The 113,849-nt window shown below is 72.5% G+C and carries 100 protein-coding genes and 1 pseudogene; 55 read left to right on the top strand and 46 right to left on the bottom strand.

Annotated elements, in window-relative coordinates; all coding sequences use genetic code 11:
- Positions 1–62 precede the first annotated feature (62 nt).
- From ACZ5CW_RS21550 to ACZ5CW_RS21515, 8 genes are all read left to right on the top strand, one after another.
- Positions 63–1,307, top strand: a complete 1,245-nt coding sequence (locus tag ACZ5CW_RS21550; RefSeq protein WP_468603663.1) for an FAD-binding protein — start codon at positions 63–65, stop codon at positions 1,305–1,307.
- Positions 1,308–1,441: 134 nt separating this feature from the next.
- Positions 1,442–2,704: an ROK family transcriptional regulator gene (locus tag ACZ5CW_RS21545; RefSeq protein WP_468603661.1), complete on the top strand. Its 1,263-nt coding sequence runs from the start codon at positions 1,442–1,444 to the stop codon at positions 2,702–2,704.
- A gap of 386 nt (positions 2,705–3,090) precedes the next feature.
- A complete protein-coding gene (locus tag ACZ5CW_RS21540; protein ID WP_468603659.1) occupies positions 3,091–4,353 on the top strand; it encodes an ABC transporter substrate-binding protein in 1,263 nt (420 codons plus the stop codon).
- A 20-nt stretch (positions 4,354–4,373) separates the two neighbouring features.
- The gene (locus tag ACZ5CW_RS21535) at positions 4,374–5,339 is read left to right on the top strand and encodes a carbohydrate ABC transporter permease (protein ID WP_468603657.1); all 966 of its coding nucleotides are present in this window, start codon (positions 4,374–4,376) and stop codon (positions 5,337–5,339) included.
- A complete protein-coding gene (locus ACZ5CW_RS21530; protein ID WP_468603655.1) occupies positions 5,336–6,202 on the top strand; it encodes a carbohydrate ABC transporter permease in 867 nt (288 codons plus the stop codon). The genes ACZ5CW_RS21535 and ACZ5CW_RS21530 overlap by 4 nt, the downstream gene beginning before the upstream one ends.
- Before the next feature lie 14 nt (positions 6,203–6,216).
- On the top strand, positions 6,217–9,087 hold the full coding sequence (locus tag ACZ5CW_RS21525) for a glycoside hydrolase family 2 TIM barrel-domain containing protein (protein ID WP_468603653.1): 2,871 nt from the start codon (positions 6,217–6,219) through the stop codon (positions 9,085–9,087).
- Between the two features lie 78 nt (positions 9,088–9,165).
- Positions 9,166–9,768: a TetR-like C-terminal domain-containing protein gene (locus ACZ5CW_RS21520; protein WP_468603651.1), complete on the top strand. Its 603-nt coding sequence runs from the start codon at positions 9,166–9,168 to the stop codon at positions 9,766–9,768.
- Positions 9,769–9,773: 5 nt separating this feature from the next.
- Positions 9,774–10,496, top strand: a complete 723-nt coding sequence (locus ACZ5CW_RS21515) for an alpha/beta fold hydrolase (RefSeq protein WP_468603649.1) — start codon at positions 9,774–9,776, stop codon at positions 10,494–10,496.
- On the opposite strand, the gene ACZ5CW_RS21510 is transcribed toward ACZ5CW_RS21515, so the two are convergent.
- The 3 genes from ACZ5CW_RS21510 to ACZ5CW_RS21500 all read right to left on the bottom strand — a co-directional run bounded on the left by ACZ5CW_RS21510 (position 10,430) and on the right by ACZ5CW_RS21500 (position 14,210).
- The gene (locus tag ACZ5CW_RS21510; RefSeq protein ID WP_468603647.1) at positions 10,430–11,239 is read right to left on the bottom strand and encodes an isocitrate lyase/PEP mutase family protein; all 810 of its coding nucleotides are present in this window, start codon (positions 11,237–11,239) and stop codon (positions 10,430–10,432) included. The two genes, ACZ5CW_RS21515 and ACZ5CW_RS21510, sit on opposite strands and share 67 nt — an antisense overlap.
- Positions 11,240–11,388: 149 nt before the next feature.
- On the bottom strand, positions 11,389–13,101 hold the full coding sequence (locus tag ACZ5CW_RS21505) for a DUF2264 domain-containing protein (RefSeq protein WP_468603800.1): 1,713 nt from the start codon (positions 13,099–13,101) through the stop codon (positions 11,389–11,391).
- A 68-nt stretch (positions 13,102–13,169) separates the two neighbouring features.
- Positions 13,170–14,210: a rhamnogalacturonan acetylesterase gene (locus ACZ5CW_RS21500; protein ID WP_468603645.1), complete on the bottom strand. Its 1,041-nt coding sequence runs from the start codon at positions 14,208–14,210 to the stop codon at positions 13,170–13,172.
- A 188-nt stretch (positions 14,211–14,398) separates the two neighbouring features.
- Between ACZ5CW_RS21500 and ACZ5CW_RS21495 the strand changes: the two genes are divergently transcribed.
- Entirely contained in the window at positions 14,399–16,078 is a 1,680-nt protein-coding gene (locus ACZ5CW_RS21495; protein WP_468603643.1) for a rhamnogalacturonan lyase B N-terminal domain-containing protein, read from the top strand.
- A 15-nt stretch (positions 16,079–16,093) separates the two neighbouring features.
- Here ACZ5CW_RS21495 and ACZ5CW_RS21490 read toward each other — a convergent pair whose 3' ends face one another.
- Entirely contained in the window at positions 16,094–17,506 is a 1,413-nt protein-coding gene (locus ACZ5CW_RS21490) for an RICIN domain-containing protein (RefSeq protein ID WP_468603641.1), read from the bottom strand.
- 1 nt (position 17,507) lies between these two features.
- Positions 17,508–18,590 (bottom strand): glycoside hydrolase family 43 protein, encoded by a 1,083-nt coding sequence (locus ACZ5CW_RS21485; RefSeq protein ID WP_468603639.1) that lies wholly within the window; start codon positions 18,588–18,590, stop codon positions 17,508–17,510.
- A gap of 249 nt (positions 18,591–18,839) precedes the next feature.
- Between ACZ5CW_RS21485 and mmuM the strand changes: the two genes are divergently transcribed.
- Positions 18,840–19,763, top strand: coding sequence for a homocysteine S-methyltransferase (gene mmuM, locus ACZ5CW_RS21480; RefSeq protein WP_468603637.1), 924 nt, complete (start codon positions 18,840–18,842; stop codon positions 19,761–19,763).
- A 768-nt stretch (positions 19,764–20,531) separates the two neighbouring features.
- Here mmuM and ACZ5CW_RS21475 read toward each other — a convergent pair.
- Positions 20,532–22,100, bottom strand: a complete 1,569-nt coding sequence (locus ACZ5CW_RS21475) for a carboxylesterase/lipase family protein (protein WP_468603798.1) — start codon at positions 22,098–22,100, stop codon at positions 20,532–20,534.
- Positions 22,101–22,391: 291 nt separating this feature from the next.
- Here ACZ5CW_RS21475 and ACZ5CW_RS21470 point away from each other — a divergent pair, with 291 nt between their 5' ends.
- Entirely contained in the window at positions 22,392–23,450 is a 1,059-nt protein-coding gene (locus ACZ5CW_RS21470) for a LacI family DNA-binding transcriptional regulator (RefSeq protein WP_468603635.1), read from the top strand.
- A gap of 62 nt (positions 23,451–23,512) precedes the next feature.
- On the top strand, positions 23,513–23,716 hold the full coding sequence (locus ACZ5CW_RS21465) for a hypothetical protein (protein ID WP_468603633.1): 204 nt from the start codon (positions 23,513–23,515) through the stop codon (positions 23,714–23,716).
- Between the two features lie 107 nt (positions 23,717–23,823).
- Here the strand turns inward: ACZ5CW_RS21465 and ACZ5CW_RS21460 are convergent, their stop codons facing one another.
- From ACZ5CW_RS21460 to ACZ5CW_RS21450, 3 genes are all read right to left on the bottom strand, one after another.
- Positions 23,824–24,102, bottom strand: a complete 279-nt coding sequence (locus ACZ5CW_RS21460) for a hypothetical protein (protein WP_468603631.1) — start codon at positions 24,100–24,102, stop codon at positions 23,824–23,826.
- Entirely contained in the window at positions 24,099–24,962 is an 864-nt protein-coding gene (locus ACZ5CW_RS21455; protein ID WP_468603629.1) for an isocitrate lyase/PEP mutase family protein, read from the bottom strand. Before ACZ5CW_RS21455 ends, ACZ5CW_RS21460 begins: the two co-directional genes overlap by 4 nt.
- A 159-nt stretch (positions 24,963–25,121) precedes the next feature.
- Positions 25,122–25,778: a ThuA domain-containing protein gene (locus ACZ5CW_RS21450; RefSeq protein ID WP_468603627.1), complete on the bottom strand. Its 657-nt coding sequence runs from the start codon at positions 25,776–25,778 to the stop codon at positions 25,122–25,124.
- 121 nt (positions 25,779–25,899) lie between these two features.
- Between ACZ5CW_RS21450 and ACZ5CW_RS21445 the strand changes: the two genes are divergently transcribed.
- Both ACZ5CW_RS21445 and ACZ5CW_RS21440 read left to right on the top strand, forming a co-directional pair.
- Positions 25,900–26,532: a VOC family protein gene (locus tag ACZ5CW_RS21445; RefSeq protein WP_468603625.1), complete on the top strand. Its 633-nt coding sequence runs from the start codon at positions 25,900–25,902 to the stop codon at positions 26,530–26,532.
- A 134-nt stretch (positions 26,533–26,666) separates the two neighbouring features.
- Entirely contained in the window at positions 26,667–27,071 is a 405-nt protein-coding gene (locus ACZ5CW_RS21440; RefSeq protein ID WP_468603623.1) for a VOC family protein, read from the top strand.
- Here the strand turns inward: ACZ5CW_RS21440 and ACZ5CW_RS21435 are convergent.
- The 3 genes from ACZ5CW_RS21435 to ACZ5CW_RS21425 all read right to left on the bottom strand — a co-directional run bounded on the left by ACZ5CW_RS21435 (position 27,051) and on the right by ACZ5CW_RS21425 (position 30,153).
- A complete protein-coding gene (locus ACZ5CW_RS21435) occupies positions 27,051–27,740 on the bottom strand; it encodes a helix-turn-helix domain-containing protein (protein WP_468603621.1) in 690 nt (229 codons plus the stop codon). The genes ACZ5CW_RS21440 and ACZ5CW_RS21435 overlap by 21 nt on opposite strands.
- 196 nt (positions 27,741–27,936) lie before the next feature.
- Entirely contained in the window at positions 27,937–28,809 is an 873-nt protein-coding gene (locus ACZ5CW_RS21430) for a VC0807 family protein (RefSeq protein WP_468603619.1), read from the bottom strand.
- A 381-nt stretch (positions 28,810–29,190) separates the two neighbouring features.
- Positions 29,191–30,153: an AraC family transcriptional regulator gene (locus ACZ5CW_RS21425; RefSeq protein WP_468603796.1), complete on the bottom strand. Its 963-nt coding sequence runs from the start codon at positions 30,151–30,153 to the stop codon at positions 29,191–29,193.
- Between the two features lie 127 nt (positions 30,154–30,280).
- Here ACZ5CW_RS21425 and ACZ5CW_RS21420 point away from each other — a divergent pair, with 127 nt between their 5' ends.
- Entirely contained in the window at positions 30,281–31,147 is an 867-nt protein-coding gene (locus tag ACZ5CW_RS21420; RefSeq protein ID WP_468603617.1) for a Rossmann-fold NAD(P)-binding domain-containing protein, read from the top strand.
- Positions 31,148–31,219: 72 nt separating this feature from the next.
- On the opposite strand, the gene ACZ5CW_RS21415 is transcribed toward ACZ5CW_RS21420, so the two are convergent.
- Positions 31,220–32,404 (bottom strand): YihY/virulence factor BrkB family protein, encoded by a 1,185-nt coding sequence (locus ACZ5CW_RS21415; RefSeq protein WP_468603615.1) that lies wholly within the window; start codon positions 32,402–32,404, stop codon positions 31,220–31,222.
- Between the two features lie 131 nt (positions 32,405–32,535).
- Between ACZ5CW_RS21415 and ACZ5CW_RS21410 the strand changes: the two genes are divergently transcribed.
- From ACZ5CW_RS21410 to ACZ5CW_RS21340, 15 genes are all read left to right on the top strand, one after another.
- Complete coding sequence (locus tag ACZ5CW_RS21410; RefSeq protein WP_468603613.1) at positions 32,536–34,173, top strand: acyl-CoA dehydrogenase family protein; 1,638 nt, start codon at positions 32,536–32,538, stop codon at positions 34,171–34,173.
- Positions 34,174–34,569: 396 nt separating this feature from the next.
- A complete protein-coding gene (locus ACZ5CW_RS21405) occupies positions 34,570–35,859 on the top strand; it encodes a GAF domain-containing protein (RefSeq protein WP_468603611.1) in 1,290 nt (429 codons plus the stop codon).
- A gap of 157 nt (positions 35,860–36,016) precedes the next feature.
- On the top strand, positions 36,017–37,351 hold the full coding sequence (locus ACZ5CW_RS21400; RefSeq protein WP_468603609.1) for a hypothetical protein: 1,335 nt from the start codon (positions 36,017–36,019) through the stop codon (positions 37,349–37,351).
- 57 nt (positions 37,352–37,408) lie between these two features.
- The gene (locus tag ACZ5CW_RS21395; RefSeq protein ID WP_468603607.1) at positions 37,409–37,981 is read left to right on the top strand and encodes a GNAT family N-acetyltransferase; all 573 of its coding nucleotides are present in this window, start codon (positions 37,409–37,411) and stop codon (positions 37,979–37,981) included.
- Between the two features lie 127 nt (positions 37,982–38,108).
- Positions 38,109–38,192: a putative leader peptide gene (locus tag ACZ5CW_RS21390; RefSeq protein ID WP_309486338.1), complete on the top strand. Its 84-nt coding sequence runs from the start codon at positions 38,109–38,111 to the stop codon at positions 38,190–38,192.
- Between the two features lie 124 nt (positions 38,193–38,316).
- Positions 38,317–40,014, top strand: a complete 1,698-nt coding sequence (locus tag ACZ5CW_RS21385) for a nitrite/sulfite reductase (protein ID WP_468603605.1) — start codon at positions 38,317–38,319, stop codon at positions 40,012–40,014.
- Positions 40,011–40,193: a hypothetical protein gene (locus tag ACZ5CW_RS21380; RefSeq protein WP_468603603.1), complete on the top strand. Its 183-nt coding sequence runs from the start codon at positions 40,011–40,013 to the stop codon at positions 40,191–40,193. The genes ACZ5CW_RS21385 and ACZ5CW_RS21380 overlap by 4 nt, the downstream gene beginning before the upstream one ends.
- Positions 40,190–40,900: a phosphoadenylyl-sulfate reductase gene (locus tag ACZ5CW_RS21375; RefSeq protein ID WP_468603601.1), complete on the top strand. Its 711-nt coding sequence runs from the start codon at positions 40,190–40,192 to the stop codon at positions 40,898–40,900. The genes ACZ5CW_RS21380 and ACZ5CW_RS21375 overlap by 4 nt, the downstream gene beginning before the upstream one ends.
- Complete coding sequence (gene cysC, locus ACZ5CW_RS21370) at positions 40,897–41,463, top strand: adenylyl-sulfate kinase (protein ID WP_468603599.1); 567 nt, start codon at positions 40,897–40,899, stop codon at positions 41,461–41,463. Before ACZ5CW_RS21375 ends, cysC begins: the two co-directional genes overlap by 4 nt.
- On the top strand, positions 41,460–42,395 hold the full coding sequence (gene cysD, locus ACZ5CW_RS21365) for a sulfate adenylyltransferase subunit CysD (protein ID WP_468603597.1): 936 nt from the start codon (positions 41,460–41,462) through the stop codon (positions 42,393–42,395). The genes cysC and cysD overlap by 4 nt, the downstream gene beginning before the upstream one ends.
- Positions 42,396–42,397: 2 nt before the next feature.
- On the top strand, positions 42,398–43,732 hold the full coding sequence (locus tag ACZ5CW_RS21360; protein WP_468603595.1) for a sulfate adenylyltransferase subunit 1: 1,335 nt from the start codon (positions 42,398–42,400) through the stop codon (positions 43,730–43,732).
- A gap of 235 nt (positions 43,733–43,967) precedes the next feature.
- On the top strand, positions 43,968–45,077 hold the full coding sequence (locus ACZ5CW_RS21355) for an aliphatic sulfonate ABC transporter substrate-binding protein (protein WP_468603593.1): 1,110 nt from the start codon (positions 43,968–43,970) through the stop codon (positions 45,075–45,077).
- Positions 45,078–45,088: 11 nt separating this feature from the next.
- Entirely contained in the window at positions 45,089–45,892 is an 804-nt protein-coding gene (locus ACZ5CW_RS21350) for an ABC transporter ATP-binding protein (protein WP_468603591.1), read from the top strand.
- The gene (locus ACZ5CW_RS21345) at positions 45,879–46,757 is read left to right on the top strand and encodes an ABC transporter permease (RefSeq protein WP_468603589.1); all 879 of its coding nucleotides are present in this window, start codon (positions 45,879–45,881) and stop codon (positions 46,755–46,757) included. The genes ACZ5CW_RS21350 and ACZ5CW_RS21345 overlap by 14 nt, the downstream gene beginning before the upstream one ends.
- Before the next feature lie 8 nt (positions 46,758–46,765).
- A complete protein-coding gene (locus ACZ5CW_RS21340; RefSeq protein ID WP_468603587.1) occupies positions 46,766–47,503 on the top strand; it encodes a sirohydrochlorin chelatase in 738 nt (245 codons plus the stop codon).
- A gap of 34 nt (positions 47,504–47,537) precedes the next feature.
- On the opposite strand, the gene ACZ5CW_RS21335 is transcribed toward ACZ5CW_RS21340, so the two are convergent.
- The 3 genes from ACZ5CW_RS21335 to ACZ5CW_RS21325 all read right to left on the bottom strand — a co-directional run bounded on the left by ACZ5CW_RS21335 (position 47,538) and on the right by ACZ5CW_RS21325 (position 50,677).
- Positions 47,538–47,861 carry a hypothetical protein gene (locus ACZ5CW_RS21335; protein WP_468603585.1) on the bottom strand — a complete coding sequence of 108 codons (324 nt, stop codon included), beginning with the start codon at positions 47,859–47,861 and terminating at the stop codon, positions 47,538–47,540.
- A gap of 760 nt (positions 47,862–48,621) precedes the next feature.
- Positions 48,622–49,572: a sigma-70 family RNA polymerase sigma factor gene (locus tag ACZ5CW_RS21330; protein WP_468603583.1), complete on the bottom strand. Its 951-nt coding sequence runs from the start codon at positions 49,570–49,572 to the stop codon at positions 48,622–48,624.
- An 88-nt stretch (positions 49,573–49,660) separates the two neighbouring features.
- Positions 49,661–50,677, bottom strand: a complete 1,017-nt coding sequence (locus ACZ5CW_RS21325; protein ID WP_468603581.1) for a ketopantoate reductase family protein — start codon at positions 50,675–50,677, stop codon at positions 49,661–49,663.
- A 77-nt stretch (positions 50,678–50,754) separates the two neighbouring features.
- Between ACZ5CW_RS21325 and ACZ5CW_RS21320 the strand changes: the two genes are divergently transcribed.
- Positions 50,755–51,627: a transglutaminase domain-containing protein gene (locus tag ACZ5CW_RS21320; protein ID WP_468603579.1), complete on the top strand. Its 873-nt coding sequence runs from the start codon at positions 50,755–50,757 to the stop codon at positions 51,625–51,627.
- On the opposite strand, the gene ACZ5CW_RS21315 is transcribed toward ACZ5CW_RS21320, so the two are convergent.
- Positions 51,593–52,144: a DUF1697 domain-containing protein gene (locus tag ACZ5CW_RS21315; protein ID WP_468603577.1), complete on the bottom strand. Its 552-nt coding sequence runs from the start codon at positions 52,142–52,144 to the stop codon at positions 51,593–51,595. The genes ACZ5CW_RS21320 and ACZ5CW_RS21315 overlap by 35 nt on opposite strands.
- Before the next feature lie 421 nt (positions 52,145–52,565).
- On the opposite strand from ACZ5CW_RS21315, the gene ACZ5CW_RS21310 reads away from it, so the two are divergent.
- Together ACZ5CW_RS21310 and ACZ5CW_RS21305 are read left to right on the top strand one after the other, a co-directional pair.
- The gene (locus ACZ5CW_RS21310; RefSeq protein WP_468603575.1) at positions 52,566–54,806 is read left to right on the top strand and encodes an MMPL family transporter; all 2,241 of its coding nucleotides are present in this window, start codon (positions 52,566–52,568) and stop codon (positions 54,804–54,806) included.
- Between the two features lie 109 nt (positions 54,807–54,915).
- The gene (locus ACZ5CW_RS21305; RefSeq protein WP_468603573.1) at positions 54,916–55,887 is read left to right on the top strand and encodes a hypothetical protein; all 972 of its coding nucleotides are present in this window, start codon (positions 54,916–54,918) and stop codon (positions 55,885–55,887) included.
- Between the two features lie 4 nt (positions 55,888–55,891).
- Here the strand turns inward: ACZ5CW_RS21305 and mgt are convergent.
- The 4 genes and pseudogenes from mgt to ACZ5CW_RS21285 form a co-directional block, all read right to left on the bottom strand.
- Positions 55,892–57,104 (bottom strand): annotated as a pseudogene (gene mgt / locus ACZ5CW_RS21300) (macrolide-inactivating glycosyltransferase).
- Between the two features lie 127 nt (positions 57,105–57,231).
- Positions 57,232–58,512, bottom strand: coding sequence for an ABC transporter substrate-binding protein (locus tag ACZ5CW_RS21295; RefSeq protein WP_468603571.1), 1,281 nt, complete (start codon positions 58,510–58,512; stop codon positions 57,232–57,234).
- Positions 58,512–59,345, bottom strand: a complete 834-nt coding sequence (locus tag ACZ5CW_RS21290; RefSeq protein WP_468603569.1) for a carbohydrate ABC transporter permease — start codon at positions 59,343–59,345, stop codon at positions 58,512–58,514. The genes ACZ5CW_RS21295 and ACZ5CW_RS21290 overlap by 1 nt, the downstream gene beginning before the upstream one ends.
- Positions 59,342–60,265: a carbohydrate ABC transporter permease gene (locus tag ACZ5CW_RS21285; RefSeq protein ID WP_468603794.1), complete on the bottom strand. Its 924-nt coding sequence runs from the start codon at positions 60,263–60,265 to the stop codon at positions 59,342–59,344. Before ACZ5CW_RS21285 ends, ACZ5CW_RS21290 begins: the two co-directional genes overlap by 4 nt.
- A gap of 154 nt (positions 60,266–60,419) precedes the next feature.
- Here ACZ5CW_RS21285 and ACZ5CW_RS21280 point away from each other — a divergent pair, with 154 nt between their 5' ends.
- Positions 60,420–61,283 carry a phosphotransferase enzyme family protein gene (locus ACZ5CW_RS21280; protein ID WP_468603567.1) on the top strand — a complete coding sequence of 288 codons (864 nt, stop codon included), beginning with the start codon at positions 60,420–60,422 and terminating at the stop codon, positions 61,281–61,283.
- 16 nt (positions 61,284–61,299) lie between these two features.
- Here ACZ5CW_RS21280 and ACZ5CW_RS21275 read toward each other — a convergent pair whose 3' ends face one another.
- The 4 genes from ACZ5CW_RS21275 to ACZ5CW_RS21260 form a co-directional block, all read right to left on the bottom strand.
- Positions 61,300–62,019: an exonuclease domain-containing protein gene (locus tag ACZ5CW_RS21275; RefSeq protein ID WP_468603565.1), complete on the bottom strand. Its 720-nt coding sequence runs from the start codon at positions 62,017–62,019 to the stop codon at positions 61,300–61,302.
- 102 nt (positions 62,020–62,121) lie between these two features.
- A complete protein-coding gene (locus tag ACZ5CW_RS21270; RefSeq protein WP_468603563.1) occupies positions 62,122–63,360 on the bottom strand; it encodes an SAV2148 family HEPN domain-containing protein in 1,239 nt (412 codons plus the stop codon).
- 116 nt (positions 63,361–63,476) lie between these two features.
- Complete coding sequence (locus ACZ5CW_RS21265; RefSeq protein ID WP_468603561.1) at positions 63,477–64,796, bottom strand: copper amine oxidase; 1,320 nt, start codon at positions 64,794–64,796, stop codon at positions 63,477–63,479.
- A gap of 54 nt (positions 64,797–64,850) precedes the next feature.
- Positions 64,851–65,666: a Tat pathway signal sequence domain protein gene (locus ACZ5CW_RS21260; protein WP_468603559.1), complete on the bottom strand. Its 816-nt coding sequence runs from the start codon at positions 65,664–65,666 to the stop codon at positions 64,851–64,853.
- 195 nt (positions 65,667–65,861) lie between these two features.
- On the opposite strand from ACZ5CW_RS21260, the gene glgX reads away from it, so the two are divergent.
- Positions 65,862–67,970, top strand: a complete 2,109-nt coding sequence (glgX, locus tag ACZ5CW_RS21255; protein WP_468603557.1) for a glycogen debranching protein GlgX — start codon at positions 65,862–65,864, stop codon at positions 67,968–67,970.
- 404 nt (positions 67,971–68,374) lie between these two features.
- The gene (gene treY / locus ACZ5CW_RS21250) at positions 68,375–70,780 is read left to right on the top strand and encodes a malto-oligosyltrehalose synthase (RefSeq protein WP_468603555.1); all 2,406 of its coding nucleotides are present in this window, start codon (positions 68,375–68,377) and stop codon (positions 70,778–70,780) included.
- Positions 70,781–70,807: 27 nt separating this feature from the next.
- Here the strand turns inward: treY and ACZ5CW_RS21245 are convergent, their stop codons facing one another.
- Entirely contained in the window at positions 70,808–71,743 is a 936-nt protein-coding gene (locus ACZ5CW_RS21245) for a LysR family transcriptional regulator (RefSeq protein ID WP_468603553.1), read from the bottom strand.
- 88 nt (positions 71,744–71,831) lie between these two features.
- Between ACZ5CW_RS21245 and lpdA the strand changes: the two genes are divergently transcribed.
- The gene (gene lpdA / locus ACZ5CW_RS21240; protein WP_468603551.1) at positions 71,832–73,343 is read left to right on the top strand and encodes a dihydrolipoyl dehydrogenase; all 1,512 of its coding nucleotides are present in this window, start codon (positions 71,832–71,834) and stop codon (positions 73,341–73,343) included.
- Positions 73,344–73,480: 137 nt separating this feature from the next.
- The gene (locus ACZ5CW_RS21235) at positions 73,481–74,731 is read left to right on the top strand and encodes a M14 family zinc carboxypeptidase (RefSeq protein ID WP_468603549.1); all 1,251 of its coding nucleotides are present in this window, start codon (positions 73,481–73,483) and stop codon (positions 74,729–74,731) included.
- Positions 74,732–74,743: 12 nt separating this feature from the next.
- Here ACZ5CW_RS21235 and ACZ5CW_RS21230 read toward each other — a convergent pair whose 3' ends face one another.
- On the bottom strand, positions 74,744–75,157 hold the full coding sequence (locus ACZ5CW_RS21230) for an SSI family serine proteinase inhibitor (protein WP_468603547.1): 414 nt from the start codon (positions 75,155–75,157) through the stop codon (positions 74,744–74,746).
- Between the two features lie 179 nt (positions 75,158–75,336).
- Entirely contained in the window at positions 75,337–75,888 is a 552-nt protein-coding gene (locus ACZ5CW_RS21225) for an FHA domain-containing protein (protein WP_468603545.1), read from the bottom strand.
- Between the two features lie 177 nt (positions 75,889–76,065).
- On the opposite strand from ACZ5CW_RS21225, the gene treZ reads away from it, so the two are divergent.
- Positions 76,066–77,811 carry a malto-oligosyltrehalose trehalohydrolase gene (treZ, locus tag ACZ5CW_RS21220; RefSeq protein WP_468603543.1) on the top strand — a complete coding sequence of 582 codons (1,746 nt, stop codon included), beginning with the start codon at positions 76,066–76,068 and terminating at the stop codon, positions 77,809–77,811.
- Between the two features lie 69 nt (positions 77,812–77,880).
- Here treZ and ACZ5CW_RS21215 read toward each other — a convergent pair whose 3' ends face one another.
- The 4 genes from ACZ5CW_RS21215 to ACZ5CW_RS21200 form a co-directional block, all read right to left on the bottom strand.
- On the bottom strand, positions 77,881–78,816 hold the full coding sequence (locus tag ACZ5CW_RS21215; RefSeq protein WP_468603541.1) for a phosphotransferase family protein: 936 nt from the start codon (positions 78,814–78,816) through the stop codon (positions 77,881–77,883).
- 53 nt (positions 78,817–78,869) lie between these two features.
- Positions 78,870–79,997 carry an aminopeptidase P family protein gene (locus ACZ5CW_RS21210; RefSeq protein WP_468603539.1) on the bottom strand — a complete coding sequence of 376 codons (1,128 nt, stop codon included), beginning with the start codon at positions 79,995–79,997 and terminating at the stop codon, positions 78,870–78,872.
- Between the two features lie 361 nt (positions 79,998–80,358).
- Complete coding sequence (locus tag ACZ5CW_RS21205) at positions 80,359–80,922, bottom strand: PDZ domain-containing protein (RefSeq protein WP_468603536.1); 564 nt, start codon at positions 80,920–80,922, stop codon at positions 80,359–80,361.
- A 165-nt stretch (positions 80,923–81,087) separates the two neighbouring features.
- Positions 81,088–81,966, bottom strand: coding sequence for a LysR family transcriptional regulator (locus tag ACZ5CW_RS21200; protein ID WP_468603534.1), 879 nt, complete (start codon positions 81,964–81,966; stop codon positions 81,088–81,090).
- An 82-nt stretch (positions 81,967–82,048) separates the two neighbouring features.
- Between ACZ5CW_RS21200 and ACZ5CW_RS21195 the strand changes: the two genes are divergently transcribed.
- The gene (locus tag ACZ5CW_RS21195; RefSeq protein WP_468603532.1) at positions 82,049–82,768 is read left to right on the top strand and encodes a CTP synthase C-terminal region-related (seleno)protein; all 720 of its coding nucleotides are present in this window, start codon (positions 82,049–82,051) and stop codon (positions 82,766–82,768) included.
- Positions 82,769–82,817: 49 nt separating this feature from the next.
- On the top strand, positions 82,818–84,335 hold the full coding sequence (locus ACZ5CW_RS21190; protein ID WP_468603530.1) for a hypothetical protein: 1,518 nt from the start codon (positions 82,818–82,820) through the stop codon (positions 84,333–84,335).
- Here the strand turns inward: ACZ5CW_RS21190 and cyc2 are convergent.
- The gene (gene cyc2 / locus ACZ5CW_RS21185) at positions 84,328–86,490 is read right to left on the bottom strand and encodes a germacradienol/geosmin synthase Cyc2 (RefSeq protein ID WP_468603528.1); all 2,163 of its coding nucleotides are present in this window, start codon (positions 86,488–86,490) and stop codon (positions 84,328–84,330) included. The two genes, ACZ5CW_RS21190 and cyc2, sit on opposite strands and share 8 nt — an antisense overlap.
- 143 nt (positions 86,491–86,633) lie before the next feature.
- Here cyc2 and ACZ5CW_RS21180 point away from each other — a divergent pair, with 143 nt between their 5' ends.
- Positions 86,634–87,452, top strand: coding sequence for an alpha/beta fold hydrolase (locus tag ACZ5CW_RS21180; protein ID WP_468603526.1), 819 nt, complete (start codon positions 86,634–86,636; stop codon positions 87,450–87,452).
- Positions 87,449–88,711 carry a cytochrome P450 gene (locus tag ACZ5CW_RS21175; RefSeq protein WP_468603524.1) on the top strand — a complete coding sequence of 421 codons (1,263 nt, stop codon included), beginning with the start codon at positions 87,449–87,451 and terminating at the stop codon, positions 88,709–88,711. Before ACZ5CW_RS21180 ends, ACZ5CW_RS21175 begins: the two co-directional genes overlap by 4 nt.
- Here the strand turns inward: ACZ5CW_RS21175 and ACZ5CW_RS21170 are convergent.
- Both ACZ5CW_RS21170 and ACZ5CW_RS21165 read right to left on the bottom strand, forming a co-directional pair.
- Positions 88,688–89,887 carry a damage-control phosphatase ARMT1 family protein gene (locus tag ACZ5CW_RS21170; RefSeq protein ID WP_468603522.1) on the bottom strand — a complete coding sequence of 400 codons (1,200 nt, stop codon included), beginning with the start codon at positions 89,885–89,887 and terminating at the stop codon, positions 88,688–88,690. The genes ACZ5CW_RS21175 and ACZ5CW_RS21170 overlap by 24 nt on opposite strands.
- Before the next feature lie 20 nt (positions 89,888–89,907).
- A complete protein-coding gene (locus ACZ5CW_RS21165; protein ID WP_468603520.1) occupies positions 89,908–90,555 on the bottom strand; it encodes a ScbR family autoregulator-binding transcription factor in 648 nt (215 codons plus the stop codon).
- Positions 90,556–90,915: 360 nt separating this feature from the next.
- On the opposite strand from ACZ5CW_RS21165, the gene ACZ5CW_RS21160 reads away from it, so the two are divergent.
- Positions 90,916–91,872 carry a lytic polysaccharide monooxygenase auxiliary activity family 9 protein gene (locus ACZ5CW_RS21160; RefSeq protein ID WP_468603518.1) on the top strand — a complete coding sequence of 319 codons (957 nt, stop codon included), beginning with the start codon at positions 90,916–90,918 and terminating at the stop codon, positions 91,870–91,872.
- Positions 91,873–91,890: 18 nt separating this feature from the next.
- Here ACZ5CW_RS21160 and ACZ5CW_RS21155 read toward each other — a convergent pair whose 3' ends face one another.
- On the bottom strand, positions 91,891–92,541 hold the full coding sequence (locus ACZ5CW_RS21155; RefSeq protein WP_468603516.1) for a Tat pathway signal sequence domain protein: 651 nt from the start codon (positions 92,539–92,541) through the stop codon (positions 91,891–91,893).
- 624 nt (positions 92,542–93,165) lie between these two features.
- On the opposite strand from ACZ5CW_RS21155, the gene ACZ5CW_RS21150 reads away from it, so the two are divergent.
- A complete protein-coding gene (locus tag ACZ5CW_RS21150; RefSeq protein ID WP_468603514.1) occupies positions 93,166–93,849 on the top strand; it encodes a DUF6230 family protein in 684 nt (227 codons plus the stop codon).
- A 5-nt stretch (positions 93,850–93,854) separates the two neighbouring features.
- A complete protein-coding gene (locus tag ACZ5CW_RS21145; RefSeq protein ID WP_468603512.1) occupies positions 93,855–94,316 on the top strand; it encodes a DUF6114 domain-containing protein in 462 nt (153 codons plus the stop codon).
- Positions 94,317–94,352: 36 nt separating this feature from the next.
- Here the strand turns inward: ACZ5CW_RS21145 and ACZ5CW_RS21140 are convergent, their stop codons facing one another.
- On the bottom strand, positions 94,353–94,712 hold the full coding sequence (locus ACZ5CW_RS21140; protein WP_468603510.1) for an ArsR/SmtB family transcription factor: 360 nt from the start codon (positions 94,710–94,712) through the stop codon (positions 94,353–94,355).
- A gap of 159 nt (positions 94,713–94,871) precedes the next feature.
- Here ACZ5CW_RS21140 and ACZ5CW_RS21135 point away from each other — a divergent pair, with 159 nt between their 5' ends.
- Positions 94,872–95,327, top strand: coding sequence for a tellurite resistance TerB family protein (locus tag ACZ5CW_RS21135; protein WP_468603508.1), 456 nt, complete (start codon positions 94,872–94,874; stop codon positions 95,325–95,327).
- Between the two features lie 363 nt (positions 95,328–95,690).
- Here ACZ5CW_RS21135 and ACZ5CW_RS21130 read toward each other — a convergent pair whose 3' ends face one another.
- On the bottom strand, positions 95,691–96,653 hold the full coding sequence (locus ACZ5CW_RS21130; RefSeq protein ID WP_468603506.1) for an ABC transporter substrate-binding protein: 963 nt from the start codon (positions 96,651–96,653) through the stop codon (positions 95,691–95,693).
- 314 nt (positions 96,654–96,967) lie between these two features.
- Between ACZ5CW_RS21130 and ACZ5CW_RS21125 the strand changes: the two genes are divergently transcribed.
- Genes ACZ5CW_RS21125 through ACZ5CW_RS21110 form a run of 4 tightly spaced genes read left to right on the top strand, consistent with a single transcriptional unit; the run spans position 96,968 to position 101,385 of the window.
- Positions 96,968–99,889, top strand: a complete 2,922-nt coding sequence (locus ACZ5CW_RS21125; protein WP_468603504.1) for an ATP-binding protein — start codon at positions 96,968–96,970, stop codon at positions 99,887–99,889.
- On the top strand, positions 99,886–100,362 hold the full coding sequence (locus ACZ5CW_RS21120) for a roadblock/LC7 domain-containing protein (RefSeq protein ID WP_468603502.1): 477 nt from the start codon (positions 99,886–99,888) through the stop codon (positions 100,360–100,362). Before ACZ5CW_RS21125 ends, ACZ5CW_RS21120 begins: the two co-directional genes overlap by 4 nt.
- A 17-nt stretch (positions 100,363–100,379) precedes the next feature.
- Positions 100,380–100,799, top strand: coding sequence for a DUF742 domain-containing protein (locus ACZ5CW_RS21115; protein ID WP_468603500.1), 420 nt, complete (start codon positions 100,380–100,382; stop codon positions 100,797–100,799).
- Positions 100,786–101,385, top strand: coding sequence for a GTP-binding protein (locus ACZ5CW_RS21110; protein ID WP_468603498.1), 600 nt, complete (start codon positions 100,786–100,788; stop codon positions 101,383–101,385). The genes ACZ5CW_RS21115 and ACZ5CW_RS21110 overlap by 14 nt, the downstream gene beginning before the upstream one ends.
- A gap of 3 nt (positions 101,386–101,388) precedes the next feature.
- Here the strand turns inward: ACZ5CW_RS21110 and ACZ5CW_RS21105 are convergent, their stop codons facing one another.
- The 8 genes from ACZ5CW_RS21105 to ACZ5CW_RS21070 all read right to left on the bottom strand — a co-directional run bounded on the left by ACZ5CW_RS21105 (position 101,389) and on the right by ACZ5CW_RS21070 (position 108,811).
- Positions 101,389–102,057 (bottom strand): ABC transporter permease, encoded by a 669-nt coding sequence (locus tag ACZ5CW_RS21105; RefSeq protein ID WP_468603496.1) that lies wholly within the window; start codon positions 102,055–102,057, stop codon positions 101,389–101,391.
- Positions 102,054–102,707, bottom strand: coding sequence for an ABC transporter permease (locus tag ACZ5CW_RS21100; protein WP_468603494.1), 654 nt, complete (start codon positions 102,705–102,707; stop codon positions 102,054–102,056). Before ACZ5CW_RS21100 ends, ACZ5CW_RS21105 begins: the two co-directional genes overlap by 4 nt.
- Positions 102,704–103,834 (bottom strand): ABC transporter ATP-binding protein, encoded by a 1,131-nt coding sequence (locus ACZ5CW_RS21095; RefSeq protein WP_468603492.1) that lies wholly within the window; start codon positions 103,832–103,834, stop codon positions 102,704–102,706. The genes ACZ5CW_RS21100 and ACZ5CW_RS21095 overlap by 4 nt, the downstream gene beginning before the upstream one ends.
- A gap of 155 nt (positions 103,835–103,989) precedes the next feature.
- Positions 103,990–105,279 carry a PP2C family protein-serine/threonine phosphatase gene (locus ACZ5CW_RS21090; RefSeq protein WP_468603490.1) on the bottom strand — a complete coding sequence of 430 codons (1,290 nt, stop codon included), beginning with the start codon at positions 105,277–105,279 and terminating at the stop codon, positions 103,990–103,992.
- Positions 105,280–105,359: 80 nt separating this feature from the next.
- Positions 105,360–105,767, bottom strand: coding sequence for a peptide-methionine (R)-S-oxide reductase MsrB (gene msrB, locus ACZ5CW_RS21085; protein ID WP_468603488.1), 408 nt, complete (start codon positions 105,765–105,767; stop codon positions 105,360–105,362).
- 14 nt (positions 105,768–105,781) lie between these two features.
- On the bottom strand, positions 105,782–107,176 hold the full coding sequence (murC, locus tag ACZ5CW_RS21080) for a UDP-N-acetylmuramate--L-alanine ligase (protein ID WP_468603486.1): 1,395 nt from the start codon (positions 107,174–107,176) through the stop codon (positions 105,782–105,784).
- Positions 107,177–107,347: 171 nt separating this feature from the next.
- The gene (locus tag ACZ5CW_RS21075; RefSeq protein WP_468603484.1) at positions 107,348–107,821 is read right to left on the bottom strand and encodes an indole-3-glycerol phosphate synthase; all 474 of its coding nucleotides are present in this window, start codon (positions 107,819–107,821) and stop codon (positions 107,348–107,350) included.
- Between the two features lie 129 nt (positions 107,822–107,950).
- The gene (locus ACZ5CW_RS21070) at positions 107,951–108,811 is read right to left on the bottom strand and encodes a pyrimidine reductase family protein (RefSeq protein WP_468603482.1); all 861 of its coding nucleotides are present in this window, start codon (positions 108,809–108,811) and stop codon (positions 107,951–107,953) included.
- Between the two features lie 37 nt (positions 108,812–108,848).
- On the opposite strand from ACZ5CW_RS21070, the gene zapE reads away from it, so the two are divergent.
- The 4 genes from zapE (at position 108,849) to ACZ5CW_RS21050 (ending at position 113,753) form a co-directional block, all read left to right on the top strand.
- Positions 108,849–109,952, top strand: a complete 1,104-nt coding sequence (gene zapE, locus ACZ5CW_RS21065; protein ID WP_468603480.1) for a cell division protein ZapE — start codon at positions 108,849–108,851, stop codon at positions 109,950–109,952.
- 678 nt (positions 109,953–110,630) lie between these two features.
- Positions 110,631–111,209 (top strand): carbonic anhydrase, encoded by a 579-nt coding sequence (locus tag ACZ5CW_RS21060; protein WP_468603478.1) that lies wholly within the window; start codon positions 110,631–110,633, stop codon positions 111,207–111,209.
- 8 nt (positions 111,210–111,217) lie between these two features.
- On the top strand, positions 111,218–112,732 hold the full coding sequence (locus ACZ5CW_RS21055; protein WP_468603476.1) for a SulP family inorganic anion transporter: 1,515 nt from the start codon (positions 111,218–111,220) through the stop codon (positions 112,730–112,732).
- 154 nt (positions 112,733–112,886) lie between these two features.
- On the top strand, positions 112,887–113,753 hold the full coding sequence (locus ACZ5CW_RS21050) for a slipin family protein (RefSeq protein WP_468603474.1): 867 nt from the start codon (positions 112,887–112,889) through the stop codon (positions 113,751–113,753).
- The last annotated feature ends 96 nt before the right edge of the window (positions 113,754–113,849 follow it).

Below are 113,849 nucleotides of genomic sequence, written 5' to 3'. Positions count from 1 at the left end.
CACGCTAGGTCGCGGCGAATGAGAGGGTCAATGGACACGCACTCTCCGGGAGGGACGTCAGCATGACGGACACGGTGACCAACTGGGCCCGCACCATCACGTACACCGCGAAGGAGCACCACCGTCCGCGGACCCTCGACGCGCTGCGGACCCTGGTGGCCGGTGGCACGAAGGTGCGGGTCCTGGGCAGCGGTCACTCCTTCAACGGCATCGCCGACCCCGGCCCGGACGGCATCCTCCTGTCGACAGCCGGCCTGCCACCGGTGATCGAGGTCGACACCGCCTCGCGTACCGTCCGGGTGTCGGGCGGCGTCCGCTACGCCGAACTCGCCCGCGCGGTCCACGCGCACGGCCTCGCCCTGCACAACATGGCCTCACTGCCGCACATCTCGGTGGCCGGTTCGGTGGCGACCGGCACGCACGGCTCGGGCGTCGGCAACGGACCGCTGGCGTCGGCCGTCCGGGAGGTGGAGCTGGTCGTCGCGGACGGTTCGACGGTGACGATCACCCGGGGCGACGCGGGTTTCGACGGCGCGGTGACCTCGCTGGGCGCGCTGGGCGTCGTCACCGCGCTCACCCTCGACCTGGAGCCCGCGTACGAGGCGGAGCAGCATGTGTTCACCGAACTGCCCCTGGAGGGACTGGATTTCGGCGCCGTCGCGGCGGCCGGGTACAGCGTGAGCCTGTTCACGGACTGGCGGCGGCCGGGCTTCCGGCAGGTGTGGGTCAAGCGGCGCACCGACCAGCCGGCCGTGGACTTCCCCTGGGCCGCGCCGGCGACGGAGCCGGTGCATCCGGTGCCGGGCATGCCCGCGGCCAACTGCACCGAGCAGCTCGGGGTGCCGGGGCCGTGGCACGAGCGGCTGCCGCACTTCCGGGCGGAGTTCACGCCGAGCAGCGGGGAGGAGATCCAGTCGGAGTACCTGCTGCCGCGGTCGACGGCCGGCGCGGCACTGTCCGCGATCGACGGCATCCGGCGGACGGTCGCCGCCGTCCTGCAGACCTGCGAGGTGCGTACGGTCGCCGCCGATGCGCAGTGGCTCAGCCCGGCCCATGGACGTGACTCGGTCGCGCTGCACTTCACCTGGGTGCGGGACGCGACGGCGGTCCTTCCGGTGGTGCGCCGGCTGGAGGAGGCACTGGACCCCTTCGACCCGCGTCCGCACTGGGGGAAGGTCTACGAGATGCCGTCGACGGCGGTCCGCCGCCGTTACGCCCGCCTCGCCGACTTCCGGTCCCTGGCCCGCGCCCTGGACCCCACCGGCACGTTCACCAACACCTTCGTGCGGGATCTCCTCGACGGCTGACGGACGCCTGACCGCGCGCCACTTCGTTCAGCCCCTTTCCTAACCCCTTGTCGAAAGTCTGTCCCAGCCCATAGCCTGACGCCCGCGCCGGTGCCGATGTCGTCCGACCCGGCCTGAACGGGAGGGGCAGCCGCGTGAAGCGCACATCACGTGACATCCGCACCGCGAACCGCTACGAGGTGCTGCGCCAGATCATCGCCGAGTCTCCCACGTCCCGGCAGGAGCTGGCGGCCGCCACCGGGCTGAGCCTGGCCACGGTCGCCACGCTCGTCGGCGAGCTGCTGGATCTGCGCATGATCACCGAGGTCGGCTTCGAGGACTCCGCCGGCGGCAGGCCCCGGGGACTGGTCGCCGTCGACGCGGCGGGGGGCGCGCTGATCGGTGTCGACATCGCGGAGACGTACGTCCATGTCGAGCTGTTCGACCTGGCGCTGAACGTGCTGGCCCGCGCCGACGAGGACATGCGGCCCGGCGAGAGCCGCCCGGAGCAGGTGGTCGGTCATGTCGCCGCCGCCGTCGGCTCGGTGGTCGCCCAGGCCGGGGTCGAGGCGGCCCGGGTGCTCGGCGTCGGCGTGAGCGTACCGGGCCAGGTGGACCGGGACACCGGGATCGCCGAGTACGCGCCCAACTGGGACTGGCACGACGTCCCGTTGCTCGACCTGCTCGCCGAACACATCGCCTACCCGCTGTACTTGGACAATCCGCTGCGCGCCTGCGCGGTGGCCGAGCTGTGGTTCGGGGCCGCGCGGGGCCGCGGGGACGCCGTGGTGGTCAACCTCGGGACCGGTGTCGGCGCCGGGCTGGCCCTCGGCGGCGGACTGCACCGGGGAGTGAGCAACAGCGCCGGTGAATGGGGGCACACCACGCTCGTGCTGGACGGGCGGCTCTGCCACTGCGGCAACCACGGCTGCGTGGAGACGTACGTCGGGGCGCCCGGCATCATGCAGAACCTGCGCGAACTGAGCCCGCGCTCCCCCCTGCTGCATCCCGAGGACCAGACGGCCACCATCGACGCGCTGGCCCGCGCGGTCGCCGCGAGCGACCCGGTCGCGGTCAAGGTCGTCCGGGACACGGCCCGTTACCTCGGTGCCGGTATCTCCGACCTCATCAATCTCCTCAACCCCGAAGTGGTCGTGCTCAGCAGCTGGGTCGCCTCCCGGCTGGGCGAACCGCTGCTGGAGGAGGTCCGCCGGGCCGTCGCCCGGCACGCCCTGCGCCGGCCGCTGGCCGCGACCGAGATCGTCCTGTCCCCGATCCCCACCGACCCGGTGTCCCTCGGCGCGGCCACGTTCGCGCTGGAGGGGGCGCTGCAGTCCGCCCCGCACAGGGAACGGACGCGCCCGGGCACCACCCAGCGCACCATCCCCGCAAGGAGCCGTACCGCACCGCCTTCATGACGACGGAAGGGATGCACGCGTCTCACCCCGGCACCGTTCAGCACCGCACCGTTCACCCCCGCACCGCGAGATCCGTCCTGCTGACAGCCGCGGCCGCGCCGGCGCTTCGCCTGGACCTGAGCGCAACGGGCAGATCGTGAACGAGGCGCCCGGCTGGTGCCTGGACGTCAGCGGACAGGCGGCGGCCGACGGCGGCAGGGTGACCGCCTGTTCGTGACCCCGAACGAGGCACAACGCTTCGAACAGACTTCGTCCAACCCCTTGCCGAAGCATTAGCCGAAGGTTAACGTCCCGCACCGCACCTCCTTTCGAGCCATCGAGCCACCGGGCCATCCGGCCATCGGGCGCAGAGCCGCGGCCGCACTCGACAGACAAGGACGTCAGCCATGTCGGCACAGAGCAGCAACTGGGACCGCCGATCGATACTCCGGGCCGCAGCGGGCCTGGCCACCGCCGGCACGCTCGCCGCCTGCGGCGGCAACAACGGCCGCGGGGGCGGCTCCGGTTCGGGCAAGCAGCTCGTCCAGTACTTCCACGCGTACGGCGAGGCCGGGACCGAGCAGGCGATCAAGCGCTACGCGACGGCGTACTCGAAGGCGGACGTGACCACGCAGTGGATCACCGGCTCGAACTTCGAGAGCAAGCTGTTCGCGTCACTGCTGACCGAGCAGGCGCCCGACCTGTTCGAGTTCCACCCGCAGATCCAGCTCGTCCGGAGCGGCCAGGTGGCGGACCTGACCGACATCGTCGAGCCGGTCAAGGCCGACTTCAACCAGGCCGACATCAAGTCGCACACGGTCGACGGCAAGATCTACGGCGTCCGGATGATCGACGACCCGCAGTTCTTCTTCTACCGCAAGTCGATGCTCGAGAAGGCGGACATCGCCCCGCCGACCACCCTGGACGAGCTGATCGAGGCGGCCGCCAAGCTCACCACGAGCAAGGTCAAGGGCCTCTTCCTCGGCAACGACCTGCACGCGGTGATCAACCCGCTGATCTGGTCGGCCGGCGCCGACACCCTGGACGCCAAGAACCGGATCGCCTACCACACGGACGGTGTGGTCGAGGGGCTGAAGAAGATGCGCAGGCTGTTCACCAGCGGGCATCTGCTGCTGGACGCCCCGGCCGACTTCTGGGACCCCTCCGCGCTCAACCAGGGGCTGTGCGCGATCCAGTTCTGCGGCATGTGGGCCATGCCGCAGTTCCAGCAGACGCTCGGCGACGACCTCGGCATCATGCCGTTCCCGAAGGTCACCGATGCGGGCAAGCCGTCCGTCTACAACGGCGGCTGGTCGGTGTTCGTCAACGCCAAGGGCCGGAACGTCGACGCGGCCAGGGAATACGTGAAGTGGCTGTGGATCGGCCAGAAGAAGTACCAGGAGGACTGGGCGACCTCCTACGGCTTCCACATCCCGCCGCGGACGTCCATCGCGCAGTCGGCGAGCAAACTGAAGTCGGGCCTGCCGGCGCAGGGTGTGCGGCTCTTCGACCAGTACGGGCACTTCGACAACATCGGCTGGACCCAGGCGATGATCACCGCGACGGAGAACGTCTTCGCCGACTGCGTCCGCAAGGGCGGTGACCCGGAGGCCGCGCTCGACCGGTGCGACAAGACGGTGAACGCCGAGCTGAAGAAGCTGTTCGGATAGGCCGCCGGACGGATCACGACATGTCGACGACCGCCACGCGTGGCCGCACCGGCCCCACCCCCGCCCAGTCCGCCAAGTCCCGTCCCCGGCGCGGCCCGAGGCACAGCCGCACCCTCAACTTCTGGCTCTTCACCAGCCCGTTCCTCATCGGGCTGATCGTCTTCGTCTACGTCCCGATCGGCTGGAGTCTCTACCTCAGCTTCTTCGAGGCCCGCTTCACCGTCACACCCAGCGACTTCGTCGGGCTGGACAACTACCGGCAGATCCTGTCCGACAGCCACTTCACCGGTTCCCTCCTCACCTTCACCGTCTTCGCCGCCTTCATCGTGCCCACCACGTGGGCGCTCTCCCTGGGCCTGGCGCTGCTGGTGAACCGGCTGCGGTTCATGCGCGCGTTCTACCGGTCGGTGTTCTTCCTGCCGACCGCCTGCTCCTACGTCGCCGCCTCGCTGATCTGGAAGATGTCCCTCTTCAACGGCGTGCGCTTCGGCCTGGCGAACACCGTCATCGGCTGGTTCGGCGCGGACAACGTCGCCTGGCTCGCCGACCCCGACCCGCCCTGGTACTGGCTGGTCATCATCACCGCCCGCCTGTGGCTGCAGTCCGGCTTCTACATGATCCTCTTCCTGGCCGCGCTGCAGAACATCCCGCGCGAGCTGTACGAGGCCTCCGCCATCGACGGCGCCAAGCCGGGCTGGCAGACCTTCCGCCACATCACGCTGCCGCAGCTGCGGGCCACCTCCACGGCCGTCGTCCTGCTGCTGCTCGTGGCCGCCTACCAGGCCTTCGACGAGTTCTTCAACCTGCTGACCAAGACGACGTGGGGCCGTCCCCCGCTCGTCGAGCTGTACTACACCGCCCTCGGCCAGGACCAGAACTACGGCAAGGGCAGCGCGGGCGCGGTGGTGCTGACCGTGCTGATCTGTGTCGTCACCCTGTTCCAGGGCAAGATCATGGGCTTCGGAAGGGGGGAGGAGTCCAAGTGACCGCGACCGCACCCGAGGTGAGGAAGCCCTCCAGGCGCGGCGGGGTGATGAGCAGCACCGGTCTGTACATCGCGACCGGCGTCGCCGCCCTGCTCTTCCTCGTCCCCTTCTATCTGCTGATCCGCAACGCCCTGTCCACGGATTTGGAGATCACCGGCGAGAACTGGAAGTTCTTCCCCACCGACATCCAGTGGGGCAACATCACCGAGCCGTTCGACGATGCGACGGTCGACTTCGGCCGGTCGATGTGGAACTCCCTGGTCGTCGGCGTCCTGCACACGGTCGGCACGCTGTTCGTCTGCTCCCTCGCCGGGTACGCCCTCGCCCGTATCCCGTACCGGCACGCCGACAAGATCTTCTACGCCGTGCTGGTCACCCTGATGGTGCCGGCCGCCGTCACCTTCGTGCCCAGCTTCGTGCTGGTGTCGTCGCTCGGCTGGGTGGACAGCTACCGGGGTCTGATCGTCCCGGGGCTCTTCAGCGGTTTCACGTGCTTCCTGTTCCGGCAGTACTTCCTCGGGTTCCCGAAGGAACTGGAGGAGGCGGCGCGCGTGGACGGGCTCGGACACTGGGGCGCGTACTGGCGTGTCGTGGTACCGAACTCGCTGAACTTCTTCGCGGCGATCGCCACGATCACCTTCATCAACGGCTGGAACGCCTTCCTGTGGCCGCTGGTCATCGGCCAGGACCCGAGCGCCTGGACGGTCCAGGTCGCGCTGTCGTCGTACATGACCAACCAGACCGTCAACTACCACCTGATCTTCATGGCGACCGCCATTTCCATCCTGCCTCTGCTGTTCGTCTTCCTCTTCCTCCAGCGCTGGCTGGTGCAGGGGATCGCGCAGACCGGCATCAAGGGCTGAGCTGGAGGAGACCGATGTCTTTCCGCACCACCACGGAGTACGTCGAGGACGTCTCGCCGGGCGACGGCGCGCTGCCGCCCCGCGCCTGGTACGCGTCCTCGGACGCCATGTCCCTTTCCCTCGGCGGCGACTGGCGCTTCAGACTGTCGGACACGGCCGACGCCGAGGACGACTCCTTCGCCCAGGAGGGGTACGACGCCGGTGACTGGGCGGAGATCGTGGTCCCCGGCCACTGGGTCCTCCAGGGTCACGGCTCCCCCGTGTACACCAACCATCTCTACCCGTTCCCGGTCGACCCGCCGCGCGTCCCGACCGAGAACCCGACCGGCGACCACCTGCGCCTCTTCGACCTGCCTCAGGACTGGCCGGAACTGTCCGACGGCGGCGCCGTCCTGCGCTTCGACGGGGTGGAGTCCTGCGCCCGGATCTGGCTGAACGGCACGGACCTCGGCGAGTTCAAGGGGTCGCGGCTGCCCCACGAGTTCGCGGTCGGCCATCTGCTGAAGACCGCGGGCAATGTGCTGGCGGTCCGGGTGCACCAGTGGTCGGCCGGCTCCTATCTGGAGGACCAGGACCAGTGGTGGCTGCCGGGTATCTTCCGTGACGTCACCCTGCTGCACCGCCCGGCCGGCAGCGCCCTGGACTTCTTCGTGCACGCCTCCTACGACCACCGTGACGGCAGCGGCACCCTGCGCGTCGCGTCCGACGTGGACGGCCGGGTCCTCGTCCCGGACCTCGGCATCGACGTGGCGACCGGCGAAGCGGTGACCGTGCCGGCCGAGCCGTGGTCGGCGGAGACGCCGAGGCTGTACGACGGCGTACTGGCCACCGAGGGCGAGCGGGTGCCGCTGCGCATCGGCTTCCGTACGGTGGAGCTACGGAACGGCCTGATCGAGGTCAACGGCAGGGCCGTGCTCTTCAGGGGCGTCAACCGGCACGAGTGGCACCCCGAGCGGGGCCGCGCGCTGGACCTGGAGACCATGCGCGAGGACGTGCTGCTGATGAAGCGGCACAACATCAACGCGGTCCGCACCTCCCACTACCCGCCGCACCCGGCCTTCCTCGACCTGTGCGACGAGTACGGCCTGTGGGTGATCGACGAGTGCGACCTGGAGACGCACGGCTTCACCGAACAGGGCTGGCGGGACAACCCCGTGGACGACGAGCGCTGGACCCCGGCGCTGCTCGACCGTGCGGCCCGCATGGTCGAGCGGGACAAGAACCATCCCTCGGTCGTCATCTGGTCGCTCGGCAACGAGGCGGGCACCGGCCGCGGCCTGACCGCCATGGCCGACTGGATCCGTCACCGCGACACCTCCCGGCTGGTCCACTACGAGGGGGACCTCGACTGCCGGGACACGGACGTCTACTCACGGATGTACGCCGACCACGCCGAGGTCGAGCGGATCGGCCGGGGCCTGGACGGCGGGCCCCACAGGCGCCGCGCGCTGCCCTTCCTGCTGTGCGAGTACGCCCACGCCATGGGCAACGGCCCCGGCGGACTCGCCGACTACCAGAGGCTGTTCGAGGCGCACGACCGGCTGCAGGGCGGCTTCGTCTGGGAGTGGATCGACCACGGCATCGCCCATCCGGAGCTGGGCTACGCCTACGGCGGTGACTTCGGCGAGGAGCTGCACGACGGCAACTTCGTCTGCGACGGCCTGCTCTTCCCGGACCGGCAGCCCTCGCCCGGCCTCGTCGAGTACAAGAAGGTGATCGAGCCGGTCGCCCTCACCGGTGACGGCACGGACGGCACGGTCCGTGTCACCAGCAAGTACGACTTCGCCGACCTGTCGGCGCTGGCGTTCTCGTGGTCGTACCAGGTCGACGGGGAGACGCTGGAGTCCGGCAGCCTGTCGGTGCCCGCGCTGGCGCCCGGCGAGTCGGCCGACGTCAAGCTGCCCGATCCGCCGCCCGGGGCGCCGGCCGGCGAGGCCCACTGGACGGTCCGGGCGGAGCTGGCGGCCGACACCCCGTGGGCGCCCAGGGGCCACGTCGTGGCCTGGGGCCAGATCCCGGTGTCGGCACGCCGGGTGCCGTACGTCGCCGCGACCGCCCGGACCGTGCGCGGCGACGGGGTGATCACGCTCGGTCCCGGCACCTTCGACGCCCGCACCGGCGCCCTGCGGACGGTCGGCGACGTGCCCGTCTCCGGTCTGCGTCTGGACGTGTGGCGGGCCACCACCGACAACGACGACGGCGCCGCCTGGCAGACCGACGTCCGCTACGGCCCGCTGTGGCGCAAGCTCGGCCTGCACCGCATGCGGCACCGCCTGGACGCGGTGGAGGCCGGCGAGGACGCGCTGACGGTGCGGACCCGGGTGGCGCCCGCCGCCCGGGAGGTGGGGCTCTGCACGGTGTACCGCTGGGTGTCGGACGGCGAGCGTCTGCGGCTCACCGTGTCCGTCGGCCCGGAAGGCGACTGGAGGGTGCCGTTGCCGCGGCTCGGCATCCGCTTCGGGTTGTCCGCGGCCGACCGTGTGCGGTGGTTCGGCGGCGGGCCGGGCGAGGGGTATCCGGACACCAGGGCGGCCTGTGCGGTCGGCCGCTGGCAGTCGACCGTGGAGGGTATGCAGACCCCCTACGTCCGCCCCCAGGAGAACGGCGCGCGCATCGACGTCCGCTGGGCGGAGCTGGGCGGCCTGCGCATCGAGGGCGACCCCGCGTTCTACCTCACCGCCCGCCGCTGGACCACCGAGCACCTGGACGCCGCCGCCCACCGCACCGACCTGGTGCCCGGCGAGACGGTCTGGGTCCATCTCGACCACGGCCAGCACGGCATCGGTTCCCAGTCCTGCGGCCCCGGCCCGCTGCCCCGCCACCACCTGCGGGCCGAGCCGGCGGAGTTCTCCTTCGTCTTCTCCACCCTTCACGAGGAGAGGTGATCTGCCTTCCGCAGAGGCCTGATACCCCTAGCTGATAACCTAGGGACCCTAGGAAGGACACCCGGGAAGGACGTCCCCATGGCCCGAGCCGGCCTGAGCGCCGACCGTGTCGTCGCGGCAGCCGCCGAACTCGCCGACGAGGCGGGCTTCGACCACGTCACCCTGTCCGCGCTGGCCCGCCGCTTCGGCGTGAAGGACGCGAGCCTGTACTCGCACGTCCGGGGTCTGGAGGACCTGCGCACCCGGCTCGCGCTGTACGCGGGCGGCGAGCTGATCGACCGGATCGCCGTGGCCGTGGCCGGCCGCGCGGGCAAGGAGGCGCTGACCGCCTTCGCCGGCGCCTACCGTGCCTACGCTCTGGAGCACCCCGGCCGGTACGCGGCCACCCAGATCCGCATCGACCAGTCCCTGATCGCCGGCACCCCCGCACTGCGCCGCACCGCCGAGATCACCTACGGCATGCTGCACGGCTACGGCCTCGACGAACCCGACCTGACGGACGCCGTACGCCTGCTGCGCAGCACCTTCCACGGCTACTGCGCGCTGGAGTCCAGCGGCGGCTTCGGCGCGGACCGGGACGTACAGGCGTCCTGGGACAAGGCCGTCGACGCCCTCCACCTGGCCCTCGAACACTGGCCGCGCGAGAGCGGGAAGAAGACGCGAGAGCGGAAGAGGACATGAGAGCGATGACGGACCCACTCCCCCACGCCCACGACGTCACGGGCAGCGGTCCCGTGCTGCTGCTCGTCCCGGGCGGCGCCGGGCACCCGATGGGGCTCGGCCCGCTGACCGAGCGGCTGGCCGCGTGCTTCACCGTGGTGACGTACGACCCGCTCGGACTCGCCCACGGCCGCCTGGGCCGGCGCGTCGCCGACCAGCGGGTGGCGGACTGGAGCGAGGGGGCGCACCGGGTACTGGAGACGGTGCTGCCCGCCGGCGAGTCCGCGTACGTGTTCGGGACCAGCTCCGGTGGCATCGCGGTCCTGGACCTGCTCGCCCGGCACCCGCGTCGGCTGGCGCACGTGGTCGCGCACGAACCGCCGTGCGTGACGCTGCTACCGGACGGCGAGGAGCGGCGGGCGGAGCTGATCGGGCAGCTGGACGGTCCCGGACGGCCGCCCGCCGAGGGCGGGCAGGCGACGGCGATGGGCGTCTTCCTGGCCCACGTGCTGCGCCCCTTCACCGCGCACACGCCCGCCTTCACCGCTCCCCCGGGCCGGCTCACGCTCGCCGCCGGCACCGACTCGCGCGGTCAGGTCCTGCACCGCACGGCGGAGTTCCTCGCCGAGCGGCTGGGCGGGGCGTTCGCCGAGTTCCCGGGAGGGCATCTCGGCACGCTGGATCACCCGGTGGAGTTCGCCGACCTGCTCGCCGACACGTTCCTCTCCAGCGCGCGGACCTCGGCGTAGGTGGGGGTCGTACCGGCCGGGGCGTGTCCGGCGGCGATGTCGGCCACCGCGTCCAGCGCCGCGCCGAGCGCCCGCCGGTAGAGCAGCGAGCCGAGGCTCACCCGGCGGACCCCGAGGTCGGCGAGGTGGGGGACGGTGGGGCCGGCGGGCGCGTAGAGGACGTTGAGGGGGACACCGAGGCGGTGGACGAGGGACGCGATGCGCCGCGGGTCGGTCAGCCCCGGCACGAACACCCCGTCGGCGCCGGCCTCCTGATAGGCGTCGAGCCGCCGCAGGGTGTCCCGCTCGTCCCCGTCGCCCGACCAGTACGTGTCGGTACGGGCGTTGACGAACAGCCCGGGTACGGCGGCCTTGACGGCGCTGATCTTCGCCGCGTGCCGGCCGCTCGGTCCGAGGCCGTCCTCCAGGTTGACGCCGACCACGCCGACGGCCCACAACTCGGCGGCCAGTTCCGCCACGTCGTCCGGGTCGTCGCTGAAGCCGTCCTCGGCGTCGACCGACAGGAGGTACGGCTCCGAGCCGAGGGTCAGGGCGAGGTGCAGGGTGTGCTCGCGGGTCGCCGCCGCCCCGTCGGGCAGGCCGACGGCCGCCGCGACGGCGAGGCTGGTCGTGGCGATCGCGGGGAAGCCGCGGGCGGCGAGAGCGGCGGCCGAGGCGTGGTCCCAGGCGTTGGGCAGCAGCAGCGGCTCGCCCGGACGGTGGTGGAGGCCGGCGAAGGACGTCGGGGTGGGCTCTGCGGTCATACGGCCACGCTAGCCTCCGGACGTTTCGGCGCCGGCCGAACCATGGGCCGGCGCCGGGCAGCGCGCGCCCGGACCACCGGCGCCTCGCCCCGTCCACGGCGGCGGCCGCCCCGGCCGGGCCTGCGCGCCCGCCCCTTGCGCCACCGGGCTCACAGGAGCGTCGCCGACCACGACGGACCCGTGGACCGCCCCTGTGACCGTGCGAACCGGAACGTGGCCGACGTGCCGGACGCCCAGCGGACCCGCACCTCGAAGCCCTCCCGCACCTGGACGGACACCAGGTCCGGCAGAGGCCGGGGGGCCGGCTCGCCGGTCAGCCGGGCGAGCGCCACGAACAGAGCGGCCTCGCCCTCCCCGGTGTCCCCGGCCAGCTCCTCCGACAGGCCCGAGACCGGGAGGAGTTCGGCCCTGAGCCCTTCGCCTGCCGCCCATCCCGTGATCCGCACCGGCGTTCCGGGAGCGGCGCCCGCCACCAGGTGGGCCCGTACCTCCGCCGCGCCCTCGGCGAGCACGACGCTGGTCACGGTGATCCCGTCGCGCACCGTGTGCCGGGAGGCGACCCATCCCTCGCCCGTGCCGAGCGGCTCGATGCCGGTGCGGCTCGGATCCGCGTCGACGAGCACGCTGTTGTCGTACGACGGTGCCGGTACGGTCGCGGTCGAATAGGCGAGCCGGGTGTAGTAGGGGTCGTAGCGGGTGTCCTCGCTGCCGTGGTTGTGCAGCCGGACCAGGCCGTCCGAACGGGTGGACTGCAGCAGCCAGTTGGGGGCGGGCAGGGAGCGCACCCCGTCGGCGCGCTCGACCGGGCCGGGCTCCTCCGGTGCCGTCCACACCTCGTGGTCCGGCGGCAGCAGCAGGCCGAGGAAACCCTTGCTCGCCCAGTACGGGGAGGCCGGGCCCGAGTAGCTCTGCACGAGCGACTCGTCGGGGCCGAGCCAGCCGAGCGGCAGCAGGCCCCGCTCGTCGACCGCGCCGCCGTCGAGGAAGTACCGCAGCGCGCCGGAGGCCAGGCGCCGGGTACCGCCCGGTGGCAGCGGGGTGTGCCCGGTCAGCGCGCCGAGCCAGAGCGGGGCCGTGGTCGCGAAGCGGTAGGTCAGGGAACGGCCCTGGTGCAGGGGGGCACCGTCGCCACCGAACAGGTGGGCGTAGTCCTCGAGATGCCGTGACAACCGGCGACCGTACAGGGAGAGCAGGTCGCCGTCGCCGGCCAGCCATGCGTGCAGGACGGTGTACAGGTGCATGGCCCAGCCGTTGTAGTAGTCGAACTTGCGGCCGTCGCCGTCGGTGTACCAGCCGTCGCCGAGGTACCAGCCCTCGATCCGTTCCAGGCCCCGGTCGATCGCCTTGCGCGCCGTCTCCGTCCGGTGGCCGATGTCCTGGAGGAAGCCGCCGACGGTGACCGGGAACAGCTCCCAGTTGCACGGCCACGCCTCGGCGGTGAGCGCGTCCGCCAGCCAGTCGGCGGTCCGTCGGCGCACGGAGTCGTCCAGGCGGTCCCACAGCAGCGGCCGGGTCAGCCGGAGGGCGAGCGCGATCGAGGCGGCCTCGACGAGCGGCTGGCTGCGGTCCGTGACGGCCGGCCAGACCCCGCCGGGCCCGGCCGCGAGACCGTCGGCGTACCGGCCGAGCACGGTCTCGTCCCCGCGGAATGCGGCCAGCAGAAGTGTGCGGGCGTATCCCTCCAGGCCGTCGGAGAGGTGACCGGCGTGGCTCACATGGTCGCCGGGGAGGTGGTAGAGGGCGTGGTCGGGGGTGGCGTACGGCGCCACGGCGGCGAGCAGGGCGTCGGCGGCGGCCTCCCAGTGGGCGCGGGTGTAGCCGGTGTACGGGCTCGACGCGCGGTCCTCGGCGGGCAGTTCGATCACGGCGGTGGCGTTCCTTCCTCGCGGGACCTGGGGCGCCCCGGTTCCGGTCGGGGCGCCCCAGGGTTTCATCCCACCCGCACCTTGCCCTCGGGCACCAGATGACGGGCGAGCAGTTCGTCGCGTACCAGGCCCGCGTAGACGGTGGCGCCGTACACGGAGGTGTGCGTGTTGTCCCGCTTCTCGTTGTAGAGGTAGAGCGCCTTGGAGCCCTCGACGCCGAGCGACTCCACCAGCGCCTTGGTCCGCGCCGTGAGATCGATGAGCGGGACCCGCTCGGCGGCGGCGACGGAGCGGATGACCGCGGGGTGGTCGACGCCGAGGCCGTTGACGAGCAGCGCGGTGTTGTTGTTCAGGGTGCCGTCGGCGTTGAACCAGCGACGGACGACGGGGGTGACGAGCACCGGCTCGCCGCCCCTGTCCCGCACGCCCGCCACGAGCGTCTCCAGGTTGGCCCGGTAGGTCGCCTCGTCGGTGGTCTTGTCGTTGTGGGCGAGTTGGACGAGGACGAGGTCTCCGGGGCCGATCCGCGGCTGCACGGCGGCCCACAGCCGCGGGTCCTGCAAGTAGGTGACCGTGCTCTCCCCGGAGTCGGCGTGGTTGGCGACGGACAGGCCCTTGCGCAGGTACCGCGGGAGCTGCTGGCCCCAGCCGGAGTAGGGGTCGGCGGGCTGGTCGCAGACGGTGGAGTCGCCGATGAGGATGATCTGCCGGGCGTGCCGGGCGGGGGTGACGCGGATGCCCGCGAGGGCGGGCGCGGTACCGCCGAGGGCGAGGTCCAGGCCGGGGCTCCCGTCCGGGCCGGTCGGCTCCCCCTCGGGAGTGCGGACGTTCACGGTGAGACTGCGGGTGACCTGCTCGCCCGCCGCGACGGCGGTCTCGGGGAGCAGGGAGCGGCGGGTCTCCCCGGTGACGCTCGTGCTGGACGCGGTCGCCGCGCCGAGGCGGACGGTCACGTCGTAGGTGCCCGGCGGGACGTCGAAGTGGCAGGCGGCGGCGGTGCATGCGGCGATGCCGGGCGGCCGGCCGGCGTCCGCCCGGGCCGGTGTCGCGGTCAGTACGGCGCCCAGGGCTGCCACCACCGGCAGGGCGGCTTCGACACGTCTCATGCGCGGCTCCTCCATCGGTCGGACCTCGGCCGACCCGAGACCGTACCCGTTTCGACAAGCGCTTTCTAGAGGTTGGCGGTGTTTCGTGGAAATGCCGCCCCAGAAAGGACGAAAGCCCTTTCGCGAATCCGGTTCGACTGCCACCCTGCCAGCACCCGCACTCCCCCCACTGCGCAGGAGGCACCCGCATGTCCGCATTCCCCGGCAGAGAGGTCGGACGCCGTACCTTCGTGCTCGGCACCGCTGCCGCCGCCGGTGCTGCCGCCCTCTCCGGTCCGCTCGCCGGCTCCGCGTCCGCCGCGGGCTTCGGCTGGAGCGACGACGGCTCCCACTACGTCGTCGACACCGGCGCGGGCCTCGTCTTCAAGGTCGACAAGGCCAACGGCGATCTGACCTCGCTGGTCCACAAGGGCACCGAGTACCAGGGCTACGGCGGCAAGAACTCGCACATCGAGTCCGGTCTCGGCAGCTCCACGGTCGGCATCAGGCAGTCCGGTTCGACGATCCTGATCTCCGTCGCGTACGGCACGCTCCGGCACCACTACGCGGCCCGCAGCGGTGAGAACAACATCTACCTGTGGACCGAGAAGGCGGACGACTCGGTCTCGGCGACCCGCTACATCCTGCGTGTCAAAGCGGGGAAGTTCCTCGACGACGCGCCCGACTCCTACACCTACGCGCCCACGACCGTCGAGGCCTCGGACGTCTTCGGGAAGTCCGACGGCCAGACCCGCTCGAAGCACTATTCCAGGCTCCGGGTCATGGACTACGACTACGTCGGCTGGTCCACCGGCGGCGTCGGTCTGTGGATCGTGCGCAGCAACCACGAGAAGGCCTCCGGCGGCCCCTTCTACCGCTCGCTGCTCCGCCACCAGAGCGCGGACGGCGGCGGCCTGTACGAGATCCTGTACTACGGCGAGAACCAGACCGAGGCCCAGCGCTTCGGCCTCCAGGGCCCGTACGTCATCGCGTTCACGGACGGCGGGGCCCCCTCCTCGGCGCTGTTCCCGGGCACCCTCACCACCTCCTGGGCGGACTCGCTCGGCATCCCCGGGTACGTGCCGGCGAGCGGGCGCGGAAAGGTGGCGGGGGTCGGGATCTCCGGGCGCGACACGGCGCACCCGTACACGGTCGGACTGGCCAACGCCGCCGCGCAGTACTGGGGTTCGGCGCGTTCCTCGGACGGCCACTTCTCGATCGGCGGCGTGCTGCCGGGGGCGTACACACTGACCGTCTTCAAGGGCGAGCTGGCCGTGTACACCACGTCCGTGTCGGTGTCCGTGGGCGGGACGACCACCCTCAACACCCTCACGATCCCGTCGTCGAACGACCCCGGCAACGCGACCGCCATCTGGCGGATCGGCGACTGGAACGGCAGCCCGAGCGGCTTCAAGAACGCGGACCTGATGACGTACGCGCATCCGTCCGACGTCCGGGCCGCCTCCTGGACCGGCAACGTGGTGATCGGCAGCGGCAGCGAGACCTCCGCCTTCCCCTGCTACATCTGGAAGGACGTCAACAGCGGTCTGCTGGTGTACTTCAGGCTCACCGCGGCCCAGGCCGCCACCGCGCACACCCTGCGGATCGGGGTGACGACGGCGTACGCCAACGGCAGGCCGCAGATCGCCGTCAACGACACCTGGACGTCCGCCGTCCCCTCCCCGCCCAGCCAGCCGAGCACCCGGTCCCTGACCGTGGGCTCGTACCGGGGCAACAACCACACGTTCACGTACAACGTCCCGGCCGCCGCCTGGAAGACGGACACCAGCCAGTACAACGTGCTGAGGATCGACGTGGTGAGCGGTTCGGGGACGACGTCCTATCTCAGTGCGGGGACGGCGATCGACGCGATCGATCTGCTGGCCTAGGGGCCGCCCGTCAGGTCATGTCCCGCGCGTCCACTGCTGGTTGGCCCCTCCGTTGCAGGTGTAGGTGATGATCGCGGCGGAGTCGGCGGTGGACGCGCCGTTCACGTCCAGGCACTCGCCGGTCGCGCGGGACCTGACGGTGACGTAGGAGCCGGTGGTGGTCAGCGACCACTGCTGGCCGGTCGCGGAGGAGCCGCAGTTCTCCTGCGTGACGGTGGTCGCGTTCTCCTGCACGCACAGGGAGCTGTGGCGCACCATCACCTGGTAGTAGCCGCTCGCGAGGGGCCTGAACCAGAACCTCTGGTTGTCGCCGCCGTTGCAGTCGTACTGCTTGAGCTGCGCACCCGGCCACTGGGAGCGGCTGGTCACGTCGGCGCACCTGCCGGAGTGCCGGGCGATCAGGGTGTGGTAGGTGGCACTGGTGCCGGTGACCGTGCCGGCGGCCGTGTCGACGGTGATCTCCGGGGACCAGGACAGGGACAGCGAGGTGGAGCCGGGGAAGGTCAGCGGAAGCCAGACGTACCGCGAGTCGTTGACCGTCCCGCCGAAGGAGTTGCCCCAGCGGTCGCCCAGGTAGAGGTAGGAGGTGCCGGAACCGTTCTGTACGGGGAGGACGTACGCGGTCTGCGAGCCGTACCCCGTCGAGTCGCCGGTGTTCGCCATCGGCGTCCAGGGGCCGGCCAGGCTGGTGGCGGTGGCGTACTGCTGCTGGTTGGGGCTCCAGCCGGTGGCGCCCGACGTCAGCATGAAGTAGACGCCGCCCCGCTTGAACAGGGCCGGTGCCTCGCGGTGTCCGCCGGGCCAGGGGTTGGCGACCAGGCGGTCGATGCCGGTGTAGTCGGCGGTGAGCCGGTAGATGTGCAGGTCGTAGTTCTCGTTTGCGGCCGAGACCAGGTACGCCGTGCCGTCGGAGTCGACGTAGGTGGTCAGGTCGCGGGACATGTACTGCCCGAGGGGGCGGAAGCTGCCCCGGTAGCTGTAGGCGCCGTCGACGGTGTCGGAGACGGCGACGGCGGCGCGGGCCTCGCTGTAGTCGGTGCCGTTCTCCTTGTGCATCCACATCACGAACATGCCGGTGGCCGCGTTGTAGACGACCTTCGGGCGCTCGATGTAGGCGGTGGACAGCTCGGCGGCGGAGGACCGGGACAGGACGTGGGCGCGGAACTCCCAGTTCTTCAGGTCGGTGGAGCGGTAGGCGTCCACGTACCGGAAGGTGTTGTCGCCGTCGCGGTCCTCGCCGAACCAGTAGTAGTAGGCGCCGACTTTGACGACCCCGCCGCCGTGGGCGTGCACGGGGTCGCCCGACGTGTCCGTGAACTGCGTGCCGTTGGTGATCGTCTGCGGTGCCGCCTGGGCGGGTCCGGCCGTCGCGAGGGCTGCGGCGAGGGCGCAGCACAGCGCCAGGAGCAGGGCGTACGCGCGTCTCACCTCATCCTCCCTGCGTCGTGGTGTCGGCGACGGGGACGCCGAAGTCCGGGGTGCCGTCGGCCTTCCAGCCGAGCTTCTGGATGCGGGTGTGCCGGTTGGGGTCGTGCAGCGGGTCGCCGGTGATCTCCTTGTACTGGCGGGCGTGGTAGACGAGGACGTCGCTGCGGCCGTCCTCGGCGACGGTGAAGCAGTTGTGGCCCGGGCCGTACTGTTTCGTGGTGTCGTCACTGGTGAACACCGGGACCGGTGACTTGGACCAGCTCCGCGCGTCCATCAGGTCGCTGCCGGCGCCGGCGGTGAGCAGGCCGACGCAGTAGTGGTGGTCCGTCGCGCTGGCGGAGTAGGTGAGGAAGACGCGACCGTTGCGCTGGAGGACGTACGGGCCCTCGTTGACCTTGTATCCGACGCACTCCCAGTCGAACTCCGGTGTGGAGAGCCGGACTTGCGGCCCGGTCAGCGTCCAGGGGTCGGCCATCCGGGAGATCCACAGCGCGGTGTTGTTGTCCATGCCGGGTTCGTGCTGGGCCCAGACGAGGTAGCGGGTCCCGCGGTGCTTGAAGGTGGTGGCGTCCAGGGAGAAGGTCTCCCAGGCGGTCTTGATCCGGCCCTTCTCCACCCAGGTCCCGCGGAAGGGGTCGGGGCTTGCGTTCTCCAGCACCCAGATGCGGATCGCCCACACGTCCTCGGCGGGCGCGGAGGCGAAGTAGATGTACCACTTGCCGCCGACCCGGTGCAGCTCCGGCGCCCATATGTGGGCGCCCATCGGGCCGGTGGCGTGCGCCCGCCAGATCACGGACTCGGCGGCGGTGGACAGGCCGTTCAGCGTGCGGGAGCGGCGCAGGATGATGCGGTCGTACTCGGGGACGGTGGCCGTGAAGTAGTAGTGGCCGTCGGTGTGGCGGGTGATGTGGGGGTCGGCACGCTGGACGACGAGGGGGTTCACCAGGGGAGCCGCCTCGCGGGACGCGGAGGGGGAGGCGAAGGCGGGGGTCGCGGAGGCGGCCGCCAGGGCACCGGCGGCCGCGGCGCCCTTCAGCAGCAGGCGGCGGGTGGGAGTCGGGGGGAGGTCGTGGTCGCGGCTCATGCGGACTGCCTCTCGGTGGGGAGAGCGAAACGTTCGACTGGCCGAACGTCATCTGCAATTCCGAACGCCGAAAAGGTACGGGCGACCCTTCCGGAGGTCAACGGATTCGACGGGACACGCGGTAAGCGTTTTCTGCTCCGGTCGGCGACGTCCCGGTCGGTGAACCGTGCGCCTATGGGCCGGACGCGACGTGCGCCCATGAGGCGGACGCGACTGCCCGTCGTCCGCGCGTTCGACTAGCGTCGTGACATGACCAGCACCACCTCCCCCGGCCTCGCCGAAGCCCTCGCCGCCACCACGGTCGTGCTCGACGGCGGCATGTCCAACCAGCTCGAGTCGGCCGGGCACGACCTGAGCGACGAGCTGTGGTCGGCGCGGTTGCTCGCCGAACGGCCCGAGGCCGTCACCGAGGCGCACCTCGCCTACTTCACCGCGGGCGCGGACGTGGCGATCACCGCCAGCTACCAGGCCACCTTCGAGGGCTTCGGCAGGCGCGGGATCGGCCGCGAGGACGCCGCCCGGCTGCTGGCGTCGAGCGTGGAACGGGCCCGTGCGGCGGCCCGGCGGGCGCGGGACGCCGGAGCGACGCGGCCGCTGTGGGTGGCGGCCTCGGTCGGCCCGTACGGGGCGATGCTCGCGGACGGGTCCGAGTACCGGGGGCGGTACGGGCTGAGCGTCGGGGAGCTGGAGCGGTTCCACCGGCCGCGGCTGGAGGTGCTGGCCGCCGCCGGCCCCGATGCGCTGGCCCTGGAGACCGTGCCGGACGCCGATGAGGCGGCCGCGCTGGTGCGGGCCGTGCGGGGGCTGGCGGTACCGGCCTGGCTCTCGTACACGATCGACGGGCGGCGTACGCGCGCCGGGCAGCCACTGGAGGAGGCCTTCGCGCTCGCCGCCGAAGCCGACGAGATCATCGCGGTGGGCGTGAACTGCTGCGCCCCCGAGGACGTGGAGCACGCCGTCGAGACCGCGGCCCGGGTCACCGGAAAGCCGGTGGTCGTCTACCCCAACAGCGGTGAGGCCTGGGACGCCGAGGCCCGGGCCTGGAAGGGCCGCACCACGTTCGACGCCGATCGGGTGCGGGCGTGGCGGGACGCCGGAGCACGGCTGATAGGCGGGTGCTGCCGGGTGGGGCCGGAGGCGATCGGGGCGATCGCGCGGGCCCTGGCGGACTGAGCCCGCCGCCCGACGCCCTCATCGCCTTGTACGCTCGCCAAGTCGGCGGCGAGGAAGGCGAGTTGAGCCCCGACCCGGCTCCTTCATGCAGCCCCCCACCTGGGGGACACCGACGCGCCGAGGTGGCCCGGGGAAGCGCCGGTCGGCGTGCGAGCGGATCGTGACCTCCATCCGGTGACCCGCCCGCCCGCCGGTACCGCCGGCCGTGGGGCGCGGCCGTGGGGCGCGGCCGTGGGGCGCGGCCGTCAAATGCAGCCGGAACCCGGGCACCGGTCCCCTACCCGTTCCGGGCGCCGGCCTTCCGACGGGAATCCGGCCTTCCGACGGGAATCCGGCCTTCCGGCGGGGAACCGGTTGCCGTCATGTCGCCGCCGTTCCCGTGAGCGGGAAGGAGCCGGACGCGTGACCGGGAGGAGCGGGGACGCCGGGCGCGGCACCGTCCGGGACGTCGGCGCGCGGGCCGGGGCGTCCGCGCGGACCGTAGCCCGGGTGCCGGGTGGGGCCCGGTGAGCGCCGCGACCCCTACCCGGGCTCCGCGGGCGGTGTGGGAGATGGACCCGCGTGGCCCACGCACGGGCAAAGGAGATCGCCGGAGCCGGCACGCCGACGAGGGCGTTCGTCCTCGCGGACATCACGGGCCCGTCGTACGCGCACCTGGCGCGCGGGGCCGCCCGCGAGGCCGCCCGGCCCGGGCACCTGTGTGCCGTCCCGGGCCGACGGCATCCACCTGACCGGCGATCGCGGACGGGTGGTGGGCGGCCGCGGGCGTCAGCGGCGCCGGGCTCCGACCGACCGCCGCAGGCGCCGTACCGCCGCCGCCAGTTCGGCGCCCGGGGCGCGGATCTCGGCGGCGGTCGCCGGTTCCGGTATCACGGCGGGAGCCGACCAGAGGGCCACCTCGGCATCGCGTGGGCCATGGGCGACCTCCGGCACGCCGTCACCGAAGATCCGCACGGGATGGGAGGCGTCCCAGGCCTGCCAGCCGGGGTTCCCGGTCGTCGCGAACCGCACCCAGGCCGTGTGCATCGCGTCGCACAGCTGCTGCGGGCCGCCCTCGCCCGCCAGCTTCTTCGACTCGGGCACGTCACCGGTGTCGAAGACGAACCCCAGTTCCAGGGCGTGACAGGCGCCGAGGGCGGGGAGGTTGGAGGGCCAGGCGAACTCGTAGAGGTAGGAGGTGCCGGGGCGGGCGTCGGCGAGGCGGTGCAGCGGGATGCGCAGCAGGTGGTCGGTGACCATCTGCCCGACGGTCTCGGCGGCGCCGGCGTCGGGGTGGAGGGCACGGTAGCCGCGGGGTACCTCGTGACCGACGTGGCAGCGGGCCATGGCCCCGGCCAGGGCGACGGGACCGAGCCGGTCGACGCGCTCGAGCAGCCCGCCGGGCACCAGCCACAACCGGTATTCGTCCCGGGTCCAGCCCATGAGCAGGTCGACGCCCGGTGCGGCGGCGCCGTCGAGCAGCGCCTCGAGCGGGTCGCGGGGTACGAGGTCGCCGTCGACGACGATGCCGAAGGCCGGACCGCCCAGCACGGGGCTGCCGAGCCGGCCGACCTCGGCCTGGGTGCGCAGCAGCAGGTCGCGGTCGACGGCGGCGAAGGCCTCGGCGGTGGCGGGGATCTTCAGGCGGGTGGCCATGCGGCGGACCACGCGGCGCACCTTGTCGCGGTCCACGGCTTCCGGTGGGCCGCTCTGCAGGACCGCCCGCCGGATCAGGCCCTGCGTCTGGGGTGCGGCGAGCAGGGTGCCGGCGCTGATCGCGCCGGCCGACTGGCCGCACAGGGTGATCCGGTCCGGGTCGCCGCCGAAGGCGCGAATGGTCTCGTGCACCCAGCGCAGTGCGGCGAGCTGATCACGCAGGCCGGGGTTGGGGGGCGCGTCGGGGAACAGTCCGTAGCCCTCCACTCCCAGCCGGTAGTTGACCGAGACGCAGACGACACCGTCCCGGGCGAAGGTTCTGCCGTCGTACACCGGCACGGCGGAGGAACCCCTGGTCAGCGCGCCGCCGTGCAGAAAGACCAGGACGGGGAGCCGGGCGGCGGGGCCCGGCTCGGGGGTCCAGACGTTGAGGTTGAGGCAGTCGTCGCCGGGGATCTCCGGGTCCGACAGGTAGTGGGCGAACGCCTCGGAGTACGGCGGTTTCGGAGCGGTCGGCCCGAAGGCGACCGCGTCGCGCACCCCGTTCCAGGGCTCGGGCGGCTCGGGCGGCCGGAATCGCCGGGGGCCGAAGGGCGGGGCGGCGTAGGGGATGCCCCGGAACACCGCGATGCCCTGCTCGTACCGGCCGCGTACGGCCCCGTGGGGCGTTCCGACCACGGGGCCCGTCGGGTCTGCCGTCATCACCACCAGCCCTTCGCCGCGCTCGTGCACCGCTCATCCCAGAGCACCACATCACCCGGATGTATTCCCGTGCACGGACTCGGCGACAGGCCGTTCGGCGCAGGAACGCCGTCCCGGTGGGGAGTTTCGAAAGCCGTGCCTGCCGGCATCCGGTGATTTCCCCGTCTTCACGCCGCGTTGTCGCGCACCTATCGTAGGAAGCGCTTTCTGCATGATCGGCGCACAGACCGCGGAAGCAGCGTCGGTCGCAACTTTCGATGGCCCGGGGGCGGGCCGGAGAGGTGGTTCCCCATGGTCCGTGCGGGGGGTGCGAGCGTGGCGGCCGGGCCGACGCTGGCCGTGGTGGCCCGGGAGGCGGGGGTGTCGGTGCCCACCGCGTCGAAGGTGGTCAACGGCCGCGAGGACGTGGCGCCGGAGACCCGCCGGCGCGTCACCGAGGCGCTGGACCGGCTCGGTTACGTCCGCCGTCCCCGTTTCGACGCGGCGAGGACACCGGGCCTGGTCGACCTGGTGGTGCACTCCCTGGAGAGTTCCCGGTCGGGCGCGGTGCTGCAGGGCGTGGAGGCGGCGGCGTACGAGGCGGGCCTGGAGGTGGTGGTCTCGGCCGGGCCGACCCGCACCCGGGGCGGCCGGCCGGAGCACGGCTGGCTGGACAAGTTCACCGCACGCGGCTCCTCGGGGGTGCTGTTCCATCTGGCGGAGCTGTCGGCGTCGCAGTACGCCTGGCTCAACCACCAGCGCATCCCGTACGTGCTCATCAACCCGGCGCACGAGCCGCCCGCCGGAGTGGTGTCGGTCGGGGCCGCCGACTGGCAGGGCGGGGTGAGCGCGACCGAGCACCTGCTGGGGCTCGGCCATGAGCGGATCGCGGTGATCGCCGGGCACCGGCGCACGATGTCCGGCGGCGCCCGGGTGGCCGGCTACCGCTCGGCGCTCGCCTCGGCCAGGGTGCGGCACCGCGCCGAGTACGTGCGGCACGCGGGCTTCGACGAGACGACCGCCCGGCTGCGCATGCACGAGCTGCTGGACCTGCCCGAGCCGCCGACCGCGGTGTTCGTGTGCTCGGACCGGATGGCGCTCGGGGTCTACGCGGCGCTTTCGGAACGGAAGTTGAAGGTACCGGACGACATCAGCGTGGTGAGTTTCGACGATCTGCCCGAGGCCCGCTGGGTCGCCCCGGCGCTGACCACCGTCCGCCAGCCGCTCGCGGAGATGGCGGCCACGGCGCTGCGGTCGCTGGTGCGGCTGATGCACGGGGAGCGCCCGGAGGGCACGCGGACGGAGCTGTCGACCCGGCTGGTGCACCGGGCGAGCACCGCAGCACCGCCCGCGCTCCGGCCAACTGCGTGACGCCGCCCGCCCGTTCGGGCGCATGGCGGTGACCCTCCCCCGCCGAGGTCGTTCGTCCGGGCATGAAGCACACCACGCGTACCGCGGCGGCCCTGGCCGGGGCCGCAGTCGCTTTGGTCACCGCCTACGGCACGGCCCACGCCGCCTGTCACACCCTCGCCCCCGGACAACCCACCGCCACCGTGGCCGCGCCCGGCGACGAGCACGACCCGAAGGAGGACGTCGAGGTCGACGAGAACGGCCGCCCCGACCTCAAAGAGGACTGAGCACGCCAACGGCCGGGCACCTCCCGCACGGGGTGCCCGGCCGTCGTCGTATGCGGTTGTCTCCGCGTCGGGAGGCTGTCGCGCGATGCTCCGCGCGGCCGTCGCCGTCAGTCCTCGTCGCCGTCGCCGCCCGCTGCGAAGAGGGCCTCGACCACGTCCACGGCACTGCCGTCGTGGTCACTGCCGGCGGTGCCGCTGCCGGTCTGGAGGTTGCCGGTGCGGTCGATCTCGACGATCGCGTCGTTCTCCGAGTTGTCGGTGCCGGTCCGCGAGTTGTCGATCACGGTCAGCAGGCTCCCGGACGCGGCCGCGGGTACGGCGCCGACGCCGAGCAGAGCGGCGGCGACCGCCGTCGCCGTCCCGAGCCGGGGCCAGGCACTCGTCACACGCCCACGCCCTCGGGGCTGAGCCGCTCCGGGGCGATGTTGCGCTCCAGCAGGGTGGTGGACGCCTGCACGCCGACCCCGCTCGCGGGGTCCACCTCCGGCAGCCGTCCGTCGGCGGCCTTCAGGCCGGAGAGCGCGGAGTCCATCGCCTCGTGCGCGGCGAACAGGCACGGGGTGCTGTAGATCGCCACGTCGACGCCGAGGTCGGACAGTTCACCGAGGGACAGGCGGGGCGACTTGCCGCCGGCGATCTGGTTGAACAGCAGCGGCTTGCCGCCGACGACCTCGCGGATGCGCTGGATCCACTCGACACTGCGCACTCCGTCGACCAGGACCACGTCGGCGTCGGTGGCGGCCAACTGCTCGGCGCGGTGCAGGATGTCGTGCTCGTCGGTGGCGTCCGTGCGGGCGACGACGACCAGGTCCTTGCGGGTCTGAAGGACCTTGTGCAGCTTCTCCAGGTACTCCTCCAGCGGCAGGACCTGCTTGCCGTCGGCGTGTCCGCAGCGGCGGGGCCGCTTCTGGTCCTCCAGGATCACACCGGAGGCACCGATGCGTTCGAGTCCCTCGACGACGTGACAGGCGACCTCGGGATCGACGTAGCCGTCGTCGATGTCGACCAGCAGATGGTGGTGCGGGAACGCGCCACGCAGCCGCTGGACGAAGGCCACCATGTCGGGCCAGGCGATGAATCCGATGTCCGGCAGCCCGTAGTACGAGGCCGCGAACCCGAAGCCCGAGACGAACATCCCGTCGTAGTGCTTGGCCGCGATCGATGCCGAGTACATGTCGTACACGCCGATCAGCGGTGTGGTCCCGGGCCCGGCGATGCGTTCGCGCAGCTTCTTACCGTAGGTCAAGGTCCGGCTCCTTTTGTGGGTGGGTGACGCGGGGGCGGGATAGGCCGCCGCGTCTCGACGCCCTTTACCAAGACAAGAGCATCCCTAGATGATCACGTGACCTTTCGTGAAGGCAGCCTTTACTCACCCCAATGGCGGAACCGGTTCACCGCAGAAACGTCACGCGTCGAGCCGCGCCGCCCAGGCGAGACCGCCGTCGAGGTGGGCCAGGAAGGCCGCGTCCCGGTAGGCGTCGGCGGCGTGTCCGAGGGCCGTGTAGAACATGCGTCCGCCTTCGGCACCCTGCTCGCGGCACCAGGCCAGCGGATGATCGGCACCCATCCCGCCGCCCTCGTACGACGCCTCGTCGGCGCGCAGCAGCACCCGGGCCCGGCCCCGGGGACTGGCGTCGAAGTCGTACCACTCGTCTGTGACGTCCCAGACCGCCGGCAGACGCCGCGTCGCGGGATGGCCGGGGTCCTCGACGACGGCCCGGCCCGGCTGGAACGGAGGATGCCGTACGAAACGGGCGCCGAGGAGTTCGCCGTAGTACGGCCAGCCGTACTCGGTGCAGGCGGCCGCGTGCACCCCGGCGAAGCCGCCGCCCGCTTCGACGTACTCGGCGAGCCGCCCGCGTCCGGCCCGGGTCAGCACGTCCCCGCTGGTGGAGAGGAAGACGACGGCCGCGTAGCCGCCCAGCGGCCGTTCGAGGTCCCTGGGATCCTCGGTGTGCTCGACGGCGAACCGGCCGAGCGCGCGGACGGCGGCGACGGCGACCGGGATGGATGCGTGACGGTAGTCCGTGGTGCGGGTGTAGACGAGCAGTCGCGCGGCCATGCGGCGACCCTAGCCGGGCGGGCGCCCGCCCCGGGACGTGCCGAAGCGGCCCGGCGCGGAGGGTGAGGACCGTGCCGAACCCGCTTGCCGCGTACGGCGGATGACCGTAGCCTCCCCCGCGATGAACGCCATCCCGCCGCTCCTGGACCATCTCGTCCTCGCCACGCCCGACCTGGCCGCGACCGTCGCCGAGTTCGAGCGGCGGACCGGGGTGACGCCCGCCCCCGGCGGAGTGCACCTCGGGTTCGGCACGCGCAACCACCTGGTGGGGCTGGGCGGCCGGAGCTATCTGGAGATCCTCGGCCCCGACCCGGAGCAGGCCGGACCCGCCGGGCCGCGGCCCTTCGGCGTCGACCGGCTGACCGGTCCGCGCACCCTGACCTGGGCGATCAGCCCACCCGACCTGGACGGAGCGATCACCACGGCCCGCGCGCGGGGCTACGATCCGGGTCCCGCGCAGCCGATGAGCCGCCGCACCCCGGACGGCACCGTGCTGCGGTGGCGACTGACCGACGGCGGCGGCGCGCACCCCTCCGGACTCGTCCCGTTCCTGATCGACTGGGGCGAGTCCCCGCACCCGGCCGGCTCGGGCCTGCCCGTCACCCCGCTGCTGGAGGTGACGGCCACGCTGCCGGAGCCGGAGGAGGTCCGCGCGCCGCTGGCCGCCCTGGGTACGGGGCTGTCGCTCACGGCAGGACCGGCCGCACTCTCCTTCACCGTGGACACCCCGAACGGGCCGGTCACCTTCCGCTGAGTCCGGGAAGGACCGGGCCCCGGAACAGGGCGTTCTGTGCCCGTCGCTCACTCCGCCCGGAACCGGGCCGGTGCGCGCCCGTAGTGTCCGATTCCTTCAAGACCGGCCGACCGGCACCTGCCTACGGTGACCGCATGACCGCACGATTCACCGTGATCGGCGTGGTGGCCTCGAATCTCGCCGCCTCGCTCGCCTTCTACCGTCGCCTCGGCCTGGCCTTCCCCGCCGGGGCCGAGGAACTACCGCACGTCGAGGCCGAGTTGCCCGGCGGGCTGATCCTCGCGCTGGACACCGAGGAGACCATCCGCTCCTTCCACTCGGGGTGGCGGCCGCCCGCCGGTACAGGCCGGGTCTCGCTCGCCTTCCGGTGCGACTCGCCCGCCGATGTCGACGCCCTCTACGAGGACCTGGTGGGCGCCGGACACCACGGGGAGCTGAAGCCGTGGGACGCCTTCTGGGGGCAGCGGTACGCCACCGTGCACGACCCCGACGGCAACGGCGTCGACCTGTTCTCCCCGCTATCCGCCCCCGCCGAGTAGCTCCCCCAGCGGACGGCCCGCCCACTCCCGTACCTCACGCGCGAAGTGCGGCTGGTCCGCATACCCGGCACGGACCGCCGTCTCGGCGTACGGCACCCCGGAGCGGGCCAGCGCCAGAGCCCGGCGCAGGCGCAAAATGCGAGCGAGCGTCTTGGGCCCGTAGCCGAAGGCGCCGAGGCTGCGGCGGTGCAACTGGCGTGCGGTGATGCCGAGTTCGGCGGCCGTCACGGACACCGGGCGGCCCTCGTCCAGGCACTCCACCAGCCGGTGCAGGAGCGGATCGGGGGCTGCCGCCCATGCGGCCCGGTCCAGGGCGATGTCCTCAAGAGCCGTGGCCGGATCGGGCGCGGCCTCGACGTGGTCGCGCAGGCGCCGGACCCGGGCGGCGGGCCACAGGTCCGCCAACTCCACCCGGCGGTCGCGCAGTTCGTGCGCCGGCACACCGAGCAGGGCGGGCGCCGTACCGGGGAAGAAACGAATGCCTGCCCAGGACCGGGCCGGGCCCTCGGGGACGTAGGGGCGGGTGTCCGGGCCGGCGACCAGCAGCCGACCCTCGCTCCACAGCAGGTCCATGCAGCCGTCGGGCAGCACGGGCTCCGCCCCGGCCCCGGTCGGCGTGTTCGTCCACACGACCGCGCCGGTCAGCCGCGACGCCCGCTCCGCGTACACAGCTGCCAGCCTACGTCGTACGCGGTGCCGCCCCATGTCCAGCCCGTCTGCGGAACCACCTCCCCGCCGGTGCCGGTGCGCCCTCGCGGGCACCCGCGCCGTCCCCGGCGCTCGGCCCTGCCGGGTCCCGGGCGGGACAGGGACCGCGATCCCGGTCGGGGTGGGTCGGTCATGTGGGTCGCGTGGCTCATGGAGGTCAGGCACGGGAGTGGTCCCTTTCCGGCCCGTGGGGAGCGCGGGCGGGTCCGCCGCTCCTTCCGGCCGCTGGTGCGGGCGCCCCGAACAGGGGCAGACCGTGGCGGGTGCGGAAGCGGCGGGCGTAGGCGGCGCTGACCGCGGCGGCCAGGGCGAGCAGGAGGAGGGACTGGACGCGGCCTAGCAGAAGCACCGTGTCGGTGGGCAGCGTGGCGGCGGCGAGCGCACCCAGACCGCCGTCGAGCAGTTGCCCGGTGCCCCAGACCACGGTGAGGAGACGCAGCCCCCGGCGGAACTCGGGGTGGTCCTGCCAGATCCTGGCGCGTGCCTGCGCAGCCTGCCCGCGGTGCAGTCGCTGTCCCAGCTGGAAGGCCAGCGGTCTGCGGGTGAAGCCGGTGCCGAGCACCCAGCCGCCGACCACGAGGGCCAGGGCCACGTCCTTGAACAGCAGCAGGCGTGGGCCGCCGCTGAGCAGGGACGCCAGCGCGGCGGCGGCCAGCAGGACCGTGAAGAACTGGTCCACGCCGTCGATCCTGCGATGCCGCACCGCACCGGTCAGCAGCCGCAGGGCCGGTGGCGCGCCGCTCAGCAGCAGCGCCGGTCCCTGGCCGGCACCGAGTGCCCGGGCCGCGTAGTAGACGACGAGGGGCAGGAGGATGTCGACGGCGAGCGGGAGCAGGGCGTACACCGTGCCGCCCGTGACACCCGTGCCGCCCGCGTTGTCCGCGCCGCTCGTAGTGGCCGCGCCGCCCGCACCGCCCCTGGCGGTCGTACCGGCCTCACCGCTCGAGCCGCCCGCCCGCGCGGCCGGTCCCGGCCGCCGCCCGTGGCCCGCCGCGTCCGTCCTGCTCGCCGCGTCCGTGATGCCCGCCATGTCCTCCGCCTCCTCGCTCGGTGCCAGAGCCGAACCGGGCGGCGCGTCGCACGGCTGCGCCCGGCTGTCCTGCCGCGGCCGGACGGCGCCGGCCTGCGGAAAAAAGGTAGACGCGGGGCGAGATCCGGCGGATCGGAGCACGGGTGGAGAGGAGGGTGGAAACCGGGTGTCATCACCACGCCTGGTTCTCCACCGCTGAACTGCACCCCAAGGTGGAGACCGGCCAGGCCACAGGAAGGCCCGCCACCCGAGCCCTGTCCCTTCGGCGCCCCGTGAGGAGCCGTCGCCCGAGGAGCCGCCGCCCGAGGTGCCGTCGGCGCGACGAGGGGGCGCCTCGCTCGGTGCCGTCGGCGCGACGCACGGGGGCCTTACTCGGTGCCGTCAGGTCCGGCGCCCGCCGCTGCCCGCCCGGTGTTCCTGTGGGCTCACGCCGTAAACGCGCTTGAAGGCCGTCGAGAGGGCGAACGCGCTGCCGTAGCCGACCTGGCGGGCGAGGGCCTCGAGGGTGAGGTCGGTGTCGCGCAGGCGATCGGCGGCGAGGGCGAGCCGCCAGGCGGTCAGATACGTCATCGGGGGCTCGCCCACGAGGTCGGTGAACCGGCGGGCGAGGGCCGCGCGGGACACACCGGCCGTGGCGGCGAGCGCGGCGACCGTCCACGGATGCGCCGGGTCGTTCTGCAGCAGGCGCAGCGCGCGGCCCACCACCGGGTCGGCCAGGGCCCGGTACCACGCGGGCGCCGCCGCCTCCGGGCGGGAGAACCATGCCCGCAGGGCACTGATCAGGAGAAGGTCCAGGAGGCGGTCCAGGACCACTTCCTGGCCCGGCTCGTCGCGGACGATCTCCTGCGTCAGCAGCGGGGTGAGCGGGCAGGACCACACCTCGGCGGGCAGGGTCAGCAGCGGCGGCAGGGCGTCGAGCAGGCGGCCGCTGATCTCCCCGCCCATCAGATAGGTGCCGATCAGCATCACCGTGCCCGCGTCGGGCCGGTCGCCCCAGGTGCGCACCCCGAGGTCCATGGAGCCGTTCAGGGAGCTGCCGTCGGGGTAGCGGCACTCGCCGCCGGGCAGGATCAGCGCCTGCGGGGCGGTGTCCAGGGCGTCGGCGCAGGTGTACGGCTCGGGGCCGCGCGCGATCGCCAGGTCGCCCGGCCCCAGCCGCACCGGCTCGTCGTCGGCGTCCGGGGTGATCCAGCAGCTGCCGCGTGCCATGACCATCACCGTCAGCGGAGCCTCGTCCCGCACGCGCACGGCCCACGGCGGGTCGAAACACGCCCGGATCATGAAGGCGCCACGCGCGCGGGGACCGTCCAGCAGGCCTGCAAGGGGGTCCCCCCGCGTGAGCATGTGCGAGCGTGCGGGGGCGTCCATGGGGGCAGCGTAGACGCCTCTCCGGGGCGGCGTGGACGCACGCTTATGGAGATGAGCCGCTCGGCGATGTTCCCGTGCTCCGCGCGGCAGTTGACTGACGGACATGACGCAGAACGCACAGAACACGCAGGGCACAGGGGTGTCGACGGTGGTGGTGACCGGCGCCTCCGGTCGTTCGGGGAGCAGGGTCGCGGCGGCCGCGCGGGCGGCCGGACTGACGGTGCGTGCCGCCACGCGCGCGCGTGGCTTCGACTGGCGGGACAGGTCGACCTGGGAAGAGGTGCTGCGCGGCGCCGACGCGGCCTACCTGGTATACCCCTCGGACGTGGGCGCGCCGGACGCGCCGGAGGCGGTCGGGCTGCTCGCCCGGGAGGCGGTGGCGCTCGGGGTGCGGCGGCTGGTGCTGCTGTCGGCCCGGGGCGAGGAGCAGGCCCGGCCGACGGAGGAGGCGCTCGCGGAGTCGCGGGCGGACTGGACGGTCGTACGGGCCGCCTGGTTCGCGCAGAACTTCAGTGAGGGTCCGCTGGTCGAGGAGTTGCGGGAGAGCGGGGAACTGGTCTTCCCGGGCGGCGCGGTGCGGGAGCCGTTCGTCGACCTGCGGGACGTCGCGGACGTGGTGACGGCCGTGCTCACCGCGGGCGAACGGTACGGGGACCGGTACGCGCGGCGGACGCTGGAGGTGTCCGGGCCGCGGCTGCTGAGTTTCGGGGAGGCCGTCGCGGAGATCGCGGCGGCGACGGGGCGCGAGCTGGCGTACCAGGCGGTGGCGCCCCGGGAGTACGGGGAGCGGCTGGCCGGGTTCGGGGTGCCCCCCGAGGAGGTGGAGTACCTGGTCGAGCTGTTCGCGTCCCTGCTCGACGGGCGCAACGCCCACCTCTCGGACGGCGTGCGGCAGGTGCTCGGCCGTGCGCCGCGCGACTTCGGGGACTTCGCCCGGGAGGCCGCGACGGCCGGGACGTGGAAGAGCTGACGCTCCCGGCCCCGCCTCACCACCGAAAAGCCGACGTGAGGCCCGCACCCGGCCGCCCCACCCCGTACCCGCTCACTTCTCCGGGTGTGTCGGGTCGCCGGGGGCGGAGCCGGAACCGGGGCCGGGGCCGGTGGACCTGTGGGCGTGGTGCGGGTTTCTCGCGTGGGTGCGCAGGCGGGCCGTCACGTCCTCCGGGGGCAGGAAGCGGGACCAGCGCTCGGGGAACTCGGAGGGCATGTCGGGGTCGTCGGGGTCGGACTCGCGGGCGGCCGCGGCACGGGCGACGTACTCGGCCACCTGCGCCTCGCGGACGCGCTCGTTCGCCTCGCGGGCGGCGGCCGTGGCGGCGGCGGGCCAGACCCGGTCGATCGCCGCGTTCACCGCCGCGCCGACCAGCACGGCGAAGGCGGACACACCGATCCACAGCAGCACGGCGACGGCGGCGGCGAGGGAGCCGTAGATGGTGGCGCCCTCGATGGTGTGGGTGAGGTAGATGCGCAGCAGGAAGCTGCCGAGCACCCACATGGCGAGGGCCACCAGGGCGCCGGGGACGTCCTCGATCCACGGGGAGCGGACCGGCACCGACACGTGGTACAGGGTCGTCAGGAAGGCGATGGACAGAACGATCACGACCGGCCAGTACAGGACCTGGACGACCGTCGCCGACCAGGGCACGATCCGCACCACCGCGTCCGGCCCCGCCACCATCAGCGGCAGCGCGACCGAGCCGATCAGCAGCGCCACGATGAACAGCAGGAAGGCCATGATGCGGGTCTTGACGATGCCCCTGACACCGTCGAGGCCGTACATGACCGTGATGGTGTCGATGAAGACGTTCACCGCGCGCGAGCCCGACCACAGGGCGAACAGGAAGCCTATGGAGATGATGTCCGGCCGGCCGCCCTTGAGCACGTCGTGCAGGATCGGCTGGGCGATCTCCTTCACGCCCTTGTCGGACAGCACCGTGCGGGAGGCCTCGAGGAGGTTGTTCTCCAGGCTGTGGATGGTGTCGGCGCCGGTCCAGTCGTCGACGTAGCCGAGCAGGCCGATGAGGCTCAGCAGCAGCGGCGGCACCGACAGCAGCGTGAAGAACGCCGCCTCGGCCGCCAGGCCCAGGATGCGGTACTCCATGCAGGAGTTGACGGTGTCCTTGAGCAACAGCCAGGCGGTCCTGCGCTTGGAGACGTTTCGGTAGAGGGCTCTGGCCCGGTGGAGCCGGCCGGCGGGCCGCTCGGGGGGTTCACTTGCTGGCTGCACGTCCTAACGGTATCCGCCGTGCCGGGCCGCCCTCACCTTCCGGGGCGATCACCGGTCCGGCCCGTCGGCGAATCCGGCGCTGTGCCACTCTGGAGGCCATCACCGCCGCCTTCCCGGGTAGGTTCGCAGTCATGGCAGGCACCTCCACCCACACCGTGACGAACCAGCCGCCCCCGCTGGTCGGACACGACGTCTTCACGGCCGACCGGAGCCTCGTCGAGGCGGTCGAGCGGTACACCGACCCGGACGTGCTGGACGAGGTTCACGCCGAGCTGTCCGCGCTCGGCCGGGCCGCCGGCTCCGCCCAGCTGCAGGAGTGGGCGGTGCAGGCGAACGAGCACCCGCCCCGGCTGCGCACCCACGACCGGTACGGCCACCGGATCGACGAGGTCGACTTCCACCCGGCCTGGCACCGGCTGCTCGGCAAGGGCGTCTCGGCGGGCCTGACCGGTGCCTGGACCCGGCCGGCCGGGCATGTGCGCCGGGCGGCCGGGTTCCTGGTCTGGACCCAGGTCGAGGCGGGCAACTGCTGCCCGCTGTCGATGACCCACGCGGCGGTGCCCGCGCTGCGCGCCGACCCCGGGCTGGCGGCCGAGTGGGAGCCGCGGCTGACGTCCACGGTCTACGACCGGGAGCTGCGGCCCGCGGGGCAGAAGCCCGGGGCGATCTTCGGCATGGGCATGACCGAGAAGCAGGGCGGCAGCGACGTACGCGCGAACACCACCGAGGCGCGGCCGCTCGCCGAGGCGGGCACGTACGTGCTGACCGGGCACAAGTGGTTCTGCTCGGCGCCGATGTCGGACGCCTTCCTGGTGCTCGCGCAGGCTCCGGGCGGGCTCACCTGCTTCCTGGTGCCGCGGGTGCTGGCGGACGGCACCCGCAACGTCTTCCGCATCCAGCGGCTGAAGGACAAGCTGGGCAATCGGTCCAACGCCTCCGCCGAGGTCGAGTTCGACGGCACCTGGTCGCGTCGGGTCGGCGAGGAGGGCCGGGGGGTGCGGACCATCATCGGGATGGTCGCCGCGACCCGGCTGGACTGCGCGCTCGGCTCGGCGGGGCTGATGCGGCAGGCGGTGACGCAGGCGATCCACCACAGCAGCCACCGCGAGGCGTTCGGCGGCAAGCTGATCGACAAGCCGCTGATGCGCAATGTGCTCGCCGATCTCGCGCTGGAGTCCGAGGCCGCGACCGCGCTCGCGCTGCGGCTCGCCGCCGCCTACGACGACGGTGGCGAGCAGGAACGCGCGTTCCTGCGGCTCGCGGTGCCGGCCGCGAAGTACTGGATCACCAAGCGGTGTGCGCCGGTGGCCGTCGAGGCGGCCGAGTGCCTGGGCGGCAACGGGTACGTCGAGGAGTCGGGCCTGCCCCGGCTGGTGCGCGAGTCACCGCTGAACTCCGTCTGGGAGGGCGCCGGGAACGTCCAGGCGCTGGACGTGCTCAGGGCGCTGCAGCGCGAGCCGGGGGCGCTGGACGCCTGCCTCACCGAGATCGGGCGGGCGCACGGCGCCGACCACCGCCTGGACCGGGCGGTGAAGGACCTGTTCACCGAACTCGCCGACCTGGACGGCATCGAGGGCCGGGCCCGGCGCCTGGTGGAGCGGCTCGCACTGGCGCTCCAGGGTTCACTCCTGGTGCGCCACGCGCCGCCGGAGGTCGCCGACGCGTTCTGCGCCTCCCGCCTGGGCGGCGACCACGGCGCCTCCTTCGGCACGCTCCCGGCGGGCCTGGATCTGGCATCGGTGGTGGAGCGGGCTCGCCCGAGCCGCTGAACACGGGCCGCGTCGCGCGTCCCGGAGGGCGCGGGGACCTGGGCGACCAGCCACGACGGGCCGGCGGACGCACACGCGCCCGGTGCCGTTCCCCCGAGGCGGCGGCCGCGGTCCGGAGGGGGTGGTGCTGCGCCGACACGGCACCACCCCCGCCTCGTGGGCCTGTTGCGGCCCGCGGACGCGCAAAGCGTCACGGTCAAGTCTCAGCCACCCCACGGCGGTCCACCAGGGTTGCAAGGGGTTGCAACTTGCGGGGGCACGTGCGCGGAGTGTGTGCCTCCGGCCTGCCCGGAACGGCAGTATGAGAGGCACAGTCGGACCGGAAACCGCCGCCCGGACGGCTTGACAGTTGTGTTCGATGCCTTTTCCGGGAGGACCCCAGTGGTGAACCCGCCGATGAACGTGGCGCGTCTGGCCGCCGTGGACGCGGCGCAGGCGGCGCGGGTGCTGAGCGAGGTGCGCGAGGCCACACTTGCCGGAGAACGTGCGCCGATCGCGCCCCGGCCGGTGATCGAGCAGTCGTGGGGACGGATGAGGCGCAGCGGGGTCGACCCCGACCACGACTTCCGGTCGGGCCTGCTGTCCTGCGACGAAGTTCGGCGCCGGCGTGAGGAGTCACCGCTGCGGCACGTCCTGCCGGTGCTGCGCGAGGGGCTGCTTTCGGTCGCGGACGTCGCCCAGCACATCATGGTCGTCGCGGACGCCGAGGGGCGTGTGCTGTGGCGGGAGGGGTCGAGGCCGGTGCTGCGCAAGGCCGACGACCTCGGTTTCCTGCTCGGCGCGGACTGGCGCGAAGACGTCGTCGGCACCAACGGGGTGGGCACTCCGGCTGTCGTACGACGGCCCGTGCAGGTCTTCGCCGGCGAGCACTTCGTGCGCTCGCACACCTCCTGGACCTGCACCGGCGCCCCGATCACCGACCCCAGGGACGGGAAGCTGATCGGCGTCGTGGATGTCAGCGGCCCGCTGGAGACGATGCATCCGGCGACCCTGGCCTGGGTGGACGCGGTGGCCAAGCTGGCCGAGGCGCGGCTGCGGGAGCGGCATCTGGCCTCGCTGGAGCGGCTGCGGGCGGTCGCGGCGCCCGTGCTGGCCCGGCTGGACGGGCGCGCGCTGGTGGTGGACCGGGACGGCTGGGCGGCCGCGGTGAGCGGGATGCCGTACGTGCGGCAGGTCGGGCTGCCCAAGTCGCTGTCGCCGGGCCGCCGGTGGCTGCCCGTGCTCGGCTCGTGCGCGGTGGAGCCGCTGGCCGGGGGCTGGCTGCTGCGGGCCGAGGACGGACCGCTCACCGGCGCCGCGACCCGGATCGTGCTGGACCTCCTCCGCCCGGCCCGCTGTGCGCTGACGGTGGAGACCTCGGCGGGCTCGTGGTCCCGGGAACTGAGCCCGCGGCACGCCGAGTTGCTGTTCCTGCTCGCCGAACACCGGTCCGGGCACGGGGCGGCGCGTCTCGCCGAGGACCTGTTCGGCGATCCGTCCAGGACTGTGACCGTACGGGCGGAGATGTGTCGTGTCAGGCGGTACCTCGGGGAACTTCTGCGCCACCGGCCCTATCGTTTCTGTGAGGACGCGGAGATCGAGGTGCTGTTGCCCGTCGACCCGCGTGACCTGCTGCCCGGGTCGACGGCACCGGCGGTGGCCCGCAGACGGACGGCCCCGGCGGGCGACCGGCCGGAGCGTCCGTGAGTGCCGGACCGCCGCCCCATGAGCGTGCCTTCCGCATATTTACGGCATCTTCGCCCTGCGCGGCCCTTTGCTGCCGTAGCATCCCTACGGGCCTCCCCACCTGCTCCTCGGTCAACGTACGGATCATCAGGCGCAGTTGGCCCGCTCGGGAGGAGACATGAAGCATCGCGGCAGACACCGCCGACGCAGACGGGGCGCGGCGCTGCGCGCGTTCCTGACCGGGACCGCGCTGGCGCTCACCGCGGCCGCCACCCTGATCAGCGTGTCCCAGGCGGACGTCACCGGGGGCCCGGGCGCGCTCAAGCCGCTCTCCTCCCCGGCGGACACCGGCCCGCTCCGGCTCCAGGAGCACCTGGTCCCGGCCCGCACCCTGGACCGGCTCTCCGCCTCGATGGGCCGCCCGGTCGGTGTCGGGGCCGTACTCGAGAGCACCGACCGCGGCATGCGCGCGGGCTCCGACTGCTCCGCCGGCGACCGCGCGTCCCTGCCCGTCGCCCCCGCCGCCACCCGGGCCTACTGCTGGGACCCGGCCGACGCCGCGTCCACCGCCTGGCGGCCGGCCTCGGTGACCACGTCCGGCGACGCCGACGACGACGGCGTCTGGGGCAGGCACCGGGTCGTCCTCGCCGGCTGGACCCACAGCACCACCGCCGGCCGCCCCGCCGAGCGCGGCCTCGCCCGGGTCGCCTTCGTCGACGCCGACGACCCCGACCGCCTCGCCTACCGCTGGGTGCTGCTGGTGGTACCGGTCCACGGCGGCCGGGACTACCGGGGTCTGACCTCCGGTGTCTCCGGCATGGTCTGGTACCGGAACAAGCTGCTGGTCACCGCCTCCACCGGCAGCGCCGACGCGCTCTACGTCTACGACCTCGACCGCATCCAGCGCACCACGGTCGACGGGCCCGCGATCGGCCGGGTGCCCGGCGGCTGGTCCGCCGACGGCTACCGGTACGTGATGCCCGCGGTCGGCTCCTACCGCTTCGCCTCCGGCCGTTGTGCGGCCTCCGGGCCGCCCTGTCCCGGTGCCCTCGCCCTCGACCGGGGCACCGCGCCCGACAGCCTGGCCGCGGCGGAGTGGACCGCGCCCGGCAGCGACCGGAAGGCCCGGCTGTGGCGGTACGCGTTCGACAGCGACCCGGCGCGCGAAGGACTGCTCGCCACGGGCCCCACGGGGCGGGCGGACGCGGTGGAGGCGTACCGGACCCGGGCGGCCGGAATCCGCGGGGTCTTGTCGTACCGGTGGGCCGGCACGGAAGAACCGTCCTGGTATGTGGGACACCTGCCCGCCTCTCGGGACGGCCACGGCGGTCTGTGGCGGCAGGACGGCAAGGGGGCGCGGGCCGCCCGGTGCGGCGCCGACTCCTCGCACCGCTGCTGGGCACAGGCGGCGGGCTCCCTCTCCTACTGGCCGGAGACGGGCGAGGTGTGGTCGCTGTCGGACCGCATGCTCTTCTCCCTGCCCCTGGCCGCCCTCGACCGGTCACTGGAGTGAGCCCCGCGTGACCTGGTCGATCGACAGAGCGGCCGACGGGATGATTCCCTGGCCCGCATGAGCAGCGTCCCTGTCACCACCTGGTCCCTGGAGCAGACGTCACCGGCCGACCTCCTGGCCGCCGCCGCGCCCGAGGGCGACGTCCGGATCGTCCGCGCCGAGGTCCCCTCCCCCGAGTTCAGCCGCTTCCTGTACGCCTCGGTCGGCGGCGACATCCAGTGGACCGACCGGCTCGGCTGGACGTACGCCCAGTGGCGGGAGCATGGGGACCGGCCCGGCGTGGAGACGTGGGTGGCCTACGACCGGGGCACCCCGGCCGGCTATGTCGAGCTGGACCCGCAGGACGAGGGCGTGGTCGAGATCGTCTACTTCGGCCTGATCCCCGCTTTCCGCGGCCGGCGCATCGGCGGACATCTGCTGTCGTACGGCACGGCCCGCGCCTGGGATCTGGCCGAGCGCTGGCCGGGGCGTACGCCGACCAAGCGGGTGTGGCTGCACACGTGCAGCAAGGACGGCGAGCACGCGATGGGCAACTACCAGCGGCGTGGGTTCCAGCTGTTCGACACCAAGGTGGAGCTGGAGCCCGACGCGGCGACTCCCGGGCCGTGGCCCGGCGCATACCCCGCCTGACCTGCCGGGACAAGCCTCCCTGCGGCACATGTGAGCGACGACACCCTTGTTCCACATTTCGGGACAAGGGTGTCCGCATGATGGACGAAGCTGGACTCTGTCCAGATCGCCGTGACACGCTTCCGCCATGTCTGGAACTGGAATTGCCTTGGTGAGTCGGCGGCACGTCGACCTCGGCCGCATGTCCAGCGCCATCTGTCCGGCGAGCTGACGCACCAGCACCGCCGATCTCCTCGCACCTGATTCCGCCTGCGCAATGACGCGCCACCATGCCCGCGCGCGCATGCATGCGCAGGTCAGAGCCGCTTTCCGCCTGTCCCGAAGGACGTAGAACCATGGCCGCCACCCCACAGAACCCAGCCGCCTCCGCGCCCCGCCGCAAGGTGAGCCGTCACCGTGGCGAGGGTCAGTGGGCAGCGGGACACTTCACCCCGCTCAACGGCAACGAGCAGTTCAAGAAGGACGACGACGGTCTCAACGTGCGGACACGCATTGAGACGATCTACTCCAAGCGCGGCTTCGACTCGATCGACCCGAACGACCTGCGCGGCCGGATGCGCTGGTGGGGCCTGTACACCCAGCGCAAGCCCGGGATCGACGGCGGCAAGACCGCGATCCTGGAGCCGGAGGAGCTGGACGACGAGTACTTCATGCTGCGGGTGCGGATCGACGGCGGTGCGCTCACGACGCGGCAGTTGCGGGTGATCGGCGAGGTCTCGCAGGAGTTCGCGCGCGGTACCGCGGACATCACCGACCGGCAGAACGTCCAGTACCACTGGATCCGGATCGAGGACGTGCCCGCGATCTGGGACCGGCTGGAGAGTGTGGGCCTGTCCACGGTCACCGCGTGCGGCGACACCCCGCGTGTGATGATCGGCTCGCCGGTCGCCGGCATCGCCGAGGACGAGATCATCGACGCCACGCCGGCGCTGGAGGAGATGAAGCGCCGCGTCCTGAACAACCCGGCGTACTCGAACCTCCCCCGCAAGTTCAAGACGGCCATCTCGGGTTCGCCGCTGCTGGACGTCGTGCACGAGATCAACGACGTCGCGTTCGTCGGTGTCCGGCACCCCGAGCACGGTCCGGGCTTCGACGTGTGGGTCGGCGGCGGTCTGTCCACCAACCCCAAGCTCGGCGTGCGGCTCGGCACCTGGGTCCCGATCGACGAGGTCCCGGACGTCTACGAGGGCGTCATCTCGATCTTCCGCGACTACGGCTACCGCCGCCTGCGCAACCGGGCCCGGCTGAAGTTCCTCGTCGCCGACTGGGGCGCGGAGAAGTTCCGGCAGGTGCTGGAGGACGAGTACCTGAACCGCAAGCTGGTCGACGGGCCCGCCCCCGAGCAGCCGGTCCGGCAGTGGCGCGACCACATCGGTGTCCACCGGCAGAAGGACGGCCGGTTCTACGTCGGGTTCGCCCCGCGGGTCGGCCGGGTCGACGGCGCCACGCTGACGAAGATCGCCGACCTCGCGGAGGCGCACGGCTCGGGCCGGGTCCGCACCACCGTCGAGCAGAAGATGATCGTCCTCGATGTCGAGGAGGGGCAGGTCGACTCGCTGGTCGAGGGCTTGGAGGCGCTGGACCTCACCGCCCGCCCGTCCTCCTTCCGGCGCGGCACCATGGCCTGCACCGGCATCGAGTTCTGCAAGCTCGCCATCGTCGAGACCAAGCAGCGCGGTTCGCAGCTGATCGACGAGCTGGAGCGCCGGCTGCCGGACTTCGACCAGCCGATCACCATCAACCTCAACGGCTGCCCGAACGCCTGCGCCCGTATCCAGGTGGCGGACATCGGTCTCAAGGGCCAGCTGGTCCTCAACGACCAGGGCGAGCAGGTCGAGGGCTACCAGGTGCACCTCGGCGGTGCGCTCGGCCTGGAGGCGGGCTTCGGCCGCAAGGTGCGGGGCCTGAAGGTGACCGCGGACGAGCTGCCCGACTACGTCGAGCGGGTCCTGAAGCGTTACCAGGCCGAGCGCGCGGACGGCGAGCGGTTCGCCACCTGGGCGGCGCGGGCCGACGAGGAGGCCCTGTCATGACGGAGCGTGCCGCGCCCTTCCACTGCCCCTACTGCGGTGACGAGGACCTGCGTCCGAGCGAGGAGGGCCACGGCGCCTGGGAATGCGGGGCGTGCAACCGCGCATTCCGGCTGAAGTTCCTGGGGCTGCTCGCCCGGGGTCTGCGACAAGCCGACAACGGAGGGGACGACCGGATATGACGACCGCTCAGGAAGAGCGTACGAACGAGGAGTTGCGGCAGCTCGCCGAGCAGGCGGGCCGCGACCTCGAGGACGCCTCCGCCCTGGAGATCCTCCAGTGGGCGGTGGACACCTTCGGCAAGGGGTTCTGCGTCACCTCCTCCATGGAGGACGCCGTGGTCGCCCATCTCGCCTCCCGCGTGCTCAAGGGCGTCGACGTGGTCTTCCTCGACACCGGCTACCACTTCCCGGAGACCATCGGCACCCGGGACGCCGTGGAGGCCGTGATGGACGTCAACGTCATCACCCTCACGCCGCGGCAGACGGTCGCCGAGCAGGACGCCCAGTACGGGCCGAAGCTGCACGACCGCGATCCCGACCTGTGCTGCAAGCTGCGCAAGGTCCAGCCCCTGGAAGAGGGCCTGAAGGGTTATCAGGCGTGGGCGACGGGCCTGCGCCGCGACGAGTCCCCGACCCGGGCGAACACCCCGGTCGTCGGCTGGGACGAGAAGCGGCGGAAGGTCAAGATCTCCCCGATCGCCCGCTGGACCCAGGACGACGTGGACGCGTACATCGCCGAACACGGTGTGCTCACCAACCCGTTGCTGATGGACGGCTACGCCTCCGTCGGCTGCGCCCCGTGCACCCGGAGGGTCCTGGAGGGCGAGGACGCGCGTGCCGGCCGCTGGGCGGGCCGCGCCAAGACCGAGTGCGGGCTGCACGGATGACGAACGATCAGATTCAGGAGAACCACGTGACGACCGGAGCCACCGTCTGGCTCACGGGTCTGCCGAGCGCCGGCAAGACCACCATCGCGTACGAGCTGGCCGGCCTGCTCCGCGCCGAGGGCCACCGGGTCGAGGTGCTCGACGGCGACGAGATCCGCGAGTTCATCTCGGCGGGCCTCGGCTTTTCCCGCGAGGACCGGCACACCAACGTGCAGCGCATCGGCTTCGTCGCCGAACTGCTCGCCCGCAACGGCGTCAAGGCGCTGGTGCCGGTGATCGCGCCGTTCACGGACAGTCGGGACGCGGTGCGCAAGCGGCACGAGGAGAACGGGACTCCGTACCTGGAGATCCACGTGGCGACCCCGGTCGAGGTGTGCAGCGAACGCGATGTGAAGGGCCTGTACGCGAAGCAGGCCGCGGGTGAGTTGTCCGGGCTCACCGGGGTCGACGACCCGTACGAGGAGCCCGAGACGCCTGATCTGCGGATCGAGTCGCAGCACCAGACGGTGCGGGAGTCCGCCGCGTCCGTGCACGCGCTGCTGAGCGAGAGGGGACTGGCATGACCACGATCGCCAAGGTCGAGGACGGCACGGACAGCCCGTACGCGCTCTCCCACCTGGACGCGCTGGAGTCCGAGGCGGTGCACATCTTCCGCGAGGTGGCGGGCGAGTTCGAGAACCCGGTGATCCTGTTCTCCGGTGGCAAGGACTCCATCGTCATGCTGCACCTCGCGCTGAAGGCCTTCGCCCCGGCCGCGGTCCCCTTCTCTCTGCTCCATGTGGACACGGGACACAACTTCCCCGAGGTCCTGGAGTACCGGGACCGTGTGGTGGCCGCACATGGGCTGCGCCTCCATGTGGCCTCCGTCCAGGACTACATCGACCGCGGTGTGCTGAAGGAGCGTCCCGACGGCACCCGCAACCCGCTCCAGACACTCCCGCTGACGGAGAAGATCCAGAGCGAGAAGTTCGACGCGGTCTTCGGCGGCGGACGCCGCGACGAGGAGAAGGCCCGCGCCAAGGAACGCGTCTTCTCCCTGCGCGACGAGTTCTCCCAGTGGGACCCGCGCCGCCAGCGCCCCGAGCTGTGGAACCTGTACAACGGCCGCCACGCCCCGGGTGAGCACGTCCGCGTCTTCCCGCTGTCCAACTGGACCGAGCTGGACGTCTGGCAGTACATCACCCGCGAGGGCATCGAGCTGCCGGAGATCTACTTCGCGCACGAGCGTGAGGTGTTCCGGCGGAGCGGCATGTGGCTGACCGCCGGCGAGTGGGGCGGCCCGAAGGACGGCGAGACCGTCGAGAAGCGGCTGGTCCGCTACCGGACCGTCGGTGACATGTCCTGCACGGGCGCGGTCGACTCCGACGCGACCACGCTGGACGCCGTGATCGCCGAGATCGCCGCCTCCCGGCTGACCGAGCGCGGCGCCACCCGCGCCGACGACAAGCTCTCCGAGGCCGCGATGGAAGACCGCAAGCGCGAGGGGTACTTCTAAGCATGAGCACGACCACGACCGAGGCGCTCTCGGCCACCACCCTGCTGCGGTTCGCCACCGCCGGCTCCGTCGACGACGGCAAGTCCACCCTCGTCGGGCGGCTGCTGCACGACTCCAAGTCGGTCCTCGCCGACCAGTTGGAGGCCGTGGAGCGCGCTTCGGCGAGCCGCGGGCAGGAGGGCCCGGACCTCGCGCTGCTCACCGACGGCCTGCGCGCCGAGCGCGAGCAGGGCATCACCATCGACGTGGCCTACCGCTACTTCGCCACGCCCCGCCGCCGGTTCATCCTGGCCGACACCCCGGGTCATGTGCAGTACACCCGGAACATGGTCACGGGCGCGTCCACGGCCGAGCTGACGGTGATCCTGGTGGACGCCCGCAACGGCGTGGTCGAGCAGACCCGCCGGCACGCGGCCATCGCCGCCCTGCTGCGCGTCCCGCACGCCGTCCTCGCCGTCAACAAGATGGACCTCGTCGGGTACGAGGAGAAGGTGTTCGCCGCGATCGCCGAGGAGTTCACGGCGTACGCGACCGATCTGGGCGTCCCCGAGGTCACCGCGATCCCGATCTCGGCGCTGGCCGGTGACAACGTGGTGGAGCCGTCCGCGAACATGGACTGGTACGGCGGCCCGACCGTGCTGGAGCACCTGGAGACCGTGCCGGTCAGCCACGACCTGGCGCACTGCCACGCCCGGCTGCCCGTGCAGTACGTGATCCGGCCGCAGACCGCCGAGCACCCGGACTACCGGGGCTACGCGGGCCAGATCGCGGCCGGCACCTTCCGGGTCGGCGAGGCGGTCACGGTCCTGCCGTCCGGCCGGACCACGACGATCTCCGGCATCGACCTGCTGGGCGAGCCGGTCGACGTGGCGTGGACGACGCAGTCGGTGACGATCCTGCTGGAGGACGACATCGACGTCTCGCGCGGCGACCTGATCGTGCCGACGAAGGACGCGCCGGCCACCACGCAGGACGTGGAGGCGACCGTCTGCCACGTCGCCGACGCCCCGCTCACCGTCGGCCACCGGGTGCTGCTCAAGCACGGCACCCGCACGGTCAAGGCCATCGTCAAGGACATCCCCTCCCGGCTCACGCTCGACGACCTCTCCCTGCACCCGCACCCGGGACAGCTGGTCGCCAACGACATCGGCCGCGTGAAGATCCGTACCGCCGAGCCGCTGCCGGTCGACGCCTACGCCGACTCGCGCCGCACGGGCTCCTTCATCCTGATCGATCCGAACGACGGCACCACGCTCACCGCGGGCATGGTCGGCGAGTCGTTCGCGTCCCCCGAGCCCGTCAAGGACGAGGCCGAGGACGACGGGTGGGACTTCTGAGCATGAACTCCACCGACTACTACTCCACGTTCGCGAAGGAGGGCGGCCGCATCGGCAGCGGCGCCCTCGGCAGCGGGCAGGGCGGAGTGGCGCGATGTGTGCGGTGACGTACGCGCACCGCTTGCGCGCCCTGTCCCCCCACCCGCCGTCCCGGAAGCGACGAAGACCCTTTGCCGAACTCCCGGCCACGACCTGAGAGACCGTGACCGCCGGGCCAACGAGAGGAACGCCTCCCGTGCCTGCCAACAGCTCCACACTCCTTCGCCGCGGCATAGCCGTGGTCGCCGCTCTTCCCTTGCTCACCCTGGCCGCCTGCGGTTACGGGTCCGAGTCCAAGGACGACAACACGGCCAAGATCGCCGCCGGGGCCGAGAAGATCGACGGACTCGACTCCGTCAAGATCGGGTACTTCGGCAACCTGACCCACGCCACCGCGCTGGTCGGCAACCAGAAGGGCTTCTTCCAGAAGGAGCTGGGCGCCACCAAGGCGTCGTACGCGACCTTCAACGCCGGCCCCTCCGAGATCGAGGCGCTCAACTCCGGCTCCATCGACATCGGCTGGATCGGCCCCTCCCCCGCGATCAACGGCTACACGAAGTCCGACGGCAAGAGCCTGAAGATCATCGGTGGTTCGGCGTCGGGCGGTGTGAAGCTCGTGGTGAACCCGGACAAGGTCAAGTCCCTCAAGGACGTCAAGGGCAAGAAGATCGCCACCCCGCAGCTGGGCAACACGCAGGACGTGGCGTTCCTCAACTGGATCGCCGACCAGGGCTGGAAGGTCGACGCGCAGAGCGGCAAGGGTGACGTGACGGTCGTCCGCACCGACAACAAGATCACCCCGGATGCCTACAAGGCCGGTTCCGTCGACGGTGCCTGGGTGCCGGAGCCGACCGCGTCCAAGCTGGTCGCCGCGGGCGGCAAGGTGCTGCTGGACGAGGCGACGCTGTGGCCCGACAAGAAGTTCGTGATCACGAACATCATCGTGCGCCAGGGTTTCCTCAAGGACCACCCGAAGGCGGTCGAGGCCGTCCTGAAGGCCTCGGTCGAGACCAACAAGTGGATCAACGCCCACCCGGACGAGGCTAAGGCCGCCGCGAACAAGCAGCTGGAGTCCGACTCCGGCAAGGCGCTGCCGGCCGACGTCCTGGACCCGGCGTGGAAGTCGGTCCAGTTCACCGACGACCCGCTGGCGTCCACCCTCAACACCGAGGCGGAGCACGCGGTCAAGGCCGGTCTGCTGGAGAAGCCGAACCTGAAGGGGATCTACGACCTCACGATCCTCAACAAGGTCCTCAAGGCCGAGGGCAAGAGCGCGGTCGACGACGCCGGTCTCGGCAGCAGCTGACACCAGACCCGATGACTTCCCAGGAGGTGACGACCATGGCCACGACTCTCGCCAAGGCCGCCGAGTCGGTCGAGTACGCGGCACGCCTTGAGCATGTCTCGAAGTCCTTCGCGACGCCGGGCGGGCAGCAGCTCGTCCTGGACGACATCAGCATCGATGTCGCGCCGGGTGAGTTCGTCACCCTCCTGGGGGCATCGGGGTGCGGCAAGTCCACCCTGCTGAACCTGGTGGCCGGCCTCGACCGGCCGACGGCCGGCTCCATCGCCACGGACGGCCGGCCGGCCCTGATGTTCCAGGAGCACGCCCTCTTCCCGTGGCTGACCGCGGGCAAGAACATCGAACTCGCCCTGAAGCTAAGGGGTGTTGCCAAGCCCGAGCGGCGCACCAGGGCCGAGGAGCTGCTCGAACTCGTCCGGCTGAAGGGCGCGTACGGCAAGCGCGTCCACGAGCTGTCGGGCGGCATGCGCCAACGTGTGGCGATGGCCCGCGCGCTGGCGCAGGAGAGCCAGATCCTGCTGATGGACGAGCCGTTCGCGGCTCTGGACGCCATCACGCGGGACGTGCTGCACGACGAGCTGACCCGCATCTGGGCGGAGACGGGTCTGTCGGTCCTGTTCGTCACGCACAACGTGCGCGAGGCCGTACGGCTCGCGCAGCGGGTCATCCTGCTGTCCTCCCGTCCCGGCCGCATCGCGCGCGAGTGGACGGTCGACATTCCGCAGCCGCGCCGCATCGAGGACGCGCCCGTGGCCGAACTGTCCCTTGAGATCACCGATGTACTGCGTGGGGAGATCCGCCGTCATGGCCAGCACTGAGATGACACCGGTCCAGGACTCCGGGAGCGTCGAGGCGGGCCTGGACGCACTGGAGACCACGGCCGCCGGCCGGCCGACCCTCCGGCAGACCTTCGTCAACAAGATCCTGCCGCCGATCATCGCGATCGCGGTGGTCCTGGTGATCTGGGCCCTGCTCTACCCGGTCGTCGACAACCCGAGCAAGCTGCCCTCGCCGGCGGCGGTGGGCAGCGCGTTCAAGGACGCCTGGCTGCAGGGCAATCTGCTCGACTACATCTGGACCAGCGTCTCGCGGGGTCTGCTGGGCTTCGCCTTCGCGCTCCTCATCGGCACCCCGCTGGGTCTGCTGGTGGCCCGGGTGAAATTCGTGCGCGCGGCCATCGGCCCGATCCTGTCCGGCCTGCAGTCGCTGCCGTCGGTGGCGTGGGTGCCGCCGGCCGTGATCTGGCTCGGCCTGAACAACTCCATGATGTACGCGGTGATCCTGCTCGGCGCGGTCCCCTCCATCGCCAACGGTCTGGTGTCCGGTGTCGACCAGGTGCCGCCGCTGTTCCTGCGCGCGGGCCGCACGATGGGCGCGACGGGCGTCAAGGGCATCTGGCACGTCACGCTGCCCGCGGCGCTGCCCGGTTATGTGGCGGGCCTCAAGCAGGGCTGGGCGTTCTCGTGGCGCTCGCTGATGGCCGCGGAGATCATCGCCCAGTTCCCCGACCTGGGCGTGGGCCTCGGCCAGCTGCTGGAGACCGCCCGCACCGCCAGCGACATGGCCATGGTGTTCGAGGCGATCCTGCTCATCCTGTTCGTCGGTATCGCCATCGACCTGCTGATCTTCAGCCCCCTGGAGCGGTGGGTGCTGCGCAGCCGCGGCCTGCTGGTGAAGAGCTGAGCACGACCATGCGCAACCCGGTTCTCCTCGTCATCGCCCACGGCAGCCGCGACCCGCGGCACGCTGCGACCGTGCACGCCCTGGTGGAGCGCGTACGGTCGCAGCGGCCGGGGCTGCGCGTGGAGACCGGCTTCCTGGACTTCAACGTCCCCTCCGTGCACGGGGTGCTGGAGTCGCTGGCGGCGGAGGGTGTGCGGGACGTCGTCGCCCTGCCGCTGCTGCTGACCCGCGCCTTCCACGCCAAGGCCGACATCCCGGCCGTGCTGCGGGAGGCGCCGGCGCGGCTGCGGATCCGGCAGGCCGATGTGCTCGGCCCGTCCCCGCTGCTGCTGGCGGCGCTGGAACGGCGCCTGTACGAGGCGGGGCTGACGCCCGCCGACAAGTCCTCGACCGGGGTCGTGCTGGCCTCGGCGGGGTCCTCCGACCCGGAGGCGATCGCAGTGATCGCTGACATCGCGCGGGAGTGGTGGCACACCGGTTGGTGCGCCGTGCGGCCTGCGTTCGCCTCCGCATCCCTTCCCCGTACCGAGGACGCCGTACGGGAGCTGCGTGCCCTCGGCTGTGAGCGGGTCGCCGTCGCGCCGTACGTCCTGGCCCCCGGCTTTCTGCCGGACCGCATCGCCCGGGGCGCGGCCGAGGCGGACGTGCTGGCGGACGTGCTGGGTCCGGCGCCGGAGGTGGCGCGGGTGCTGCTGGACCGCTACGACGCCGCCGGACGGCCGGCCCTCGCGGCACTCGGCGCCTGACCACGGCCGCCGCGCCCGGACAGGCTCGGGCCGGTCAGAGGCCGAGGGCGTACGTGAGCTGCTGGGTGAAGACGAGGCTGCCGGTGCCGGCCGACGCCCTGATGGCGATGATCTCCAGCGCGGTACGGATCCGGCCCCGGTTGGGCGGCAGGCCGTCCTCGGCGGACAGCCCCAGCTCGCGCTGGATGCTCTCGCCCTGGGCGACCAGTTCCGGGTACTCGGCGTGCAGCGTCTCGGTGAGCCGGTCGGCGACCTCCATCAGGGTCTCCAGGTCCAGTGCGCCGTTGCCCGTTCCGGCCCGGCCGTGGTCGCCGTAGCCGACCGGTCCGTTGACGTTTCCGAAGTGGTACGTGCTCATGTGCTGTCCTCGCTTCTGGCCCTCAGGGCGCTTGGGGTCCTGAGCGGCCGTCGGGGTATGGGGGTGCGGCTTCGGTGCGGGCGGGGCCGGGATCGCTGACGTTACCGATGTCGAGGGTCCCGGTACGGATGTCCGGTACGGCCTTGTCGCAAGGGTGACGGCGGGGCGCACCCTGGTCGGCGCCCTGTCGTGGTGCCGCTGCCGCGGACGGGCGGGGACCGTCGCCAAGTGGGCCGAAAATCGCCACCCATCCGGGTGATCGGTGTGCGTTGACCGGGCGCCGGCTGCCGCCGAGGAGGGTGCGCGGTGCACCCGCGTGAAGGCCATGGCCTGCCCGTCTCCCTCGTCCGTCCGCCTGCGGCCGTTGCGCCGTTCAGCCTAGGAACACCGTGCGGGGTTTTCGCGGAGTTCGGCGAGCCGGGCCATCGGGAGGCCGATGCGTGGTAGAGGGCCACCGCGGTCCGGCGTTCCCCTGTGACGTCGGACCGCGGTGGCTCTTCGTTCTGCGCCGGTCGCGGGCCACGCGTCACACGTGGGGTGCGGCCTTCGCGCCGGAGGGGCGTTTATCGGCCACTCGTCTTCCGGATCAGCCGAAGCGGAAGCCGCGGGTGCGGAGGCGCACGGATGCGACGAAGCCGGCATGCCTGGCCAACTCCCGGACCCGGCCCGCGAGTCCCGCCGCCCCGGCGGCACGCGGAACGGCCGCAGCAGCGTTCCGGACCGCACCCTGTCGGCGGTCCGCCGGACGCTGCGGATCCGCTCAGCGGCCGGTCTGCGCGACCCCGATCCCCATCGCGCGCAGCCGGTCCGGTTCCGCCACCACGTCGACCCGGGTGATCCGGCCGTCCGCGCCGAAGCCGAAGGCCAGGACCAGGTGCGGGCGACCGTGCGGCGCCATGACCAGACCGATCCGGCCGTCCAGCAGGGCGAGCCCGGTGAACCGGGCGCGGGCCATGGCGGCCATGGCCCCGCGGGCGACGGGCTCGGCGCCCCGCACGGTGATCGGTTCGGGCGTCGGCACGACCAGCGCGTCGGCGTGCAGCACCACGTCCGGGTCGAGCAGGGCGACCAGGGCCGTGAAGTCGCCGCCCCGGGTGGCGGCCAGGAACGCCTCGACGGCCTCGCGGCGGCGTCCGGCGTCGGCGGCGGGCGCGGGCGGGCGGCCCTGGACCCGGCGCCGGGCGCGGCTGGCCAGTTGCCGGGTGGCGGCCGCGGTCTTCCCGAGCAGCGGGGCGATCTCGTCGAAGGGCACGGCGAACATGTCGTGCAGCACGAAGGCGACCCGCTCGGCCGGGCCCAGGGTGTCGAGCACGACCAGCAGCGCGACGCCCACCTCGTCGGCCAGCAGGGCCTCGCGTGCGGGGTCGCCGGCCTCGCGGGCCGCGGTCCCGGGCCCGTGCGCGCCGCCGCGGGCGCTGTCGTACGCGCGGTCGTACGCGCTGTCGTAGGCGTCGACGAACTCCTCGCGCCGGTTGCGGCGGGCCCGCAGCAGGTTCAGGCAGACCCGGGTGACCACGGTGGTCAGCCAGCCGGTGAGGTTCTCGATCGCCCCGGTGTCGGTCTGCCGAGCCCGCAGCCAGGCCTCCTGCAGGGCGTCGTCGGCCTCGGCGGCGGAGCCGAGCAGCCGGTACGCCACGGCCGCGAGGTGCGGCCGGTCCGTCTCGAACCGCTCGGCCAGCCGCTGCCCGGCATCCCCCGTGAAGTCGTCCACCGTTCCCCCGTCCCGTTCGTGCGTCGCATCGGCCGGGCGCGGCACCGCGCCCGGCCGTGGGACACGAAACGCCAAACCGGCCGGAAGATCAACCGTCTTCGGAGGCGGCCTTGTCCGCCAGGGCGACCAGTTCGGCGATCGGCAGGGATCCCGCCGCGCGGCTCTCTCGCGCGAAGGCGGTGGCGAGGTGCTGCAGCAGTTCGTTCAGCGGGGCGGGTGTGCCGTGCTGCCGGCCGAGGAGAACGATCTCGCCGTTGAGGTAGTCCGCCTCGATGGTGCCGGTGCCCCGGACGAGGGACTGCCAGGAGGACCCGCCTCCGCGTGGGGCCCCGTCCAGCGGGACGAGGGTCACCTTGTCGCCGCGGGCCGTGCGCTGTTCCTCCACGCTCACGTAGGCGATGCCGGCGGCGGCGAGCACGGCCTCCCCCTCGGCGCGTACGCGTGCGAACAGGGCCTCGGCCTCCTCGCCGGCGACGGGCCCGCTCACCGCTTCGAGCGCGTTGCCGAGGTTCCCGAGCAGTTTGGCGTACTGCCAGCGGGCCACGTCCGGTACGACCGGCGCCTCGAAGTGGGCGTCCTCCAGGTCGGCGGCGATCCGGCGGGCGGTGTCGTCGGTGCCGTGCGGGAGGCGGCCCAGGTGCAGGATGCCGGTGAGCGGGGTGCCGGCGGCGGAGACGACGCCGGGCTCCACGAAGGTCGACGGCAGCCAGACGCAGACGCCGTACACGTGCCGGAAGCGGCGCAGGGCGAGCCGGCCGCTCTCGACACCGTTCTGCAGGCACACGAGCGGCAGGCGCTCGGCCGCCGTGCCGCCGCCCGCGACGGGCAGGCCGGCCCAGGTGTCCAGGGCGGCCACGGTGTCCTGGGTCTTGACCGCCAGGACGAGGACGTCGTCGGCGCGCAGCTCGCCGAGCGGGCCGGGCCCGTCGACGGCGGGCAGCCGGTACGTCGACTCTCCCTCCGGCACCCGCAGTCGCAGCCCGTGCTCGTCCAGTGCCGTCAGATGCCGGCCGCGTGCCACGAGGACGACCTCGCGCCCGGCCTGGGCCAGCCGTCCGCCGACGGTCCCGCCGACCGCTCCCGCCCCGATGATGATGTAGCGCATGGGACAGAGCCTCGCACACCGCTTTCCGGCGCTCGCGGGTTGACCCTGCCCCTGGGGCAAGGCGGACGGTCGGGCGCATGGACTTCTACGCGACGCAGACGCCGTACAGCGATCCGGGCGACCTGGACGCCGGCGGCCTGCCCGGCGACCCGGCGCAACTCGCGCACGTCGTCAGGGGGTTGGCCTTCCATCGGGGGGAGGGGGCACGGCTGGGCCACGAGGTGCCCGGGGAGCGGGTCCGCCACGACCCCGAATCGCGCTACGTCTCCCGGATCCTCGGGATCCTGCGCGAGCGCTCCGGCAGACCGCTCACCGAACCACGGCCCTACGACGAACGGTTCGTGGGGACGTGCCGGGATTTCGCGCTGCTGCACGTGTCCTTTCTCCGCGCGACCGGCACGCCGGCCCGGGTCCGCGGCTCCGCCCGCTACTTCGCCGAGGGCTTCCACGAGGACCACTGGATCACCGAGTACCGCCTGCCGGACGGGAGTTGGCGGCGTGCCGATCCCCAGGTCCTGGACCCTTCGTACGAGCTGGACTTCGATCCGCTGGACGTGCCGCCGGACCGGTTCCTCGTGGCGGGCGAGGCCTGGCGGGCGGTACGCGCGGGCACGGCCGATCCCCTGTCCTTCGGGCTCTCGTGGGACGAGAAGCTGAGGGGCGCGTGGTTCGTGCGGGGCAGCCTGGTGCTCGATCTGGCCTGCCGCGGCGGCGTCGAGACGCTGCCCTGGGACGGCTGGGCGCCCCTGGTCGGGCCCGGGGAGCACGAGTCGCTCTCCGCGGAGGACCTCGCGCTGCTCGACGAGGTGGCCGCCGCCCGGTCCACGGCGGACGTCCGGCGGCTGGCCGCCCACCCCCGCCTGGCCCCGCCCCGCGAGATCCTCTCGCACACGGCAGGCTTCGGTCCGCGGACCGTCACGCTCCCGGAGCGGTCAGCTCCACCAGCTTGAGCACGGTGTTCCAGTTCCGGGACGTGGCGGTCAGCCCCCTGGTGACGCGGGGGCGGGCCAGCGCCTCGGCGAGCTTGGAGCGGCCGAGGCCGTCCGGGGTGTACAGGTACAGGCAGCGGTCGCCGAGCCGGAACTCCTCGGGGAGGTGGGCGGCCGGGTCGACGGCGGCGAACCGGTCCGGGGTGACGGGTGCGGAGAAGTAGGTGACGTGCAGCTGCCGGGGCTCCAGGTCGGCGGCCGGGAAGGGGCAGGCCTCGGCGACCGCCTTCAGATAGGCGTGGTCGCGCACGAGCACGTCGACCGGGAAACCGAAGCGCTCCTCGATCGCCCGCGCCAGCTCCGCCGCCAGGGACTCCGCGTCATCCCGGTCCGTGGTGAAGACCGCCTGGCCGCTCTGCAGATGGGTGCGGACGCCGGTGTGACCCAGGCCGCCGACGAGCGTACGCAGTTCGGCCATGGGGAGCTTCTTGCCGCCGCCGACGTTGATTCCGCGCAGCAGCGCCGCATAAGTCGTCATCCGGCCACCATAGGTCGGCCGTCGTGCCCCGTGGGGGTGGGCACGACGGCCGGTCCCGGCGTGCGCCGGGTTGCGCGAAACTCTCGCCGATCAGCGGGGTGCGGATCAACTCCTACACGCAGCTGTGACTTGTTCAACAAAGTTTCGTAATCACAAAGTGGATCTCTGTCGGCGGAACGGACACGGGCCTCGGGGCGCGACCCCGTGCGTCGCGGTTCGGCCACCGGCATCCCTGAGGCCCGTCCCGGAGAACCACCGATAGATGTAAGGGGCCGCTGTCCTCCCCAGCGGTGACCCGGGCCCGCCGTACTTCACCGGGCAGCACGACGAGACTCTCTTATGCGGCCCATACCGTCGAAGCGGAGCAAGCACAGACGTGGCGGCAGGGGGCCGTCACCGCACACGAGGGGGCATACCCGTCATGGGGAACACACAGGTGCGGGGGCTGGCCGCCCGCGCCGGCGGCTGGAGCGCCCGGCACCGCTGGGCGGCCGTCGGCATATGGGTGCTGTTCGTAGTCCTGGCGATGGGACTGGGCTCGGCGGCGGGCCGGGTCGATGTGGACGAGAGCGACCAGCTCAAGGGCGAGACCCACACCGCGGCACGGATCATCGAGGACGCGGGGATCAAGGAGCCGGCCGCGGAGACCGTCCTGATCCAGTCGAAGGGCGGCGCCGTCAAGGCCACGAGCGGCGAGTTCCGGGCCGCCGTCGCCGCTGTCGTCGAGGCCGTCGACGGCACCGGGAAGGTCACCGACGTGACCTCGCCGTACGACACGCACACCATCTCCCGGGACGGCCGCAGCGCGCTGGTGCAGTTCGACCTGCGCGGCGACGCGGAGACGGCCGCCGACCGGATCGAGCCGGTGCTGAACGCCGTCGCCGGGGTGCAGAAGGAGCACGGCGGCCTGCGGATCGAGGAGATCGGCGCCGCCAGTATGCAGAAGCAGTACAAGGACGCCTTCGGGGACGACTTCCAGAAGGCGGAGTACTCGGCCGTGCCGGTCGCCCTCGGCATCCTGCTGATCGCCTTCGGAGCGCTGGTGGCCGCGCTGCTGCCGGTGGCCCTCGCGATCACCGCGATCATGGCGACGATGGGCCTGATGGGGCTCGTCAGCCATCTGCAGCCGATGAGCGACACCGCCAACTCCGTGATGCTGCTGGTCGGTATGGCCGTCGGCGTCGACTACTGCCTGTTCTACCTCCGCCGCGAGCGCGAGGAGCGGGCGGCCGGGCGGGACGCGGGAACCGCGCTCAGGATCGCCGCCGCCACCAGTGGCCGGGCGATCGTCGTCTCCGGCGTCACCGTGTGCGTGGCGATGGCGGGCATGCTGTTCACCGGGCTCGCCGAGTTCGAGGCGATGGGCCTGGCCTCACTGATGGTGGTCGCGGTCGCGATGGTCGGCTCGGTGACGGTGCTGCCCGCGCTGCTGTCGCTGCTCGGCGAGCGGGTCGAGAAGGGCCGGATCCCGTTCCTGCGGCGCCGGCGCCGGCAGCACGGCGGCGACGAGAGCCGGTTCTGGACGGCCGTTCTGCGGGGTGTGCTGGCCAAGCCGCTGGTCTCGGTCGTCGTCGCGGCCGGCGCGCTGCTGGCGGTCGCCGCTCCCGCGCTCGGCATGAAGACCCAGCAGCTCACCCTGGACCAGGAGTTCGGTGACTCGCTGCCGATGGTGCAGACGTACGACCGCGTCAACGACGCCTTCCCGGGCGGCAGCGAACCGGCCCAGGTCGTCGTCAGGGCCAAGGACATCAACGCCCCCGACGTACGCCAGGCACTGGCCGACTTCAAGAAGGAGGCCATCGCCTCGGGCGCCTCGCGCGGACCGGTCGACATCAAGCTGCACGACGCGCAGAACGTGGCGCTGGTCTCCGTGCCGCTGGTCGGCGGCAGCGACATGGACAAGGCCACGGAGAGCCTTGAGAAGCTGCGCGACGAGGTGCGGCCCGCCACGCTGGGCAAGGTCGACGGCGTGCAGGCGCCGGTCACGGGACAGGTCGCGGGCAACCACGACTTCAACGACCAGCTGATGGGCTCGGTCGTCCCGGTCTTCGCGTTCGTGGTCGTCTTCGCCTTCCTCCTGATGCTGCTGTCGTTCCGCTCGCTGACCATCGCGATCACGTCGATCGTGCTCAACCTGCTGTCGGTGGCGGCCGCCTACGGCATCCTCGTCGCCGTCTTCCAGCACGGCTGGGGTGCCTCGCTGGTGGGCGCGGAGGGTGTCGGCGCGATCGTGACCTGGCTGCCGCTGTTCCTCTTCGTGATCCTGTTCGGGCTGTCCATGGACTACCACGTGTTCGTGGTCTCCCGGATCCGCGAGGCCCGGCTGCGCGGCCGCGACACCAAGGACGCGATCCGGCACGGCGTGGTCACCACGGCCGGCGTCGTCACCAGCGCCGCGGTCATCATGGTCGCGGTGTTCGCGATCTTCGGCACGCTGTCCATGCAGTCCATGAAGCAGATGGGCGTGGGCCTGGCGGCGGCCGTCCTCATCGACGCCACGATCATCCGCGGGGTGCTGCTGCCGGCGGTGATGGCGCTGCTCGGCGAGCGCAACTGGTACCTGCCCAGGTGGCTTCACCGGCTGCCGGACCTCACCCATGACGAGGCGCCCGAGGCGATCGCGCGGCCCGTGCCCGAGGAGGGTGAGCGGCTGACGGTCTGATTCCGCCCGTCCGCACCAGGGCCCGTCGGTTCTCCCGGGAACCGGCGGGCCCTGTTCCGTCCTCTGACCATGCGAACCGGGTACGTCAGTCGTCACGGGGGAGGACCACATGGACAGGCGGAATCTGCTGAGGGGCGCGCTGGCCGTGCCGGCGGCCGGGCTGCTGACCGCGGCACCCGCGCAGGCGAGCGCGGCACCGGGGCGCGCGGCGGCGCCCGCGCCGTTCGACGTGCTCATCGGGGACGTCGGCTCCGGGAAGATCTATCTCTTCGACCGCAACAAGCCCTTCACCGACGCCCACATCAAGTGGCAGCTGAACCCGGCGGGTTCGGGCCACCCGATGGAGCACCGCTTCCGCGACACCGACGGTGACGGGCAGGTCCTGCTCGCGGTCACCGGTACCCCGAGCAGCGGGACCGCGAGCATCTACCGGCGCCGCGACAAGAAACTGCTGTGGTCCGCGGACGTCCCCAACTACCCGCACGCCATCGAGCGGGCCCGCGGCACCGGCGTGGTCGTCGTCGCGGGCCGCAGCAAGGGTTCCGGCGGCGGCACGGCCAAGGGCGGCAGCCTGCATGTGTTCCGGCCCACCGGCGGCCACAGCGGCTCGCTGGTCCGGGCGGGCGCGCCGGTCCCGTTCTTCCAGGCGCACGGGCTGCTGTGGGACCCGCAGCTGGAGCGGATGTGGGCGGCCGGCGGCTCGGTGCTGACGGCGTACCGGATCGTGACGACGGCGAACTCGGCCAAGCTGGTGGAGGACGGCGGACGCCGGCTCACCGGCTTCCACCACCCGCATGATCTGCAGCCGGACTTCCAGCGCCCCGGCCGGCTGCTGGTCACCGACACCAACGGCGTGTACGCGGTCGACAAGTCAACCATGAAGCGGACCACGCTGCACTCCCGCAAGCTGGTGAAGTCGTACGTGCGCCACTCCTCCGGCGAGCAGATGTGGACCGCCGCGGTACCGGGCGGCAACGCCTTCGGGACCAAGTACGTGCACTTCAACGTGAGCGGTGTGGCCAGAGCCCGGGAGGGCGCGGTCATCTACAAGGCACGGCTCGCCACGACGGCGTACCTCTGACCGCTCACTGCCCCCGGCGGTCCGCGGGCAGTTCGGCCTCGATGAGGTCCGCCGCCCGCCGGGTACCGCCCTCCCGGGCCGTCTCCGCCTGGATCTCCTTCAGGCGCCGGGCGACCTCGGGGTCGTCCACCAGCGCGAGGGCGGCCTCGCGGAGGCGCTCGGCGGTGGCCTCCTCGGTGGACAGCTGCCGGGCGACGCCGAGCGCCTGGAGCATGTCGGCGTTGCCGAACTGGTCGACGGCCTGCGGTACGGCGATCATCGGCGTGGCGGTGGCCAGCCCTTCCTGGCTGCCGCCGGCGCCCGCGTGCGTGACGAACAGGTCGGCCTGCCGCAGGATCGCCAGCTGGGGGACCCAGCCGTGCACTTCCACGCCGGCCGGCAGGTCCCCCAGCTCGGCGGGGTCCATGTGCCGGCCGACCTGGAGGACCAGGTGCCAGCCGGGCAGGTCCCCGAAGGCGCGCGCGCACGCACGGTAGAAGGCGGGCTGCTTGGTGAAGGCCGAGCCGAGGGACACCAGGACGACCTTCTCGGCACCGGCGGGCCGCTGCCACTCGCCCTCCTCGGTCCGGTCGCCCTGGCAGGCGCCGACGAAGGTGTGGACGCGCTCGTCGACCCGGTCGGCGTGCGGCTGGAGAGCCTTGGGGATGAGCACCAGCGAGCGCGCCGGGCGGCCGGCGAACGGGTCCGGGTGCTGGGTGATCCCGTTCTCCGCCAGCCAGGACTCGAACTTGGCGTAGTAGGCCTGCCCGCGTGCGGTCTTCCTCGGCTCGGCCCACATCGGCTCGGCGACCTCCTCCTCGTAGCCCTCCCAGGCGACGAGGTTCGGGGACAGGGAGATCGCCGGGACGCCCCAGCGGTGGGCGAGGACGCGGGCCGGGTAGGAGGCGATGTCGTGCAGGACGAGGTCGGGCTCGTCACCGGCATAGGCCTCGATCAACTGCGGGAGCGCCTGGATCGCGTCGTCCAGGAACGGCTCCACGTTGTCCAGCAGGGTGCTCCCCCAGGCCTCGGGGTCGGCGTCGGGACCGGGCAGCGTGGAGGTGTAGGGCACCGGCCGGGCGCCGGTGGCGGCCACCTTGTCGGCGAACGCGGGCGGGATGGCGTAGGTGACCCGGTGTCCCCGGGCGACGAGTTCACGGATCACCTCCAGGCTGGGGTTCACATGGCCGTGGGCGGCGATGGAGAACATGGCGATGTGGGCGGGTGCGGTCGTGGATTCGGGCATGAGGACGAGGGTAGACAAGACGATACGTCTCGTCTAATTGATTTTCCGGGCCGCCTTCCGTGCTGTCTTCCGGCCGCCCTCCGTGCCGGGCGACGTGTCCACGGTCGGTCCGGGACCGCTCAGCGCTGGTAGCGGGCCAGCACGAGGTTGCCGTCCCGCTGCAGGCGGCCGCGCAGTTCGTCGAGGCCGATCGCGCCGCTGTAGTACGACTGGTAGGCCGGGGTGGCCACCTTGTCCTTCCATTCCGGGTAGCCGCGGACGGACTGCGCGGGCGCGGGGCGGAGCCGGGCCGCCAGGGCGGTGCCGGTGGCCCAGCCGTTCTCCGTGGTGTGCAGGGCCGGGTCCTTCAGCGCCTGGGTGCCGGTGGGCAGCATCCAGTCGCCGAGCGCGAGGCGGACCATGTTCTTCGGCCGCAGCAGGAAGTCGATGAAGGCGGCCGCCTCCTTCTTGTGCGGGCAGTCGGCGGAGACGGACAGGGTCTGCGGGCTGACGCCCTGGGTGAGCCCGTCGGCACCCGCCGGGGCGGGCAGCACCTCCCAGCGGAAGCCCTCGGGGGCCTGCTGCACGATCTGCTGGCGGTAGGAGAAGCCCAGCGGGACCATCGCGTACCGGCCGCCGAAGAAGCCCGGCAGCGTGTCCGAACCGCCGCTGCCGAGCGTCGATGCGGGCGCGCTGTGGTCGAGGGTGACCTGGTCGTGGATGGTGCGGGGCACCACCGCGTCCCCGGCGGTGAAGCGCACGGAGACCTTGCCGTCCGCGCCCCGGTGGAAGAGCCGGCCGCCCGCCGACAGGGACAGGTTGAGCGTGGCGGAGACGGGTTCCTTGAGCGGCCAGGCCACGCCGTACTTCCCGGGCCCGCTGAGCCTCTTGGCGACCTGCCGGAACTCCGTCCAGCTCCAGGGGCGTTCGGGCGTCGGTATGCGCACCTTCGCCGCGCGCAGCCGGGTGGCGTCGGCGATCAGCACCCGGGGTTCCTGGAGGAAGGGCACGCCGTAGACGCCGTGCCCGAAGGTGACCGTGTCCCAGCTGCTCCGCGGGATGTCGGAGGTGAGCCGGGCGGGCAGCAGGCCGGTCAGGTCGGCGAGGTAGCCGCCGTAGGCGAAGTCGGCCAGATCGTCGGAGGCGTCGTGGATGACGTCCGGGGCCTCGCCGCCCTCGAAGGAGGTGAGCAGCTGGTCGTGCACGCTGTCCCAACTGCCCTGGAAGTATTCGACCTTGATGTCCGGGTGGGTCGCGTTCCACTCCTCCACCAGGTCCTTGTTGGCGGCGACGGACTCCTGCTGCCAGGCGAGGGACTGGAAGCGCAGGGTGATCGGGCCGTCGTCCGCGCGACCTCCCGAGGAACAGCCCGCGAGGAGGAGCAGGAGTGCGACGAGTGCGGTGGCGGCTCTGGTCCGCATCAGCTCTTCACCGCCCCGGCGAGCAGGCCGCTCGTGATCCGTCGCTGGACGAGCGCGAAGACGGCCACGGAGGGCAGGGTGGCCAGGAAGGCGGCCGCGGCGAGCGGGCCGAGGTCGGCCACGCCCTCCGCGCCGATGAAGTGGGTGAGGACGACCGGAAGGGTCTGTTTCCCGGGGCTCTTGAGCAGCACCAGCGCGAAGAAGAACTCGTTCCACGCCGTGACGAACGCGAACAGCGCCGTCGCCGCGATCCCCGGCGCGAGCAGCGGCGCCGTCACCGACACCAGGATCCGCAGGCGCCCGGCCCCGTCGACGGCCGCGGCCTCCTCCAGTTCGGCGGGCACCGCCCGGACGTGGCCGGCGAGCATCCACAGCGCGAACGGCAGGGCCCACACCACGTAGACCAGCACCAGCCCGGTCAGGGTGTCGATCAGCCGGAGGTTCTTCAGCACCAGGAACAGCGGGATGATCACCAGCACGAAGGGGAACGCCTGGCTGACCACCACCCACCCCGTGGCGGCCCGGGCGAGCCGGGTGCGCCGGCGGGCCATGACGTACGCCATCGGGGTCGCGACGAGGACGGCGATCACGGCGGTGCCGAGCGCCACCAGCAGGGAGTTGAGGGCGGCGTGCGCCAGCGGCTGCTCGGCGAAGGCCTGCCGGACGTTGGCCAGGGTGGGGTGGCGCGGGATCCAGGTGGGATGGAGGCTGCCCAGCTCACGCGGGGACTTGAGCGCGGTGGACAGCAGCCACAGGAACGGGAAGGCCAGGAAGGCGAGGTAGGCGAGCAGGGCCGCGTACTGGCCCGTGCGTGCCGCGGGGCGGGCCCTCACGCGTCCTCACCTCCCCGCAGCCGCCCGGCCAGGAACACCGCGAGCAGGATCGAGATCACCGCGACCATCACACACCCCATCGCCGCCGCGTAGCCGAACTGGCCGTAGCGGAAGGCCTCTTCGTAGGCGAACAGCATGGGCAGCCGGGTCTTCCCGCCGGGCCCGCCGCTCGTGAGCACGTACACCAGGGCGAAGGAGTTGAAGTTCCAGATCAGATTGAGGGCGGTGATGGCGAGGGCCACCGGTCTGAGTGCGGGCCAGGTGACGGTGCGGAACCGGCGCCAGGGGCCGGCGCCGTCCACGGCTGCCGCCTCGTGCAGTTCGCGGGGGGTGTTCTGCAACCCGGCGAGCAGGGCGACCGTGGTCTGCGGCATGCCCGCCCAGACGCCGACGACGATGACGGCGGGCAGCGCGGTGGCCAGTCCGCTCAGCCAGTCCCGGCCGTCCCCGAGACCGAGGTCGCGCAGGGTCTCGTTGAGCACGCCCGCGTCCGGGTTGTAGACGAGGCGCCACATGATGCCGACGACGACCTCGGGCATGGCCCACGGGACGATCGCGAGGGCGCGGGCCAGCCAGCGCAGGCGCAGGTCCTGGTCGAGCAGGAGGGCGAGGCCCAGTGCCAGCAGGAACTGCGGCACGGTGACGCCGACCGCCCAGACGAGTCCGATCCGGAACGACTCCCAGAACAGCGTGTCGTGCAGCAGGTCCCGGAAGTTGAGGGCGCCGATCCACCGGGTGGCGGCCGTCCGGCCGGACTGGGCGTCGGTGAAGGCGAGCAGGATGCCGTAGAGCAGGGGGCCGACGCTGAGCACGAGGATCGGAATGAGGGCGGGCAGGACCAGGAACCAGGCGCCGTGGTCGGTGCCACGACGGCCGGCGGGCCGCCGCGCCGTTTCCGGTGGTGTCCGTGCTTCGGCCACTGCTGTCACGGAATCAGCCCCTTTGCCTCTCCGGTTGGCGTGTTCATGGTCGTAAAGGCCTCGTGCCTCGTCAAGGTGCCGCGCACACCGGCCGACCTGTGGGAATGCGAGACTGACCGGGAACGGCACGGCAGGACGGCACGGAGGCACGACGATGGACGAGGCACGGGCGCGGGACGTACTGGCCGCGGCGGGAGTGCTGCCGGGGCCGGCCGGGGACGCTCGGCTCCTCGCCCTCGGCGAGAACGCGGTGTTCGCCGCCGGTGACCTGGTGGTGAAGGTGGGCCGTGACGCCGAGCTGCTGGAGCGGGCCCGGCGCGAGCTGGACATCGCCGGCTGGCTGGCCGAGGCGGGCGTGCCGGCGGTGCGGGCGGCGGAACCGAAGCCGCGGCTGGTGGAGGGGCACCCGGTGACCGTGTGGCACCGGCTGCCCGATCCGGTACGACCGGCCGAACCGGCGGACCTGGCGCGGTTGCTGCGGATCGTGCACGCCCTGCCCGCCGCTCCCTTCGGGTTGCCGCCGCGCGAGCTGCTGGGCGGCGTGGAGCGCTGGCTGCGGCTCGCGGGCGACGCGATCGACCCGGCGGACGCGGCCTACCTCCGGGAGCGCCGGGACGGCTTCGCGGCGGCCGCGGCGGCCCTGACGCCGCGTCTGGCGCCGGGGCCGATCCACGGCGACGCGCTGCCCCGCAACGTGCACATCGGGCCGGACGGCCCGGTCCTGGTCGACCTGGAGACCTTCTCCGCCGATCTGCGCGAGCACGACCTGGTGGTCATGGCCCTCTCCCGCGACCGGTACGGGCTGCCGGCCGAGGCGTACGACTCCTTCACCGCGGCGTACGGGTGGGATGTGCGGGAGTGGGAGGGCTGTGCGGTGCTGCGGGGCGCCCGGGAGACGGCCAGCTGTGCGTGGGTGGCCCAGCACGCGCCGTCGAACCCCAAGGCACTGGCCGAGTTCCGGCGACGGGTGGCTTCACTGCGGGACGGGGACGAGACGGTGCGGTGGTATCCGTTCTGAGCCCGTACCGGCCTGCTCAGACCCGCTCGTCCGCCAACTCCCGCAGCGGCCAGGCCCCGTCCACCACCGCCTGAGCGTCCCCCTTGCGGCGCAGGAAGCCCTGGAAGTCCGCCGCCCACTCCGCATACCACTGGATCTGGCGGTGGTGGAGTTCCGCGGCGCCCAGGGAGGCGACCTTCGGGTGGCGGTCGGCTATCGCCGAGGCCAGGCGGGCCGCGGCGAGGGCGTCCGCCGAGGCGTTGTGGGCCGCGTCGAGGACTATGCCGTACTCGGCGCAGACCGCTTCCAGGTTCCGCTTGCCGCGGCGGTAGCGGTCGACCCGGCGGTCGATGGTGTAGGGGTCTATGACCGGGGCGGGGGCGCCGCCCAGCCGGTCGGAGAGGGACGGCAGGGCGTGCCGCCGCAGTTCCGCGGAGAGCAGGGTGAGGTCGAAGGCCGCGTTGTAGGCGACGACCGGGACACCCGTCCTCCAGTAGCCGGCCAGGACGTCCGCGATGGCTTCGGCGACCTGGTCGGCGGGACGGCCCTCGGCCGCCGCGCGTTCATTGGTGATGCCGTGGACCGCGACCGCGTCGGCCGGGATCTCCACGCCCGGATCGGCCAGCCATTCCCGGTGTCCCACGGGCTCGCCGGCCCTGACCTCGATCACCGCACCCGTGACGATGCGCGCCTGGCGCGGATCGGTCCCGGTCGTCTCCAGGTCGAAGCCGATCAGCAGCTCCCGGTGCCAGCCCATGGGCGGCCCCCCTTCTTGGTGGTGCTTTCCCCCAGTGACCTCCACCATCGCACGCGGCACTGACAGTCCGAGGACCGCGTTCCGCTTGCTCTCACGGACAGTTCAGGACACCGGGCGCGAATCCGCCCAGGCCAGCTCGAATTCCTCGCGATATATCGGGAAGAGTCCGGCTTCTACCATGTCGTCCGACTTGACCAGCCTGCTGCCGTTGCGCAGCACCAGCACCGGCGACTCCATCCCCCGCGCCCCGCGCAGATAGGACTGCACCACGGCGATGCCGTCGGCGCCGTCGCCGTCCACGAGATAGGCGGTGAAGCGGGGCGTCTCGTCGTACACCTGGATCTCGAAGGCGCCCGGGTCGCGCAGCCGGGACCGCACCCGGCGCATGTGCAGGATGTTCATCTCGACGGACCGGCTCAGTTCGCCCCGTTTCATCCCGAGTTCCCGCTCGCGGCGCTTGACCGAGCTGGAGGCCGGGTTGAGGAAGAGCAGCCGCACCCGGCAGCCGTCCTCGGCCAGCCGCACCAGTCGGCGCCCGGAGAAGTTCTGCACCAGCAGGTTGAGCCCGATGCCGGTGGCGTCGAGCCGTCGGGCGCTGCCGAAGATGTCCTCGGCCGGGAACTGGCGCATGAGCCGCACCCGGTCGGGGTGGACGGCGACGACGTCGGCGTACCGGTCGCCGACCAGGTCCTCGACCGCGTCCACGGGCAGCCGGCGCGCCGAGGGCACGTCACCGCCCGCGCCGAGCGTCTCCAGCAGCCGGGCCGAGGCCCGCTCGGCCTGGCTCAGCACCGCCTCGGACAGGGCCCGGTTGCGGGAGACGACGTTGCGGGTCACCTCCAGCTCGTCCAGCGCGAGTTCGAGGTCCCGGCGCTCGTCGAAGTACGGCTCGAAGCAGGGCCAGTGCTGCACCATCAGCTCGCGCAGCTGGGGCAGCGTGAGGAAGCTGAGCACGTTGTCGTCGGCCGGGTCGAGCAAGTAGCCCTTGCGGCGGCTGACTTCGCGGACGGCGACCGCCCGCTGCACCCACTCCTGCCCGGCGGGCCCGGCCGCGGCCACCACCCACTCGTCGCCGTGGACGGGTTCGTAGATGGGGCGCAGCACGGCGGCCACGACCGCGCGCAGTCGCTGCTCGACGAGGTTCAGCCAGATGTAGGCCCGGCCGGCCCGCTGGGCGCGGGTGCGCACCTCGCGCCAGGCGTCGGCGTCCCAGTCCAGCTCCGGACCGATGGACCCGGCGTCCATCGGTCGGGCCAGGGACACCGCGCCGGGCGGGACGTCTGTGGAGTTCCCCTCGTGACCCTCGTCACCAGGGGGCAGCTCCAGCCCTCCCGAGCCCACCCGTGCACCGCCTTCCGCCACCCCGGGCCTTCCCCGTCTCAACGATCAAGGAAGGGTACTCCGCGAGCGGTCGGCGGTGCAGCCGGATGGACAGGTCGGTTTCTCCACCGGTTTTCTCAACTACGCCATTCCCAATGGCCGTTCTGCCACGCAAGGTCACTCGGAGTGAGCGGATTCATAGCCGTGACGTCCCGCGGGGCGATGGCGAAGCCCTGCCAGTGCACGGGCATGGGCTGCTGGTCCTCGTCCCGCGCGATGTGGTGGAAGCCGACGTTCATCCAGACCACCGGGTGGGTGAGGGTCTGGCCGTCGACCCACTTGTCGACGGACTTGGGGTGGTCACGCGCGCACTTCGGATTGTTGCTGGCGAACAGCTCGCACTTGTTGTACTCGGTGACGTACATGTCGTGCTTGGTGAAGCTGCGGCCGGGGTACCGGGTGGTGGGCCCGGGGACGATCTCGTACGAACGGGCGTGCCCGTCCTTGTTCTTGCCGGTCGCGCTGACCACCCGCCACCAGCGGTAGGTCTTGTGGTCGCCGGCGAGTTCCTTGGTGATCTTGGTGCGGGTGGTTCTGGTGGTCGGGCCCTCCTGCCGGCCGGCGGGCGGGCTGACGGCCGAGTCGTACTGCTCGACCTTCGACTTCGAGGAGCCGTCGAGGCCGAAGTCCAGCCGCCAGAAGACGTTGTGGCTGTGGCTGGTGGAGTAGTCCTTGGCCCCCTTGCCGATGGGCCAGCCGCGTCCGTCGTGGGCGTTGTAGTCGTCCCAGGAGAGACTGCCGGTCGCGCCGACGTTCATGCCGACGGTGCCGTCGTCCTGGAAGCGCCACTCGGTGATGTACTCGTACCAGCCGACCTGGTTGACGGTGTAGACGAGGAAGTCCTTGCCCTGGGCCTGGTAGAGCTTGTTCGTGTTGAAGGTGTCCTGCATGCGGTAGGCGTGACCGCGCGAGCGGGTGGTGGTGCACAGGCCCTTGACGTTCGGGTGCGCCGGGTCGATGGCGTCGGGGACCTTGACCGTCTTGATGGTGCCGCCGGGGCATTCGCCGGGCGCCAGGTTCATCAGCCCCTGTGCGAAGTTCTCGCCCGTCAGATCGTCGTACTCGTGTTTCCCGTCGTCGTAGGGGACGTGGATCTGGCCGAGTCTGGCGCTGTTGAGGACCTTGATCGGCTTGGACTCGCCCTTGGGCTGGTAGGAGATCTGCTCCAGGACGAGTCCGGCCTTGCTGTCGTAGCGCCAGCACATGCGCCAGGTGGTGCCGCTGGAGAGCTTCTGCTCGATCCGGTGGGCGGCGCTGCAGTCGGCGGCGGCCGCGGCGGCCCTGCGCGGCTGGGCGGCGGCCGGCCCCGCGGCGGTCGTCGCGCCGGCGGCCAGCGCGGCCAGGGCCAGTGCGACGGCCGCTCCCTTGCGGGCACGGCTGATTGCGTACTCGGGCATGACTGGGTGGCTCCCTTGCAGGAGGTACGGGTATGAAGGGCGGGCGGAGCCCGGTCAGGCGCGGTCGAGGGCCGCGACCTTGCGGGCGCTCAGGTCGATCACCAGAGACCTGGTGTCGATCCACGGCCCGTTCCTGACCTTGGTGAACAGCCGCACGCAGCGGTGCGTGCCGCACCGGTCGAGCACGGCGGGCTGGGCGCCCGGAGCGGCCCGGTAGACGCCGCCGCTCAGCAGCAGCTGGTCCGGGGAGGTCAGCTCCTTGCCGACGGCGTCCTTGTAGTCCGCCTTCAGGCCCGCCCCCAGCGGGTCGGCGAGGAGGATCCTGGCCGCCTCGGCGTTCTCGGCACGGCTCAGCGGCGGCTGGACGCCCCGCTGGCTGCCGGTGGCCTCGACCTTGTCCGTGTCCAGGTTCACGGTCCTGGTGACGAGCGTGTCGTTCCGGTAGTCGTAGAAGGTCACGTCCGCCCGCCGGGGCGCGCCCGGATCGTCCGCCTCGTCGGCCTCGGGTTCGGCGAGGTCGACGCTCAGGCGCTGTGGCCCGCGGTCCCCGTCGACGTCCTCACCCGTGCTCAGCAGCTGCGGGTTCAGGGCGAGCTTCTCGACGCGCCGGATCTCGTCGTCGGTCAGCGGGTCCCGGCCGGTGCCCTTCCGCCCTTCGGCGGGCGCCTGCTCGACGACACCCGGCGGGGCGGCGTCCTGGCCCTGACCGGCCTGCTGAACGGCCCGCGTCCCCCCGCCTCTCGTCCCTCCCGACTCGTCCGCCCCCGCCGTGCCCGGCAGGGTGACCGCGACCATCGCGGCGGTCCCCACCGCCGCGACGGCCGCGCCGGCCATCACTTTTCCCAGATGGCGGTGCACTGTCTCGCGCACGTCTTCCCCCTACTCCCCGTGGTCTCCGGGAGTATGTGTGCCCCACTGGTTCGGCACACGGCGGGTACAAGACCCGTCGTGTGCGCTGGTCGGTGGGTAAGAGGGACGTAAGTCACGGGAGGTTCCCTCACTTTTGTCAAGACTCGGAAGTCAACGCGGCCCCAGGGGGGCGGCACACCTGGGAGAGTCGTATCCATGCAGGTCTGGCCTGGAGAGGCGTATCCGCTCGGCGCCACCTATGACGGTGCCGGGACCAACTTCGCGGTCTTCACGGAGGCCGCGGACCGAGTGGAGCTGTGTCTGCTGCACGACGACGGCTCCGAGACGGCGGTGGAACTGCGCGAGAGCGACGCGTTCGTCCGGCACGCGTACGTGCCGGGCGTGATGCCGGGACAGCGGTACGGGTTCCGGGTGCACGGCCCGTACGACCCCGGGCGCGGGCAGCGCTGCAACTCGGCGAAGCTGCTGCTCGACCCGTACGCGAAGGCGATCGGCGGGGCCGTCCGGTGGGGCGAGGAGGTGTACGGCTACCACTTCGGCGCGCCCGATCGCCGCAACGATCTGGATTCGGCGCCGCACACCATGTCCTCGGTGGTGATCAACCCGTACTTCGACTGGGGCGACGACCGGCCGCCGCGCACCGAGTACCACCACACGGTGATCTACGAGGCGCACGTCAAGGGCCTGACGATGCGGCACCCGGGACTGCCCGAGGAACTGCGCGGCACGTACGCGGCGCTCGCCCATCCGGCGATCATCGAACACCTGACCAAGCTCGGGGTGACGGCCCTGGAGCTGATGCCCGTCCACCAGTTCGTGAACGACCACCGGCTGGTCGACATGGGCCTGAACAACTACTGGGGCTACAACACGATCGGCTTCTTCGCCCCGCACAACGCGTACGCCTCCTGGGGCGACCGCGGCCAGCAGGTCCTGGAGTTCAAGTCGGCGGTCCGGGCGCTGCACGAGGCCGGGATCGAGGTGATCCTGGACGTCGTCTACAACCACACGGCCGAGGGCAACCATCTGGGCCCGACACTGTCCTTCAAGGGCATCGACAACCCCTCGTACTACCGCCTCGCGGACGACCCCCGCTACTACATGGACACCACGGGCACCGGGAACTCGCTGCTCATGCGGTCCCCGCACGTGCTCCAGCTGATCATGGACTCGCTGCGGTACTGGGTCACCGACATGCACGTCGACGGGTTCCGCTTCGACCTCGCGGCCACCCTGGCCCGGCAGTTCCACGAGGTGGACCGCCTGTCGTCGTTCTTCGACCTGGTGCAGCAGGATCCCGTGGTCTCCCAGGTGAAGCTGATCGCCGAGCCATGGGACGTGGGCGAGGGCGGCTACCAGGTGGGCAACTTCCCGCCGCTGTGGACGGAGTGGAACGGCAAGTACCGCGACACGGTGCGGGACCTGTGGCGGGGCGAGCCGCGGGCGCTCGCGGAGTTCGCCTCCCGGCTGACCGGCTCCTCCGACCTCTACCAGGACGACGGCCGCCGCCCGCTCGCCTCCATCAACTTCGTCACCTGCCACGACGGGTTCACCCTGCACGACCTCGTCTCGTACAACGACAAGCACAACACGGCCAACGGCGAGGACAACCGGGACGGGGAGAGCCACAACCGGTCCTGGAACTGCGGAGCCGAGGGCGAGACCGACGACCCGGACGTGCTCCGGCTGCGCGCCCGCCAGATGCGGAACTTCATCGCCACGCTGATGCTGTCCCAGGGCGTGCCGATGATCAGTCACGGTGACGAGTTCGCCCGCACCCAGCGCGGCAACAACAACGCCTACTGCCAGGACAACGAGCTGTCCTGGGTACGGTGGCCCGAGGACGACAGGGATCTGCTGGAGTTCACGCGCGCGATGGTGTGGCTGCGCCGGGACCATCCGGTCCTGCGCCGGCGCCGCTTCTTCCACGGCCGTCCGGTGGAGGGCACCCACGACGAGCTGTCGGACATCGCCTGGTTCACGCCCGAGGGCCGCGAGATGACGCAACGGGACTGGGATTCGGCGCGGGCGTCCGCGCTGACGGTGTTCCTCAACGGCAACGCCATCTCCGAGCCGGGCTCGCGCGGGGAGCGCATCACCGACGACTCCTTCCTGCTGATGTTCAACGCCTCCCCCGGCCCGCTGGACTTCCTGGTGCCGGTCGACCACGGCCGGCAGTGGCAGGTGGTCGTCGACACGGCCCGCCCGGAGGGCGTCCCGTCCGGGACCGGCGCGAAGGTCACCGCGGGCGACCACCTCACCCTGCCGGACCGCAGCCTGACGGTGCTGCAGCGGCCGGCCTAGGTGGATCGACCCGGGACGTCGTCGACGCGGCTGATCGGTGGGTGACCGGCTTTCGCCGGGCGCGAAGGCGCCGCCGCAGAGGCCGGCCAGGAGGGACGCGCCTGCCAGGGCGTACGCCGGACGGGCGAGGACGGCGGCGGGCCGACGAGCGGCACGGTGGCGCCCGCCGCGGCCCCCGGGAGGGCCAGGACGGCCGTGGGCCGCCCGTGCCGGTCCGCGAGCCGCCCCACCGGCGGACCGCGGGCCACCTGCCCCAGCGCGCGGGCGCGGGCGCGGCCCCGCTCGCCCGTCGTGCCCGTGACGTCCGTCCCCTTTGTTCCCGGCACTCGACGCCAGGTACGCGTGCGTGGGTCCGTTCAGGGATGGATGACACGAAAGACGGCAGTCTGGGTACGTACGTTTCCATGACTTCTGCGCGCCCCGGACCGGAGGTGCCCACGGCCACCTACCGGTTGCAACTCCAGCCCGCGTTCCCGTTCGCCGCCGCCGCGGCGGCCGTACCGTACCTGGCGTCGCTCGGCGTCTCGCACCTGCACCTCTCCCCCGTCCTGGAGGCCGTCCCCGGTTCCACGCACGGCTACGACGTGGTGGACCACGCGCGCGTGCGCGAGGAACTCGGCGGGGAGGAGGGGCTGCGCGCGCTGGCGCGGACCGCGCGGGAGCACGGCCTCGGCCTGGTGCTGGACATCGTGCCGAACCACATGGCCATGGCGCCCCGGCACAACCGCGCCCTGTGGGAGGTGCTGCGCGAGGGGCCCGAGTCGCCGTACGCGCGCTGGTTCGACATCGACTGGCAGGCGCAGGGCGGCCGGATGCTGCTTCCGGTGCTCGGCGGGCCGGTCGCCTCGGAGCTGGGGCACCTCGTGGTCGACGGGGACGTGCTGCGCTACCACGAGCACGCCTTCCCGCTCCGGGCCGGCACCGCGCACCTGCCGCTGCCGAAGCTGCTGGACGCGCAGTGGTACCGCCCGGTGTGGTGGCGGCTGGCCCGGACCGAGCTGAACTACCGGAGGTTCTTCAGCATCTCCGAGCTGATCGGGGTGCGGGTGGAGGACCCGGAGGTGTTCGACGCCACCCACGCCAAGATCCTGCAGCTGCTCGCGGAGGGCGTGGTCGACGGGCTGCGGATCGACCATCCCGACGGGCTCGCCGACCCCGACGGCTACCTCGCGCGGCTGCACGAGGCGACCGGCGGCCGCTGGACGGTCGTGGAGAAGATCCTCACCGACGGCGAGCACCTGCCGGCCGCCTGGCCGGTCGCGGGCACCACCGGCTACGACGCCCTGCGCCACGTCGACGGCCTGTTCACCGACCGGGAGGGCGCCGGTGAACTGCTCGCCGAGTACCGTCGGTTCGCGGCCCCGCAGACCGACCGGGGCGGCAACTGGGAGGCCACGGTGCGGCGGGCCGCCTACAAGGTGCTCACCCACGAGCTGGCCACCGAGACCGACCGGCTGACCCGGCTCGCCGCCCGGCTGTGTGCTTCCTCGCCGGACCTCTCGCTGCGCGACCGTGCCCCGTGGGCGCTGCGCACGGCCCTGGAGGAGCTGCTGGTCCGGATGCGGGTGTACCGGCCGTACGCCTCCGGTGACGTGGCCGCCGTCGTCACGGAGGAGGCCGCCGCGGAGGCCCGGCTGGCCTTCGTGGTGCCCGAGGAGGCCGCGGCGGTGGACGTCGTGCGCCGGCTGCTCGTCGAGACGCCCGGCACCGGCGTCACCGATACCGCCGAGAGCCCCGAGTCCGCCGGTGGCCACGCCGACCGGGTGGAGTTCCGCGCGCGGTTCGCGCAGACCGCCTCGGCGCTGCGCGCCAAGTCGGTGGAGGACACGGCGTTCTACCGCTACGTGCCGCTGCTCTCGGCGACCGAGGTGGGCGGCGACCCGGGCCGTCCGGGGGTGTCGTCGGAGGAGTTCCACACGTACTGCGCGCGTGTGCAGGGCGACTGGCCGGGCACCGGCACGGTCGTCTCCACGCACGACACCAAACGCAGCGCCGACGTCCGCGCGGCACTGGCCGTGCTCACCGAGTGCCCCGGGCGCTGGGCCCAGGTGCTCGCCGAGGTGACCCGGCCCGAGGAGGGCGTACCGGACGGGCAGCTGGCGTGGGCGGCCTGGCAGACGGTGTTCGGACTGGGGCCGGCCGAGGAGGAGCGGGTCCAGGAGGCGCTGCTGAAGCACGTGCGCGAGGCGGGCATGTACACCAGCTGGACGGAGCAGGAGCCGCCGTACGAGGAGGCGGTGGCGGCCTTCGTCTCCGCCGGGCCGTGCGGGCCGCCCGGCGAGCGCGTGGCCGCGTTCCGCAAGACGCTGGAGCCGCACGTCCGGGCCAACGTCCTCGGCACCGCGCTGGTCCATCTGACGATGCCGGGGGTACCCGACGTGTACCAGGGCACGGAGGGCGAGTACCGGGCGCTGGTGGACCCGGACAACCGGCGGCCGGTGTCGTTCCCGCCCGAGGCGCCCGGGGAGAAGGACGCGCTGACCGCGGCGGCGCTGCGGCTGCGCGCCCGGCGGCCCGGCGCCTTCGGCGCGACGGCCGCGTACACGCCGCTGTCCGTCGAGGGCCCGGCGGCGGAGCACTGTGTGGCGTTCGCGCGCTCGAGCGAGGTGGTCACGGCGGTCACCCGGCTGTCGCTGCGGCTCGCGGAGGCGGGCGGCTGGCGGGAGACGCGGCTGCCGCTGCCGCCCGGGCGGTGGGCGGACGTCCTCGTTCCGGGCCGGGAGTTCACCGGCCACGCACGCGTGGCGGACCTTTTCGACCGGTTGCCGGTGGTGCTGCTGGAGCGGGTCGCGGAGGGCCGAGGAGACTGAGACAGGGCTTCGCGGGGCGACGGTGGCTCAGTGGGCCGCCGGGGCGGACGGCAAGCCGTCCGCGTACGGCCCTGAGGCCCCCGGAGCCGGCCAGGTGGCGCGCAGGAGGTCCACGAAGGCCTCGGCGGCCCCGGTGGGCGGCACGCGCGCGTAGACGGCGAGGGGGCGCTTCCAGGCGGGGTCGGGGGTGAGGACGACGCAGTCCTCGCCCACGGCGCCGCGCACGATGTGGGCGGGGGCGGCGCACACGCCGACCCCGGCGGCTGCCATGCGCACGGCCGTCGAGGTGTGCTCGGTCCACACCGCGGTCCGGGGCGTGAAGCCGGCTTCCCCGCAGGCCCAGTCCAGGAAGCGCGCGCCGTGGACGACGGGTTCCATGGCGCAGCGGATCCAGGCGTGGTCGGCGAGTTCCGGCAGCGTCACCGTCGTACGGCCCGCGAGGCGGTCGTCGAACGGCACGACGAGGACGAGTTCCTCCTCGCCGACGGGTATGACGGTGCCGGGCCGGTCGGCGGGCTCGGGGCCGACGGCGAGGTCGGCGGTGCCGCGCAGCACGGCCTCCTCCAGGGCCTCGGCGGTGGCGTACTCGTGCAGGCGGAGCAGGACTCGCGGGTGAGCGGCGCGCCAGCGGGCGAAGACGTCGGGCAGGGCGCCGACCGCGATCGAGTGCAGGGCCGCGACATGCAGTTCGCCGCCCTCCGCGGCGGCGGTGGCACGGGCCGCGCGGCGGGCCTGTGCGGCGCTGCGTACGGCGAGTTCGGCGTGCGGGAGGAAGGCGCGGCCCATGGGGGTGAGGCGCACGCCGCGCGGCAGGCGCTCCAGCAGGGCGCCGCCGACCGACCTCTCCAGCGCCTTGATCTGGTGCGAGAGCGCGGGCTGGGTGACGTGCAGGGCGTCCGCCGCGCGCGTGAAGGACGCCTCGTGGACGACCGTCACGAAGTACTCCATCTGCCGCAGGCTCAACTCTTCGCCCTCCCATAAGGGTCCTGCATGGATTCCACAAGAACATTGCCTTGGACTCATGACAAGGGGCGGACGGAGGGTGGATGCCATGACCATCAACACATCGGCCGTCAACGCATCGACCACCGGCGCAGCGGACGTCGTCGTCATCGGCGGCGGCACGGGCGGGTACAGCACCGCCCTGCGCGCCGCCGCCCTCGGACTCGAGGTCGTCCTGGTCGAACGCGACAAGGTCGGCGGCACCTGTCTGCACCGCGGCTGCATTCCGAGCAAGGCGATGCTGCACGCCGCCGAACTCGTCGACGGCATCGCCGAGGCCCGCGAGCGCTGGGGCGTGAAGGCCACGCTGGACTCCGTCGACTGGACGGCGCTGGTGGCCACCCGCGACGACATCGTGGCACGCAACCACAAGGGGGTGGAAGCGCATCTGGCCCACGCGGGCGTACGGGTGGTGCGGGGCAGCGCACGGCTGACGGGGCCGCGCACGGTGCGGGTGGAGGGCGCCCGTACGGATGTCGCGCCGGGGGCGCCCGGTGACGCCACGTCCGGCGCGCGCGGCGATCTCACGCTGGGCGTGCGCGACCTCATCGCCCGCCGGGGGATCGTGCTCGCGACCGGCTCGCGCCCCCGCACGCTCCCCGGGCTCGCCCCGGACGGGCGGCGCGTGGTGACCAGTGACGACGCGCTGTTCGCGCCGGGGCTGCCGGCGTCCGTCCTGGTGCTGGGCGGCGGCGCGATCGGCGTGGAGTACGCCTCCTTCCACCGGTCCATGGGCGCGGAGGTCACCCTGGTGGAGGCCGCGGACCGGATCGTGCCGCTGGAGGACGCCGATGTGAGCCGGCACCTGACGCGGGGCCTGAAGAAGCGCGGGATCGACGTGCAGGCCGGGGCACGGCTGCTGGACGCGGAGGTGCTGGAGGACGGCATACGCGCGCGCGTGCGCACCGCGCGGGGCGAGACCCGGACGGTGGAGGCGGAACGGCTGCTGGTGGCCGTCGGACGGGCGCCGGTCACGGGGGGCCTGGGCCTGGAGGCGGCCGGTCTGACGACGGACGAGCGGGGGTTCGTCGCACCGGCGGACTGGGCCCGGCTGGAGACGGCCGTGCCGGGCATCCATGTCGTCGGCGACCTGCTGCCGCCGCCCTCGCCGGGCCTGGCGCACGCCTCGTTCGCGGAGGGCCTGCTGGTGGCCGAGACGCTGGCCGGACTCGCGTCGGCACCGGTCGACTACGCGGCCGTGCCCCGGGTGACGTATTCCTCGCCGCAGACCGCCTCCGTGGGGCTGGGCGAGGCGGAGGCACGCGCCCGCGGGCACGACGTCGACGTCAACACGATGCCGCTGACCGCGGTCGCCAAGGGGATGGTGCACGGCCAGGGCGGCATGGTGAAGGTCGTCGCCGAGGCCGGGGCCGGGCAGGTGCTGGGCGTGCACCTGGTCGGCCCGAACGTGTCGGAGATGATCGCGGAGAGCCAGCTGATCGTCGGCTGGGACGCCGAGCCGGCGGACGTCGCCCGGCACGTGCACGCGCACCCGACCCTGTCGGAGGCGGTGGGCGAGGTGTTCCTGACGCTCGCGGGACGCGGACTGCACCAGCAGTGATCCCACGGATCGCACGGGCCGGAAGGCCGCCGGGCGACTGCGCCGGGCGCCACGGACACCGCCCCCGCCGGGTGCTTGACAGTTCACTCGACCCGTGCGGGACTTGGAGTGCGAAGCCGGGCGGAAACGAGTCGGGGGTGAGTCTCCTGCCGGAGCTGCGCTACCCCAACGTTCCCGAACTGATCGCCTTCGCGGAGTCGTTGGCCGCTCAGGAGCCCGGGCTGTGCACGCTGCGGCAGGTGGGCCGCTCGCGCGCGGGCAGAGCCCTGCACCTGCTGTCGGTGGGGCACGCCGAGCGGTCGGTGCTGGTGGTCGCGGGCGCGCACGCCAACGAGCCGACGGGCGGCTCCACCCTCCAGGTGCTGGCGGAACGAGTGCTGTCCGAACGGGAACTGCGGTCCGACGCGTCCTGGCACTTCCTGCTGTGCGCGGACCCGGACGGGGCGAGCCTGCACGTGACCCCGGCGCCGCGCAGTCTGCTCGACTACCACCACGGCTTCTACCGGCCGACGGGCGCGGAACAACCGGAGTGGTCGCCGTCGGTGCTGCCGCCGGACCGGCTGCCGCCCGAGACGCGGGCCCTGACCGGGGTGATCGACGAGGTGCGCCCGTACCTCCAGGTGACGCTGCACGGCACCGACCTGGGCGGCAGCTGGGTCCAGCTGACACGGGACGTGCCGGGCCTCGCCGAACCGTTCGCCAAGTCGGCGGCGCAGCTGCACATCCCGGTGGAGGCGGGCGCCTCGGACGCCGCGGGCTGGCCGGCCTCCGGTCCCGGGGTGCATGTGATGCCCGGCCCGGATTCGGGGGTCGCCTACCCGAGCATGCCGGACGACGCACGGCACAGCACCTGGTACCACGCGCACCGCTACGGCGGTCTGACGGCCGTGGTGGAGGTGCCGATGTGGGCGAGCGACCTGGTGGACGATCCGGCGCCGCACCCGGCACCCGCGGCGGCGATCCGGCGCCTGGCCCGACGGCTGCTGCGGGACTCGCTGGAGGTGGAGCGGATCCTCGCCGAGGCGCTGCCCCGGCTGGACGGCGCGGACGGGCCGCTGCTGCGGGCGGCGCGCTGGGCCCTGGAGCTGATTCCGGGCCTCGCCGAGGACTGGATCCACACTCCTCCGGCCGGCACGACGATGGCGTACGTGGGCAGTGTGGACGCCTTCGGGCGGCGGCTGCCGCTGCGGGCGGCGGCGATGCTGCTGCGGGTGCTGCGGGAGGCGGACGACCGCGCGGCACCCCGGCTGGAGCAGCTCGTCGCCTCCTGGTGCGATGCCTTCGCGACGCGCTTCCGGGCCCGCTGGGTGCCGTTGGAGCACCAGGTGGAGCACCAGTCCCGGACCGTGCTGGTGGCGGCGCAGCAGGCCCGGGAGCAGGCGGGGTGAGGCGGCGGCGGCTCAGCCGTCGAGGGCGAAGACCGATCCGGTCCGCGCGTTCATGACGCAGCGGCTGGTGTACGTCTCCTGGAACGTGACCGACCGTCCGTTCCACTGCCCGCGCGCGCGGGCGGTGACCGGCGCGAAGATCATCGGGCAGAAGCGGCTCCTGGTCGTGATGTGGTCGATGTCGCCGTCCGCATCGGCGAGTTCGGCGCACGCCTCGGCCGCGTGCGCGTGCCCCTGCGGCGGGTCGCACAGCAGCAGGGCGCCGCGCATGTCACCGGACCGGGCGTCGCCCTGGGTGACCGTCAGGTAGAGCCAGTTGCCCGAGTGGATGTCGCGGGAAGCCGCCCGGGCCGGGCCCGCGGCGAGGAGACCGGCGGTCGCCAGGAGGGCACCGGCCGCCGCTGTCGCTCTGGTGAGGTACGTCATGCCCGTTGCATCGGCACGAGGGTCCGTGTTCCGGAGTCCGGCTCACCCGATCGGGACGGTATACACGCGTGACGGAACGTCAGTTCGAGCCCGACCGGCCCTCGGCGTCACCGGCCGTCTGCCACACGACCGGCCGTCCGTCTCCCCACCGGCCGTCGATCCCACAACCGGTCACGGTCTCAGCTCGCGGCGAGCCGGAACGCCACCCTGCCGAAGGCGACCTGGTCGCCCTCGCGCACGACGACCGAGCCGATCACCCGACGGCCGTTGACGGTGGTTCCGTTGGTGGAGCCGAGGTCCTTGAGCACCCACATGCCGCCCTGGCGGCTGAGTTCGGCGTGCGCCCGCGAGACCGTCTCGTGGTTCAGCCGCAGCCCGCTCGCCGGGTCGCGTCCGATGCGCAGCGGCCGGGAGTGCGTCGGGTGCGGCAGCAACAGCTTGGGCAGCCGCTCGGCCTGCCAGGCCCGGCGCAGCCGTACGGTGAAGCCGGAGACGGCCTCGACGGTGCCGAAAACCGCGCGGGAGAAGCGATTCTCCCGGGGCAGGTCGGCGACGAGGGCGGCCAGCTCGTCGGAGCGGCGCGCGGCGAGCGCCAGCTCCATGCGGCGCACGAACGTGTCGTGCGACAGCCGGCCCATGGCGACACCGTCACGCAGCACCTGCAGCGCCTTGTCGCGCTCCGCGTCGGACAGCCGCGCGGGGTACGTGGAGAACTCGAAGGACGACGTCACGCAGGTGATTGTCGGGCAGTGAACCCCGAGTGTCCAGAAAACGCGGAATCGGTGCCGGTGCGCGCGCACTTCCGCGACACCCGCCCGGAAAGGAGGAATTCGAGAGCGGATCGATCTCGTGGGCGGCACGATGGGGGACGCGGGACATCACGGTGAGCAGACGAAGGGGAACCGTCCGTGCAGTTCGAGGTGTGGGCACCGCAGGCAGACCGAGTGACACTCCAGTGCGAGGGCGCCACGCGCGCGTTGGCGCGCGACCCCGAGCGGGCGGGCTGGTGGACGGGCGCGGCGGAGGCGGAGGACGGCGCCCGGTACGGGTTCGCGCTGGACGGCGGTCCGGTGCTGCCCGACCCGCGCTCGCGCCGCCAGCCGGACGGCCCCGACGGCCTGAGCGCGGTCGTGGACCACGGGCGGTACGCGTGGCGGACGCGGTGGACGGGGCGCGGGCTGCCGGGCGCGGTGCTCTACGAGCTGCACGTGGGCACGTACACGCGCGAGGGCACCCTGGACGCGGCGGCCGCCCGGCTGGAGCACCTGGTGGAACTGGGTGTCACCCACGTGGAGTTGATGCCCCTGTGCCCGTTCCCGGGGCGGCACGGCTGGGGGTACGAGGGGGTCTCGCTGTGGGCGGTGCACGAGCCGTACGGCGGCCCCGAGGCACTGAAACGGTTCGTCGACCGGGCGCACGCGCTCGGTCTGGGCGTCGTCCTGGACGTCGTGCACAACCACCTGGGGCCCTCCGGCAACTATCTCCCGCTGTTCGGGCCGTACTTCACGGACACGCACCACACGCCGTGGGGCTCGGCCGTGAACCTGGACGCGCCCGGCTCGGACGAGGTGCGCGCGTTCCTCGTCGGCAGCGCGCTCGCCTGGCTGCGGGACTACCGCATCGACGGGCTGCGCCTGGACGCGGTGCACGCGCTGTACGACACGCGCGCGTGCCATTTCCTGGAGGAACTGTCGGCGGCGGTGGACGGCCTCGCCGGGGAAGTGGGGCGGCCGCTGTTCCTGATCGCCGAGTCGGATCTGAACAACCCGCGGTTCATCACCCCGCGCGCGGAGAACGGCCTCGGGCTGCACGCACAGTGGAACGACGACTTCCACCACGCCCTGCACGCCGCACTCACCGGCGAGTCCCAGGGCTACTACGCCGACTTCGCGCGCGCCCCCTTCGCCGCGCTCGCCAAGACGCTCACCGGCGGCTACTTCCACGACGGCACGTACTCGAGCTTCCGGAGCCGGCACCACGGCCGTCCGCTGGACCGCTCGCGCGTGGCCGGGCACCGGCTGCTCGGCTACAGCCAGACCCACGACCAGGTCGGCAACCGCGCCCAGGGCGACCGGCTCGCCGCCCTCCTCTCCCCCGGTCTGCTGGCCTGCGCGGCGACGCTCGCACTGACGGCGCCGTTCACGCCGATGCTGTTCATGGGCGAGGAGTGGGCCGCGGGCACGCCCTGGCAGTTCTTCACCGACCACACCGATCCCGAGCTGGCCGAGGCGGTACGGCGGGGCAGGCGGCGGGAGTTCGCGGCGCACGGCTGGGCCGAGGAGGACGTACCGGACCCGCAGGACCCGGTGACCCGGGAACGGTCCTGCCTGGACTGGTCGGAGCCGGAACGCGAACCGCACGCGCGCGTGCTGGCCTGGTACCGGCGGCTGATCGCGCTGCGCCACACGCAGGCCGACCTCACCGACCCCGATCTCGCCGACACGAAGGTGGCGTACGACGAGGAGGCCCGCTGGCTGGCCTTCCGGCGCGGGGACGTGCGGGTGGCGGTGAACCTGGGCAAGGAGCCGGCGGCGATCCCCCTGGGCACCGGCCGCACGGAGGTCCTCGCCGCGTGGGAACCGGTCGGGGCGCCGGACCCGGACGGCCTGCTGCAGGTCCCCGGGGAGTCCTGCGTGGTGCTGACCCAGCCCTGAGGGCCTCCGGTACGGCCGCCGCCCAGCCCCGAGACCCTCCCGTACGGCCGGCCCGGCCCTGGCGGGCCGCTACGGCTCCGTTTCGTCCTCCTTGAAGTCCGTCACCCGCTCCAGCAGGATCGGCTCCCAGACCCGTCGCAGCTGGGTTCGCAACAGGGTCACGGAGCCGGCCGCGCGGCCTTCGAGGTGGTCGGTGAGGTGGATGACGGTGTCGCAGCGGGCGAGCCACAGACCGCGCAGGCAGGGGCGGGCGCCGTAGCCGGCCAGGGTGGCGGCGCGGACGGCCGCCGGGGAGCCCACGGCGACGGCGAGCCCGGCGATGTCCTCGGCGGGGTCGCCGAGGGCCGCCTCGGTCCAGTCCAGGATGCCGCGCACCCGTCCGTCGGCACTGACCACCACGTGCTCGCCGGTCAGCCCGTGGTGGGTGAGCACGACCGTGCCGGGCTGGGCGGCGAGCTGGGCCGCGCCGGGCGGGGTGAGCTGGTGGAGCCGGGCGGCGTCGAACTCGTCGGCGGCGGCGAGCCGTTCGGCAGCGTGCACGGCCATCCGGCGCAGCGCCTCCAGGGAGCGCGGGGCGGTCCGGGGCACGCCGATCGTCTCGGCCTGCCGTGCGGGCACCGCGCGCATCCCGGTGAGCAGCCCGGCGAGGTCGGCCTCGCCGAGGGCGGAGACCTCGTGCTCCTCGGCCGTACCGCCGGGCACCAGGGCGTCGAGGGTGTAGGCGAGTCCGGGCGCCCAGTCGCCGTGCGCGACGCTGACGGGGACGGTGACGGGCACATGCGGGCGCACCAGGTCGCGCAGCCGCAGTTCCCGGCGGCGGCGGACGGAGGCCTCGCGGTCGGGGGCGAGGCGCAGCACATGGCGGGTGCCGACCCACCAGGTGTGCTCGCGGCCTTCCCGCACGGGCCGCACGTCGGGGCCGCCGGTGCCGCCGGTGCCCTCCTCGAGCAGCGAGCGGACCAGTCTGCGGACGGTGTCCGCGGTGGGTGTCGGTGCCTGGGTCATGGGTCGCGCGTGTGCCGTTCCGGGTGTCGTCGAGGTATGTCTCCTGGGGCCTTTCAGTCCACTATGACCATCTCGCGGGTGGTGTTGTTGAATCGGCGGCCGCCGTCCTCGGTGACCGTGACGATGTCCTCGATGCGCACCCCGAACCGGCCGGGCAGGTAGATGCCGGGCTCCACGGAGAAGCACATGCCGGGCACGAGGGGCTGCTCCTCACCCTCGATCATGTACGGCGGCTCGTGTGTGGTGACGCCGATGCCGTGCCCGGTGCGGTGGATGAAGTGCTCGCCGTGGCCGGCGTCGGTGATCACCGCGCGTGCGGCGCGGTCGACCTCCTGGCAGGCGGCGCCCGGCCGTACGGCTTGGAAGCCGGCCTCCTGGGCGGCGCGCACGATGTCGTGCACCCGACGCTCCTCCTCGGTGGGCTCGCCGACGTGGACGGTGCGGGAGGTGTCCGAGCCGTAGCCGTCCTTCAGGCCGCCGAAGTCGAGGACGACCATGTCGCCGTGCTGGATGACGCGGTCGCCGACCTCGTGGTGCGGATTGGCGCCGTTGGGTCCGGAGCCGACGATGGTGAAGTCGACCTGGGAGTGGCCGAAGCGGCGCAGCAGGCCGGCGAGGTCCTGGCCGACGTCGGACTCGCGACGGCCGGCGAAGGGAACCTTCCGGATCTCCTCGAACGCCGCGTCGGCGGCCGCGCCCGCGGCTGCCAGGAGGTCCAGCTCCGCCGCGTCCTTCACCGCACGGAGCATGGGCAGGGCGTCGGTGAGGGCGGCGTACGAGGTGTCGGGCAGGGCCCGCTGGAAGCCCAGCAGGTGCATCGCCCACGTGTTGTCGCTGATGCCGAAGCGGCCGCGGGCGTCGAGGAGGGCGGCGGTGACGGCGTAGGGGTCCTTGCCGTCGGTCCAGTCGCGCAGGGTCAGCGCCGCGGCGCCGGTCGCCTTCTCGGCGTCCGGGGCCTCCAGGGTGGGCACGACGAGCACGGGGTCGCGGCCGGGGGCGAGGACGAGCACGGTGAGCCGTTCGGTGACGGCGGTCGGCGTGTACCCGGTCAGCCAGACCATGTCCGGTCCCGGCGCCACGAGCAGCCCCGCGAGGCCGGCGTCGGCCGCCGAGCGGGCGGCACGCTCCATGCGAGCCGTGTAGTCGGCGGCGGTGAAGGGCGCGGGCGTACTACCGGTCATCCGGGCCTCCGGGCGCGGGTGAGGAAACGGGTCGATGGCGTCTCGGGCAGCATCCTGCCCGCCCGGCCACGGCCACGCGAGCCGGTCGCGGGGCCGGTGCGCCCGGCGTCCGCGATGCGAGTGCGGGACCGGTGACCCGGGGCCCGCGGGAAAGGGGGCGCGGCATGGGGCCATCATGGCGCGTGGGGCGGACGGTCACCAGCGGGTTTACCGGGACGGCGGCCGGAGCGCGACCGCCCGTGGTGGGCTCCGGCCCCCCCGAAGGCCGACGCACGTCGCACTCACGGCCGGATCGCGGCACCGCCCGCCCGTCAGCCGTCCCGGACGCGGCCCCGCTCGTACCCCGCCCGCCCGGCAGCCCTCAGGTCACCACTCCCGGGGCCACCGTCAACTGCTGGTATCCCCCCGTGCTGTGACGCACGGTGAGGAGGACCTTCTCTCCAGGCCTGGCGTGGGCGACCGCTCGGGCGAGGTCGGCGGCGGTGCCGACGCGGGTGGTGCCGAACCGGAGCAGGACGTCCCCGCGGACCAGGCCGGCCGTGTAGCCCGGTCCGGGCACGTGCACGCCGACCACCAGCGCGCCCGACTTCCCGGCGTCGACGGCCTCGAGACCCAGGGTCGCCCCTGCCGGGGCCGGGACAGGGCTCGGGGTGAGCGCCGGAGTGGCCGTGGCCGAGCGGGCGGCCGGTGGGGCCTGGCGTTGCAGCTCGGCGAGCCTGCTCATACCGATCACCGTGGCGCCGACGGTGCCGACGCCGACACCGGCGAGCATCAGCACGGTGCCGGCGAACAGGCCGAACAGCAGGGTCCGTAGCCGTCGTCCGCGCCGGGGCACGGCGTGCGGACGGCGGGCCGGGCCGGGGATGTCGTCCTCCCGCCGGTCCTGGCCGGGCATCGGCTTGGGACGCAACGCAGTCTGTTCCATGGTTCGCTCGCCTCCGGCTGGTGCTCTACCCGGGGCGCCGGGCCGCGACGAGACACGAACGAGTGAGACTGGCCGAAGGGTCGCGGAGGGTAGTCATGGCCGTCGAGGCACCGCCACCGCGCCCCGGCTCGGGCGGGGACCTGGGGGTTTCCGGCAGCCAGTGGATCACGCGCCCTCCCTCAGCCTGCGGATCGTCTCCGTCGCCGCTTCACCGGGGCTGCCGCCGTGCAGGAGTTCCGTGCGGTGGACGACCCGCGGGGCGGTGAGCGGGACGGCGACCGTGCCGGGCAGGCCCGTGGCGATCGAGCGGGGCAGCAGGGTGAGGCCGTGTCCGGCCGCCGCGAGGGCGGTCAGGGTGCGCAGGTCGGTGCCTTCGTAGCGCAGGCCGGGGCGGAAGGCGCCGCCGCCGACGGCGGCACGCAACTGCGCGAGCGGGAGGGCGGCGTCGGGCGCGTCGAGCCAGCGGGCGTCGCCGAGATCACCGAGGCGCAGGCCGGAACGGCCGGCGAGGGGGTGCCCGGCGGGCAGCAGGACGCTCACGGGTTCCTCCGCGACGCCGTGCGTGGTCAGCGGCGCCACGTCGGGCAGCCGCAGCGGATCGCTGGGTGCGGCGAGCCCGTCGACGAGACCGAGGCCGGCGGTGCCGGTGGCGACGGCGGCCGGGATCTCCGCGCGGGTCAGGACGCGCAGGGTGACACCCGACGGCGGAAGGGCGGCGAGGAGGCCCGGTCCGAGCGCGGTCGGGGTGGTGGCGAGGGTGAGGCCGGGAGCGGGTGCGGCGGCCATCCGGACGATGTCGGCGCGGGCCGCGTCCAGGCGCAGCAGCAGCGGGCCCGCGTGCTCCAGGAGCCGCTCGCCCGCGGCCGTGGGTGCCACGGGCCGCCGGGTCAGCAGGGGTGCGCCCAGGTCCCGTTCGAGGGCGGCGATGTGCTGGGAGACGGCGGACTGGGTGTAGCCCAGCTCGCGTGCGGCCTCCGAGAAGGAGGCGAGGCGCGCCACGGTGACGTACGTGCGCAGCAGATGCGGGTCCATGCGGCCCAGCATTCCACCTCCATCAGTACTGCTTATCGAAGGTGCAGTGATCATCGTTGGACGTGAACTGCAGGGTGCGCGGAGGATGACGGCCATGACGAACACCGCCACCATCGCCCTCGTCGGCGACCGCTCCCCCCACGTCGTCTCGCACACGCGCGTGCCGCTCCTGCTGGACGCCCTGGCCGCACGCGACCGGCTGGTCCTGGACGCGTACTGGATCGCCTCGCGGGACGCCGAAGCGGCGGGGGCCGTACAGGGGTTCGACGCCGTGTGGGTGCTGCCGGGCAGCCCGTACCGCAGCGAGGCGGGTGTCCTCGCCGCCGTGCGCACCGCGCGCGAGGAGGGAGTTCCGTTCCTCGGCACGTGCGGCGGCTTCCAGCACGCGCTGCTGGAGTACGCCCGGAACGTGTGCGGACTGACCGGGGCCGCGCACGCCGAGAACGACCCGGAGGCCGAGGACCCGCTGATCGAACCGCTCGCCTGCTCCCTGGTGGGTCACGAGGCCGCGGTGACCATCGAGCCGGGCTCGCTGGCCGGGTCCGTGATCGGCTCGGCGCGCACGGTCGAGCGGTACTTCTGCGCGTACGGCCCCTCGCGCCACCTCGACACGCTGCGCGCCCACGGCCTGCGCTTCTCCGGGCACGACGAGGACGGCCAGGTCCGGGTCGCCGAACTGCCCGGGCACCCCTTCTTCCTGGCCACGCTGTTCCAGCCGGAGCTGTCGGGTGACGGTTCGGTACCCCACCCGGTGCTGCGGGCGCTGGCCCGGGCGGCCGTCGACCACGCGGGGCGGGTACGCCGGTCGGCCTGACAGCGGCCTCCCGGGGGCGCTGTCAGTGCCGGCTGTTACGTTCGGTGACATGACCGATCACGCCCTACGGCTGCTCCGGGAGCATCCGCGCCTGGCCGAGCTGGCCGCCGTCCCCTTCGACTTCGACCTGGAACGCGCCGCCCACGGCCATGTCGAACCCGTCCACCTGGCCTCCGGCGGACCGCTCGAGGTGATCGCGGGCGACGGCACCGGCGGCACGTACTTCCTGTGCGCCGACGGGTCGATGCTGTACGCGGACTCGGAGGGCGGGGCCGGGATCATCGGGGCGAGCGCGGACGAGGCGCTGGAGGTCATGATCGGCCTGCCCGGCTGGCAGGACTACCTGCACCTGTCGCCGGAGCACGACGAGGCGGAGATCCTCGCGTACGTGGCCGAGAACGAGGACGAGATCCGCGAGTGCTACGGCATCGACGCCGAGCGCACCGCACTGCGCGCCGCGCTCGGTCTGCCGGAGCGCTCCCCCGCCGAGCTGATCGGCCTGCTGCACGCGGCGCTGCTGCGCACCGAGCCGGACCATGTGCTGCTCACCACCGAGGAGGGGATGGCCTACCGCCTCCTCGACTCGCACCCGCGCCCGCCCCTGTGGGAGCCGGTGCTGGCCGGGGGGCGGTCCGCGCTCGCCGGGCTGCGCGCGGGCGACACGTCCGTGGCCGACGATCCGGTACGACGCCGGCTGGCCCTGCGCGCCGCCCAGTTCGACCGGGCGGCCGGTGACCTGGAGCCGCTCCGGCTGCTGCTGCGCCGGGAGGCCGAGTCCTCCTTGAGCGACGAACTGCTGCTCGCGGCCGTCCTGGTGGCCTTGCACGGCGACCCGGCGGACCTGCCGCTGCTGCACGAGGTCCGCGACACCGCCCACGACACCCGGTGCGTTCCGGGCGGCATACCCGGCCCCGGCGCCGGTGGGGAGGAACTGCGGCGCTGGGCCGAGGAGTCGGACGAGTCCCTGTTCGGCACGGATCCGGCCGAGCAGCCCTTGTCGACGTGGACCGACCTGGCCGCGGCCCAGGGACTCACCGAACTCGCGCGCGTCACCCTGATCCGGCGCCTGGACGCCATCGTCATGAACCAGAGCCTGCTGCGGCGCCCGGGCACGCCCACCGGCCTCGACCCGTCCCCGCTGCGCCTCCTGGCCTCGGACCTCGAGCAGCTGGGCGATCCGGAACAGGCGCTGCGCGCCCAGCGCCTGTACACCGCACTCCAGGACACGGGCCGGGACCGGGTCTCCGCCAGGGTGGGCCAGGCCCGGCTGGAGCGGGCGACGGGACGGCTCGGGCCGGCCGCGCGCACGCTGTCCGCGCTCCGGGACACCCTCGAGACCCCCGGTGACGGCTCCCTCGCCCACTGGCGGGAGGTGGACCTCGGCCGTTTCGTCGTCGAGGAGCACTACGCGCTGGCCGGCGCCCTGGCCGACGCGGACCTCACCGAGGAGGCCCGCGCGGTCCTGGCCGGCGGTGACGCGCTGCGCGGCGAGCTGCGCGGAGCGGCCCGCACGGCGCTGGACGAACTCGCCGCACAGACCGCGCAGCGGGCCGGAGGGGTCAGCTGACGAGCTGGACGGACAGCGCCGGGGCACGGCCGGGCAGGAAGCCGTGGGCCCGGCGGCCCAGCCACTCGGCCTTGTAGCGGTCGACCTCGCGGTGCCAGTGCAGGATGCCGGCCAGCCAGTTCTGCAGGTCGAGGACATAGCCGTCCATGACCGCCCGGCCCTCCCCGGACAACCCGAAGTCGTCGTACAGCACGGGCAGTTCATGCGCGATCACATGCTCGAACTGCTGCATGCGCTGGGTCGTCAGGTCGTGCACGACACCGAGCGCGGTCGGATAGTCCACGCCGAAGAAGTTCTGCACGACCAGGATCGCGTTGTGGATCTCGCCCTCGTACTCGATCTCCTTCTGGTACGAGAAGATGTCGTTGAGGAGGCAGGCGTAGTCGATCGCGGCGTTCTCCAGGGAGCGCACCGGGCCACTGCGGTACACCTCCGGTGGGACCGCGGGGCCGTGTCCCATCCGGCACAGGCTCAGGGTGAGGTCGGAGCCGAAGGTGGAGCGCCGCATCTCCAGGTAGTCGACCGGGTCGGGGACGCGGTTCTGCAGCTGGTTGGACAGCTCCCACACCCAGCTCTCGGTCATCGTGTCCACTGACGCCTTCAGGGTGCGGCGCTGGTCGGGTGTCATCCCGGCCGTGGTGCGCGTCCAGAGGTCGACCAGCCCGCGCTCCATGGCGTCGCCGGGGACGACGGCCTGCTCCCCCTCGACGGGCATGCAGGCCGACAGCCGGGCCGTGGTGAGCCGGGCGGCGGCCAGGTCACGGCGGTGGCCGTGGACCAAGGGGTAGTAGTCGTCGCCGTACGTCCCCCAGGCGAGCCACTGTGCGCTGAGGTCGAGGGCCTCGGGGGTGGCGTCCGGGTCCAGGCCCGCCGAGCAGAGCGCGAGGTCGTAGGCGGCGAGCTTGTCCTCGTCCCAGACGCCCTCCTGGAGGATGCCCATACGGTGCGACCAGGCGAGGAGGTTGCTCCGGGCGCTGTCCAGGTGGGGGCTCAGCGCCACCTCGTACGGCATGTGGAACTCGGGCAGCAGGGAGGGGCCGACCTTCTGGTAGGGCACGTGGGAATAGGCGCGCAGGCGTTCCTGGGCCGCCGAGGCGAGCAGTGCGCCGACGTCCGCGGCCGAGATGCCGGGGCCGGTCGGGATCTGCCACGGCGACCGGGCGCGGGCGCCCTTGTTCATGTAGCGGCTGGAGCGCATGTGCCACTCGTGGCCGCCGGACTGCCAGTCCTGGAGGCCTTTGGTGTAGGCGGCGACCGCGGCGGCCCCGTCCGGCCCGAGCCCGTTCTCCAGGGCGACGGCGGGGACCTCGGTGAGGGCGGTGTGCTCGAATTGGTGCAGCCGTGAGGTGAGGATGTCGTTGACGGTCTCGGCGGCCTGCTGGGTGGTGCAGCCGAAGAACTTCTCCAGGACGAGCACGCCGTTGCTGTTCTCGCCCTCGTCCTCGACCTCGCGCTGGTAGGAGAACAGGTCGTTGCGCAGATGGACGGCGTCGGAGAACGTCTCCATCAGGACGCGCAGCGGCCGCGTGCCGGCGACGGCGGCGGGCACCTCGGCGGTCGCGTACTCCACCAGCCCCGCCGACCAGGGGGCACCGCCCACCTTGCGGCGCATCTCGATGTACTCGACCGGGTTGGCGACCCGACCCTCGTTGATGTTGGACAGCTCCCACATCGACTCGTTGAGCAGGTGCTCGGTGGCCACCGAGAAGCGGCGGCGCCAGTCCACGGACATCGACGGCACCGTACGCGCCCACAAGTCCCGCAGCCCCGCCTCCACGGGATTCTCCGGCTCGGGTACGGGAGTCGACAGGTCCAGCGGCATGAACAGCGGCAGACGGTCCAGGTGGGCCTTTCCGGCGGCGCGGTCCTGGGTGCGCTTGAACATGTCCAGGAAGTGGTCGTCGAAGAAGAACACCCACACGTACCAGTCGGTGATGAGCGAGAGAGCGGGTCCGTCGCAGTCGGGGTGGGTGTAGGCACACAGGAGCCCGTAGTCGTGCGCCTCCAGGTCGGCCTGCTCCCAGATCCCGGACCCTTCCAGCATGCCCATCTCGCGTGCCCACCGCGTCGAATGGGCACGGGCCTCGTCCAGGTGGGGGTTGAGGCGGGCGGGATACGGCATGTAGAAGTGCGGGAGTTCGAACGGCTGCGTCATGGCCGGGCCCTACCCGCGGGTCCAAAGCCCCATCCGCCGCGCCGGACATGATCACACCATCGCGTGAACTGCTTTCGAAACCCTGAACTTCCGTGTCCGTCCATGGGTTGCCGTGTCCCCCCCGCTGGCGCCACCGTGGGCCCATGACCTCCTTCGTGCTGCCCCATGAGGTGCACGGCGACGGCGCCCACAAGGTGTTCGCCGTGCACGGCTGGTTCGCCGACCGGTCCGCCTACGCGGCCGTCCTGCCGGATCTGGACCGCACCGCCTTCACCTACGCGCTGGTCGACCTGCGCGGCTACGGCGCGGCCCGGGACGCCACGGGCTCCTACACGACGGCCGAGGCGGCCGTGGACCTGGTGGAGCTGGCCGACCGGCTCGGCTGGGAGCGGTTCTCGGTGATCGGGCACTCCATGGGCGGTGCGGTGGCGCAGCGGTTGCTGGCCGTCGCCCCGCACCGGCTGCGCCGGATCGCGGGCGTCTCGCCCGTGCCCGCCTCGGGCATGCCGTTGGTCGACGGGCAGGGCGCGTTGTTCACGGATGCGGCGCACAAGGCGGAGAACCGGCGCGCGATCATCGACTTCACCACCGGGAGCCGCCGCCCCGCTGCCTGGCTGGACCGGATGGTGGCCCGCTCGCTGGAACGCAGTGACGCCAAGGCGTTCCGGGCCTGGCTCGACTCATGGGCGGGCGAGGACTTCCACACGGACGTCGAGGGCAGCGAGGTGCCCGCCCTGGCGGTGGCCGGCGAACTCGATCCGGCCCTCTCGCCGGCGCTGCTGCGCACGACCTGGCTGTCCTGGTATCCGCGTGCCGAACTGGCCGCGCTGCCGTCCGCCGGTCACTACCCGATGGACGAGACACCGCTGGAACTCGTCCGGGTGGTGGAGGACTTCCTGCGGGCGGACACCACGGCCGCCGCGGACTCCGGCGACTCGGCTCCCGCGGGCGAGCCGGCGTGAGCGTGCGCGAACTGCCCCCCGTGCCGGACGTGTTCGACCCGCGCCGGTACGCCGCGGGGGTGCCCTACGACGCCTACCGCGTCCTGCGCGACCATCATCCGGTGGCCTGGCAGGCGGAGCCGGAGGTGCTGGGCTGGCCGGCCGGTCCCGGGTTCTGGGCGGTGACCCGGCACGCGGACGTCGTGCGCGTGCTGAAGGACGCGGCGACGTTCTCCTCGTACCTCGGGGCGACCCAGATCCGGGATCCCGATCCGGAGGACCTGCCGTTCATCCGCCGGACGATGCTCAATCAGGACCCGCCCCGGCACGGGCGGTTGCGGCGGCTGGTGAGCCGCGCGTTCACACCCGGGCGCGTCGACCGGTTCGCCGCGGTCGCCCGGGAGCGGGCGCGGACCCTGCTCGCCGGCGCGCTGGAGACGGCCCGGGAGGGGGACGGCACGGTCGATCTGGTGGCCGCCGTCACCGACGAGTACGCGCTGCTCAACCTGGCGGACCTCCTGGGCGTCGCCGAGCGCGACCGTGGGCTGCTGCTGCACTGGACCCAGCGGGTCATCGGCTACCAGGACCCGGACGAAGCGGGTCCACCGGTGCTCGACGAGGCGGGCAGACCGGTGAATCCGCGCTCACCGGCCCGGCTGCGGGACATGTTCGCCTACGCCCGGCAGACGGCTGCGGACAAAGGACGGCACCCCGCCGACGACATCCTGACGACGCTCGCCCACGACACCGAACTGGAAGCCGCCGAACTGGAGATGTTCTTCTTCCTGCTCACGGTGGCGGGCAACGACACGGTGCGCAGCGCGGCCCCGGGCGGGCTGCTGGCCCTCATGGAGCATCCGGAGGCGTACGAGCTGCTGCGCGCCGGAAAGGTGGAGACGCGGTCCGCCGTGGAGGAGTTGCTGCGCTGGCATCCGCCGGTGCTGACGTTCCGCCGCACGGCGGTGCGGGACACCGAGCTGGCGGGGCGGCGGATCCGGGCGGGCGAGAAGGTCGTGGTGTTCCACGCGTCGGCCAACCGGGACGAGCGGGTCTTCGCCGCGCCCGACCGGCTCGATCTGGCCCGCTCCGCCAACCCGCACGTCTCCTTCGGGGACGGTCCGCACGTCTGCCTGGGCGCGCATTTCGCGCGGCTGCAACTGCGGGTGCTCTACGAGGAGGTGCTGCGCGTCCTGCCCGTGCCGCTCCTCGCCGGGCCCGCCGGGCGGCTGGTGTCCAACTTCATCAACGGCATCAAGTCACTCCCGGTCCGCGTCGCTTGACGGAGCGACCTGGATGAGCGCGTGTGTGCCGCTCGTGCGCCAGCGCTGGTCCTCCGCCGCCACCAGCGCGGCCTCGGCCGGTGCCGACAGACCGGTGACCACCTCGGACTTGAGGGTGCGCAGCGCGGCGACCGGGCCGGGGAAGCGGGCCGTCACCCCCCGGAAGGGCGTGGTCGGCGGCCACAACCGGTCGCCCACCAGCCGACGGTAGTTGAGGTCTCCCTTGACGACGGTCAGCGTGGCCGCGACGAACTCCGCGCGCAGGTCGTCGGGCATCCGCGCGTACGGCAGCGGGGCACAGGAGAAGGGGTGGGCGCGCACGTCGAGCCGGCCGTCGGCCATGGCCGTCCAGAGCACGCGCCCGTACTCGGCGGCCGCGCCCGGCGCCGCCCGCAACCGGTGCAGGGCGTCGACCACGTCGGCGGTGGTGGCGTCGGAGACGTAGTAGGGGTACGGCTTGACGTGCAGCACCGCCCGTGCGGCCCGCCCCTCGGCGAGGAGATGGGCGATCAGCAGCAGATCGGGGACGAGTTCACGGCCGGCGTTGTCCGCGACCAGCACGAGCGTGCCCGTCCCGCCGGGCGGCAGCAGCGCCCACAGGGTCTCGCTGTCGTCGGCGACCAGGGCGGGGGCCGGCTCCCGGACCGCGGCGCCCGCTGCGGAGAGCCGGAAGCCGAGGTCGGCACGGTTGCCCCACAGCGAGCCGTGCAGCAGGGCCCGCGCCCGCTCCTCCTCCGGCAGGTCCCTCAGCGCGTCCAGGGCGGCCAGTTCCTCGTCGGTCTCCGGCGCGTCGAGTTCGGCGCGTTTGAACGGGCGGAAGGGGTCGATGCCCTGCCAGGCACCGGGGCCGAACCAGCCGACGGCGCCGAGCAGCCGGCGGTAGAAGTAGCTCTCGGACCACAGCCACGGCACGTCGTACCAGGACAGCCCGGCATGGTCGGGCAGGTCCCAGTCGTGCCAGCGGCCGCGGTCCGGGGCGTCGGCCGGCAGCGGCTCGATCGTCCCCTCGGCGCAGCTGCGCAGCAGCTCGTCCAGCGCCCGGTGCTGCCCGGGGTCGTACGGGAAGGCGTCCCGTACCTGCCGGATGATCGCGGGGTGCCGCTCGGCCAGCACACTGTGCGGGAACGAGCCGGGTTCGTTGCCGAGAATCACGGGTGCGAAGGGAGTGTCGGGCATGCCGGTCACCGTAGCGCGCGTCAGGCGGTTCTGATCTCACGCTCCAGTTGCGTGGCGAGAGTGACGTAGCGGGGGCGGCGATGCACCGGGACCAGACCCCTGATCATCAGATGCCACATCTCGGCGACCCTCCGTGGAAGCCGTCCGACCGGTTCGATCGAGCGGCCGGCGACCCGGGTGCCGACGAAGAAACAGACGAGGGAGTGCGCGACGGCGCCGACATCGAGGTCGCCGTGCACGTCGGCCTCCCTGACGGCCCCGGTGAACTTCCGGGAGGCGAACTCCAGCCACTCGGTGAACGGATGGCGCAGCGGCGGCCGTACGGCGACGTCCGCGGCGGCCAGGCGCAGTCCGGCGCGCGGCACCGGGTCCTCCACGGCGAGCCGGGCGATCCCGAAGGTCGCCCGCATCAGGGCCTCCAGCGAGGAGTACCCGCGGCTCTCGACCTCGGCCACGATCTGCTGCGCGGCCTGGGCCTGGAGTTCCAGGATCGCGTGGGCCAGGTCCTCCTTGGCGGCGAAGTGGAAGTACAGCGCGCCCTTGGTGACCTTCGCGTGCGCCACGATGTCGCTCAGGCTGGTGGATTCGTAGCCATGCCGGTCGAACAGATCGGCGGCGGCCGTGATGATCGTTGCCCGGGTCTGCTCAGCGCGTAACTGCCTCGCCATCGTGTGACCCTTCCTTGCGCCTTGAACGAACGGGACATGCGGTTTGTTTTTTAGCCCGCCGCCCACGATAACTCACGGAGTGCCGACGGGAGTCCGGCCTGCAGGCCGCTGCTGACTTCGGCCCCCGGCCGTTCCCGGCGGCCGCGGGACGCCGGCCGCCGCGTCCGTGATCGCCACGATACGAGGCGGACACCGGCTCCTCAATGGGGTGTCGTAGCAGGCGCGAACAGCCGAACCGGTCGGTGCGTTCGCGCCCCCCGGGGTACCGGCACGCCGGATCGGCGCTGAACGCGGCGGACGTGCGGCCCGTACTGGACGCCGCAGACCCTGTTCCCCGCGCACGCCGAGGAGACGTCCCGGATGACTCGGATGACCACCCGCCTGAGCGTCACGGCGGCCGCCGTGGCGGCGGCCCCGCTCCTGCTCCTGTCATGGGCGGCGGGGTCTGCCCAGGCGCACGGAGCCCCCACGGATCCGGTCAGCCGGGTCTACGCCTGCTCCCCCGAGGGCGGGAGTGCCGGCCGCTCGGCGGCCTGCGGGGCGGCGATCGCCGCGAACGGCGCTCCGTTCACCGCGTGGGACAACCTGCGGGTGGCCGGGGTGGCGGGCCGTGACCGGCAGGTGATTCCGGACGGCAGGCTGTGCAGCGGCAATCTGCCCGCGTACCGGGGGCTCGACCTGCCCCGGCGGGACTGGCCGGCGACACGGCTGACACCCGGTGACCGGCTGACGATGACGTACGCCTCGACGATCGCGCACGAGGGGACGTTCAAGCTGTACCTGACCAAGCCCGGTTACGACCCGGCGAAGCCGCTGAAGTGGTCCGACCTGCCGGAGCGGCCCTTCGCAGAGGTCACCGACCCGCCGTTGCGGAACGGGGCGTACCACCTCGAGGTCACCCTGCCCGCGGACCGGACGGGACGTCAGGTGCTGTACACGATCTGGCAGAACAGCAGCACGCCGGACACGTACTACTCGTGTTCCGACGTGGACTTCCCGGCGGGCGGGTCGGGGGCCGGCGCGGCGCGGACCCCGAGGACGGCGGAGGGCACGAGTCCGGCGGCCGCGCCGGCTCCGGGCGGACGGGCGCCGCGGACGCAGAGCCCGGCGGCGCGGAGTGCTCCGGCGGCGGAGTCGGACGCCGCCGGGGACCAGCGGCGTTCGCGGCCCCGGGAGGCCGCCGGTGACAGCACTCCGGTGGCGGAGGCGACGCACGGCGGCTCGGGCCCCTCGGCCCCGCTGCTGGCGGGCGGCGCCGCCGCGGTGCTGCTGCTCACCGGGGGCGCCGCCTTCGCGCTGCGTCTACGTCGACGCTGACATCGGTCGCACGAGCACTCAGTTGACGTAGACCCGGACGCCGCCGTCGGTGACGGGCGCGTACTTGGCCGTGAAGTAGCCGTTGGCGAAGCACAGCGACGAGCCGGAAGTCCTGGTGAACTGCTGGTTGGTGAAGGTGATGCTGCTGTCGCCGTTGTCGGCCTTCCCGGTCAGACCGGGCGCCTGGTAGACGCAGGTGACGGAGCCGAGCAGGGTGCGCAGCTTGACCGTGGCCTGGACGACGGAACCGCTCGGGGGCGAGACGGTGAGGGTGCCGTCGGAGGCGACCGTCGCCGAGTACGGCAGGTTGTCGATCGTGATGCCGTTGACGCCGAGGACACCGGTGACGTTGCTGGTGCAGGTGGCCGCGTCGAAGGTGTGCGCGGTGACGGACTCGGTGGCCGTGCCGGGAGCGGCCGGGTTGCCGGTGACGGTGGCGGTGAACTGGGAGCCCGTGCACTTGACGCCGCTGGTGCCGGTCGCACTGGAGTAGAACGTCGCGGACGTCCCGGAGGCCAGCGGTGCGGTCAGGGTGTCGCCGACCGCGACGGCGGTGCCGCCGACGCCGCCGGTGGTGAGGACGGCACCGGCGGCCGAGGCCGGCCCGGCCGCCGTGAGGGCGAGCGCGGCGGCGGTGCCGGCGAGGGCGAGGAGGGATCGCTTGCGCATGGGGGTGCCTCTTTCCTGAGTGGGGTTCGGATGAGGTGCCGTGGGGGGTGGCGGGCTGTGCGGGTGGTGCCGCCGGCGCGGGCCGTCGCGCCTTCTCCGTACGCGACGGACCCGCGACGGCGGCAGGCGTGCGCCGGCCGAGGGCCTGGGGGAAGCGCGCAACTGCCGTGGGCCGCGGTGAGCGGTCGCCGTACGCCGACCCGAGCGGCTGCCGTGAGCCGGCGTGAGCGGTTGCCGTGAGCCGGCGTGAGCGGTTGCGGTGATCGACGTGAGCGGCTGCCGTGACAGGGCCGGGAACGCGGCCGGTGCCGCTCGGCGGATCCGGCGCCACGGATCCGTGGAAACAGGGCAAGTTGTAGACCTGATGAAGTGTCAACGTCAAGGCGTGGTCAGCGAGTTGTTGCCGGTGATCGCGGGCCGCGCACATCCGACACCCTTTTTCCACATCTCCCTTGACCCTTCAATGTAACCGGCGGTAACTTCCTCGAAGGCTACTGACGCGTAACGAGAAAGCCCTTGCATCCGCCGGGAGCGCGAGGAGACGTACGCGGTAGCCGCTGTCCGCGCCAGGACACCGCGCCACTGAAGCCCAACCCGCATTGATCCGCGCCCATGGGAGCAGACATGGCCTCGTCCCCGGACGTTCCGTCCGTCGGCAACACCCCCGAGAACCCGGGTAACGGTTCACCGTCCGAGACACCGAGCACCGGCGGCGAAAAACGGGGTCGGGTCCGGGCACGCCGGGCCGCCGTGATGGCGGTGCCCGCCACCCTCGCCGCCGCCACCCTCGCGGTCCTCACCGCGCAGGGAGCGCTGGGTGTGCAGTTCGCGATCTCCGGCATGCCGTTCACCGTCACCGCCACCGAACTCAACGGCACCGGCTTCGAGCAGTTCGGCGCGCTCGACAACATGGCGGAGGGCAGCCCGAACGCCGGGGACACCGGCGGCCAGGTGCTCGTGGTCACCTCCGCGATCAAGAACGCCACGCTCACCAAGCTCTGCCAGAGCGTGGACCTCGGCGGCACCAACCTGCTGATCACCGCGGGCAGCGGGGCGGAGAAGGTCACCGCCACCGATCTGACCACCGACTCCACCGAGCTGTCGGGTGACGCGGCGTTCAACAACATCGAGATCGGCAACGACGCGAGCACGCTGACCAAGGCGGGCGTGAAGGGTCCGATCGGGGTCTTCAGCCAGCAGGCCGACACCGTGCGCATCGCCCATCTGAGGCAGACCAACTACGCGACCACCGCTGGCGTGTTCAAGCTGCCGGGACTCAAGCTCCGCTTCAGCAGCTCGGGTTGCTGATCGCCGTGCCGGACCGTCCACGTCAGGGACCGAGGCCCGCCTTCCGCAGGTGGCGGGCCCGCCGGCCGTTCTGGGGCGGGCTGCTGCTCGCCCTGGGCGGCGGCGAGATCCTGCTCACCGAGAAGGCCTCGCTCAAGGTCGTGCTGCACATCGGCATGCAGGGCCTGGCCGGTTACCTGCTGCCGACGCTGATGCTGCTGCTGGGCCTGCTGATCCTCTTCAACCCCTCGCAGCGCCTCTTCTACTCCATCACCGGCATCCTGCTCTCCCTGGGCACCTGGCTCACCTCCAACCTGGGCGGGTTCTTCCTCGGCCTCCTCCTCGGCGCCACCGGAAGCTGCCTCACCTTCGGCTGGCTCCCGGACCAGGAGCCGCGTGTCAGCCGCCGCAGGCGACGCAGGCAGGCGAGGGCCGAGCGGGCGGCGGCGCGCGCGTCCGTGGCGGACGGGATGGAAGGGGCGGCCTGAGGACGCGGGCCGTCGTGGTCCGCCTCGGGCGTGGGCTCAGAGGCGGCGCGCCGGTGCCGTGCCGGGCCTGTCCCGCTCGGCGAGCCGGCCGACCAGGAGGCGTACGACACCGACGACCGCGGCCTGTTCGGCGGCGTCGACGAAGTACACCTGCCGGCGGCCCTCACGGCGGGAGCGGACGAGTCCGGCGAGCTTGAGCTTGGTCAGGTGCTGGCTGACGGCGGGCAGCGCGCCGCCGACCCGTTCGGCGAGCCCGGTGACGTCGCTCTCGCCCTGGATCAGCGCCCACACGATGTGCAGCCGGGCGGGCGAGGCCAGCAGCCCGAAGGCGGCGGCCGCCGCGGCGAGTACCTCGGCGGAGGGGTCCTGATGGCCGGTGCCGGGCGCTGTCGCCACTGTCGCCTTCCTTCCGCTGCTCGTCGCCGTGCCGTCCGTGTCCGGGATTTCAGTCTAGGTCTCCGGAACTTCTCGGCCGTCCCGTGAGTTTCTACGGTGCTGTAGAAGTTGCGGCCGGCGCGCTGTGGGAACGGCCGGCCGGGGATACGAGGAGTGCACATGGCCCTGTGGGACCGCTTCAAGGAGTCCGCGTCGCAGATGCAGACCCAGTTGGTGGCGAAGAAGAACGACCTCAAGAGCGGTGCGTTCCGCGACGCGAGCATGGCGATGTGCGCCCTCGTGGCCGCCGCCGACGGGACGGTCGACCCTTCTGAGCGGCAGCGGGTGGCCCAGCTCATCGCCACGAACGAGGTGTTGCAGAACTTCCCGGCGGACGACCTGCGCCGCCGCTTCGAGGAGAACCTGAACAGGCTGACGACCGACTTCGCCTTCGGCAAGGTGAGCGTGCTGCAGGAGATCGCCAAGGCGAAGAAGAAGCCCGCCGAGGCGCGGGCCGTCATCCAGATCGGCATCGTGATCGGCGGTGCGGACGGCGACTTCGACAAGACCGAGCAGGCGGTGGTGCGCGAGGCGTGCTACACGCTGGACCTGCCGCCGCACGAGTTCGACCTCTGATCTCCGCGCCGACGGCGTGGCCCGCGGGGCTCGGGGTTCCATGAGGCGGTGGAGCAGTCCGGTCGCCGCGGTGATGTCCCCGGTGAGCGGACGGCCCCCTGGGGGAGCGCGACGATCGGGCGATGCGTGCCGACGCCGGTACGGCGGCCGTACGGGGAGCCGGTTGGGGCGAGCCGGTCGGCCGTCCGTCGGGCCCGACGGACCCGGCCGGTGCGCCGGGGCCGACGGCGGGTTCGGTCCTGGCGCCGGCCGGCCGGATCGGCACGGGCGGCGCGAGGTCGGCACCGCCCAGCACGACGTGGGTGACCCCGGCCTGCGGGGGCACCCACGTCGTCCCGTCCGCGGTCGTTGCGGAAACGGAGATCAGACGAGGCCGGCGGACTTCAGCCAGGCCTTGGCCACGTCCAGCGGGTCCTTGTTCTGCGACTGCACCTGGGTGCCCAGGTCCAGCAGGGTCGCGGTGTCCAGCTTCGCGGAGACCGCGTTGAGCGCGTCGACGCCCTTCTGGTCCAGCGCGCTCTTGTAGACGAGCGGCTGGACGTTCTCGAAGCCGAACAGGTTCTTCGGGTCCTGCAGGACGACGAACTTCTCCTTGGAGATGGTCGGGTCCGTGGTGAAGATGTCCGCGACCTGCACGGCGTCCTTCTTCAGCGCCGCCTGGGTGAGCGGGCCGCCCGCGTCCAGCGCCTTGAAGGACTTGAACTCCAGGCCGTAGACGGACTTGAGGCCCACCAGGCCCTGCTGCCGGGTCTGGAACTCCGGCGAGGCGCCGATGACCAGGTCCTTCGCGATGTCCTTGAGATCGGCGATGGACGACTTTCCGGTGAGGTCGTACTTCTTCGCGGTGGCCGCGTTGACCGTGACCGAGTCCTTGTCCTGCGCCGAGGAGGGCTCCAACAGGGTCAGCTTGGAGTCCAGCTTGGCCTCGATGGCCGCCGTGGTGGCCTCGGTCGTCTTCGGCGCGGCCTTCGGGTCGAGGTAGGCGAGCAGCGCGCCGTTGTACTCGGGCAGGACGGAGACGGAACCGTTCTTGAGCAGACCGTAGGTGGTCTCGCGGCTGCCGATGTTCGGCTTGTAAGTGACCTTGACCCCCTTGGCCTTGAGCGCCTCGCCGTAGATGTCGGCGAGCAGGGTGCTCTCGGGGAAGTTGTTGGAACCGACGACAACGCTGTCGCCGCTCGCCTTGCCGTCGTCCGACAGGGGGTTGTCGGCCTTGTCGTCGTTGGAGGAACAGCCCGCCAGCAGAGCCGTCGCCGCCGCGAGGGCGACCGCCGCCGCGCCTCGGTTCCTCCGGATGGACCTGCTGATGTGGGTCGTTGAAGTCACTCGCTGATCCAATCCAGCCTGTTCTTGGTCAGTCAAGGGCCACAGATCACCGATTGGCCTCGATCTGTGGTCAGTTGCGCACGCAGAGCGGTCCCTTTGTAACGGATTCTTGATGAAAGGCGCGCTGAACAGTGCGTCAAGGGATGTGTACTCTCAGGGCAGTTGAGATCGGCCACAGCGGTGTACGGGGCTCCGCTTCGGTGTCGTGACGCAGGCGTTCCGGGCGACGAAGCCCCTCACATCCGAGGGGACGACACCCCCGCACGCCCGAGGGTGACGCCACCGTCGGGCAAGACACCCACGAAGGAGGCCCGGTGTCCACGAACCAGGTGGACGCGCCCGCCCCGCACGCCCCGGCACGGGGTGGAGTACGGGGTTTCGCCGACCGCTGGCCCTTCAGACGCAAGCTCAACCTGCTGGTCGGCGTCCCTCTCGCGGTCATCGCCGGCCTGCTGACCTACCTGTTCACCGATCTGGTGCAGCAGTCGAACGGCTCCGCCTCGGCGGCCCGGCTGGTGCGGGACAGCGCGCAGGTGGCCCGGTTGGTGGACCGGGTGGAGGCCGAGCACCAGCAGGCGATCCTGCTCTCCGCACGCTACGAGTCCGGGCATGCCAAACCCTCCGTGTCCGCCTACCGCGCCACGCAGGCGGCGGTCGACTCCCAGGTGGCGACGGTGCGCGAGGCCTTCGGCGACCGGCTGCCGGAGAGCGAGGCGCGGGCCCTGCGCGAGATCGAGGGCCTCACCAGCCTGCGCACCTCGGTGCAGCAGTCGTATCTGCCGGCCGACAACATCGACCCGGCCTACACCAACGCGGCGCAAGGCCTGATCGACGGTCTCGGTCTCGACCGCAACGCCGATCTCGCCGACACCTTCACCGGCAGCCTGCTCGACTCCCTGCTGCGCGCGGACGCCGCGCACGGGGCCTTCGAGACCAACGTGTTCGCGGCCACCACGGGGGACACCAACGCGCTGATCGAGTTCACCAACGCGGTCGGCGCCTACGACCTCTACAGCCACCAGGCCGAGCGGTTCGGCCGGTTCGCCACCGCGGCGCAGGCCGAGCGGCTCGCCGGCATCGAGCACGCCCCGGCGCAGCGGCGGATCGCCGAGTCGTACGCCGAACTCCAGGTGGACGCGGGTCGGTTGCAGGCCGACGGCCAGGACGAGATCCGGCGGGCGGTCCAGAACGCGCTGGCCGACTATCCCGCCTACCCCGAACAGGCCGCCGGCCGACTGAAGATCACCACCTCGCTGATCGACGGGATCGCCGACCGTGCGCACGCCGCCGCCGTCTCCGCGCGGTGGCGGGCGGGTCTGCTGCTCAGCGGCGCGCTGATCGCCTTCCTGCTGTGGATCGCCTTCGCGGTGCTGGTGCGCCGCTCGGTGGTCCGGCCCGTGCAGGCGCTCACCGGGGCCGCGCGCGAGGTCGCCGAGGTGGCCGGGCGCGAGTTGGCCCGGGTGGCCGACGACGACGCCGAGGACGACGGTCCGCCCCGGCTGCGGGACATGCCGGTGACCGCGCGCGACGAGATCGGTGACCTGGCGCAGGCGTTCAACCAGGTGCAGACCACCGCAGCGGCGCTGCTGGAACGCCAGGTGCTCAGCCGGCGCAACACCGCCGAGATGTTCGGCAACGTGGGCCGCCGCGTCAGCAACCTGACGACACGGCAGCTCGCGTTGATCGACGCGGTGGAGCGGGGCGAGACGGATCCGGCGCTGCTGGAGCGCCTGTACTCCATCGACCACATCGCCGTGCGCCTGCGCCGCAACGCCGACAGCCTGATGCTGCTGGCCGGGATCCGCGAGGCCGTGCTGGACGCGGGTCCGACAGCGTTGTCCAACGTCGTCAGGGCCGCGCTAGGGCAGATCGAGGGCTATCAGCGGGTACGGCTGTACGCCGCGTCGGACACCATGGTCGAGCCGGACATCATCGGCGACCTCACGCTGATGATCGCCGAACTCCTGGAGAACGCCGTGTCGTTCTCGCCGGAGGGCAGCCCCGTCGAGGTCACCGTCCGCTCCGTCGCCGAGGGCGCCCACGTCGTGATCACCGACCACGGCCTGGGCATGAGCGCCGAGCGGCTCGCCGAGGAGAACGCCCGGCTGATCCGCCGCGAGCGCCTGGACCTGGTGCCGACGAAGGTGCTGGGCCTGTTCGTGGTGGGCGCGCTGGCGCGCCGCTGGGAGACCGGCGTCGAGCTGACCCGCACACCGGGCGGCGGTGTGACGGCAGAGGTGACCCTGCCGCCCTCCCTGCTGCTGCCCCTGAGCCCGGCGGCCACCGCTCCGGCGCGGTCCGCCGCCACGAACACCGCCCCGAACCGCACCGACATACCGGGCACCGCCACGGACGTGACCGGCGTGCCGGGCTCCGCCGCGGGCCGGACGGGCGCACCGGGTGCCGTCATGAACCCAACAGGCGCACCGGGCACCGCCACCGACAGGACCGGCACACCGGAAACCGCCACAGGCAGGACGGGCACACCGGAAACCGCCACGGACCGAACAGACGCGCCGGGCTCCGCCACCGACAGGACCGGCACACCGGAAACCGCCACGGACCGGACCCGCGTCGCCGACGCCGCCACGGACCGGACGCGCGACACGGCCGCCACGCAGGACCGTCCCGGAACCGACGGCCGCGCCCCGAAGCCGGCCGGAGCCGCCGGGCAAGCCGGCCCGTTGCCCCGCCGGGTCCCCCGCCGCGCACCGGCGACCGGCGCCGAACGGCCCGCCACCGACGGCCACTCCCCCGCACCGGACCCCGAGCAGCGCCCCGCCCCAACGGCCCCTGCCCCGCTCACCGGAACGGCAGCACCCAGCCCCACCGCCCCGGCACCCGCCCCGCACAACGCCGACGGCCACTCCCCCACACCCGACCCCGAACGGGCCCCGGCCACCCCCACCACCACGGCGTCCGCCCCAGGCACCGGAACGGCAGCACCAAGCCCCACCGGTACGTCCCGCCCGTTGCGCCGCCGTGTCCGGGGAGCCACGCTTCGTACCACCGCCGGCTCGGCGCACACCGTGCCGGTCGCCGCCCGTACCCGGGACGCGGAGGCCGAGCGCAGCGCCCTGGAGGAGTTCGAGGCGGCCGTGGCCCGCGCCCAGCGGGACAGCGACACCGGGAGCTTCACGCGTCCGAGTACCCCCGCCCCCGGCACCACCGCCGGAGGCACCGCAACCCCCTCTCCGCACGACCACAAGCACCTTCCGGAAGGAGCCGAGCAGTGAGCACGTCGACAGGTGACACCGCGACGGGCGGCACCACGCCGACCGACCTGCGGGCAGCCGCGGCCGACTTCACCTGGCTGCTGAACCGATTCGCGACCGAGACCGCGGGCGTCGTCGACGCGATCGCCGTGTCCTCCGACGGCCTGCTGATCGCGGTGTCGGAGCTGCGCGAGCACGCGGACTCCGAGCGGCTGGCGGCGATCGTGTCCGGCATCACGAGCCTGGCCGCGGGCGCCTCGGGCAACTACGGCCTGGGCGGCCTGAACAAGGTCATCATCGATCTGGAGGGCGGCCATGTGATCGTCTCCGCGATCGGCAGCGGGGCCGTGCTGGGCGTCGTCACCGACAAGGAGGCCAAGCTCGGCAACATCGCCTACGAGATGACGCTGTTCGCCAACCGCGCCGGCGCCGCGCTCAGTCCCCAGCTCGTGCTGGAGCTGAAGAACAGCGTCGGCACCGCGTCGGCACGCTGAGGAGGAGAGCCCTTCCCATGGCGGACGGCACCCCGCCTCCGGGCGGCCCGGACCCGGTCGGCCCCGCCCCCGCCGTACGGCCGTTCCTGGTCACCGCCGGCCGGGTGGCGGACGCCTCCTCCGGCCGGGCGATGCCGCTGGAGACCCAGGTGGTGGCCACCGCCGCCGGTCTCGACGCGCTCGGCCGGCTCTCCTTCGAGCAGTACGACATCGTCGCCGCGTGCCGGCTGCCGCAGTCCCTCGCGGAACTCGCGGCCCGGCTGCGGCTGCACCTCAACGTGGTCCGCGTCCTCGCCGAAGACCTGTGCGAGGCGGGCCTGTTGGCGGTGTACCTGCCGGACACCGACGCCACCCACGACGCGTCCGTCCTGCGCAGACTCATCGATGGCCTCAGGGCCGTCCCCGATTCCCGAGGGGTACCGATTGACACCGACTGAACCGCTCGTCCGGGGCACGGCCGCTCCCGGTGCCGTCCGGCCGCCGCTGCCGGTGAAGATGGTGATCGCGGGCGGCTTCGGCGTGGGCAAGACCACCGCGGTCGGCGCGATCTCGGAGATCGAGCCGCTGACCACCGAGGCGTCGATCACCGAGGTCGCGGCCGGCGTCGACGACCTCACGCACACCCCGCACAAGACCACGACGACCGTGGCGATGGACTTCGGCTGCCTCACCATCGACCCGACGCTGAAGCTGTATCTGTTCGGCACACCCGGGCAGGAGCGGTTCGGGTTCATGTGGGACGACATCGTGGAGGGTGCGGTCGGCGGTCTCGTCATCGTCGACACCCGCCGGCTGGACGACTGCTACGCGGCCGTCGACTACTTCGAGCACAGGGACATCCCGTTCGCCGTCGCGGTCAACGCCTTCGACGGGAGGGTGGAGCATTCCCTGGAGGAGGTCCGCTGGGCGCTGGACGTCTCCGACGGTGTGCCGGTCGTGGTGTTCGACGCCCGCGAGCGGGGCTCGGTGCGGGACGCGCTGCTCGTCGTGCTCGAACTGGCGCTGGCCCGCACCGAACCGTGACCGTCAGCCGCTCCTGCGCACCCCCGGCGACACCGCGAGCCGGGACGCGGCCCAGAACACCACGAGGGTGGCGAGGGCGAGCCCGGCGACCAGGGTCGCCCCGCCGACGACCTTCTCGTAGTTCTTCTGGTAGAGGCCGTCGATGATGTACCGGCCGAGGCCGCCGAGGCTGACGTAGGCGGCGATGGTGGCGGTGGAGACGATCTGGATGGCCGCCGTGCGCAGGCCGCTCAGGATGAGCGGGAGCGCGACCGGCACCTCCACCTGGAGCAGCACGCGCGCCTCGGGCATCCCCATGCCGCGCGCGGCGTCCACCGGCGACGGGTCGACGGAGCGGACCGCCTCGTAGGTGGTGACCAGGATCGGCGGTACGGCGAGCACGACCAGCGGGATCATCACCGGCGTCAGGCCGAACCCGATCCAGATGAACATCAGCACCAGCAGGCCGAAGCTGGGCAGGGCCCGGCCGGCGGTGGCGATCAGCGCCAGCGCGTTGCCGCCGCGCCCGTAGTGGCCGGTGACCAGGCCGACGGGCAGTCCGATCACGGCGGCGAGGCCGAGCGCCTCCAGCGAGTACTTGAGGTGCTCGGTGAACCGGGTGGGGATGCCGTCGTAGCCGTGCCAGTGGGCGCCGTCGCTGAAGAAGGCGTGCGCGAAGTTCAGGACGTTCACCGGGTGACACCCTTCCGCGGCATCCAGGGGGTGAGGAGGAGGCGGACGAGGACCAGTACGCCGTCGGCGAGGATGCCCAGTACCGCGATCGTCAGGACCGAGTTCACGGCCAGGGCGGGGCGGTGGTAGGTCTGGGCGTCGTAGAGCATGTTGCCGAGGGCGCCCTGGTTGCCGATGAGCATGCCGACGCTGACCAGGGAGATGCTGGACACGGTGGCCACCCTGAGGCCGGCGATGATCGCGGGTACGGCGATGGGCAGCTGGATCTGGAAGTAACGGCGTACGGCTCCGAAGCCCATGGCCTGGGCGGCGGCCAGGGTCTCCGGGGGCACCGATCGGACGCCGTCGACGATCGCCGGGACGAGCACCACCAGGCTGTAGAGCGCGAGCGGGATCATCACGGTGGTCTCGCTCTGCCCGAAGTAGTCGATGAGCACCACGAAGAAGGCCAGCGACGGGATGGCGTAGAGCACGGTCGCGATGCCGAGGACGGGCGGGTAGATCCAGCGGAAGCGGACGCACAGCTGGGCGATGGGCAGGGAGACGATCAGCCCGGCCAGCACCGGCAGCAGGGCTTCGCGCAGATGCAGGCCGACGAGTCCGAGGTAGCTGTGCTGGAGGTCGCTCGGGAGGTCGAAGAAGCCGTTCATCGGGCGGCCTTCACGCCGGAGTCCTCCGCCGCCCTGCCGTGGGCGGCGCGGATCGCCTCGCCGATGACCTGCTGGGAGACGACGCCGACGGCACGCCCCTCGCCGTCCACCGCGACGGCCCATCCGGTCGGCGAGAGCACGGCCCCGTCGAGCGCGGTGCGCAGCGAGTCGGTGCCGGGCACGAACGGCCGCCCGTGGTCGAGGAGTTGCTCCGGATCGATCGCGCCGGCGGTGAGCCGGTCCGGCTCGCTCCAGCCGAGCGGCCTGCCGTCGAGGTCGGTGACGAGGAGGTACGGGGCGGTGGACCGGGAGGCGAGCTTCTCGGCGTCCGCGTCGATCCCCACGACGGGCGCGGTCTGCAACTCGAGTCCCTCGGCGGAGAAGAAGGACAGCCGGCGGATGCCCCGGTCGGCGCCGAGGAAGTCCTCCACGAAGGAGTCGACGGGCGCGCTCAGCAGTTCGGCGGGCGGGGCGAACTGGGCGAGCCGGCCGCCGGTGCGCAGCACGGCGACCATCGTGCCGAGCTTGATCGCCTCGTCGATGTCGTGGGTGACGAAGACGATGGTCTTGCCCAGCTCGTCCTGGATGCGCAGGAGTTCGTCCTGCAGTCCCTTGCGGACCACGGGGTCGACGGCGGAGAACGGCTCGTCCATCAACAGCACCGGAGGGTCGGCGGCGAGCGCCCGCGCCACGCCGACGCGCTGCTGCTGGCCGCCGGAGAGCTGGTACGGGTACCGCTTGGCCAGCGAGGTGTCGAGCCCGACCCGCTCCATCAGTTCCGCGGCCCGGGCCCGCGCCTTCTGCTTGCTCCAGCCGAGCAGACGGGGGACGGTGGCGACGTTGTCGAGGATGGTGCGGTGCTGGAAGAGCCCGGCGTTCTGGATGACGTAACCCATGGAGCGGCGCAGGGTGTTGACCGGCTGCTGCCGGATGTCCCGGCCGTCGAGAAGGATGCTGCCCTCGCTGGGCTCCACCATCCGGTTGATCATCCGCAGGGTCGTCGTCTTGCCACACCCCGAGGGCCCGACGAGGACGGTGATCGCGCGGTCCGGTATCTCCAACGACAGCCGGTCGACCGCGACCGTGCCGTCCGGATACCGCTTCGTGACTGAATCTATCCGTATCAAAACGCCGAATGCCCTTCGGGTTTGGCGGAGTTCCGCCCACTATCGGCCGCGGTCGTCGATGCGCGAGCCGTTGCGGTGAGAGTCTAGACCGCGAGTGTTTCAGCACTTTGGCAGGAGACGGGAGGCCGGGCCTCGCCCGGGACGGGGCTGTTGTCTCAGAACGCCGGTGGCGCGTCCTCCTTGCGCGGGTGCGGCCGTGCCGCGAGGACCGCCACGTCGTCCTCCGCGTGCCGGGCGTCCAGCCGGGTCACGATGGTCTCCAGGACCTCCTCGACATCCTCGACACCGTCGCCGCCCGTGAAGCGGAGAGCGGCCAGGCGGTCGAGGGAGTGGTCGATGTCCTCACCGCGGTGTTCCACGAGGCCGTCGGTGAACAGCACGAGCGTCTGGCCGGGCTCCAGCGCGTGGGTGGCCGACTCGTACCCGCCGAGTCCGGTGCCCAGCGGCGGCCCGACGGGGACGGGCAGCAGCGTGGCCGCGCCGTCCCGGGTGATGAGCACGGGTGGCAGATGGCCGGCGCTGGCCAGTGTCATCTGGCCCCGGCCGGGGTCGACGCGGGCGAGCAGACAGGTGGCGGGCCTGCGCTCCGCCTCCCCCGCGGCGATGTCGTCCATCTGCCGCAGTACGCGGTGCGGGGGCAGGTCGGCGGAGGCGATGTAGCGCAGGGAGGAGCGGTAGGCGTTCATGTCGACGGCCGCTTCCAGGCCGTGGCCCATCACGTCCCCGACGACCAGCAGGGTCCGCCCGAAGTGCAGCCGGACGGTCTCGCACCAGTCGCCGCCGACCAGGGCGCTCCCGCCGACGGGAAGGTAGCGCAGGGCGACGTCCAGGTTGGGGTGCGGCCGGCCCGGGGCGGCGAGCAGGGCGCGCTGCAGATCGCCGGCGGTGCGGCTGACGCGTTCGTGGACGCGGGCGTGCCGGATGTGGGAGGCGCCGCGCTCGGCGAGCAGGGCGAGCAGCTCGGCCTCGGGGCGGCGTGGCGGCTCTTCGCCCCGCGCCCACACGAGGACGCCGTACACCTCCTGCTCGCTGGACAGCGGCAGGCACAGGGCGCCCCCCGCCCGGCTGCCGGCCAGGGGTGCGGGCCAGGACCCGGCGCGCGCGCCGACCGCCGGTACGGACGCCTCACGGGCCACGGCGGCGGCCCACCCGGCGTCGGGCAGCAGCTCGGGGTCCCCGGTGATCGCCTCGTACCCGGAGACGCTGCGCCCGGCCCGGCGGACGACGGCGGCGGTTCCGCCGGCCAGCCGTACGGCGGCCCGGGTCAGCTCGGCGCAGGTCGTGGCCTCGTCGAGGGTGGTGCCGATCGCGGCCAGGGCCGCCCCCAGCGCGCTCAGCCGCGCCGCGGGCTCCTCCGCCCGCCCGGTACCGCCGTCCGCCCGGCGGCCGCCGTCGAGGGGCACGGGCCTGCGGCGGGACCGGATCCAGCGCGCCACACCCCACACCCTCACAGAATCTCAAACGGGAGGAAGTGGGGCATCAGCCACATCTGCCCCACCAGTCCCGGGTGCTCACCCGGGACCGGTCAGTCCTCGGCAGGGGCCAGCCGCAGCGAGATCGAGTTGATGCAGTAGCGCTGGTCGGTCGGGGTCGGATACCCCTCCCCCTCGAACACGTGCCCGAGGTGGGAGCCACAGCGGGCGCACCGCACCTCGGTCCGGACCATGCCGTGGGAACGGTCCGCGATCAACTCCACCGCGTCGGTGTCCTTCGGGTCGTAGAAGGACGGCCAGCCGCAGTGCGACTCGAACTTGGTGTCGGAGGTGAACAGGTCGGCACCGCAGGCACGACAGGAGTAGACGCCCGTGGTCTTGGTGTCCGTGTACTCACCGGTGAAGGCCGGCTCGGTACCGGCCTGGCGCAGCACGGCGTACTCCGCCGGCGTCAGCTCCGCGCGCCACTGCTCGTCCGGCTTCTCGACGTCGTACGACATGAGCCTCAGCCCCTTTACTGCTGCGACAGGCGGTCCAGGATCTGCGGGCCCAGGTCGGTCACGTCGCCCGCGCCCATGGTGAGAACGAGATCACCGGGCTTCGCCATTCCCGCGATCACCCCGGGAATCTCCGCCTTGTCGTGCACGGCGGTCACGTCGGCGCCCGCCGCGCGGGCGGCCTCGATGATCAGCTCGCTGGTCACCCCGGGGATCGGGTCCTCGCGGGCCGGGTAGATGTCGAGCACGACCGAGGCGTCCGCGAGCGCCAGCGCCTGGCCCATCTCCTTGCCCAGCTCCTGGGTGCGGGAGAACAGGTGCGGCTGGAAGACGACGAGGATGCGGGAGTCGCCGACGGCGGCACGCATGGCCTCCAGGTCGGCGGTCATCTCGGTCGGGTGGTGGGCGTAGGAGTCGATCACCTGGACGCCCGCCGCCTCGCCCTTCAGCTGCAGCCGGCGCTTGACGCCGGTGTACGCGGCCAGCGCCGGGGCCAGGCGGTCGGCCGGGATGCCGAGGGCGGCACCGGCGGCGAGCGCGGCGACGGCGTTCAGGGCGTAGTGGCGGCCGGGGACGGAGACCGTGAAGGTGAGTTCCCGCCCGTCCAGCAGAACCGTCACCTCGCTCTTGAGGCCCTGCGCCACCACCGAGAGCACCCGTACGTCGGCGTCCTGCGCCTCCCCGTAGGTCACCACCCGCACCTCGCGGCCCGTAACGCGCCGGGTGAGTTCGCGCGCGCCCTCCTGGTCCGCGGAGACGACCAGCGTGCCGCCCTCGGTGACGCGGTCGACGAACGTCTCGAAGGACTCGTAGATCTCGTCCATCGAGGCGTAGTTGGCGTGGTGGTCCAGCTCGACGTTGAGGACGATGGCGACGTCGGGCGCGTACTTGTGGAAGCTGCGGTCCGACTCGTCGGCCTCGGCGACGAAGATGTCGCCCTCGCCGTGCAGTGCGTTGGAGCCGGGCGCGTCCAGGTCGCCGCCGATCGCGTACGACGGCTTCAGGCCCAGCTCGCCGAGCGAGACCGCCAGCATCGAGGTGGTGGTGGTCTTGCCGTGCGTACCGGCCACGGCGATCGGGCGCAGCCCCTCCATCAGCGCGGCGAGCGCGTCGGAGCGGTGCACCACCGGAATGCCCAGCTCGGCGGCGCGGGCCAGCTCCGGGTTGTCCTCGCGGATCGCCGACGACACCACGACACAGCTCGCGTCGTCCGCGAGGTGCTCGGCGGCATGCCCGATGTGCACGGTGGCGCCGAGCGCCCGCAGCGCCTGAGCGGTCGCCGACTCCTTGGCATCACTGCCGGCCACGGCGGCCCCCCGCTGCGCGAGGATCTTGGCGATGCCCGACATCCCGGCGCCGCCGATGCCGATGAAGTGCGGTCGGTCCATGGCGGTAGGAAGGCCGGGTGCCATGCGTTTCTCCCAGGGACGGTACGAGCCAGAGCAGGCCTTAGCCTATGCGCTCGCACGCCGTCGCCTCGCAAGGGGCGCGGGGGCCACCGAGTCGGCAGCGCGGGGAACCGCGCGAGAAACCACGACGGCCCCGCTCCGGCACCGGCGCACGCACCGCACACCCCGCAGCCGTCACGCCTTGCTGTGCGAGAACAGCTTCAGCACCGGCACACCGACCTTGTGCCTGGCCCTCGAGGCCCAGTCGCGGTGGAAGAACTCCTCCACATAGTGCGGATCGGTCAGCACGATCACCTCGTCGGCGTCCACCTCGGCGACCAGCGCCTTCAGCGCGTCCAAGGGGTGATCCTCGACCAGCCGCCCCTCCGCCCGGCTCCCCGAGGAGCGCAACGCCTGCAACGAGACGTCGAGGGCCTGCTGCCCCACACTCCTGGCCTCCTCACCCTCGGGGACCCCTCCTTCACGGACGGCGTCGTCGAGTTCGCCGAGCGCGATGTCGTCGATGGCCCGCAGCAGCCGGTCCGCCTGGTCGCCGCGCGGCTGGAGCAGTACGTGGAAGGAGACCGGCTCGTCCCCGTGCAAGGTGGTGACGAACTCCACGTCGGCGGACGTCAAGGCCTTCTCGATCATCAGCACGCTTGTGAACACCAGGCGCCTCTTCTCCTCCGTGGGCCCGGACAAGGCCCCTGCGGAAACCATCCTTCCCCGTGATCGCACGGGTACTGCGGACTAAGTTTGCCCGCCGGAAGCTAAACGGAACGGTAGATTCCGCCCATGTCAGGACCGACGGTAACGACCGAACAGAAATCCGTCCTCCTCGAGGAGGGACACGAGGTCGAACCGGCGCGGAACGGCGACCGACGGACCCCCGGCGATGCGCTGCGCGTCCCCCGCGGTGAGCATCGGCGAGACCGTCAGGCACAGCTCGTCCAGCACCTCCGCGGCGATCAGCTGGCCGAGCAGCCGGGGCCCGCCCTCGGTGAGCAGCCGGGTGTGGCCGAGGTCGGCGAGGGCGCGTACCGCGCGCGGGGGCTCGACGCCCATCCCCTCACCGGCGATCACCACGCGGGCACCGGCCCGCTCGGCGGCGGCGACCCGGTCGGGGGCCGCGGCGGCACCGGTGAGGACGAGGGTGGGGACCAGGGGCGAGGTGAACAGGGGCAGGGAGAAGTCCAGCTCCAGGCTCGCGGTGACGACGGCGATCGCGGGGGCCGGGCCCTGCCCCGCGGCCTTCCGGGCGCCGGCGAACTCGGCTCGCGCCTTCGCGGGGCGGTACCCCTCCTGCCGGACCGTTTCCGCACCCACCACGACGACGTCCGCGAGCGCTCGCAGGGTGCCGAAGACACGCATGTCGGCGGCGCTGGAGATGGGCTGGGAGCGCCCCTCGTGCTGGGCGGCGCCGTCGAGGGAGGACACCATGTTGGCCCGCAGCCAGGGCCGCGGGGGGCCCGGCACGGGCTCCGGGTAGGCATAGGCGGCGGCCAGCTCGGCGAGACTCCACTCATGGTCCTGGCCGGTCCCGGTGCCCGGGCCGGCCCCGCTCACCGCCTCGCCCTCCGCACCCCCGCCGGGGGCCTCCCCGCCCCCTCGGGAGGCCTGGGCTGCTGTTTCGTCGGTCACAGGGAACAGGCGTCGCATGTCGTGCAGTGTGACACGGCGCTTAGCATGGGTAATCGTGTCGTCCTCCCTCTCCGCCCCCGGATCCAGCCCTCTGACCGACGCGGGCCCCCTCTCCCTGTGCGCCCGCGAGCCGCACGTCCCCGCCGACCGGCTGGTCGCGGAGATGGTGCCGCCGCCGCGCTTCGACTCGGTCCGCTTCTCCACCTACATCCCGGACCCGAACCAGCCCAGCCAGACCGAGGCCGTGCGGGTGCTGGAAGGCTTCGCGGCCGGGCTCGGCGGGGCACACGCCTCCGGCGCGGGCAGGCGCGGCTTCTTCGGGTTCGGCAGGGGCAAGGCGCCGAAGACCCCGGCCGGCCCCCGCGGGGTCTACCTGGACGGCGGTTACGGCGTCGGCAAGACCCACCTGCTCGCCTCCCTGTGGCACGCGACCCCGGCCGAGCCCGCGCTCAAGGCGTTCGGCACCTTCGTGGAGCTGACCAACCTGGTCGGCGCGCTCGGCTTCCAGCAGACGGTGCAGACGCTCAGCGGTCACCGCCTGCTGTGCATCGACGAGTTCGAGCTGGACGACCCCGGCGACACGGTCCTGGTGTCGACGCTGCTGGGCAAGCTGGTCGACGCGGGCGTGGCGCTCGCCGCCACCTCCAACACCCTGCCCGGCAAGCTGGGCGAGGGCCGGTTCGCGGCCGCCGACTTCCTGCGCGAGATCCAGGGACTGTCGGCCCACTTCCGCGCCCTGCGCATCGACGGCGAGGACTACCGCCACCGGGGTCTGCCCGAGGCGCCGGCCCCGTTCACCGACGAGGAGGTGGCCAAGGCGGCGTACGCCACCGAGGGCGCCTCGCTGGACGACTTCCCGCACCTGCTCGAGCACCTGGCCAAGGTGCACCCGAGCCGGTACGGCGCGCTGACCGACGGACTGAAGGCGGTGTGCCTCACCGGCGTGGAGCCGGTGCCGGACCAGTCGACGGCGCTCCGGCTGGTGGTGCTCGCGGACCGGCTCTACGACCGCGAGGTCCCGGTGCTGGCCTCGGGCCTGCCCTTCGACAAGCTGTTCAGCGAGGAGATGCTGAACGGCGGCTACCGCAAGAAGTACTTCCGCGCGATATCCCGGCTCACCGCCCTGGCCCGCGACGCGAAGGGGCTCGTCGGCTCCTGACGGCCGGTCACCAGCCGACCGGGCCTCGGCGGGTCAAGGACTATTTCACGCCACGCCACCCGCACTTTTCACGCTCTCTTGCGCACTTAACGCGTAGTTAACCCTGCAAAGGACTTTGCAGGGTTAACGTGTTTCTTGACCATTCATTGACCAGCGCTTGGTACGGACAAGAAACATGAACATCGCGGAGGGGGGCTCATGTTCCGAGGAAAGACAACCCGAGCCCTGCTCGTCCCCCTCGGCGTGACCCTGCTCACGCTCCTGCTGTTCACCCCCACGGGACGCTTCGCATCCGCGCATACTCTCGGTCAGGCAGTGGCCAAGACCGAGACCGGAATTGCCCCCTCCGTGCAACCGTCGCGCGAGGAGGCGGACACCGTCCGCGCCCCCGGCCGTCCGGGTGAACCCCAGGGCGCCCCGCACCTGCGCGACCGACACCGCGGCCCCGCCTCTGGTTGGAGCCAGGCACACCCGCTGATATCCGGCCGGGCGGCCGGAGCGGGCCCGTCGGAGCCCTCCGACGCCTCCCGCCCGCACGCCCCCAGAGCCTCAAGTGCCCATACCCCGGCAGTGCTTCAGGTCTTCCGCTGCTGACAGCGGGGCCGTCTCTCTCCCCCCCCCACACATGTCGTTCAAGTCCGACGCGCCAGGCAGGCGCGCCAGGAGGAACTCACGCATATGCAGCCCCTCATCGACAACGCCCGTACCTTCGGACAGCGCCCTGAGGAGTTCGCCAAGCTCGCCGAAGGCCAGTCCCCCCAGGTTCTCTTCATCACCTGCTCCGACTCCCGGGTCGTCCCGGCGCTGATCACCGGCGCCCGTCCGGGCGAGCTGTTCGAGCTGCGCACCGCGGGCAACATCGTCCCGCCCTACGCCTCGCAGCACCCCACCAGCGAGGCCGCCACCATCGAGTACGCCGTGGAGGTGCTCGGCGTCCGCGACATCGTCGTCTGCGGTCACTCGCACTGCGGAGCCGTCGGCGCACTGGTGCGCGGCGACGACCTGACCGCCGTGCCCGCCGTACGCGACTGGCTGGCGCACGCCACCCCACGCCCGGCCGGCGAGGCCGAGGACCCGGAGGTCGCCGAGGGCGTCCAGAGCCACGTCCTGACCCAGCTGCTGCGGCTGCGCGCATACCCGTGCGTCGAGCGAAAGCTGGCGCAGGGTCAGCTGGGCCTGCACGCCTGGTACTACGAGGTGCACACCGGCGCCGTACGGACGCACCGCCCGCAGACCGACACCTTCGAGTCCCTGTGAGCGCGCCGATGACCAGCAACCGCACCCCCATATCCCGCTTCCCCCACCTCCGGCAGGACTTCGCCGCCTCCCTCGTCGTCTTCCTGGTCGCGCTCCCGTTGTGCGTGGGCGTGGCCGTCGCCTCCGGGGTCCCGGCCGAACTCGGCCTGGTCACCGGCATCGTGGGCGGCCTCGTCACCGGGCTGATGCGCGGCAGCAGCCTGCAGGTGTCCGGGCCCGCGGCCGGCATGACCGTGCTCGTCTTCGAGGCGGTCAAGGAGTTCGGCCTGCCGGCACTCGGCGCGATCGTGCTGGCCACCGGCCTGCTCCAGGTGACCATGGGCGCCCTGAAACTGGGCCGCTACTTCCGCGCCATCTCGGTCTCCGTCGTCGAGGGCATGCTGGCCGGAATCGGTCTGGTCCTCATCGCCGGCCAGCTCTATCCGGCCCTGGCGGCGAAGGCCCCCGACTCCGGCCTCCGCAAGATCGCCGAGCTGCCCGGTACCTTCCTGGACGCCCTCGGCACCGGCAGGGCGCTGGCCTCGCTCGCGATCTGCGCGGGCACGATCGCGGTGCTGCTCCTGTGGAAGCACGCCCCGGCGAAGCTGCGCACGGTGCCCGGCCCGCTGGCCGCGGTCGGTCTCGCCACCCTGGCCGCGTTCGCGCTGGACCTGCCGGTGGCCACCGTCGAGGTGCAGGGCCTGCTGGACTCGATCCAGCCGCCGCCGCTGGGCGCCTTCGGCGAACTGGCCGGCTTCGGCGCCCTGGGCACGGTCGTCGCCTTCACGCTCATCGCGTCCGCCGAGTCGCTGTTCAGCGCCGCGGCCGTGGACCGGCTGCACTCCGGGCCGCGCACCGAGTACGACCGGGAACTGCTCGCCCAGGGCGCCGGCAACACGGTGTGCGGGCTGCTGGGCGCGCTGCCGATGACCGCGGTGATCGTGCGCAGCGCGGCCAATGTCCAGGCGGGCGCCCGGACGAAGGCCTCCCGTGTGCTGCACGGCGTGTGGCTGCTGCTGTTCGCCGCGCTGCTGCCCGAGGTGCTCGCCTACATCCCGATCCCGGCGCTCGCCGGCATCCTGGTCCACTCGGGCGCCAAGCTGGTGCCGGTCCGGGCGCTGGCCGTGCTGTGGCGGGAGAACCGGGGCGAGGCGCTGGTCCTGTCCGTCACCGCCGTCTCCATCGTGGCGGTCAGCATGTTCGAGGGCGTGCTGATCGGTCTGGCGCTGGCGGTGGTCAAGACGGCATGGGAGGCCTCGCACGTGCGGCTCGAGGTCGTCGACAAGGGAGCGGGCCCGGTCGAGGCGTTCCTTTCGGGCAACGCGACCTTCCTGCGGCTGCCGAAGATCCTGGACAGCCTGGAGTCCCTCCCGCAGGACCGCCCGGTCCGTCTCGACCTCTCCGGTCTCCACCATCTCGACCACGCCTGCCGCACGGCCCTGGAGAACTGGGCCGAACGCCACAGCGCGGCGGGCACCGAGCCGGTGCAGCTCACCGTCCCGGCCGCGCGGAGAAGCGAGGCGGCGAAGGCGACGGCCGCATGACCCACGGCCCGGCGTCCCTCCGGACCGACCGAGAGCGGACGCCGGGCCCGTACCGCCACCTGTCAGCCGACCGGGTCGGCCCATGGCTTCCACCCCGAGCCGGGCATATCGTTACAGCAGCGGACAGAACCGGCCTCTGGGTGAGGAGGTCACCATGCTCCAGGATCTGCTGGGCGCCCTCGCCGCGGCGGGCTGCGTCGGCATCGTCTACCTGTCGATGGCGGCCCGGGTGGTCAAACAGTACGAACGAGGCGTCCTGTTCCGGCTCGGCCGGCTCGCGGGTGACGTACGGTCCCCGGGCCTCACGCTGGTGATCCCGTTCGTGGACCACCTGCACAAGGTCAACATGCAGATCGTCACGCTGCCGATCCCCGCCCAGGAGGGCATCACCCGCGACAACGTGACCGTCCGCGTGGACGCGGTGGTCTACTTCCGGGTGATCGACGCGGCGAGCGCCCTGGTGAAGGTCGAGGACTACAAGTTCGCGGTCTCGCAGATGGCGCAGACCTCCCTGCGCTCGATCATCGGCAAGAGCGACCTGGACGATCTGCTCTCCAACCGGGAGAAGCTCAACCAGGGCCTGGAGCTGATGATCGACAGCCCGGCCGTCGGCTGGGGCATCCAGGTCGACCGGGTGGAGATCAAGGACGTGTCCCTGCCGGACACGATGAAGCGGTCGATGGCCCGCCAGGCCGAGGCGGACCGGGAGCGCCGGGCCCGCATCATCAACGCCGACGCCGAGCTGCAGGCCTCCAAGAAGCTCGCCGAGGCCGCCCAGCAGATGTCCGGCACCCCGGCGGCGCTTCAACTGCGGCTGCTGCAGACGGTGATGGCGGTGTCGGCCGAGAAGAACTCCACGCTGGTCCTGCCCATCCCGGTGGAACTGCTGCACTTCCTGGAAAGGGGCAACCAGCCGCCCGTGGCGAACGAGGACGGCAAGCAGCGCGAAACCGCCGCACTCACGGAAACGCGTGCCGAGCAGCCCACGCCCAACGGTGACGGAGGAGCGCGCTCCGGCTAGGGCATGGGGGGGCCCCCCCCCGGGGGGGGGGGGGGGGGGGGGGGGGGGGAGGAGGGGGGGGGGGGGGGGAGGGGGGGAGGAGGGGGGGGGGGGCTA

Source organism: Streptomyces sp. NPDC031379 (assembly GCF_055569615.1).
This window is presented reverse-complemented; position numbering and strand designations above follow the sequence as displayed.

Bases quoted from the DNA above. Each gene is read 5' to 3' on its own strand.
- ACZ5CW_RS21550 (WP_468603663.1), top strand. From the start codon at position 63: ATGACGGACACGGTGACCAACTGGGCCCGCACCATCACGTACACCGCG.
- ACZ5CW_RS21540 (WP_468603659.1), top strand. From the start codon at position 3,091: ATGTCGGCACAGAGCAGCAACTGGGACCGCCGATCGATACTCCGGGCC.
- ACZ5CW_RS21535 (WP_468603657.1), top strand. From the start codon at position 4,374: ATGTCGACGACCGCCACGCGTGGCCGCACCGGCCCCACCCCCGCCCAG.
- ACZ5CW_RS21525 (WP_468603653.1), top strand. From the start codon at position 6,217: ATGTCTTTCCGCACCACCACGGAGTACGTCGAGGACGTCTCGCCGGGC.
- ACZ5CW_RS21520 (WP_468603651.1), top strand. From the start codon at position 9,166: ATGGCCCGAGCCGGCCTGAGCGCCGACCGTGTCGTCGCGGCAGCCGCC.
- ACZ5CW_RS21515 (WP_468603649.1), top strand. From the start codon at position 9,774: ATGACGGACCCACTCCCCCACGCCCACGACGTCACGGGCAGCGGTCCC.
- ACZ5CW_RS21510 (WP_468603647.1), bottom strand. From the start codon at position 11,239: ATGACCGCAGAGCCCACCCCGACGTCCTTCGCCGGCCTCCACCACCGT.
- ACZ5CW_RS21500 (WP_468603645.1), bottom strand. From the start codon at position 14,210: ATGAGACGTGTCGAAGCCGCCCTGCCGGTGGTGGCAGCCCTGGGCGCC.
- ACZ5CW_RS21495 (WP_468603643.1), top strand. From the start codon at position 14,399: ATGTCCGCATTCCCCGGCAGAGAGGTCGGACGCCGTACCTTCGTGCTC.
- ACZ5CW_RS21485 (WP_468603639.1), bottom strand. From the start codon at position 18,590: ATGAGCCGCGACCACGACCTCCCCCCGACTCCCACCCGCCGCCTGCTG.
- mmuM (WP_468603637.1), top strand. From the start codon at position 18,840: ATGACCAGCACCACCTCCCCCGGCCTCGCCGAAGCCCTCGCCGCCACC.
- ACZ5CW_RS21475 (WP_468603798.1), bottom strand. From the start codon at position 22,100: ATGACGGCAGACCCGACGGGCCCCGTGGTCGGAACGCCCCACGGGGCC.
- ACZ5CW_RS21470 (WP_468603635.1), top strand. From the start codon at position 22,392: ATGGTCCGTGCGGGGGGTGCGAGCGTGGCGGCCGGGCCGACGCTGGCC.
- ACZ5CW_RS21465 (WP_468603633.1), top strand. From the start codon at position 23,513: ATGAAGCACACCACGCGTACCGCGGCGGCCCTGGCCGGGGCCGCAGTC.
- ACZ5CW_RS21450 (WP_468603627.1), bottom strand. From the start codon at position 25,778: ATGGCCGCGCGACTGCTCGTCTACACCCGCACCACGGACTACCGTCAC.
- ACZ5CW_RS21445 (WP_468603625.1), top strand. From the start codon at position 25,900: ATGAACGCCATCCCGCCGCTCCTGGACCATCTCGTCCTCGCCACGCCC.
- ACZ5CW_RS21440 (WP_468603623.1), top strand. From the start codon at position 26,667: ATGACCGCACGATTCACCGTGATCGGCGTGGTGGCCTCGAATCTCGCC.
- ACZ5CW_RS21430 (WP_468603619.1), bottom strand. From the start codon at position 28,809: ATGGCGGGCATCACGGACGCGGCGAGCAGGACGGACGCGGCGGGCCAC.
- ACZ5CW_RS21425 (WP_468603796.1), bottom strand. From the start codon at position 30,153: ATGCTCACGCGGGGGGACCCCCTTGCAGGCCTGCTGGACGGTCCCCGC.
- ACZ5CW_RS21420 (WP_468603617.1), top strand. From the start codon at position 30,281: ATGACGCAGAACGCACAGAACACGCAGGGCACAGGGGTGTCGACGGTG.
- ACZ5CW_RS21410 (WP_468603613.1), top strand. From the start codon at position 32,536: ATGGCAGGCACCTCCACCCACACCGTGACGAACCAGCCGCCCCCGCTG.
- ACZ5CW_RS21405 (WP_468603611.1), top strand. From the start codon at position 34,570: ATGAACGTGGCGCGTCTGGCCGCCGTGGACGCGGCGCAGGCGGCGCGG.
- ACZ5CW_RS21400 (WP_468603609.1), top strand. From the start codon at position 36,017: ATGAAGCATCGCGGCAGACACCGCCGACGCAGACGGGGCGCGGCGCTG.
- ACZ5CW_RS21395 (WP_468603607.1), top strand. From the start codon at position 37,409: ATGAGCAGCGTCCCTGTCACCACCTGGTCCCTGGAGCAGACGTCACCG.
- ACZ5CW_RS21390 (WP_309486338.1), top strand. From the start codon at position 38,109: ATGTCTGGAACTGGAATTGCCTTGGTGAGTCGGCGGCACGTCGACCTC.
- ACZ5CW_RS21385 (WP_468603605.1), top strand. From the start codon at position 38,317: ATGGCCGCCACCCCACAGAACCCAGCCGCCTCCGCGCCCCGCCGCAAG.
- ACZ5CW_RS21380 (WP_468603603.1), top strand. From the start codon at position 40,011: ATGACGGAGCGTGCCGCGCCCTTCCACTGCCCCTACTGCGGTGACGAG.
- ACZ5CW_RS21375 (WP_468603601.1), top strand. From the start codon at position 40,190: ATGACGACCGCTCAGGAAGAGCGTACGAACGAGGAGTTGCGGCAGCTC.
- cysC (WP_468603599.1), top strand. From the start codon at position 40,897: ATGACGAACGATCAGATTCAGGAGAACCACGTGACGACCGGAGCCACC.
- cysD (WP_468603597.1), top strand. From the start codon at position 41,460: ATGACCACGATCGCCAAGGTCGAGGACGGCACGGACAGCCCGTACGCG.
- ACZ5CW_RS21360 (WP_468603595.1), top strand. From the start codon at position 42,398: ATGAGCACGACCACGACCGAGGCGCTCTCGGCCACCACCCTGCTGCGG.
- ACZ5CW_RS21350 (WP_468603591.1), top strand. From the start codon at position 45,089: ATGACTTCCCAGGAGGTGACGACCATGGCCACGACTCTCGCCAAGGCC.
- ACZ5CW_RS21345 (WP_468603589.1), top strand. From the start codon at position 45,879: ATGGCCAGCACTGAGATGACACCGGTCCAGGACTCCGGGAGCGTCGAG.
- ACZ5CW_RS21340 (WP_468603587.1), top strand. From the start codon at position 46,766: ATGCGCAACCCGGTTCTCCTCGTCATCGCCCACGGCAGCCGCGACCCG.
- ACZ5CW_RS21335 (WP_468603585.1), bottom strand. From the start codon at position 47,861: ATGAGCACGTACCACTTCGGAAACGTCAACGGACCGGTCGGCTACGGC.
- ACZ5CW_RS21325 (WP_468603581.1), bottom strand. From the start codon at position 50,677: ATGCGCTACATCATCATCGGGGCGGGAGCGGTCGGCGGGACCGTCGGC.
- ACZ5CW_RS21320 (WP_468603579.1), top strand. From the start codon at position 50,755: ATGGACTTCTACGCGACGCAGACGCCGTACAGCGATCCGGGCGACCTG.
- ACZ5CW_RS21315 (WP_468603577.1), bottom strand. From the start codon at position 52,144: ATGACGACTTATGCGGCGCTGCTGCGCGGAATCAACGTCGGCGGCGGC.
- ACZ5CW_RS21310 (WP_468603575.1), top strand. From the start codon at position 52,566: ATGGGGAACACACAGGTGCGGGGGCTGGCCGCCCGCGCCGGCGGCTGG.
- ACZ5CW_RS21305 (WP_468603573.1), top strand. From the start codon at position 54,916: ATGGACAGGCGGAATCTGCTGAGGGGCGCGCTGGCCGTGCCGGCGGCC.
- ACZ5CW_RS21295 (WP_468603571.1), bottom strand. From the start codon at position 58,512: ATGCGGACCAGAGCCGCCACCGCACTCGTCGCACTCCTGCTCCTCCTC.
- ACZ5CW_RS21280 (WP_468603567.1), top strand. From the start codon at position 60,420: ATGGACGAGGCACGGGCGCGGGACGTACTGGCCGCGGCGGGAGTGCTG.
- ACZ5CW_RS21275 (WP_468603565.1), bottom strand. From the start codon at position 62,019: ATGGGCTGGCACCGGGAGCTGCTGATCGGCTTCGACCTGGAGACGACC.
- ACZ5CW_RS21265 (WP_468603561.1), bottom strand. From the start codon at position 64,796: ATGCCCGAGTACGCAATCAGCCGTGCCCGCAAGGGAGCGGCCGTCGCA.
- glgX (WP_468603557.1), top strand. From the start codon at position 65,862: ATGCAGGTCTGGCCTGGAGAGGCGTATCCGCTCGGCGCCACCTATGAC.
- treY (WP_468603555.1), top strand. From the start codon at position 68,375: ATGACTTCTGCGCGCCCCGGACCGGAGGTGCCCACGGCCACCTACCGG.
- lpdA (WP_468603551.1), top strand. From the start codon at position 71,832: ATGACCATCAACACATCGGCCGTCAACGCATCGACCACCGGCGCAGCG.
- ACZ5CW_RS21230 (WP_468603547.1), bottom strand. From the start codon at position 75,157: ATGACGTACCTCACCAGAGCGACAGCGGCGGCCGGTGCCCTCCTGGCG.
- ACZ5CW_RS21215 (WP_468603541.1), bottom strand. From the start codon at position 78,816: ATGACCCAGGCACCGACACCCACCGCGGACACCGTCCGCAGACTGGTC.
- ACZ5CW_RS21210 (WP_468603539.1), bottom strand. From the start codon at position 79,997: ATGACCGGTAGTACGCCCGCGCCCTTCACCGCCGCCGACTACACGGCT.
- ACZ5CW_RS21205 (WP_468603536.1), bottom strand. From the start codon at position 80,922: ATGGAACAGACTGCGTTGCGTCCCAAGCCGATGCCCGGCCAGGACCGG.
- ACZ5CW_RS21200 (WP_468603534.1), bottom strand. From the start codon at position 81,966: ATGCTGGGCCGCATGGACCCGCATCTGCTGCGCACGTACGTCACCGTG.
- ACZ5CW_RS21195 (WP_468603532.1), top strand. From the start codon at position 82,049: ATGACGAACACCGCCACCATCGCCCTCGTCGGCGACCGCTCCCCCCAC.
- ACZ5CW_RS21190 (WP_468603530.1), top strand. From the start codon at position 82,818: ATGACCGATCACGCCCTACGGCTGCTCCGGGAGCATCCGCGCCTGGCC.
- cyc2 (WP_468603528.1), bottom strand. From the start codon at position 86,490: ATGACGCAGCCGTTCGAACTCCCGCACTTCTACATGCCGTATCCCGCC.
- ACZ5CW_RS21180 (WP_468603526.1), top strand. From the start codon at position 86,634: ATGACCTCCTTCGTGCTGCCCCATGAGGTGCACGGCGACGGCGCCCAC.
- ACZ5CW_RS21170 (WP_468603522.1), bottom strand. From the start codon at position 89,887: ATGCCCGACACTCCCTTCGCACCCGTGATTCTCGGCAACGAACCCGGC.
- ACZ5CW_RS21165 (WP_468603520.1), bottom strand. From the start codon at position 90,555: ATGGCGAGGCAGTTACGCGCTGAGCAGACCCGGGCAACGATCATCACG.
- ACZ5CW_RS21160 (WP_468603518.1), top strand. From the start codon at position 90,916: ATGACTCGGATGACCACCCGCCTGAGCGTCACGGCGGCCGCCGTGGCG.
- ACZ5CW_RS21155 (WP_468603516.1), bottom strand. From the start codon at position 92,541: ATGCGCAAGCGATCCCTCCTCGCCCTCGCCGGCACCGCCGCCGCGCTC.
- ACZ5CW_RS21150 (WP_468603514.1), top strand. From the start codon at position 93,166: ATGGCCTCGTCCCCGGACGTTCCGTCCGTCGGCAACACCCCCGAGAAC.
- ACZ5CW_RS21135 (WP_468603508.1), top strand. From the start codon at position 94,872: ATGGCCCTGTGGGACCGCTTCAAGGAGTCCGCGTCGCAGATGCAGACC.
- ACZ5CW_RS21115 (WP_468603500.1), top strand. From the start codon at position 100,380: ATGGCGGACGGCACCCCGCCTCCGGGCGGCCCGGACCCGGTCGGCCCC.
- ACZ5CW_RS21100 (WP_468603494.1), bottom strand. From the start codon at position 102,707: ATGAACGGCTTCTTCGACCTCCCGAGCGACCTCCAGCACAGCTACCTC.
- msrB (WP_468603488.1), bottom strand. From the start codon at position 105,767: ATGTCGTACGACGTCGAGAAGCCGGACGAGCAGTGGCGCGCGGAGCTG.
- murC (WP_468603486.1), bottom strand. From the start codon at position 107,176: ATGGCACCCGGCCTTCCTACCGCCATGGACCGACCGCACTTCATCGGC.
- ACZ5CW_RS21070 (WP_468603482.1), bottom strand. From the start codon at position 108,811: ATGCGACGCCTGTTCCCTGTGACCGACGAAACAGCAGCCCAGGCCTCC.
- ACZ5CW_RS21060 (WP_468603478.1), top strand. From the start codon at position 110,631: ATGCAGCCCCTCATCGACAACGCCCGTACCTTCGGACAGCGCCCTGAG.
- ACZ5CW_RS21055 (WP_468603476.1), top strand. From the start codon at position 111,218: ATGACCAGCAACCGCACCCCCATATCCCGCTTCCCCCACCTCCGGCAG.
- ACZ5CW_RS21050 (WP_468603474.1), top strand. From the start codon at position 112,887: ATGCTCCAGGATCTGCTGGGCGCCCTCGCCGCGGCGGGCTGCGTCGGC.